The sequence below is a fragment of the Halobellus captivus genome (assembly GCF_003697845.1).
GTDB lineage: Archaea > Halobacteriota > Halobacteria > Halobacteriales > Haloferacaceae > Halorubrum > Halorubrum glutamatedens.
The window spans coordinates 1-86,995 of sequence record NZ_RDQE01000003.1; the positions used below are offsets into that span (position 1 = coordinate 1).

The 86,995-nt window shown below is 68.4% G+C and carries 84 protein-coding genes, 1 tRNA gene, 1 rRNA gene and 1 pseudogene; 37 read left to right on the top strand and 50 right to left on the bottom strand.

Going from position 1 to position 86,995, the window contains the following annotated elements; genetic code table 11:
- Both rrf and EAO78_RS03820 read left to right on the top strand, forming a co-directional pair.
- Positions 1-89: ribosomal RNA gene (gene rrf, locus EAO78_RS03815) — 5S ribosomal RNA — on the top strand; the annotation flags it as partial.
- A gap of 315 nt (positions 90-404) precedes the next feature.
- On the top strand, positions 405-1,292 hold the full coding sequence (locus EAO78_RS03820) for a hypothetical protein (RefSeq protein ID WP_122104540.1): 888 nt from the start codon (positions 405-407) through the stop codon (positions 1,290-1,292).
- A gap of 12 nt (positions 1,293-1,304) precedes the next feature.
- Here the strand turns inward: EAO78_RS03820 and EAO78_RS03825 are convergent, their stop codons facing one another.
- A complete protein-coding gene (locus tag EAO78_RS03825; protein WP_122104541.1) occupies positions 1,305-1,598 on the bottom strand; it encodes a hypothetical protein in 294 nt (97 codons plus the stop codon).
- Positions 1,599-1,704: 106 nt separating this feature from the next.
- Here EAO78_RS03825 and EAO78_RS03830 point away from each other — a divergent pair, with 106 nt between their 5' ends.
- Positions 1,705-2,571: a DMT family transporter gene (locus tag EAO78_RS03830; RefSeq protein ID WP_238987612.1), complete on the top strand. Its 867-nt coding sequence runs from the start codon at positions 1,705-1,707 to the stop codon at positions 2,569-2,571.
- A 99-nt stretch (positions 2,572-2,670) separates the two neighbouring features.
- Here EAO78_RS03830 and EAO78_RS03835 read toward each other — a convergent pair whose 3' ends face one another.
- Complete coding sequence (locus EAO78_RS03835) at positions 2,671-3,171, bottom strand: SRPBCC family protein (RefSeq protein WP_122104543.1); 501 nt, start codon at positions 3,169-3,171, stop codon at positions 2,671-2,673.
- 170 nt (positions 3,172-3,341) lie between these two features.
- On the opposite strand from EAO78_RS03835, the gene EAO78_RS03840 reads away from it, so the two are divergent.
- Both EAO78_RS03840 and EAO78_RS03845 read left to right on the top strand, forming a co-directional pair.
- A complete protein-coding gene (locus EAO78_RS03840; RefSeq protein ID WP_122104818.1) occupies positions 3,342-4,268 on the top strand; it encodes a DNA-3-methyladenine glycosylase family protein in 927 nt (308 codons plus the stop codon).
- Positions 4,269-4,314: 46 nt separating this feature from the next.
- On the top strand, positions 4,315-4,737 hold the full coding sequence (locus EAO78_RS03845; RefSeq protein ID WP_122104544.1) for a DUF555 domain-containing protein: 423 nt from the start codon (positions 4,315-4,317) through the stop codon (positions 4,735-4,737).
- A 69-nt stretch (positions 4,738-4,806) separates the two neighbouring features.
- Here the strand turns inward: EAO78_RS03845 and EAO78_RS03850 are convergent, their stop codons facing one another.
- From EAO78_RS03850 to EAO78_RS03885, 8 genes are all read right to left on the bottom strand, one after another.
- A complete protein-coding gene (locus EAO78_RS03850) occupies positions 4,807-5,040 on the bottom strand; it encodes a UPF0058 family protein (protein WP_122104545.1) in 234 nt (77 codons plus the stop codon).
- A 92-nt stretch (positions 5,041-5,132) separates the two neighbouring features.
- Positions 5,133-5,312 carry a DUF7836 family putative zinc-binding protein gene (locus tag EAO78_RS03855; RefSeq protein ID WP_122104546.1) on the bottom strand — a complete coding sequence of 60 codons (180 nt, stop codon included), beginning with the start codon at positions 5,310-5,312 and terminating at the stop codon, positions 5,133-5,135.
- A 145-nt stretch (positions 5,313-5,457) separates the two neighbouring features.
- Positions 5,458-6,459 carry a transcription initiation factor IIB gene (locus tag EAO78_RS03860; protein WP_122104547.1) on the bottom strand — a complete coding sequence of 334 codons (1,002 nt, stop codon included), beginning with the start codon at positions 6,457-6,459 and terminating at the stop codon, positions 5,458-5,460.
- Between the two features lie 268 nt (positions 6,460-6,727).
- Positions 6,728-8,797: a DUF7282 domain-containing protein gene (locus tag EAO78_RS03865; RefSeq protein WP_379749432.1), complete on the bottom strand. Its 2,070-nt coding sequence runs from the start codon at positions 8,795-8,797 to the stop codon at positions 6,728-6,730.
- A gap of 223 nt (positions 8,798-9,020) precedes the next feature.
- On the bottom strand, positions 9,021-9,329 hold the full coding sequence (locus EAO78_RS03870) for a hypothetical protein (protein WP_066416973.1): 309 nt from the start codon (positions 9,327-9,329) through the stop codon (positions 9,021-9,023).
- An 87-nt stretch (positions 9,330-9,416) separates the two neighbouring features.
- The gene (locus EAO78_RS03875) at positions 9,417-9,698 is read right to left on the bottom strand and encodes a winged helix-turn-helix domain-containing protein (protein ID WP_122104549.1); all 282 of its coding nucleotides are present in this window, start codon (positions 9,696-9,698) and stop codon (positions 9,417-9,419) included.
- A gap of 114 nt (positions 9,699-9,812) precedes the next feature.
- Positions 9,813-10,769, bottom strand: a complete 957-nt coding sequence (locus EAO78_RS03880) for a mechanosensitive ion channel family protein (protein WP_122104550.1) — start codon at positions 10,767-10,769, stop codon at positions 9,813-9,815.
- Between the two features lie 112 nt (positions 10,770-10,881).
- Complete coding sequence (locus EAO78_RS03885; RefSeq protein WP_122104551.1) at positions 10,882-12,156, bottom strand: Zn-dependent hydrolase; 1,275 nt, start codon at positions 12,154-12,156, stop codon at positions 10,882-10,884.
- 105 nt (positions 12,157-12,261) lie between these two features.
- Between EAO78_RS03885 and EAO78_RS03890 the strand changes: the two genes are divergently transcribed.
- Positions 12,262-12,483, top strand: a complete 222-nt coding sequence (locus EAO78_RS03890) for a PLDc N-terminal domain-containing protein (protein WP_122104552.1) — start codon at positions 12,262-12,264, stop codon at positions 12,481-12,483.
- A gap of 585 nt (positions 12,484-13,068) precedes the next feature.
- Here EAO78_RS03890 and malQ read toward each other — a convergent pair.
- Both malQ and malA read right to left on the bottom strand, forming a co-directional pair.
- Positions 13,069-14,586 carry a 4-alpha-glucanotransferase gene (gene malQ / locus EAO78_RS03895; RefSeq protein ID WP_122104553.1) on the bottom strand — a complete coding sequence of 506 codons (1,518 nt, stop codon included), beginning with the start codon at positions 14,584-14,586 and terminating at the stop codon, positions 13,069-13,071.
- A gap of 80 nt (positions 14,587-14,666) precedes the next feature.
- Positions 14,667-16,772, bottom strand: a complete 2,106-nt coding sequence (gene malA, locus EAO78_RS03900; RefSeq protein ID WP_122104554.1) for an alpha-amylase MalA — start codon at positions 16,770-16,772, stop codon at positions 14,667-14,669.
- A gap of 146 nt (positions 16,773-16,918) precedes the next feature.
- On the opposite strand from malA, the gene EAO78_RS03905 reads away from it, so the two are divergent.
- Together EAO78_RS03905 and EAO78_RS03910 are read left to right on the top strand one after the other, a co-directional pair.
- Positions 16,919-21,595, top strand: coding sequence for a glycoside hydrolase family 15 protein (locus tag EAO78_RS03905; RefSeq protein WP_122104555.1), 4,677 nt, complete (start codon positions 16,919-16,921; stop codon positions 21,593-21,595).
- A 117-nt stretch (positions 21,596-21,712) separates the two neighbouring features.
- Positions 21,713-22,783 carry a pyridoxal phosphate-dependent aminotransferase gene (locus tag EAO78_RS03910; RefSeq protein WP_122104556.1) on the top strand — a complete coding sequence of 357 codons (1,071 nt, stop codon included), beginning with the start codon at positions 21,713-21,715 and terminating at the stop codon, positions 22,781-22,783.
- A gap of 10 nt (positions 22,784-22,793) precedes the next feature.
- Here EAO78_RS03910 and EAO78_RS03915 read toward each other — a convergent pair whose 3' ends face one another.
- From EAO78_RS03915 to EAO78_RS03930, 4 genes are all read right to left on the bottom strand, one after another.
- Positions 22,794-23,276 (bottom strand): hypothetical protein, encoded by a 483-nt coding sequence (locus tag EAO78_RS03915; protein WP_122104557.1) that lies wholly within the window; start codon positions 23,274-23,276, stop codon positions 22,794-22,796.
- Positions 23,269-25,065: a MutS-related protein gene (locus EAO78_RS03920; protein WP_122104558.1), complete on the bottom strand. Its 1,797-nt coding sequence runs from the start codon at positions 25,063-25,065 to the stop codon at positions 23,269-23,271. Before EAO78_RS03920 ends, EAO78_RS03915 begins: the two co-directional genes overlap by 8 nt.
- A gap of 104 nt (positions 25,066-25,169) precedes the next feature.
- Positions 25,170-26,318 (bottom strand): acyl-CoA dehydrogenase family protein, encoded by a 1,149-nt coding sequence (locus tag EAO78_RS03925; protein ID WP_122104559.1) that lies wholly within the window; start codon positions 26,316-26,318, stop codon positions 25,170-25,172.
- Positions 26,319-26,401: 83 nt separating this feature from the next.
- Positions 26,402-27,763 (bottom strand): adenylosuccinate synthase, encoded by a 1,362-nt coding sequence (locus EAO78_RS03930; protein ID WP_122104560.1) that lies wholly within the window; start codon positions 27,761-27,763, stop codon positions 26,402-26,404.
- A 259-nt stretch (positions 27,764-28,022) separates the two neighbouring features.
- Here EAO78_RS03930 and EAO78_RS03935 point away from each other — a divergent pair, with 259 nt between their 5' ends.
- A complete protein-coding gene (locus EAO78_RS03935) occupies positions 28,023-28,328 on the top strand; it encodes a hypothetical protein (protein WP_122104561.1) in 306 nt (101 codons plus the stop codon).
- A gap of 107 nt (positions 28,329-28,435) precedes the next feature.
- Here the strand turns inward: EAO78_RS03935 and EAO78_RS03940 are convergent, their stop codons facing one another.
- Complete coding sequence (locus EAO78_RS03940) at positions 28,436-30,781, bottom strand: DUF7527 domain-containing protein (RefSeq protein WP_122104562.1); 2,346 nt, start codon at positions 30,779-30,781, stop codon at positions 28,436-28,438.
- Positions 30,782-30,942: 161 nt separating this feature from the next.
- Positions 30,943-31,419: an NUDIX hydrolase gene (locus EAO78_RS03945; protein WP_122104563.1), complete on the bottom strand. Its 477-nt coding sequence runs from the start codon at positions 31,417-31,419 to the stop codon at positions 30,943-30,945.
- 93 nt (positions 31,420-31,512) lie between these two features.
- Here EAO78_RS03945 and EAO78_RS03950 point away from each other — a divergent pair, with 93 nt between their 5' ends.
- Complete coding sequence (locus EAO78_RS03950; RefSeq protein ID WP_122104564.1) at positions 31,513-32,286, top strand: inositol monophosphatase family protein; 774 nt, start codon at positions 31,513-31,515, stop codon at positions 32,284-32,286.
- Between the two features lie 28 nt (positions 32,287-32,314).
- Here EAO78_RS03950 and EAO78_RS03955 read toward each other — a convergent pair whose 3' ends face one another.
- On the bottom strand, positions 32,315-33,289 hold the full coding sequence (locus EAO78_RS03955; protein WP_122104565.1) for a transcription initiation factor IIB: 975 nt from the start codon (positions 33,287-33,289) through the stop codon (positions 32,315-32,317).
- Positions 33,290-33,691: 402 nt separating this feature from the next.
- Between EAO78_RS03955 and EAO78_RS03960 the strand changes: the two genes are divergently transcribed.
- Positions 33,692-34,876 carry a M24 family metallopeptidase gene (locus tag EAO78_RS03960; RefSeq protein ID WP_122104566.1) on the top strand — a complete coding sequence of 395 codons (1,185 nt, stop codon included), beginning with the start codon at positions 33,692-33,694 and terminating at the stop codon, positions 34,874-34,876.
- 93 nt (positions 34,877-34,969) lie between these two features.
- Here the strand turns inward: EAO78_RS03960 and EAO78_RS03965 are convergent, their stop codons facing one another.
- A complete protein-coding gene (locus EAO78_RS03965; RefSeq protein ID WP_122104567.1) occupies positions 34,970-35,740 on the bottom strand; it encodes a hypothetical protein in 771 nt (256 codons plus the stop codon).
- Positions 35,741-35,858: 118 nt separating this feature from the next.
- On the opposite strand from EAO78_RS03965, the gene EAO78_RS03970 reads away from it, so the two are divergent.
- The gene (locus tag EAO78_RS03970; RefSeq protein WP_122104568.1) at positions 35,859-37,043 is read left to right on the top strand and encodes an MFS transporter; all 1,185 of its coding nucleotides are present in this window, start codon (positions 35,859-35,861) and stop codon (positions 37,041-37,043) included.
- Positions 37,044-37,088: 45 nt separating this feature from the next.
- Here the strand turns inward: EAO78_RS03970 and EAO78_RS03975 are convergent, their stop codons facing one another.
- Complete coding sequence (locus EAO78_RS03975) at positions 37,089-37,325, bottom strand: hypothetical protein (protein ID WP_122104569.1); 237 nt, start codon at positions 37,323-37,325, stop codon at positions 37,089-37,091.
- Between the two features lie 107 nt (positions 37,326-37,432).
- On the opposite strand from EAO78_RS03975, the gene EAO78_RS03980 reads away from it, so the two are divergent.
- Both EAO78_RS03980 and EAO78_RS03985 read left to right on the top strand, forming a co-directional pair.
- Complete coding sequence (locus tag EAO78_RS03980) at positions 37,433-37,915, top strand: cupin domain-containing protein (RefSeq protein WP_122104570.1); 483 nt, start codon at positions 37,433-37,435, stop codon at positions 37,913-37,915.
- Between the two features lie 193 nt (positions 37,916-38,108).
- Positions 38,109-39,287 (top strand): right-handed parallel beta-helix repeat-containing protein, encoded by a 1,179-nt coding sequence (locus EAO78_RS03985; protein ID WP_122104571.1) that lies wholly within the window; start codon positions 38,109-38,111, stop codon positions 39,285-39,287.
- A gap of 25 nt (positions 39,288-39,312) precedes the next feature.
- On the opposite strand, the gene EAO78_RS03990 is transcribed toward EAO78_RS03985, so the two are convergent.
- From EAO78_RS03990 to EAO78_RS04005, 4 genes are all read right to left on the bottom strand, one after another.
- Entirely contained in the window at positions 39,313-39,915 is a 603-nt protein-coding gene (locus EAO78_RS03990; protein ID WP_122104572.1) for a CDP-alcohol phosphatidyltransferase family protein, read from the bottom strand.
- Between the two features lie 52 nt (positions 39,916-39,967).
- Positions 39,968-40,528, bottom strand: coding sequence for an adenylate kinase family protein (locus EAO78_RS03995; RefSeq protein WP_122104573.1), 561 nt, complete (start codon positions 40,526-40,528; stop codon positions 39,968-39,970).
- On the bottom strand, positions 40,525-41,619 hold the full coding sequence (hisC, locus tag EAO78_RS04000; protein WP_122104574.1) for a histidinol-phosphate transaminase: 1,095 nt from the start codon (positions 41,617-41,619) through the stop codon (positions 40,525-40,527). The genes EAO78_RS03995 and hisC overlap by 4 nt, the downstream gene beginning before the upstream one ends.
- A gap of 179 nt (positions 41,620-41,798) precedes the next feature.
- Positions 41,799-42,542: a fumarylacetoacetate hydrolase family protein gene (locus EAO78_RS04005; protein ID WP_122104575.1), complete on the bottom strand. Its 744-nt coding sequence runs from the start codon at positions 42,540-42,542 to the stop codon at positions 41,799-41,801.
- A gap of 208 nt (positions 42,543-42,750) precedes the next feature.
- On the opposite strand from EAO78_RS04005, the gene EAO78_RS04010 reads away from it, so the two are divergent.
- Both EAO78_RS04010 and EAO78_RS04015 read left to right on the top strand, forming a co-directional pair.
- The gene (locus EAO78_RS04010; RefSeq protein WP_122104576.1) at positions 42,751-43,476 is read left to right on the top strand and encodes a metal-dependent hydrolase; all 726 of its coding nucleotides are present in this window, start codon (positions 42,751-42,753) and stop codon (positions 43,474-43,476) included.
- 75 nt (positions 43,477-43,551) lie between these two features.
- Positions 43,552-43,950, top strand: a complete 399-nt coding sequence (locus EAO78_RS04015; protein ID WP_122104577.1) for an OsmC family protein — start codon at positions 43,552-43,554, stop codon at positions 43,948-43,950.
- Positions 43,951-43,993: 43 nt separating this feature from the next.
- On the opposite strand, the gene EAO78_RS04020 is transcribed toward EAO78_RS04015, so the two are convergent.
- The gene (locus EAO78_RS04020) at positions 43,994-44,191 is read right to left on the bottom strand and encodes a hypothetical protein (protein ID WP_122104578.1); all 198 of its coding nucleotides are present in this window, start codon (positions 44,189-44,191) and stop codon (positions 43,994-43,996) included.
- A 78-nt stretch (positions 44,192-44,269) separates the two neighbouring features.
- Here EAO78_RS04020 and EAO78_RS04025 point away from each other — a divergent pair, with 78 nt between their 5' ends.
- Together EAO78_RS04025 and EAO78_RS04030 are read left to right on the top strand one after the other, a co-directional pair.
- A complete protein-coding gene (locus EAO78_RS04025) occupies positions 44,270-44,737 on the top strand; it encodes a hypothetical protein (RefSeq protein WP_122104579.1) in 468 nt (155 codons plus the stop codon).
- 127 nt (positions 44,738-44,864) lie between these two features.
- Positions 44,865-45,425, top strand: a complete 561-nt coding sequence (locus tag EAO78_RS04030; RefSeq protein WP_122104580.1) for a thioredoxin family protein — start codon at positions 44,865-44,867, stop codon at positions 45,423-45,425.
- A 155-nt stretch (positions 45,426-45,580) separates the two neighbouring features.
- Here EAO78_RS04030 and EAO78_RS04035 read toward each other — a convergent pair whose 3' ends face one another.
- Positions 45,581-46,087, bottom strand: a complete 507-nt coding sequence (locus EAO78_RS04035; RefSeq protein ID WP_122104581.1) for a DUF3592 domain-containing protein — start codon at positions 46,085-46,087, stop codon at positions 45,581-45,583.
- A gap of 158 nt (positions 46,088-46,245) precedes the next feature.
- On the opposite strand from EAO78_RS04035, the gene EAO78_RS04040 reads away from it, so the two are divergent.
- From EAO78_RS04040 to EAO78_RS04050, 3 genes are all read left to right on the top strand, one after another.
- Positions 46,246-46,935 carry a hypothetical protein gene (locus tag EAO78_RS04040; RefSeq protein ID WP_122104819.1) on the top strand — a complete coding sequence of 230 codons (690 nt, stop codon included), beginning with the start codon at positions 46,246-46,248 and terminating at the stop codon, positions 46,933-46,935.
- A 7-nt stretch (positions 46,936-46,942) separates the two neighbouring features.
- On the top strand, positions 46,943-47,359 hold the full coding sequence (locus EAO78_RS04045) for an MPN domain-containing protein (protein ID WP_122104582.1): 417 nt from the start codon (positions 46,943-46,945) through the stop codon (positions 47,357-47,359).
- Between the two features lie 62 nt (positions 47,360-47,421).
- A complete protein-coding gene (locus tag EAO78_RS04050) occupies positions 47,422-47,748 on the top strand; it encodes a hypothetical protein (RefSeq protein ID WP_122104583.1) in 327 nt (108 codons plus the stop codon).
- Positions 47,749-47,771: 23 nt separating this feature from the next.
- Here EAO78_RS04050 and EAO78_RS04055 read toward each other — a convergent pair whose 3' ends face one another.
- Entirely contained in the window at positions 47,772-48,077 is a 306-nt protein-coding gene (locus tag EAO78_RS04055; protein WP_122104584.1) for a PRC-barrel domain-containing protein, read from the bottom strand.
- Positions 48,078-48,163: 86 nt separating this feature from the next.
- Entirely contained in the window at positions 48,164-49,216 is a 1,053-nt protein-coding gene (locus EAO78_RS04060; RefSeq protein ID WP_122104585.1) for a sodium:calcium antiporter, read from the bottom strand.
- Between the two features lie 154 nt (positions 49,217-49,370).
- On the opposite strand from EAO78_RS04060, the gene EAO78_RS04065 reads away from it, so the two are divergent.
- The gene (locus EAO78_RS04065) at positions 49,371-52,430 is read left to right on the top strand and encodes an FAD-binding and (Fe-S)-binding domain-containing protein (protein WP_122104586.1); all 3,060 of its coding nucleotides are present in this window, start codon (positions 49,371-49,373) and stop codon (positions 52,428-52,430) included.
- Positions 52,431-52,452: 22 nt separating this feature from the next.
- Here EAO78_RS04065 and EAO78_RS04070 read toward each other — a convergent pair whose 3' ends face one another.
- Both EAO78_RS04070 and EAO78_RS04075 read right to left on the bottom strand, forming a co-directional pair.
- Positions 52,453-53,481 carry a DUF5787 family protein gene (locus tag EAO78_RS04070; protein WP_122104587.1) on the bottom strand — a complete coding sequence of 343 codons (1,029 nt, stop codon included), beginning with the start codon at positions 53,479-53,481 and terminating at the stop codon, positions 52,453-52,455.
- 69 nt (positions 53,482-53,550) lie between these two features.
- On the bottom strand, positions 53,551-53,997 hold the full coding sequence (locus EAO78_RS04075; protein ID WP_122104588.1) for a bis(5'-nucleosyl)-tetraphosphatase: 447 nt from the start codon (positions 53,995-53,997) through the stop codon (positions 53,551-53,553).
- Between the two features lie 181 nt (positions 53,998-54,178).
- Between EAO78_RS04075 and EAO78_RS04080 the strand changes: the two genes are divergently transcribed.
- From EAO78_RS04080 to EAO78_RS04090, 3 genes are all read left to right on the top strand, one after another.
- Positions 54,179-54,511, top strand: a complete 333-nt coding sequence (locus tag EAO78_RS04080) for an uS10/mL48 family ribosomal protein (RefSeq protein ID WP_122104589.1) — start codon at positions 54,179-54,181, stop codon at positions 54,509-54,511.
- A 101-nt stretch (positions 54,512-54,612) separates the two neighbouring features.
- Positions 54,613-55,893: an amidohydrolase gene (locus EAO78_RS04085; protein WP_122104590.1), complete on the top strand. Its 1,281-nt coding sequence runs from the start codon at positions 54,613-54,615 to the stop codon at positions 55,891-55,893.
- A 94-nt stretch (positions 55,894-55,987) separates the two neighbouring features.
- A complete protein-coding gene (locus EAO78_RS04090) occupies positions 55,988-56,266 on the top strand; it encodes a winged helix-turn-helix domain-containing protein (protein ID WP_122104591.1) in 279 nt (92 codons plus the stop codon).
- A 64-nt stretch (positions 56,267-56,330) separates the two neighbouring features.
- On the opposite strand, the gene EAO78_RS04095 is transcribed toward EAO78_RS04090, so the two are convergent.
- The 5 genes from EAO78_RS04095 to EAO78_RS04115 form a co-directional block, all read right to left on the bottom strand.
- The gene (locus EAO78_RS04095) at positions 56,331-57,233 is read right to left on the bottom strand and encodes an aldo/keto reductase (RefSeq protein ID WP_122104592.1); all 903 of its coding nucleotides are present in this window, start codon (positions 57,231-57,233) and stop codon (positions 56,331-56,333) included.
- A gap of 65 nt (positions 57,234-57,298) precedes the next feature.
- On the bottom strand, positions 57,299-58,669 hold the full coding sequence (locus EAO78_RS04100; protein ID WP_122104593.1) for a geranylgeranyl reductase family protein: 1,371 nt from the start codon (positions 58,667-58,669) through the stop codon (positions 57,299-57,301).
- Positions 58,670-58,802: 133 nt separating this feature from the next.
- Positions 58,803-59,855 (bottom strand): ABC transporter permease, encoded by a 1,053-nt coding sequence (locus EAO78_RS04105; protein WP_122104594.1) that lies wholly within the window; start codon positions 59,853-59,855, stop codon positions 58,803-58,805.
- Positions 59,848-61,203 carry an ABC transporter permease gene (locus EAO78_RS04110; protein ID WP_122104595.1) on the bottom strand — a complete coding sequence of 452 codons (1,356 nt, stop codon included), beginning with the start codon at positions 61,201-61,203 and terminating at the stop codon, positions 59,848-59,850. The genes EAO78_RS04105 and EAO78_RS04110 overlap by 8 nt, the downstream gene beginning before the upstream one ends.
- A complete protein-coding gene (locus EAO78_RS04115; protein WP_122104596.1) occupies positions 61,200-62,849 on the bottom strand; it encodes an ABC transporter ATP-binding protein in 1,650 nt (549 codons plus the stop codon). Before EAO78_RS04115 ends, EAO78_RS04110 begins: the two co-directional genes overlap by 4 nt.
- Before the next feature lie 108 nt (positions 62,850-62,957).
- Here EAO78_RS04115 and EAO78_RS04120 point away from each other — a divergent pair, with 108 nt between their 5' ends.
- Complete coding sequence (locus EAO78_RS04120; protein ID WP_122104597.1) at positions 62,958-64,124, top strand: MFS transporter; 1,167 nt, start codon at positions 62,958-62,960, stop codon at positions 64,122-64,124.
- A 93-nt stretch (positions 64,125-64,217) separates the two neighbouring features.
- On the opposite strand, the gene EAO78_RS04125 is transcribed toward EAO78_RS04120, so the two are convergent.
- The 3 genes from EAO78_RS04125 to EAO78_RS04135 all read right to left on the bottom strand — a co-directional run bounded on the left by EAO78_RS04125 (position 64,218) and on the right by EAO78_RS04135 (position 67,731).
- Positions 64,218-65,309 (bottom strand): BMP family lipoprotein, encoded by a 1,092-nt coding sequence (locus EAO78_RS04125; RefSeq protein ID WP_122104598.1) that lies wholly within the window; start codon positions 65,307-65,309, stop codon positions 64,218-64,220.
- 98 nt (positions 65,310-65,407) lie between these two features.
- The gene (locus tag EAO78_RS04130) at positions 65,408-66,937 is read right to left on the bottom strand and encodes a phosphohexomutase domain-containing protein (protein WP_122104599.1); all 1,530 of its coding nucleotides are present in this window, start codon (positions 66,935-66,937) and stop codon (positions 65,408-65,410) included.
- Between the two features lie 56 nt (positions 66,938-66,993).
- A complete protein-coding gene (locus tag EAO78_RS04135; RefSeq protein ID WP_122104600.1) occupies positions 66,994-67,731 on the bottom strand; it encodes a helix-turn-helix domain-containing protein in 738 nt (245 codons plus the stop codon).
- An 89-nt stretch (positions 67,732-67,820) separates the two neighbouring features.
- On the opposite strand from EAO78_RS04135, the gene EAO78_RS04140 reads away from it, so the two are divergent.
- The 3 genes from EAO78_RS04140 to EAO78_RS04150 all read left to right on the top strand — a co-directional run bounded on the left by EAO78_RS04140 (position 67,821) and on the right by EAO78_RS04150 (position 71,128).
- On the top strand, positions 67,821-69,338 hold the full coding sequence (locus EAO78_RS04140) for an aldehyde dehydrogenase family protein (protein WP_122104601.1): 1,518 nt from the start codon (positions 67,821-67,823) through the stop codon (positions 69,336-69,338).
- Between the two features lie 225 nt (positions 69,339-69,563).
- Positions 69,564-69,953 (top strand): IS200/IS605 family transposase, encoded by a 390-nt coding sequence (tnpA, locus tag EAO78_RS04145; RefSeq protein ID WP_122104602.1) that lies wholly within the window; start codon positions 69,564-69,566, stop codon positions 69,951-69,953.
- Between the two features lie 2 nt (positions 69,954-69,955).
- The gene (locus EAO78_RS04150; protein ID WP_122104603.1) at positions 69,956-71,128 is read left to right on the top strand and encodes an RNA-guided endonuclease InsQ/TnpB family protein; all 1,173 of its coding nucleotides are present in this window, start codon (positions 69,956-69,958) and stop codon (positions 71,126-71,128) included.
- A gap of 30 nt (positions 71,129-71,158) precedes the next feature.
- On the opposite strand, the gene EAO78_RS04155 is transcribed toward EAO78_RS04150, so the two are convergent.
- Positions 71,159-71,509 carry a DUF4870 domain-containing protein gene (locus EAO78_RS04155; RefSeq protein WP_122104604.1) on the bottom strand — a complete coding sequence of 117 codons (351 nt, stop codon included), beginning with the start codon at positions 71,507-71,509 and terminating at the stop codon, positions 71,159-71,161.
- A 165-nt stretch (positions 71,510-71,674) separates the two neighbouring features.
- Here EAO78_RS04155 and EAO78_RS04160 point away from each other — a divergent pair, with 165 nt between their 5' ends.
- Positions 71,675-71,953 (top strand): acylphosphatase, encoded by a 279-nt coding sequence (locus EAO78_RS04160; protein ID WP_122104605.1) that lies wholly within the window; start codon positions 71,675-71,677, stop codon positions 71,951-71,953.
- Positions 71,954-71,969: 16 nt separating this feature from the next.
- Here the strand turns inward: EAO78_RS04160 and EAO78_RS04165 are convergent, their stop codons facing one another.
- Positions 71,970-72,362, bottom strand: coding sequence for a VOC family protein (locus EAO78_RS04165; protein ID WP_122104606.1), 393 nt, complete (start codon positions 72,360-72,362; stop codon positions 71,970-71,972).
- A gap of 123 nt (positions 72,363-72,485) precedes the next feature.
- Here EAO78_RS04165 and EAO78_RS04170 point away from each other — a divergent pair, with 123 nt between their 5' ends.
- Complete coding sequence (locus EAO78_RS04170; RefSeq protein ID WP_238987613.1) at positions 72,486-72,956, top strand: SHOCT domain-containing protein; 471 nt, start codon at positions 72,486-72,488, stop codon at positions 72,954-72,956.
- A 37-nt stretch (positions 72,957-72,993) separates the two neighbouring features.
- Here the strand turns inward: EAO78_RS04170 and purQ are convergent, their stop codons facing one another.
- Positions 72,994-73,671 carry a phosphoribosylformylglycinamidine synthase I gene (purQ, locus tag EAO78_RS04175; protein ID WP_122104607.1) on the bottom strand — a complete coding sequence of 226 codons (678 nt, stop codon included), beginning with the start codon at positions 73,669-73,671 and terminating at the stop codon, positions 72,994-72,996.
- Complete coding sequence (gene purS, locus EAO78_RS04180) at positions 73,668-73,919, bottom strand: phosphoribosylformylglycinamidine synthase subunit PurS (protein WP_122104608.1); 252 nt, start codon at positions 73,917-73,919, stop codon at positions 73,668-73,670. The genes purQ and purS overlap by 4 nt, the downstream gene beginning before the upstream one ends.
- Positions 73,920-74,099: 180 nt before the next feature.
- Here purS and EAO78_RS04185 point away from each other — a divergent pair, with 180 nt between their 5' ends.
- Both EAO78_RS04185 and EAO78_RS04190 read left to right on the top strand, forming a co-directional pair.
- Positions 74,100-75,080: a formyltetrahydrofolate deformylase gene (locus tag EAO78_RS04185; RefSeq protein WP_122104609.1), complete on the top strand. Its 981-nt coding sequence runs from the start codon at positions 74,100-74,102 to the stop codon at positions 75,078-75,080.
- Positions 75,081-75,148: 68 nt separating this feature from the next.
- A complete protein-coding gene (locus EAO78_RS04190; protein ID WP_122104610.1) occupies positions 75,149-75,334 on the top strand; it encodes a hypothetical protein in 186 nt (61 codons plus the stop codon).
- 81 nt (positions 75,335-75,415) lie between these two features.
- Here the strand turns inward: EAO78_RS04190 and EAO78_RS04195 are convergent, their stop codons facing one another.
- Positions 75,416-78,307 (bottom strand): ATP-dependent helicase, encoded by a 2,892-nt coding sequence (locus tag EAO78_RS04195; RefSeq protein WP_122104611.1) that lies wholly within the window; start codon positions 78,305-78,307, stop codon positions 75,416-75,418.
- Positions 78,308-78,374: 67 nt separating this feature from the next.
- Positions 78,375-79,232, bottom strand: coding sequence for a hypothetical protein (locus EAO78_RS04200; protein WP_122104612.1), 858 nt, complete (start codon positions 79,230-79,232; stop codon positions 78,375-78,377).
- Positions 79,233-79,387: 155 nt separating this feature from the next.
- Between EAO78_RS04200 and EAO78_RS04205 the strand changes: the two genes are divergently transcribed.
- Positions 79,388-79,461: transfer RNA gene (locus EAO78_RS04205), tRNA-Tyr, on the top strand.
- 246 nt (positions 79,462-79,707) lie between these two features.
- Positions 79,708-79,824 (top strand): annotated as a pseudogene (locus EAO78_RS18075) (restriction endonuclease); the annotation flags it as partial.
- A gap of 54 nt (positions 79,825-79,878) precedes the next feature.
- On the opposite strand, the gene EAO78_RS17645 reads toward EAO78_RS18075, so the two are convergent.
- Together EAO78_RS17645 and EAO78_RS17650 are read right to left on the bottom strand one after the other, a co-directional pair.
- Positions 79,879-80,304: a hypothetical protein gene (locus tag EAO78_RS17645; RefSeq protein ID WP_136516480.1), complete on the bottom strand. Its 426-nt coding sequence runs from the start codon at positions 80,302-80,304 to the stop codon at positions 79,879-79,881.
- Positions 80,305-80,306: 2 nt separating this feature from the next.
- A complete protein-coding gene (locus tag EAO78_RS17650) occupies positions 80,307-80,822 on the bottom strand; it encodes a hypothetical protein (protein ID WP_136516481.1) in 516 nt (171 codons plus the stop codon).
- A gap of 330 nt (positions 80,823-81,152) precedes the next feature.
- Between EAO78_RS17650 and EAO78_RS04210 the strand changes: the two genes are divergently transcribed.
- Positions 81,153-82,469, top strand: coding sequence for an ArgE/DapE family deacylase (locus EAO78_RS04210; protein WP_122104613.1), 1,317 nt, complete (start codon positions 81,153-81,155; stop codon positions 82,467-82,469).
- Between the two features lie 112 nt (positions 82,470-82,581).
- Here the strand turns inward: EAO78_RS04210 and EAO78_RS04215 are convergent, their stop codons facing one another.
- The 3 genes from EAO78_RS04215 to solA form a co-directional block, all read right to left on the bottom strand.
- Positions 82,582-83,820, bottom strand: a complete 1,239-nt coding sequence (locus tag EAO78_RS04215) for a M20 family metallopeptidase (RefSeq protein WP_122104614.1) — start codon at positions 83,818-83,820, stop codon at positions 82,582-82,584.
- A 1-nt stretch (position 83,821) separates the two neighbouring features.
- The gene (locus EAO78_RS04220; protein ID WP_122104615.1) at positions 83,822-84,505 is read right to left on the bottom strand and encodes an HAD-IA family hydrolase; all 684 of its coding nucleotides are present in this window, start codon (positions 84,503-84,505) and stop codon (positions 83,822-83,824) included.
- Between the two features lie 88 nt (positions 84,506-84,593).
- Positions 84,594-85,730, bottom strand: coding sequence for an N-methyl-L-tryptophan oxidase (gene solA / locus EAO78_RS04225; protein WP_122104616.1), 1,137 nt, complete (start codon positions 85,728-85,730; stop codon positions 84,594-84,596).
- A 621-nt stretch (positions 85,731-86,351) separates the two neighbouring features.
- Between solA and EAO78_RS04230 the strand changes: the two genes are divergently transcribed.
- A complete protein-coding gene (locus EAO78_RS04230) occupies positions 86,352-86,783 on the top strand; it encodes a universal stress protein (protein WP_122104617.1) in 432 nt (143 codons plus the stop codon).
- The last annotated feature ends 212 nt before the right edge of the window (positions 86,784-86,995 follow it).

Sequence of the window (86,995 nt, forward strand, 5' to 3'; positions counted from 1 at the left end):
CCCATTCCGAACACGGAAGTTAAGCCCACCCGCGTACCGGGAAGTACTGGAGTGAGCGATCCTCTGGGAACCGCGGTCCGCCGCCTACCCATTCATACTTCATTCGTTCGACGCCGAGATCCGTCTCTGCGTCACCCCTCGTTCGTCATCGCCGAGCCGAACGGCCGTCCATGGCTCGGGGCGCCGTAGCGTTCACGTGAGCCACATTACGAGCCGGGAGGTCCGTCGGGCCCGTGTGACGACCTCGTGACGAGCGAAACCGGCCGGCGCGGTCCGTTTCGGGCTCGAACCGCTCGGATCCGGTGTCGTCGCCGGTCCCTGGACGGTTCGCGGCCGTCAAGGATCTCAATATTGATTGTCTCACCAGTAAGTTTATGTAATTTCTATTTGAAGACAATACGTTCATGACCGTCCCGAAGACACACGAGGCCACCGTGACGGTTCGGGTCGATTCCGCCGGACCGCCATCCGTTCGGGACGGGGGAACGGGTCGACCCGTCGTCTCGATCCTGTTCGAAACGGACCTCGAGACGTGGAGACGCACGTGGAGCGAGCGGGCGGGGGAGCCGCCGCGGCGCGAGGCCGTCGTCGTCGCGAGCGATCACTCCCGTGGTGCGGCCGCGACGGCGACTACGCAAGTCCTTCCCGAACGGAAGGTCGCGTATACGGTTCTGGGATCGGACGCGGGTACCGATCGAGTTCTCGAGACGGTCTCCGGCATGCTCACGGAGTTCGACGGATCCGAGCCACGAGTGATACTCGACGATCTCGCGTCGTTCGCGGTCACACGCGGGGCCGGTGACGCCGCCGACGCGGTCGAACGGATCGCGACGGAGACCGCCGCGGTCAACGGGTCCGTCACGATCGGGTGGTCGCTCTCTGCCGAGTCGGCGGCCGCAATGTCGACGGTTCTCGGCCGTGCCGACTCGATAGAGGGGGTCGACCCGGAACCGATGGCGGCGATCGGACGACTTCAACGCGAGGACCCGACCACGTTCGGGTACACGCGACGGTATTGGCCCGAAGCGCAGCGCGGAATCGAGTGCTGCTCTCGGAACTACCCGCAGTCGAAGCAGGTACACGCCGTCCTTTCGAACCCCGAGACGACGCCGCGGACGCTCGGTGCGACGCTATCCGGGCTCGTCTCGTTGGAGGTTCTCGATACCTGGACGGACACGGTCGGATCGACCCGATACGACCTCACGGCGTACGATCCGTCCCGGATGGCGGCGATCGGTGCCGCGTTCGCGACGACATGTGACGACGGTTCGGAGCACGCTCTCGAGGAGTGACGCCGGCGACGATCACGCCCGATCGTCGCCTCGACCTCCGGGAACCGTCAGGTCGTGGTCGACGACCGTTCCGTCGGGATCGAGCGTGACCGTTCCGAGCCGCACCGTGTCCCTGGTGTCGAACTCGGTGGCGATCGTCTCGAGGACCGACCGTCTGTCGAGCCGCTCCCAGACGACCTCCGCCACGAGCGATTGGAACGCCTCCGGATCGGTCCATCCCGAGGCGATGTCCGTCGGTACGTGGACGAGGAATCGCAGTTCCTCCTCGGTGACGCGTACGCCGACCCCGAAGGTGTCCGAACACATGTCGTTCCGTTCGGTTCCGGGACTCAAACCTCCGTCGACCTCCCGAAAACGGTAACCGGGCTCGCCGGAAAGCGGTCGTGTGGATTCGAGCAGGAACGTTCCACGCGTGTCGCCGCAGGCGGGGCTCGTTACCGCGGTCCTCGCGGTGAGTACGGGGGCGATCCTCGTCCGGTGGAGCGACGCGCCGAGCTCCGTCGCCGCCTTCTACCGCGTGCTCTTCACCACGCTGCCGCTGCTTCCGGTCGCCGCGTGGCGGTATCGCGAGCAGTTCGCCCGGATCGACCGGCGTGACCTCGGATTCGCGGCGCTGTCGGGGATCGCGCTGGCGGTACACTTCGCCTCGTGGTTCGAGAGCCTCGAGTGGACGAGCGTCGCCGCGAGCGTCACGCTCGTCCAGGCACAGCCGGTGTTCGTCGCGCTCGGTGCGTGGCTCCTGCTCCGCGAGCGAGTGACCCGGCGGATCGCCGTCGGGATCGCGATCGCGGTCGCCGGGATCGTGGCCATGTCGCTCGGGGACTTCCTCGGCGGGGTGCTCGTCGGGCCGGCACCGCTTTACGGCAACGCGCTGGCGCTCTTCGGGGCCGTGACCGCCGCCGGCTACGTCCTCGCCGGCCGGTCGCTGCGACAGCGACTCGCGTTGGTCCCGTACGTGGTCGTCGTCTACGGGGTCTGTACGGTGTCGTTGCTCGTGCTCGTGCTCCTGCAGGGACATCCGCTCTCCGGATACCCTCCGCGTGAATGGGCGGTCTTTCTCGGCTTGGCGATCGGGCCGGGCCTGTTCGGACACACCGTCATCAACTGGGTTCTCGGGTACCTCGAGTCGAGCGTCGTCTCGGTGTCGCTGCTCGGCGAACCGGTCGGGGCGACGATCCTCGCGTTGGTGCTTCTGGGGGAGGCGCCGACCCGCTTCACGGTCGTCGGCGGCGTGGTCGTCCTCTCGGGGATCTACCTCACGATGACGGGGTCACGGTGATCCGGTTATCGAGCGGTTCCTCGTAGTCTCTGGCCCACGGCCCCTATCCCATGATCACGGCTCCTACCCCACGATCACGGTCCCGATCACTCCTGCCGGTCACTCCGCCTCGAAGCGCTCGGCGGTTCGACGGTGTCGGTCCCGAAACATCCCCTCGAAGCCGACCTTCGCGAACGTCCCCGCGGCGTCGCCGAGCGCGCCGAACGGGAGCCGATACTCGACGGTGTCGACGAGGACCGTTTCGTCCCCGTCGGCGTAGAACGCGTGGGTGTGCTCCCAGGTCCGGAACGGGCCGTCGACCATGTCGTCGACGAAGTACGCGCTTCCCTCCGCGGGTGCGTTTCCGTCGGGCTCGCGTTCCACGATCCGCGAGATCCACCGTTGGCGAGGGACGACGCCGAACGGCCGGATCGACATCCGGATCCGTGATCCCGTGGTCAACACGTCGGGGTCGCGCTCGCCGTCCGGTCCCTCGACCGCTTCGATCCGCATGTTCATCCACTCGGGCGTCAACTCGAGGAGTCCGTCGACCGTCGAGTGGAACGCCCATACACGATCGATGGGGGCGGCTATCCGGGTTCTCCGACGGTACGTCGCCATACCGAAGCTTCGGCGTCGACGGGGAAAAGTCCCCTCGCCGTCGTAGCCGGCCGTCCGGGTATCCGGGCGTCCGTGTGTTCGGGCGTCGGAGCGTGGACGTTCGGTCCTCCGAGTCGCTGACGACGTGGGTACCGAAACCCGGATACGCTCGCGTCGCCTCCACGGATCCGATGGAACGAGGAGCGATCGACGTCGCCGACCTCTCGGGTCCATTCGATCTCCAAGCGACCGTCGAGAGCGGACAGAGCTACCTGTGGAACCGCGCCGACGGTCGGACCTACGAGGAACTCCACGCACACGGCGGTGACGAGTGGTACGAGACCGTCGTCGCCCCGATCCCGGGCGTCTCCGACGACCGGGTTCCCCTGCGGGTTCGACAGGTCGGCGGCGTTCGTGACGGGACGATCGAGTGGGAGGCGTCGACGGACGCGGTGCCGCTTCTCACCCACCTGCTCCGGCTCGACGACGACCTCGACGCGATCCGCGGCTCGATGCCGAACCTTTCCCTGTTGGAGAGGGCTTACGACCGGTACGAGGGCATGCGTCTGGTTCGGGATCCGGCCTTCCCCTGTCTCGTCTCGTTCATCTGCTCGGCACAGATGCGCGTCGCCCGGATCCACGGGATGCAGCGCAGGCTCAGGGAGAGCTACGGGGACGTGATCGAACTCGACGGGGAGACGTATCACGCGTTCCCGACGCCGGCACAACTCGCGGATCGGAACGAGTCAGAGCTTCGGGACCTCTCGCTCGGGTACCGAGCGCCCTACGTCCGACGGACCGCGGAGATGGTCGCCTCCGGGGAGGCGGACCCCCGGGAGGCGGCCGATGTCCCGTACGAGGAGGCGCGGAAGTCGCTGACGCGTTTCGTCGGGGTCGGCGACAAGGTCGCGGACTGCGTCGCGCTGTTCTCGCTGGGCTTTCTCGAGGCGGTCCCGCTCGACACGTGGATCAACACGACCATCGAGGAGTACTATCCCGACTGTGACCGGGGATCGTACGCGGAGACGTCCCGTGCCGTTCGCGACCGGTTCGGCGGAGAGTACGCCGGATACGCCCAGACGTACGTCTTTTATCACCTCCGCGCCGGCGGGGAGTGACCCCGGCCGAAGCTTCATACTCGTTCGCACGGTACGTCTTCACGTGATGGACTGTCGAGTCGTCGTGGAGGCCGCCGTTCCCGTTTACGACGTGGAGACTACCGACGAGGCGGTCCGGATCGCGATCTCGAAGACGGGCGAGATGTTGAATCCCGACCTCAACTACGTGGAGATCGAGATGGGGAGCCGTACCTCGCCGACGGGAGAGGAGCTCCCGCCGGCGTTCGTCGCCGCCGACGAGGCGCTCGTCGCGCTCGAGCTCCGGATGGACGTGTTCAACGTCGAGCGCGCCGAACACGCGAGGCGGATCGCTCGAAAGGAGATCGGACAGCGGCTCCGGAAGGTCCCGCTCAAGGTCCTCTCGGTCGAGGAGATGGATGCGGAGGAGATGGACGCGGAGGAGGCGAACGACGAAGGCGTGGACGAAGAGGAGACGGGATCGTCCCCGACGACCGACGAGGACGACTGACGGACCCCGATCGCCGGACGTGGTGGCCACTCGGGGCGTAACGAACGGCGGTAGGCTACTCGACGAGTCTCAGTCCGCGGTCGGGGCCAGCGGCTCCGACTCTGCCTCCTCCATCGTCTCCGTGATCCCTTCGGTCAGTTTGAAAACAGCCGCCTTGTGGTCCGTCTTCGATTTGTGTATCGATGTCGGCTTGACGCCGAGTTCTTCATACGCGTCGAGGTCGAGGTCGTCGTCCCAGAACTCGCACTGTTTTCGTACCTCGGCCAGGAGGCCGTGAAGGTGGATGAGCTCCTGTTTCTTCATGAGTAACCGTCCTTTGCTACCGGAGGCTTATATTACTATCCTGAGTCTAGTTACCACACCGCCCGTCTATATAGGCCTCCTAACCTCGAACGTCACTGGAACTGTCGAACGGCCTGGAGGTCCCGTTCGGTTCGCATGAACTCCGTGAGTCGTCGAGTCGCGTGACAACTGGAGCAGCTGAAGTTCGTGCGCAGCCCGGGCAACTGGGCCGGGTTTTCCTGCCACTCCTTGGCACACTCCGGACACACCAGCCTGACGAACGCTTCGACCATGTGACCACGTACACCCCGTCGGATTAAAAACGTACGTGACGCGGTCACGTTTCACACGGAAATCCCAGCTGACGGGACGTTTGTTCGCCGGGGCGGTCCTCTTCGCCCGTCGTCCGCCCCGATCGCTCCCGATCGCTCCCGATCGCTACGCGGTCAGGTGGTCGCTGGCCTCGAGCAGCTCCTTGTATCGGTTCCGGATGGTGACCTCGGAGATGTCGGCGACCTCGCTCACCTGGCTCTGGGTCACCTTTCGGTTCGACAGGAGGGCGGCGGCGTAGACGGCCGACGCTGCGAGCCCGACCGGCGACTTGCCGCTCGTGATCCCCTCGTCCTTCGCGCTCTTCAGGAGCTCCCGCGCGAGCCGCTCGACCTCATCGGGGAGGTCGAGCCGCGAGACGAAGCGTGGCACGTAGCTCTCGGGGTCGGCCGGCTGTACCTCCAGCCCGAGCTCGCGGACGACGTAGCGGTACGTCCGCGTGAGTTCCATCTTGTCGACGCGCGAGACCGCGGTGAACTCGTCGAGGCTCCGCGGGTTGCCCACCTGTCGGGCGGCCGCGTACAGCGCCGCGGTCGCGACGCCCTCGATGGATCGCCCGGGGAGGAGGTTCTCGCTCAGCGCGCGGCGGTAGATGACGGAGGCGGTCTCGCGGACGTTGTCCGGGAGCCCGAGCGCCGAGGCCATCCGGTCGATCTCGCCGAGCGCCTGCTTGAGGTTCCGCTCCTTCGAGTTCCGGGTGCGGAACCGCTCGTTCCAGGTGCGGAGCCGCTGCATCTGCTGACGCTGTCGACTCGAAAGCGACTTCCCGTATCCGTCGCGGTCCTGCCAGCCGATGTTGGTCGACAGGCCCTTGTCGTGCATCATGTTCGTCGTGGGTGCGCCCACCCGGGACTTGCTGTCCCGCTCCGCCGAGTCGAACGCGCGCCATTCCGGCCCGCGATCCACCGAATCCTCCTCGACGACGAGTCCACAGTCCTCACACACCGTCTCGCCGTGCTCGGTGTCAGTCACGAGACGGCCCGTACACTCCGGACAGCTCGTCACTCGACTGTTCTCCGATTCCTCGGTCTCCTCGCCGGTTCGCTCTGAAGCTCCGGCTCGATCGACCGCCTCGTCCCGCTCGTAGCTTCGAATTCGTGTCTCTGTCATGGGGTGTTCTCCGATCGAACTCCCGACGAAAATGCGAGGGCCGGGTGTGCCCGATTCGTTAACTAACAGTAAGTGACTAGAATATATAAACTTATCGCTACTAGAGCCATCGATGAATCCGATAGATCGTGAGGAAACGGCCGTTTGAGGCCGTTTATCCGAACCGACTATCGTCCGCGAACCAACCGTGTCATTCGGTATCGTGCGTTCCGAAGTATAAAAAGAGAGTAGTCGAGGCGACTCGCGTCTCGAGCGTTCCCAGCCGGGGTTACTGACGGCGTGCCACGAGAGCGGCCGCGAGCAACGCGACGATCGCGAGGACGACGCCGAATCCGGGCGTATCGTCGTCCGTCGTTCCGTCGTCGTTCATCTCCCCGTCGTCGTTCATCTCTCCGACATCCATGCCGTCGTCACCGTCCGTGTTCTCGTCTTCCATGCCGTCGTCGCTCATCGCTTCGTCTTCCATGCCGTCGTCACCGTCCACGTCCGATCCGTCCGTTCCGTCGTCGCTCGCGACCGTCAACTCGGCCGGCGACATCACCGGCGATCCGGCGGCCACGTAGGGCACGTCCTCCCCGCCTTCGGTGGCCGGGAAGTCGTACGTCTCGTTCCCGTTCGTGTCCCGATGAGCCATGGCGAGGACGGTGTCGTCCTCGGTCAACGGGTCGTCCAGCGCGATCTCGACCTCGGCGTGCGTGCCGGGTTCGAGGTAGTCGCTCGTGCCGCGGATGCTCTCGAGGACCGCTCCGTCCGCGAGCGAGGAATCGTGAACCGTCACGAACCCGCCGTCGTGAAGCGTCACGTCCTCGACGACGACCGTCTCGCCGTCGGTCTCCTGGTCGGCCGTCTCCACGGACGCGGTGACCCGTGCCGTCGCACCGGTCATAACGATCTCCCCGTCGCCGTCGACGTAGGGGCCGTCGTCCGTCCCCTCGGTCTCGACGAAGTCGTACGTCATGTCGTCGTCCAAGTCCGTGTGCGGCATCGCCAACAGCTGATGCGTGTCACGGATCGGCTCGTCGAGTTCGACGAGGACGTCCTCGTGGACGCCCGGTTCGAGGTAGTCGCTCGTTCCGCGGACGGAATCGAAGACCGCGCCGCCGGCGAGCGAGGCGTCGTGGATCGTCACGAACCCACCCTCGCTCACGTCGACCCGATCGACGGTGACCGTCGTTCCGTCGGTGGACTGTCCGTCGAAGGCGACGCTCGCGGAGACGGTCACCGCCCCGTCGTCCATCACGATATCGCCGGAGTCGGTCGTGTACGGGCCGTCCTCCTCGCCCCCGGTGGCGGGGAAGTCGTACGTCCCGTTCGCGTTCGTGTCCCGGTGAGCCATCGCGAACAGCGAGTCGTCATCGCTCAGCGGATCGTCGAGTTCGACGACGACGTTCCGGTGGATTCCCGGTTCGAGGTAGTCGCTCGTGCCGCGGATGCTCTCGAAGACCGCCCCGTCACCGATCGAGGAGTCGTGCATCGTCACGAACCCGCCGTCGGGGAGGTACACCTCGTCGACGACGACCGTGTTCCCGCCGCTCGCCTGCGCGGAGAACGCCGCGCGGGCCTCGTCGTCGAGTTCGGCGTCGGATCCGTCCATCACGATCTCGTCGCCGCCGTCGACGTAGGGACCGTCCTCCTCACCCTCGGTGGCGGGGAAATCGTACGTCTCGTCGTCATCCGTGTCCCGGTGAGCCATCGCGAAAAGCGAGTCGTCGTTCTCCAGCTCGTCGTCGAGCCGGACGCGAACGTCCTCGTGAACGCCGGCCTCCAGGTAGTCGCTCGTGCCGCGGATGCTCTCGAGGACCGCTCCGTCCGCGAGCGAGGAGTCGTGGATCGTCACGAACCCTCCCTCGCTCAGTTCGACGCGGTCGACCACGACCGAGCTACCCTCGGTGGGCTGGTCGGTCGCCTCGACGGTCGCCGACGCGGTCACCGCCGCGTTCTCCATCACGATCTCGCCGTCGACCGTGTAGGGTCCGTCGGCCTCGCCGTTCGAGGAGACGAACGTGTACGCGCGGTCGCCGTCGGTGTCCCGATGGGCCATCGCGTGGAACGTCCCCGTGTCGATCTCGTCGGTGAGTTCGACGGTCACGTTCTCGTGTGTCCCGGCCTCGAGGTACGCGCTCGTGCCGACGACGCTCCCGAGCACGTCCCCGTTCGCGAGCGACGCGTCGTGGATCGTCACGAACCCGCCGTCGGGAACGTGAACTTCGTCGACGACGACCGTGGACCCGCCGGACGTTCCGCCGGAGAAACTCACGCTCGCCGCTTGGTCGGTGTTCTGTGCCGTGACCGCTCCCGCCGCGCCGGCGACTGCCGACACGACAAGCACGACCACCATCGCCGATGTGAATGCGCTGTTGCGCATGGAAGAGTCGACCGAGAGGGCGTAAAAAGCGGTTTGCCGAACTGCGGCCACCTTCCCACCCAAATCCGTTCCGAAATCGAACCGGATCGGTCGTGGAGACGGAGATTCATTCGTTACGGATGAGACGACTCTCGAACCGTACTTGGTGACCGAGTCCGTGCGGAACGGAGGAGGATGTTCGTGAAAACCGTCGTCCTCAGTCCCACGTAACCCACACGAGAAACAGCAGTCCGACCGTCTGGAGCACGTGGAGCCCCATCATGGCCCGCCAGGCGACCGGGGGGACCGCCTCGCTCGCGAACCACGCCGACAGCATCGGGTCGACCAGGTAGATGTAGAGCGCGAGCGCGTTCTCCCCGAGCAGAAACCCGCCGAACATCACCAGTCCGAGGGTGTGTTTCGACCGGAACTGTAGGTAGTTCCGTCCCCACACCCAGACGAGCGCGAGGAGCAGGGCCACGTTCAGCCCCGCGGAGAACCGTGCCACGTCGAACCAGAAACTCATCGTACACCTGCTATCGGGTGTGGGGGTATAACCGCTTTCCCAAATTCGTTCCGAATTTCGTGCCGATCCGGCGACTGCGGCCTCCGTTCACGTGTCATCCGTTTGCTCCATGATCGTTTCTATCGTCTCCCAGTGCTGGCGTGCTCGCGGCGTCGGCAGGTAGATCGCGCCGTAGTCGTCGCCGCTGCTCTCGACGACGCCGTTGTCCATCAGGACGTCGAGGTGGTGTCGCACCGTCTTGTAGTCCAACTCGAGGTCCTCGGCCAGCTGGTTCGCGTTCCGCGGGCGCTCGTCGATCGCCCGCAACAGCCGGACGCGGTTCGCGCCGCCCCGCGTTCCGGTCAACACGTACCAGAGTGCCGCTTCCATCGTATTCGAATCGCGGGGACGGCACCTAACTCCACCGCTCCGCGCCGTCCGGGCTCGCCGATATAGCTCCGAGGTCCCGATCCCGGTTGCTGGCTCCGACGGTCCCGATCCCGGCTACCGGTTCCGGCTCACCGGGAACGCGACCCGGTCGGGGTTGTCGTTGAACCGACCGAGTATCCGATCGTACAGCTCGTTTTTCACTCGCTGGCCGCGTCGCGGGTGCGTGAGGTATCGGAGGCGGAGTTCGACCCACGACTCCTCCTGTTTCAGATTGACCGTCGGCCCGTCGTTGACCTCCAGCTCGACCGGCGTCTCGGAGAGCGCGTCCCGGTAGGCGGCGATCCCCGCACGCATCTCCTCGCCCAGCAGGTCCGCGGCCTCCTCGCGCATCACCTCGCGTGCGAACGCCAGGTCCGTCTCGTAGGCGACCTGGATCCCGACCTCGTTCCACACGTACGGCGACCCGCCCCCGCCGAAGTTGACGACGTTCGAGGAGAGCACGACGCTGTTGGGGACGGTCACGACCCGCCCCGACGGCTGGTTCGTGCTGACGAGTTCCCCGTTTATCTCCCACAGCGTCGTCACGAGGAACTCCACCTCGATCACGTCGCCTTTCGCGTCGCCGATGCGGACCCGGTCGCCGACGCCGTACGGCTGTTTGACGGTGATGTACACCCACGCGATGAGCGAGAGGAGCGGCTGTTGGAGCGCGAACGTGATCGCGAACCCGATGACTCCGAGCGAGAAGAGCAGCCCGAGCCAGTTGTCGGTCAACACCGCGAGCGTCCCGACGGTGCCGACGAACCCGAACGCCAACCGCAGGAGGTTCCGCGTGTTGTACGCGCGCCGCTTGTTCGCGGATCGCATGAGCACGTCCGCGAGCAACCGATAGGTGCCGAAGAGCAGCGCGAACAGCGCGAACACGAACGCCAGCCGCTCGACGACGAGGTTCGCCGGGTAGTCGCCGACCGCGGGCCATCCGGCGAGCGGCTCGGCGGTGGCCACGAACACGCCGGCGGCGGCGGAGACGAGCCCGAGGAGCACGGAGCCGAGCGGGATCGATCGTCTCACGACGGGTGGTCGGCGGGCGGCGGCAAAACCGTTGCGACCGGTCGTTCGGTCCCGCTCCCGATCGCACGCCGACGGTCGTCCCTCCGGGCCGCTGCCGACGGCCGTCCTCTCGTCAGTCGTCGCCGCCAGCGGTCAGCGCGACCGCGCCCGCGAGGACCTCCGTCGCGGCCGCACAGTCCGCCCAGTCGGTCCACTCGCGCGGGTTGTGCGAGATCCCGTCCCGGGAGGGCGCGAACAGCAGCGAGGCGTCGGTGACGCGCGCGACCCGCATCGCGTCGTGGGCGGCTCCCGAGTGGAGGTCGATCGCGGACCGACCCGCGGCGTCGGCCGACTCGTGAGCGATCTCCCGGAGCCGGTCGCTCATCGGCTCCGGCTGGACGACCGACGGCCGGGCGAAGTCGGTCTCCACCCCCCGCTCACGCTCCAGTCGGGCGAGCGACTCGCGGGCCGCCTCCGCGATCGTGTCCATCGACTCCGATTTCACGTCGCGGACGTCCACGCTCGCCTCGACGCGGCCCGGGACCACGTTTGACGCGTTCGGCGAGACCGAGAGGGAGCCGACGGTGCCGACCGCCGTCTCGGAGGACTCCGCGACCACGTCGTTGGCGGCGGCCTCGACGTCGAGAACGAACTCGCTCGCGGCCGCGAGCGCGTCGGTCCGCTCGTTCATCGCGGTCGCACCCGCGTGGTTGGCCTCCCCGAGGATCGTCGCATGGCAGTGGCTGATCCCCGTGATGGTCGTGACGATCCCGGCGTCGACGCCCTCGTCCTCGAGCGTGGTGTCCTGTTCGACGTGGAGCTCGTAGAAGGCGTCCCAGCCCGCCGGGTCGAGCGTCTCCGTTCCCTCGCCGCGGTAGCCGATCCGCGAGAGCGCCTCACCGACCGTCTCGCCGTCGTCGTTCTCGTAGGCGAGTCCCTCCTCGAGGTCCGTCTCGCCGGTCGCGACGCTCGATCCCAGCAGGCCGTTCCCGTAGGTCGCGCCCTCCTCCTCGGTGAAGCTGACGACGACGACCGGTCGCTCCGGCTCGACGCCGGCGTCCTGCATGGCACGCACGGACTCGAGGGCGGCGTAGACGCCGAGCGGGCCGTCGAAGATCCCGCCCTCCGGAACGCTGTCGAGGTGGCTCCCGCAGGCGACCGGCGCGGCGTCGGGGTCCGCGGAGTCGGGGACCCACTCGCCGGCGACGTTGCCGATCGCGTCGACGGTCACGTCCATCCCGGCGTCCTCGAGCCGCTCGACGAGCCGATCGCGTGCCTGGCGGTTCGCCTCGCTGCCGGTGCGGTTCGTTCGTCCGTGCGCCTCGGGGTCGTCGAGGTCGATCCGACCGAAGGCCGCGTTCCCCTCGATGTCCGCTCTGAGCCGGTCCGCGTCGACTGGGAGTTCCATACACCTACGGTTCTCTCCCGGGATAAAAACGGTTCGTCGCCGGGTCGTCACGGGGCGCGGTGTCGGAGGGAAAAGCACTTGTCGCCACGAACCGACCGCCGTCGTATGGTACCAGTCGTCCCGCTCCAGGGAGGGGTCATGGCGGTGTTCTCCCTCCTGTTCGCCCTCCTCATGTTCGCGGTCCACATCGCGATGATCGTCTGGACGTACAACGACGCCCAAAAGCGGAGCGAGCATCCGGCGTTCCTCTGGGCCATCGTGGTCTTCTTCGCGCCGCTTCTCGGCATCGTGCTCTACCTGATCCTCGGCCGCGACGGCGGGTACTGACCCGCCCGTCTCGGGTGGCCCGCTCGCCCGGCCGGCTTCGAACCACGGCGCGTGCCTCCGAGCGCCCGGTCGGGCGCTCGGAGCCCGCGCGAGGGAGGCCGAGAGGGCCCGCCGGCGGTTCCGGCGGGTCACCGAGGCCGAGGTTGGGGAGGTGTGAGGCGCGGTGCGGTCGCGGTCAATCGCGCCCGGAGGTTCGAGAACGCGCCGAACCTATCCGCTCTCCGACCGCGACTCGTACCGATCCATCGATCGGTCGCCCCTCGTCGACGGGAAATCGACGTCCGTCCCCGCGAGCGGATAGCTCCGGCGGAGACAGGAAACGACGGCCGACACGCCTCGAAACTCGGGAGATCGGTGTCACTGCGCGACCTCGATCCTCGCCCTCCCCAGCCTCGCCCTCCCCAACCTCACACCGGCCGCGCCGCTGAGCGGTTCCGGCGGCGCGGCCGGTGCTCCCTCGCGCGCGTTTCGCTCGGACTCCCGTCGGTCGTCCTCGCGGGTCGCGCGCGCCGACGGTTTAGGGCGGGAGAGACGGTCGGTCGTCTCAGGGAGAGGGAGACCGTCGGCCGTCTCCCGGCCCCAGGGTCAACGAACGTGGAACTCGCCGAGTTCGCGGAGGCGTCCGGCGAGGTCGTCGCTCAGCGCGTCGCGCTCGACGCGCCACTCCCAGTTGCCGTCGACGGTCCCCGGCTCGTTGAACCGCGCGTCGCTGCCGAGGCCGAGCAGGTCCTGGACGGTCGTCATCGCGAGGATCGCCTCCGAACTCCACACCTCCTCGATGATCGCCCACTCGATCGGGCGGTCGCCGCCGTAGCCGAGGTTGTAGCGGAGCGCGTCGCGCTCCTCGGGTGCCAGGTCCTCGTAGTAGCCGACCCACGTGTCGGTGTCGTGCGTGGAGGTGTAGCCGACGACGCGCTCGGGGTAGTGCATCGGCTGGTACGGGTTGCCCGCCTCGGTCCAGTTCGCGTACTGCGGCACCCGCATCCCGGGGAAGCCGAACTCGGCCATGAGGTCGTCCATCCGCGCGTCCTCGAACCCCAGGTCCTCCGCGATGAAGGGCGCCTCGCCGAACTCGCGTTCGACCGCCTCGAAGAGCGCCCGTCCCGGGCCGTCGTGCCACTCGCCCGCGGCCGGGTCGTCGGCGTCGGCGGGGATCGCCCAGTACCGAACGAACCCGAGGAAGTGGTCGAGCCGGGCGACGTCCGCCAGGTCGAACAGCCGGCGGAACCGGTCCATCCACCAGCCGTAGTCGTTCTCGGCGAGCCGCTCCCAGTCGTACACCGGGTTCCCCCAGCGTTGCCCGTCGTCGCCGGCGTTCGGCGGCACTCCCGCCACCGCGGCCGGGCGGTTGCCCTCGTCGAGCCGGAAGGCCTCCGGGTTCGCCCACACGTCCGCGGAGTCGAGCGCCACGTAGATCGGCACGTCGCCGACGATCTCGACGCCCGCCTCGGCGGCGACCTCGCGCAGCGCCGCCCACTGCCGGTCGAACGTCCACTGGACGAACGCGTGATACCGGACCTCCTCGGCGTGCTCCTCCCGTGCGGCAGCGAGCGCGTCCGGGTCGCGCGTGCGAAGCGGCTCCGGCCACTCGACCCAGGTGTCCTCCGGTCTGTCGGCCGAGATGGCGCGGAACAGCGCGTACTCCTCGACCCACGGTTCCCGGTCGCGGAAGGCGTCGAGCGTCCCGGCGGAACCCGACCCGTCCACGGACCGCGCGGATCCCGCGTCCGGTTCCGCCTCGAACCGCTCGAACGCGGTCTCCAAACGCGGATGCTTGTACTCCCGGACCGCGCCGTAGTCGACGCGGTCGTCGGGGAACTCGGGGATCGGTTCGAGGTCGTCCGGCTCGAGCCAGCCGTCCTCGACGAGGCCCTCCAGGTCGATCAGGAGGGGATTCCCGGCGAACGCCGAGGGCGACTGGTACGGCGACTCGCCGGCGGCCCCGATGGTCGGTCCGAGCGGACACACCTGCCAGTAGTCGACGCCGGCCTCCTCGAGAAACGAGAGGAACGCCGCCGCGCCGTCGCCGAGGTCGCCGATCCCGTGTGGTCCCGGCAGCGACGTGACGTGACAGAACACTCCGTCGGAGCGATCGAATCGCATGGCTACGCCTGCGACGGCCACCGACTCAAGCGTTACGTCCACGAATGGGGTCGTCACGCCTCGCCGTTACGCTCCGGCCGTCACGTCTCTACCGGGACGACCGCCACGTCGTCGACGCGGATCCGATCGGCTCCGTCGCCGTCGGTCGCCACGCACGGATCGCCCGTGACGACGTTCAACCGCCCGTGATCGGCGGCGACGTCGACGAGCGCCTCGCCGGGGGCGAAGTTGAGGACGACCACGAGCGCCTCCGACCCGCTCCCACGGCGGAACGCCACCACGTCGTCGGGGTGAACGTCGTCGCCGTCGGCGGCGATCTGTCTCTCGTCGTCGCGGTCGTCGACGACGCGGTAGTCGACCCGATCGAGGTCGCCCGCGGGTCCGAGCGCCGGGTGGGCGTCGTGGGCGGCCGACAGCCGCGCGTAGCGCTCGCGGACCTCCTCGCGGGCGTGCTCCCAGGCGATCGGGTCCCGGCGACCGCGCTGGCCGATCTCCTGGCCGGCGTACAGCATCGGCACGCCCGGAAGGGTGAACGTCGCCGCGGCGGCCGCGGCCGCGGCGTCCTCCCCACACTCCGTCCGGTAGCGCGTCTCGTCGTGGTTCTCGATGTACTGGAGGAAGCCGGCGTGGTCGGGGAAGCCGACCGCGGCCCGCTTCTCGACCGCGTCGAGCACGGACTCGGCCGGGGCCGCCCCGCGACCGACCTGGCGGAGCTGGAAGTACAGCGTCGCGTCGAAGTGGACGTCGAACATCCCCTCGTGGAACCGGGGGACGTACGGGATCGTCTCGTCGAGCAACAGGAACTCCGGATCGGTCCCCTTCACGCGGTCTCGGATCTCCCGCCAGAGCGAGTCCGGAACCGCCCACGCCATGTCACACCGGAAGCCGTCGACGAGCGGGGCCCACTCGTCGACCACGTCGAGGAGGTACCGTCGGACCGTCAGGTTCGCGTGGTCCAGGTTCGCGATCAGCTCCCAGTCGAAGTAGGTTCCCGGCTCGCCGGACTCCTGCCACTCGTAGCGGTCGTAGTACGGCGAGTCCGGGTTCCGGTAGGCGTCCCGGAACCACGGGTGATCGCGGGCGGTGTGGTTCAAGACGAGGTCGAAGAGCACCCGCATCCCGTTTCCGTGGGCGGTCTCGACCAGCCGCTCGTAGTCCTCTCGGTCGCCGAGGTCGGCAGCGATGGAGAGGAAGTCGGTGACGTTGTACCCGTGCGGCTTCCCGTCGTTCTCGAGGACGGGCGTGAGCCACAGCGTGTCGACGCCGAGGTCGGTCATCTCCGGGATCCGGTCGGCGATCGCGGCGAGCGTCTCACCCTCGTCTGCGTCGGCGAACGTCCGGACGTACACCTCGTAGACGCTCGCGTCCTCGGTCCACGCCGGCGGCTGGTTCGGCCGGGACGTCTCGAAGGCCTCGTTCGACGCCGGGTTACCGAAGGGATCGGTGCCGCCGGAGGGCTCGACTCGGTCGATCGAGACGGCGTCGGCGACGCTGACCCGAGCGTCCTCGCCGGGCTCGCGGGCGACGGCGACCGCGTGGACGCGGAGGCGATCGGGGACTGACCCGGTCGGCAGCCGGAGCGTCGCCCCCGTGTCCTCCTCGGTCACGGTCGCCGCGTCGCGCGGGTTCGTCCGTCCAGCCGCGACCGCCGCAGCGACGTCGCGGTCATCGATCACGAACCGCACGGCGAGCTCGTCGGCCGCGAGCGACGAGGCGGGGTTCGGCGTCGCGACCGCGCGCACGACGACCTCAGCCGTTCCCCTCGTCGGCCGCACCGTCCCTTCCGCGGCCTCCGTCGCCTCCGCGACTTCGGCGTCGAGGCGGATCCGCGGGGGGCCGCCGTCGTCCGCGAGCCGGCCGGCCGCGTAGTCGATCCCCGCACGGTCCGCGTCGCGGTCGCGGATCGCCTCGCCGCTGCCCCCGGCGACGTCGACTCCCTCGTAGGCCGCGGAGAACGCCAGCACGGTCAGAAGGTGGTCCCCGTCGGGGGCGTCGAGGCCGAGCCGATACCGCCCAGGCACGTCGGGTGTGAACTCGATCACTGGATCGGTGCCGACGGTCGAGTCGCTCGCGGGCGGCGCGTCCGCGATGCGCCACTCGTAGCTCCCGGCCGGATCCGGGTCCCGCGGCGCGAGCTGGACCGTCTCGCCGGTGGAGACGAACCGTGGGGGTCCGTGGTGATGCATGCTCGCTCATCGACGCCCGGGGTCTTCGGTGTTGCTCTCGACGCCAAACTGGCACGTCCCGTTCGGGGTCGAGACGCTCGCCGCCGGCGGCCGACAGCTTCGCCCGGTCCGTCAAGGCTTTTGCTCCCGCGGCCGGCAGGACTCGCATGCGACTGCGAACCGCGATCACGGAACACAAACGTCGCCGCGGCGAACGCTACTCGACGGAGCGGCCGACCACCGTCGGGGCGTTCACCGGTGACGGCGGTCGGCTGGTCCACGTCGGGCCGGACGGCGACGCTCACGACTGTTCGTACGCGCTCTCCGGCGTGGGCGGGACCGACCGGGTCCGGATCGGGATCGCCGGCGGCGGCGGGATCCGGTGGCTCGCGGACCTCGAAACCACGCGACAGCACTACGACGGGGACACCCCGCTCGTCGAGACGGAGTACGACGCCGGCCGGTACACGGTCCACCAGTTCGACCTCGTCGTTGACGGCGCCCACCTCACGCACGTCGTCCTGCGCGGGTCGCCGCCGGCGAACGCGGACCTCGTCGCCAGCTGCGCGTTCGCGCCCGACATGGTCGAGGGACGCGTCGGCAACCTCGTCCACGAGGGGTCCGGTCCCGAGGGCGGCGACGTGATAGAGGTGTTCCACCGCCGGGAACACGACTTCCTCACCGCCTCCACCGGCCTCTCGGCCGCGCACGGACAGCGCCAGGAGACGATCCCCCAACTGCTCGGCGAGGACGACGGGCGAACGCCACACCGCGGAGAGATAGACGAGCGCGAGGACACGAGCCTCACGCCCGACGTGGTCGTTCGGGCCCCGTTCGAGCGCGACGGCCGGACGGAGCGCGTCACCCTCGTCAGCCGTCCCGTCCTCGATGAGAACGGCTCCGGGTCGGACGAACCCGGCGACGGAACCCGGATCGCGGAGGAGGCCGACCGCGACGAGCGGCTCGAGACGATCTCGCGGATCGCGGCCGGCCACGCGGACGTCGACAGCGTCCGAGAGGCGGCCGAAGCGCGGGGGCCGACGGTCCCAGACCCGGTGCCGCGCGGCTCCACGGTCGCGAGCGACCTCCGCGCGCTCGACCTCCTCGAGTCGGCGTCCGGCGGCCGGATCGCGGGCCCGGAGTTCGACCACTTCTACGCGACCTCCGGCGGGTACGGCTACGTCTGGTTCCGCGACGAGGCCGAGGCCTCGAGCGCGCTGCTCGCCGCGAGCGAGGAGCTCGAGTTGGACGCACGGGAGGACCTCCTCTCCTCGGCGGCGTTCCTCTGTCGCACCCAGGACGCCGACGGGAGCTGGCCCCACCGCGTCTGGGCCGACTCCGGCAAGGTCGCTCCGGGCTGGGCGAACGCCCGGATCGAGTCGGGAGACGGGGCGACTCCCAACGACCAGCTGGATCAGCCGGCGTCGGTCGTCGCGTTCCTCGCGGAGCTCCGACGGACGACGGACGTTCCGGAGTCGCTCCGCGGCCGGATCGACGAGACGATCGCCGACGCGGTCGCGTTCCTCTGGGAGACGACGCTCGAGGACGGGCTCCCCCGCCGCTGTCAGAACTGCTGGGAGAACGCGATCGGGCGGTTCACGCACACGGGCGCGGCGTACCTCCGTGCGTTCGCCGCCGTGGCACGGTCCCCGCTCGACGACGACCTGCGGGCCGCCGCCGCGACCGCCGCCGACGACACGGTCGCCGGCCTCCAGGACCGCTGGATCCCCGAACTCGAGCGGTTCCCGCAGCGCGCCAGCAACGGCGACGGCGACGAGCGGGCCGACGCCAGCACCTTCGCCCTCGCGGACGCGCTCGCCGAGTACGACGCGCTGGCTGGCGAGCGTCCGAACGCGGGCGGCGCGGACTCCCCCCTCGATCCCCTCCCGGCCGCGGTCGACCTCGACGCGTTCGTCTCGCAGGTGTCGACGCACGTTCGGACCTCGATCGACGCGCTGGGTCGGGAGACGGAGCACGTCGAGGGGCTCGTCCGGTTCGTCGGCGACGACTGGCGGACGGCCGAACAGGGTGCCGCGAAGGTGTGGTCGATCGCGACGCTGTGGGGAGCGGTCGCCGCCGGCACCGTCGGCGGGATCCGCCGGTCGCGGGACGAGGAGGCGGAACCGCTCTTCTCCGAGGCCCGTCGGCTGTACTCGCTCTGTGAGCCCGACGGTCCCTTCGCGAACGGGTCCGGGTTGCTCGCGGAGCAGGTCTTCGACGACGGCGACCTCGACAGCGCGACCCCGCTCGCGTGGGCACACGCGCTCCGGCTGAACGCGACCGCGACGCTCGCGCGCCACGGGAGGCTTCCGGTGCCGCACGACCGCCCGAGCGGTCCGGAGGCGCCGCGGTGGACGACCGGCCGGAAGTTCGGCGTCGGCACGCCCGCCGATCACGACGAGGACGATCCGATCCCCGTCTGGTTCACGCTGACCGAGGGAGCGTTGACCGAGGCGCGGTTCCCCCGGATCGACGTGATGAACCTCCGGACGTTCGACTTCCTCGTCGCCGATCCGGAGACGGGACACACGGTTCGGACCTTCGACGAGACGGGTCACGTGACGACGACGGAGACGATCACGCGGACCACCGAGCCGAGCGCCGACGACGCGCTCGCGTACAGACAGACGATCCGCGAGTCCGGCGACGGACACGGACACAGTTGGACGCTGACCGTGGAGTACGCCGTCGACACCGCGGGCAACGCGCTCCTCGCGGACGTCGAGTTCGAGGGCGCCCGCGCGTACGACGTGTACGCCCTCGCCGACACCACGCTTGCGAACGTCGGCACCGACGACCGCGGGACCTGCGTCGGCGACGGCCCGTACCACCTCCTCGCACACAGCGACCGCGGGAACCGCCCGCCGGGCAAGCTGGTCGACGACGACGGCGAGCCCTTCGACGTCGCGGCGGCGCTCACGAGCGCCGGCGGGTTCGAGTGGGCGAGCGCGCTCGCGGCCGGCGACGACGGGCTCGAGTCGCTGTTCGGGGGCGGCGAGCGCGCGGAAGCCAGCGAGGAGGCGAACGGCAACGTCGTGCTCGCGGGCCACCTCGGAAGCGGGACGACCGTCTCGGACACGGTCGCACTCGGGTTCGCCGAGGAGGGCGACACCGCGGCGGCGCTCGGCGAGGCGGAGGGCGCGCTCTCGCGCGGCTTCGACGCGGTCGAGTCGGCGTACGTCGACACGTGGCGCGAGTGGCTCGCCGGGCGCGAGTACCCGGACGCCGTGACGGCCGACCCCGACGTCGAGACGCAGTACCGGTTCGCGCTCATGACGCTCGCGGCCGTCGAGGACAAGCGCCACGACGGCGCCGGGATCGCCAGCCCCTCGGTCCCGTGGGGCGAGACGGAGTACGCCGAGGAGGACCGCGGCTACGGCTACAACTTCGTCTGGTCGCGCGACCTCTATCAGGTGTTCACCGCGCTGATCGAGGTCGGCGAGGTGAAACGCGGCGCGGACGCGCTCGCGTACCTTTACAACACGCAACAGGACGAGTCGGGCTTCCTCCCGCAGAACACCTACATCGACGGGCGGACCCGTTGGGGCGGCGAGCAGATGGACAACATCGCGTTCCCCTCGGTGATGGCGTGGCAGCTGTACGAGCGCGGGGTGACGCTCTCGGACGCCGACTACGACTACGAGCAGGTCCGCCGGTCGGTCGCGTACGTCGCGCGAAACGGCCCGCAGACCGCCCAGGAGCGCTGGGAGGAGGAGGCGGGCTACTCGCCGTCGAGCATCGCCGCCGAGATCGCGGGGCTGACGTGTGCGGCCGCGCTCGCGCTCGCCGAGGCCGACCGGATCGAGGCGGTGGACGAGGACGCGGCGACCGACTCGACGCCGGCGGAACTTCGCGCGGACGCGCTCGCGTGGCTCGCGCTCGCGGACGACTGGACCGACCGCGTCGAGGAGTGGTGTGCGACCGACACCGGAACCGACCGCCACGACGAGACGCCCTACTACCTGCGGATCACTGCCGACGGCGACCCGAACGCCGGCCGGCCGCGGACGATCGCCAACGACGGTCCGACCTACGACGAGCGCGAGATCGTCGACGGCGGCTTCCTCGAGCTCGTCCGGCTCGGCGTGAAGCCCGCCGACGACCCGGTCGTCCGCAACTCCGTCGAGGTCGTCGACGACTCGATCCGGGTCGACACCCCGCACGGTCCCGCCTGGTACCGCTACATCGGCGACGCCTACGGCGAGCTCGGCTACGGGGACCCCGGCGGTCCGTGGGCGGGAACCGGCGACGGAAAGGGTCGGCTCTGGCCCATATTCACCGGCGAGCGTGGCGAGTACGAGCTCCGCGCCCGTGCCGACGGCCCGGACGACTTCGGCGGCACCGCCGAGGACGCGCTCGAGCCCGCCTCGCTGCTCGAGACGATGGCCGGGTTCGGCAACGACGGACGGATGCTCCCCGAGCAGGTGTGGGACCGCGAACATCCGACCGAGTACGGCTGGGAGTTCGGCGAGGGGACCGGGGGGGCGACGCCGCTCGCCTGGTCGATGGCCGGGTTCATCCGGCTGGCGCACGGCGTCGACGCCGGCGTGCCGGTCGAGACCCCGACGGTCGTCCGCGACCGCTTCGTCGAGCGCGACCGCCCCGCATCCCCGGACCTGACGGCGAGCGCCGAGTACGCCGACGGAACCGTCGTCGTCACCGGCGAGACGGACGGGGCGTGCGTCGCGGCGTTCACTGCCGCCGGCTCCGCGACCACGACCGCGGCGAACGGCGAGTTCGAGGTCCGACTCGCGGACGAGGACGCCAGAACGATCGTGGTCGCGGCCGCCACCGACGAGGACTTCGAGGTCGCGGGCACGGCCGTCGAGCGGATCCGACTGTAGACGGGGTGAGGGGACTCGGAGGGGCCCCTGCGGACGGAGGTCCAACGCGTCCGACGCGCGAGCGTAGCCGGCCCACACCGAACGGTTATCATCGACTCCCGTCTACACGGCACAACGATGGACATCCCCCCATTCGAACTCGAACGGTGGCTCGACGAGTACGAACCGGACGCCGACCTGATGCTCGCCGAGAGCGGCGTGCGAAGCCTCCCGGCGGACCGGTTCGACCTCGACGTGGGCGAGCTCGGCTACGTCATTCCCACCGACGGGGAGCCGGCGTTCCGCGCGGAGATCGCCGAGCGGTACGGCCGCGAGGCGGAGGAGGTAGTCCTCACCTGCGGGACGCAGGAGGCGGACTACCTCACGTTCATGTCGCTCTTAGACGAGGGGGACCACAGCGTCGTCGTCTCGCCGACCTACCAGTCGCTCGCGAGCGTTCCCGAATCGATCGGCGAGGTGACCGAGGTCCGGACGGAGCCGCCGACCTGGGAGCTCTCGGTCGACGCCGTCGCGGAGGCGATGCGTCCCGACACGCGACTCGTCGTCCTCACGAACCCGAGCAACCCGACGGGGAAGTACCTCGGCCCCGAGACGATGGAGGCGCTGTACGACCTCGTCGCCGAAAACGACGCGTACCTCCTCGTCGACGAGGTGTACCGGATGCTGGCCGACGATCCCCGCCCACCGGCCGCCGCGCTCGGGCCGCGGGCGATCTCGGCCGCCGGGGTCTCGAAGTCGTACGGGATGGCGGGCGCGCGCGTCGGCTGGGTCGTCGCGGACGCGGAGATCGCGGACGGGGTTCGGAAGTGGAAGGACTACACGACGATCTCGCCGCCGCTCGTCGGGAGCCACGTGGCGAGACAGGCGCTCGGCGAGCAGGAGGATGACATCCTCGAAGCGAACCGCACGCACGCGAAGGCGAACCGGGAGCGCGTCGCCGACTTCCTCGACCGCCACGACCTCGAGTGGTTCGAGCCGACCGGCGTGAACGGCTTCGTGACCGTCCCCGACGGGTTCGACAACGGCAAGGAGTTCTGTCGGTCGCTGTTCGAAGCCGAGAGCGTCGTCCTCGCGCCCGGGGAGGTGTTCGGGTACCCCGACCGGTTCCGGATCGGCTTCGGCCTCCACACCGAGGAGCTCGAGGAGGGGCTCGATCGGATCGCCCGCCACATCGAGAACGGTCGCTGAGCCCCGGCCGTCACCCGAGCGCGACCACGTCGACCTCGTGAGTCCGTGCCCCGTCCGAGCCCTCCGTCGTCTCTTCTGCCCCCGCCTCCTCGCCGACCGGGATCTCGACGGTCCCGCCGACCGCCTCGCGCACGGCCGCCCGCCAGTCGTCGACGGCCTCCGCGTGTCGCTCGCGGCGGGTCTCCACGTCGGTGTCGGGGTACGCCGCGGCGGTCTCGTCGACCTCGGGGTACGGCGGCGGGTCCGCGACCAGGTCGGCCGGGTCGACGTGGATCGGATCGCCGACCCCGGCCGCGTCGACCTCGGGAACCCCCTCGACGGCGTGGATCCGCGCGCGCATCCGGCCGGCGTACGGCGGCGTGACCCGCAGTACGACCCGCCTGTCGGTCCGCAGCGTCGCCTCCAGGGCGTTCGCCACGTCCTCGCGATGGACCGCGATCGACCGGATGCGCGTCGGGTCCGCCTCCTCGCGGGAGCGTTCGGGATCAGTCATCGGTCGATCGATCGTCCTCCGGCGTCCAGCGCGCGTCAGAGAGGGTCCGCTGGACGGCCTCCTCGCCCACCGCGGCCGCCAGGTGTTCGAACCCGCCGCGAACCGCCCGGTCGCTCGCGTTCGCGACGAGCCGCGAGACGATGAACTCCGGCGTCGACTTGCCGATCGTGCCGAACCGCGGCTGGTAGTCCACGCGGAGTGCGAGGTCGTTCGTGAGCCCCTCCGCGAAGATGCCGTCGATCCGGGCGGGATCGGGTAGCGGGCTGAGGTCGTCGGCGAGGTGGGTGACGTACACGCCGAGCGCGCCGCGGTCGACGGTGAGGTCGACGAGCCCGTTGAGGAGGTCGGCGGCGCGTCCCGGCTCCGTGATCGCCTCGAACTCGTCGACGAGCATCAGGGTTCGACCCTCCTCGACCAGCGGCGGCACCACGGAGCGCAGCGTCGACTCCAACACGCCGGCGTTGAACGAGGCGTGCCGACGATGGAAGACGATCCGGTCGAACGTTCCGACCTCCGCCTCCTCGGCGGGCACCGGGAGGCCCATCGACGCCAGAAGCGTCACCGCACACAGCGTCTCCAGGAGCGTCGTCTTCCCGCCGGAGTTCGCGCCCGTGAGGACGCTCACCCGGTCGCCGGTCGGCGGCGACTCGGCGTTCGGGACGCCGGCTCCGCCCGAAAGCGAGTGGTCCCCGACCGCGTACGACACCGGCTGAACCGGGTCGCCGACGAAGGGACTTCGGGCGTTCCGGACCGCGAGGCCGTCCTCGACGAGCCGCGGGCGGACCAGGTCGTACTCGGCGGCGAACCGGCCGAGCGAGAGGTCGACGGCGACGTCGGAGACGACCTCGACCGCGAGGGCGACGTCGCCGTCGGCGTCGCCGATCCGGTCGCGGAGGTCGGCCGCGACCGTCGCCTCGCGCTCGTCGACCGCGTCGGCCAGTTCGTCGACGAGCCCGCGGAGGGTGGCCGAGACGAAGTCCGCCGCGTCGAGCGCGTCGTCGGGTGCGGCCGCCCGAACCGTCGCCGGGTCGACGCCCGTCTCCGTCGCGACGTGGTCGACGGTCGCGGCCTCGAGCGCCTCGAAGTCCCGGAGCGAGCCGTCCCGAACCCGCTCGAGCACGTCGAACGCCGAGTCCGCGAGCTCCTCGGCCGCCGAGAGTCGGTCGCGGAGCCGGTCCAGTTCGTCGTCCGCGCCGGAGGCGACCTCGACGTCGTCGTCGCCGAGCGAGCCGCGCACGTCCCCGAGCGCCTCGGCGGCCTCCCGGAGCGCGTCGTCGTCGAGGTCGGCGAGCGCGGCGAAGGTCTCGCCCGTCAGTCCGACCTCGCGGAGCGCGATCGCGGTCTCGACGGCCGCCCGGTCGGTGCCGCCCGCCTCGTCGTATGTCGCGAACGCCTCGACCACGCGATCGCGGTCCTCGTCGTCGAGGGCGGCCCAGGCGTCGCGGGCGGCGACGACCCCATCGAGCCTCGTTTCGACCGTCTCCCGGTCGAGCGAGGGCGTGAGGACGCGGATCCGGTCGGCGGCGTGTTCGGTGAGGGCGTAGCCGGCCGCGAGCGTGAGGAGGTCGTCGTACACGTCGCGCGTGTCGCCCGTCGCGAGGACCTCCATTCCGGCCTCCCCGTTCGCCCGGCGGAGGATCCGCGTGGCGCGCCCGCGGTGGAGCCCGGCGTCGACGAGCGCGCGGACGTCGGCCGACTCGATCGCCTCGACGGCCCGCTCGGTGCCGAGTTCGGCGGTCAACAGCTCGCTCGTCTTCGGGCCGATCCCCCAGTAGTCCTCGAGTCGCATGGGTGGACGTCTCGGCGCGGCCGCTTGGTGTTTTCGTCCCGACGGGCGGAGAACCCGGAATCGGCGGGCCGACGGTTCGGCGGTGAGGTCGACGAGGCCGACCCTCACCGGGACTGCCGGTAGATGAGGTTCCGCTGGATGTCGTTCGCGCCCTCGTATATCACCGGGATCCGCGCGTCGCGGTAGACGCGAGCGATCCGCCGGTCCGTGAGGATCGAACGGCCGCCGTGGAGTTTCATGCCCTTCTCGGCGCAGTCGACGGCGACCTCCGTGGACTTCGTCTTCGTCAGCGCGGCCCAGTAGCCGGCGTCCTCGCCGTTCGCGACCTTCTCGCAGGCGCGCCAGTTGAGCGCGCGGGCGGACTCGAAGCCGATCCGCATGTCCGAGAGGGTGTGTTGGACCGCCTGGAACTCGTTGACGGTGCGACCGAAGGCGTTGCGGCCGTGGACGAACCCCTCCGCCTCCTCGATGGCGGCGGCCGCGAGCCCGAGCCCGTGTCCGCCGACGATCACCCGACCGTGGTTGAAGAAGTCCGCGAGCACGTAGAAGCCGCCGCCCTCGCTGCCGACGACGTTCTCCTCGGGGACGAAGCAGTCGTCGAGGACGATGTGACCCTGCTTGGACGCGCGCATCCCCATCTTCTCCGGGATGTGTTCGGCCTCGTACCCCTCGGAATCCGTCTCCACGATGAAGAGCGTGTAGTTCGAGTAGCGGTCGTCGCTCTCGCCGGTCTTCGCGTAGACGGTGAGCCAGTCCGCCTCCACCGCGTTGCCGACCCAGTACTTCTCGCCGGTGAGCTCGTAGCCGCCCTCAACCTTCTCCGCGAGCGTGGTCATCCCCGCGAGGTCGGATCCGGTCTCGGGTTCCGAGACCGCGAGCCCCGATATCTGGTCGTTCTCCGCGACCGGGCGGAGGTACTCCTCCTTCTGTGCGTCCGTCCCGTACTGCTCGAGCATCTCGCAGCCGAAGCTGGCCAGCTGGAGGGTGAGGGCGATGCCGGCGTCGGCGCGGTAGAACTCCTCGGCGATCGCGAGCACCTGCGCGAGGTCGAACCCCTTCCCGCCGTACTCCTCGCCGATGTCCTGTGCGACGAGTCCGGCGTCCATCCCGGCTTCGAGGACGTCCCAGGGGTACTCGCCCGACTCGTAGTAGCCTTCCGCGTTCGGCGCGATGTGTTCGTCCGCGAACTCGCGGGCCTCGCGTTTGACTTCCCGTGCGCGCTCCGGCACGATACTCTCGTCGAGTAGGTCCATGTCCGGAGTCCACCCCGCCGGGGCAAAACCTTCGTGGAACAACGAAAAACGCGTGCTTCGTTTATCCGTCCGCTCGAGTCCGGCTACGCGTCGCTCTCCTCGAAGGGGTTCGCCAGCTCGATCGTCTCCTCGCGGTCCGGGCCGACGCCGACCGCGTACACCGCCGCGTCCATCTCGTCGGCGACGAACTCCACGTAGGTCCGCGTCGCCTCGGGGAGCGCCTCGTAGCCCTCCTCCGCGACGGCAGCCCAGTCGACGGCCGACCAGGTGTCGAACTCGCGGTAGACGGGCTCACACCGCTCCCACCGACGGGTCGTCGTCGGCACGGTGTCGATTCGCTCCCCGTCCAGCTCGTAGCCCACACAGACCTGCAGCTCCTCGAGGTCGGCGAGCACGTCGACGTGGTTGATCGCGACGCCCGTGAACCCCGAGACGCGCGAGGCGTGCCGGAGCATCGGGAGGTCGAGCCAGCCGATCCGCCGCGGTCGGCCGGTGACCGTCCCGAACTCCCCGCCCTTCTCGCGTATCTCGTCGGCGAGCGACTCCTCGCGGTCGTCGCCGTCGAGCTCGGTCGGCATCGGTCCCGCGCCGACCCGCGAGAGGTACGCCTTCACGATCCCGACGACCTCGCCCGCGCCGACGGTCGTGACTCCGAGCCCGGATCCGACGGACGCGGCGCCGGCGGTCGGGTTCGAGGACGTGACGAACGGGTAGTTGCCGTGGTCGACGTCGATCGAGGTCCCCTGTGCGCCCTCGAAGAGGATCCGATCGCCCGCCTCCCGGCGGCGATGGAGGAAGTCACTGCAGTTGACGGTCATCCCGTCGTCGGCCAGGCGCTCGCCGACCTCGACGAACTCCTCGTAGAGCGCGTCGACGTCGAAGGCCTCAGCGTGCTCGGAGTCCGCCACGTCGAGCCCGTAGACGTCCTCGGCGACGGCCCGGTTGTGCGAGACGGCGTACTCGAGTCGCTCGCGAAGCACGTCCGGGTCGAGCAGGTCGCCGACCCGGATACCCCGGCGGCCCGCCTTGTCCTCGTAGGTGGGGCCGATCCCGCGGCCGGTCGTGCCGACCTCGACGCCGGAGTCGTCGTCCGCCTTCCCCGCCTCCTCGATCCCGTCGAGGACGCGGTGGTACGGGAGGATGACGTGGGCTCGGCGCGCGACCCGAACGTCCGGATCGAGCCCGCGCTCGCGGAGCCCGTCGATCTCCGAGAATAGCGTCCGCGGGTTGACCACGCATCCGTTGCCCAACACGCCGACCGTGCCGCGGACGGCCCCACTCGGCACCAACGATAGCTTGTACTCCTCGCCGCCTTCGACGACGGTGTGGCCGGCGTTGTCGCCGCCCTGATAACGGACTACGACGTCCGCGTCCCCTCCCCACCGGTCGACGAGCGCGCCCTTGCCCTCGTCCCCGAGTTGGGAGCCGACGATGGTGACTGTCATACCGCTACCCCCTTCCGACCGGGGGGTAAAACAGATTACGGTCCGTCGTCGCGATCGCCTCACGAACGTGGATCGTTCCCGAATCGAGAGCGGAGAGATGTCGTCGTTCGTGTGCTTCTCCGGCCGACATCCGGTCGCGTCCCGATCGGCTTCGAGATCCGAACCGTTAACTACTCCCATGTCAAACCGTGAGCCGGAATTCGTCCTCCGCGGTTCGACAACAACTTTTAAAAGGGGGCATGACGAGTTAACATATGGCATGATAGATCGACTCGAGAAGGAGGTAGATATGCTGGAGCGGCACCTTCAGGTGCTGCGAATGGTCATCGAGAACGAACCGATCGGGATCGTGAAGATGTCCAACGAGACGGGCTACCCCCACCACAAGGTCCGGTACTCGCTTCGCGTCCTCGAGGAGGAGAACCTCATCGAACCCTCCAGTCAGGGCGCGATCACGACCGAACGCACCCACGAGTTCGTCGACGAACTCGACGAGAAGCTCGACGACACGGTCGAGAAGCTCGGCTCGATGCGGATCGACGACGCCGCCGAACTCGAGAACTGAGCGAGGAACCCGAATTCGCTTCCGCACACCGCCCGGTCGCCCCGACGATACGACCCGGCACTCGGTCCGTCGACTGATCGTTCTCCCGTCGATGAGACTCCTCTCCGCTACAGGTCCGGGACCGTCAGGTGGAACCCGCCCTCGCGCGACTCCACGAGACACAGGTGGTAGCCGCGCTTGCGCGAGAGTTTCACGAAGCTCTCGCGCTTCGAGCGGTTGAACAGCCCGCCGCCGACCGCGTCGCTCGCGGCCTCCAACGCGTCGGGCTCGAAGAAGCTCGCGGTCACCGCGAACGCCGCGGCGAACGCCTCGTTCGACTCCGCTATCACTCCGCCGTTCGCGACGAGCGACTCCAGGGTCCCGCCCGCGGTCGGCGCGCGCGAGTCGTTGAGCTCGGCGACGAACAGCGGGTTGCCCATGCGGTCGCGCAACACCAGATCGAACGAACGCTGCTCGCGGGTCTCCTCGCCGTTCTCCCGGATCACGACGGAGACGGAGCCGCCGATCTCGGCGCGGTCGATCTCGGGGAGCGCGTCGTAGAGGTCACGCAGCGCGCCCCCGTTGCCCGTCTCGCCGATCTCGAAGGGGAGCTCCTCGACGAGCCACCGAGTGAAGCCGTACTCCATCGTCTCCCGGAGGAACGACTCGAACGGCTCGCCGTCGACGAGGAGTCCCTCCGTCTCGAAGCTCGTGTGGTGTTCGATCCGGAGGTTCTGTCGGAGCTCATCGCGGCTGATCGTCCCGTCGTGAGCGTCCTCGAGCGTCGCGCCGCTCTTCGAGTCGTATCTGATGAACAGGTTGGTCCCGTCGCGCGCCTCGGCGGCCGACAGGCTCCGATCGCCGTCGGGAAGGCGTGACTCCGCCCGATCGAGCTGCTCGCGGAGGCGATCCACCTCCGTGCGGAGCCGATCGAGTTCCTCCTCGAGTCGGTCGCGCTCCGATTCGATCTCGTCCCGCTCGCTCGTCACCTCGTCGAGCTCCTCGCGGAGCTCGTCCCGCTCGGTCTCGAGCCGATCCCGCTCGGATTCCACCTCCTCGCGGGCGGATTCGGCCGTCGAGAGTGCCGATTCCAGCTCCTCGATCCGTTCGCGAACCTCGTCCGGCGCTCGGTCCGAGACGGCTGCCCGCCCCGAACCGGACCGAGCCGTCGAGCGCGGGTTCGGCGACGACCCCGCTTCGGACCCCCGTCCCGCCGTCGACCCCTCCGCGGTCCCGTCGGTTCGTGACCGGTCCGAGGACCCCGTCGACCGACCGCTCCGGTTCGACGAAGCGCCCGGCTTCCGGTTCGCACGCGACGACGATCCGGCCGACGGGTTCTCGCCGCGTTCGTTGGTCTCGGACGGATCGAGCGCCGGGATCGACTTGGTCTCGCGCCACTGCGCCTCCTCGGAGAAGACGTCGTCGTCCGAGGGACCGTTCGACCCGGCCGACGCCCCCGTCCGTCGATCGGTCGACGTCTCCGACGCTCCCGCGCCCGGTTGCTTCGTGGCGGCGTTTCGATCCACGGTGGCGGCGTTTCGATCCCCCGTCGTGACGTCCCCCTTTTCGCTTTCGGCGTCTGCCGTCTCGGCGGGGGATCCGGACCCTTCATTTCGCTCGTCGGACCCTCTCCCTGTCGGTTCCGGTATCAACGGTGTCTCGTCACGATCGTCCCGTTCGCCCCGGTCATCGTCCGTGCCCGTCGACGTCGAGTCGTCCACGTCCGATGCCGCCGGATCGGTTTCCGGCTTCCGTGACTGATCGGTGGTGTCGGTGTCGTCATCGCCCGGACGCTCGTCTCGCCCGCGGTCGCGGCCGCCCTCGGATACCGGATCGTCCTCGCTCTCGCCGGGATCGCTTTCGTGATCTACGTCCTCGTTTTCGTCGTCCCCGTCCTCCTCAGCCGCGTCCGTTCCGGCGACGGTGGCCCCGTCGGGCTCCGGGATCTCTCTGACGTCGAGGTCGACCTCGTAGACGGTGTAGATCCCGATCTCGTCGTTCGCGAGGTCGAAGGCGTCCTCGCCGGTCTCGAGCCGTCGTGCGTTCCCGACGAACGCGGCGGCCATCGACTCGCCGGCGGTGTAGGTGACGTAGTAGTCGCCGGAGAGCACGTTCTCGGAGAGCTCGACGTAGCCGGTGAACCCTCCCTGCGAGAGCTTGTCGTCCGCCTCCGAGAGCGGCGTGTCCTTCGTGTAGTACTGCGCGCGCTGTTCGCCGCCCCGTTCCTGCATCGCGAAAAGCACCGGAAGCGCCTGGTGGGGCGCCTCGTAGATAGTTCCGGAGGCGTCCGCGAACGCGTCGAGATCCGCGTCGACGGTCCCGACGACGCGACCGTCGAGCATGAACAACCACCCGGTGTCGTCGGTCGCCGCGCCCGTGAAACCACGGTCCGCGAACCGGCGGAGCCCGTCGAACCCGCCGTCGAACTCCCGCGCGTCCCACCCGGTGATGTCCTCCCTTCGCTGTGCGTCCATCTTACCGGTATTCCCCGGCACCGACCCAAATACTTTCCGGACCGTCAGACGCCGGATCGGCCGGATCGGCCGGATCCGGAGGCGTCGCCGTCGTCGACCGGAACACGGATTCCCGATTCGCTCCGTGTCGGTCGCGGTTCACTCCGTCCCAGTCGTGCGGGTCATTCCGTACCGACCACGGTCTCTATCGCCTCGCGGCCCAGTGCGACCACGTCGGCGTCGAACCCGCCGGCTCGCAGTTCCTCGGGGGTGTACCACGACCACTCGTCGGCGTCCGCCTCGTCGTCGCCGACCGGCTCGATCCGGCGGGAAGGTACCCGCGCGTAGTAGAGGTGATCGATGTGCTGGTGGCTCACCGACCCGTCGGGGTGGACGTCGATGTCATGGAGCATCTGGTGGGCCGGCTCCGGGAGCGGCCGCCCGTTCGGCGTCTCGACGGCCGCGCGGTCGGCGACGAGTTCGGCCTCGAGTCCGGTCTCCTCGCGGACCTCCCGCAACGCCGCCTCGTGCGGCAGTTCGTCGCGCTCGATGTGCCCGCCCGGCGGGAGATGGATGCCCAGCCGGCCGTGTTCGTGAAGTGCCGTCGCGCCGTCGTTGACGACGTAGGTGGTCGCCGTGAAGTGGCGGGTCGTCTCCATACCGTTCCTCTCGACCCGATACGATTTGTGCGTTCGGGACCCGGCCGACGCGTTCCGCCGGGTTCTTTGACTGCGGTGGGCGAACGCCCGGCCATGACGGACCTCGACGACGTCGAAGCCGTCGCCCGTGCGGCGGTGCTGGCAGGCGGCGCGGAGCTTCGCACCCGATACCGGAACGGCGATGCCGCCGGCGAGTACGGCCCGACCGACGTGAAGGCGGCCGCCGGCGGGGCGGCCGAGGCGCGGATGCTCCCGGTGGTGCGGCGTGCGTTCCCCGATCATCCGGTCTTCGCCGAGGAGGCCGGTCGGTTCGACGGGAGCGGTCCCTACCGCTGGGTGATCGATCCGTTGGACGGAACGAACGACTTCACCGCGGGGCTGCCGACCTTCGCCGCGTCGGTCGCGGTTCTCGAGGGCGACGAACCGGCGCTCGCGGCCGTCAGACAGCCGGCGACCGAGGAGACGTATCTCGCGCGACGGGACGCCGGCGTTACCTACCAGGGGAAGCGGGTGACGGCGGACGGCGACGTCGCGCTCGGAGCCAGCACGGTCGCGACGATCGTCGGACGCGACGTCCCGCGGGACCCCGACCTCTCCCGGCGGGCCGACGCGATCCGGGAGGCGCTGTCCGACGAGGTGAAGCGGGTGATCGACAGTTGGGCCCCGACGGTTCACTCGGGGCTCTTCGCTCGCGGGCGAATACAGGGACTCGTCCAGTTCCATCCCGACGAGGAGGAGCGGGCGGTCACGGAACTGTTCGCCTCGGAGGCCGGCGCGGCGATCCGCCGCGAGGGGCCGCTGTACGTCGCGGCGTCCGACGAGGACCGGTTGGCCGCGCTGTGGGAGGCGATCGACGCGTCGCGGTGAAGGACGGGGACGGACGGCGGCGGAAGCGTCAGTTCATCGCGATGCCGTCCTCGGCCTCGAGCAGCTCGTGGTAGCGGTTCCGGATGGTGACCTCGGAGATGTTCGCGACCTCGCTCACCTCGCTCTGGGTCACCTTCTCGTTGGTGAGGAGGGCGGCGGCGTAGACGGCGGCGGCCGCGAGCCCGACCGGGGACTTCCCGGAGTGGATCCCCTGTGACTTCGCGGTGTCGAGGAGCCCTCGAGCGCGCCGCTCCGACTCGTCCGAGAGGCCCAGATCGGAGGCGAACCGCGGGACGTAGCTCTCCGGGTCCGCGGGCTGGATCTCCAACTTGAGCTCGCGGACGACGTAGCGGTACGTCCGGGCGATCTCGTCCTTGTCGACTCGTGAAACGCCCGCGATCTCGTCGAGGCTCCGGGGCGTTCCGGCCTGTCTGGCGGCCGCGTACAGCGAGGCGGTCGAGACGCCCTCGATGGATCGGCCGGGAAGGAGGTCCTCGTCGAGCGCGCGGCGGTAGATGACCGAGGCGGTCTCGCGGACGTTGTCCGGGAGTCCGAGCGCCGAGGCCATGCGGTCGATCTCGCCGAGCGCCTGCTTCAGATTGCGCTCCTTCGAGTCGCGCGTGCGGAACCGCTCGTTCCAGGTGCGGAGCCGCTGCATCTTCTCGCGCTGTCGACTCGAGAGCGACTTGCCGTAGGCGTCCTTGTCCTGCCAGCCGATGTTGGTCGACAGGCCCTTGTCGTGCATCATGTTCGTCGTGGGCGCGCCAACCCGGGACTTCTCGTCCTTCTCGCGGGAGTCGAACGCGCGCCACTCCGGCCCACGGTCGATCTCGTCCGCCTCGACGACGAGCCCGCAGTCCACACACACCGTCTCGCCGTGTTCGGTGTCCGTCGCGAGCTGGCCGCCGCACTCGGGACAGTGTAGCTCCTCGTCCGCCTCCGACTCGCTCTCCTGTTCGTCGTCGGCGTGCTCCGTCGTGTAGGTTCGAACGTTGTCGCTCATTGTGTTTGATTCGGGTGGAGGGCACCGTGGGACCGAAAGATGGGTCTACGTTTCTCGTTCCTCACCCCGAGGTAGGGCCTGGAGACATATAAACTATCGCCCCGATATCGAACGTGAAAAACGACGTACCGGGCGGAATGATACGGTTGAGATCGGATTTTCCAACTGAGAACCGTCCACGATCTTCCACGAGCGCTCGTTCGGATTCGACGCACGACACGGATATATATGGGTTTCGTACGACTGACGCCGTCTCATTCTCTCCCGTCCCGCTCGGCTCTTCCGTTCCCTCCTCTCCCGTCCCGTCTCGGCCCTCCCTATCGTCGTCCCTCTCTCCAGTAGATCCTCTCCGGGAGCTTCTGTGAGGGCAACCGATTTACCCGTTCGCCCGACACGGTCGTCATGAACCGGACGCGGCTCGATCGCCTTCTCGGCGGGATCGACACCGACGGATACCTGCTCGACGCCTCACAGGACGACGCGAACCAGCTGTACCTCTCCGGGTTCACCGGCCCCGACCCCTTCCTCACGCTGTACGCCGACGGCGAGGTCCACGTGCTCGTCTCCGGGCTCGAGTACGGCCGCGCCCGATCGGAGGCCGCCGCTGACACGGTCGAGCGCCACGCCGACTACGACTACGAGTACGGCGGGCGCGAGGACCGATACGACATGTACGCGCGGTTCGTCCGCGAGAAGGGCGTGGAGTCGGTCTCCGTGCCGCCACGTGGTCCGGTCGGGACCGCGGACGCGCTCCGCGAACGCGGGATCGAGGTCGAGGTCGACGGCGAGGACGTCCTCGGGGAGGTCCGGGCGGTCAAGACCGACGAGGAGATCGAGGCGATCCGGGAGGCACAGCGCGCGAACGAGGCGGCGATGCGTGCCGCGGAGTCGTTGCTCGTCGAGGCCGAGATCGCCGGCGATGGCGACGCGGACGACACGATCGAGCCGGAAACGCTCCTGTATCGGGGCGAGCCGCTCACCAGCGAGCGGGTCGCCGAGGAGATCGAGGTCGCGCTGTTGCGACGCGGCTGCGCGCTCGACGAGACCATCGTCGCCGGCGGCGCGCAGGCGGCGGACCCGCACGACCGCGGCTCGGGACCGCTCCGCGCGAACGAGCCGATCATCGTCGACGTCTTCCCCCGGTCGAAGGCGACGAAGTACCACGCCGACATGACTCGAACGTTCTGCGTCGGCGAACCCGACCCCGCGGCCCGCGAGTGGTACGACCTCACGGAACGGGCGCTCGAGGCCGCCCTCGAGGCGGTGGAGCCGGGCGCGACCGGCGAGGAGGTCCACGCCGCAGCCTGCGAGGTGTACGAGGCGGCGGGCGAGCCCACGTTCCGGACCGATCCCGAGACGGAGACGGGGTTCATCCACTCGACGGGCCACGGGATCGGCCTCGACGTCCACGAGTCGCCCCGGCTCGCGAGCGGTGCCGGCGAGCTGGAACCCGGCCACGTCGTCACCGTCGAACCCGGCCTCTACGACCCGGCGGTCGGCGGCGTCCGGCTGGAGGACCTCGTCGTCGTCACGGAGGACGGCCACGAGAACCTCACGGAGTACCCGCTCGAGTTCGTCGTCGACTGACGGCGTACGCGGAGGACGGTCGGCAGGGCGACGTCACGCCGCCGACGTTTGGCGCTCACGCCGCCGATCTCGGAGGGTCACGCCATCGGAGAGTCACACCATGGACGCGGGACCGGGATCGCTCGCGTCGCCCTCGTCGGACGCACCTGTCCGGTCGCGCTCCTCGCGGAGGCGCTCGAACGCCTCCGCGAGCACGCCGAGGATGGCGACGCTGAACGCCATCGATATCCCGACGGTGACGAGCGTCGCCGCGGCCGACGATGGACCGATCGCGAGCGCCAGCGCCGTCGACAGCATCCCGATCGCGACGGTGAACGGGGCGATCAGGACCAACACCAGCGCGAACAGTCGGAGCCAGCTCCCGCGGGTGAGCCGCCAGCTGTCGGCCATCGCGGCGACGAAGTTCTCGTCGTCGACGGCGACGAAGACGGCCATGAAGAGCAGGGCGACGTAGACGATCACTCCCGGAATCACGAGCAGGAGGGTTCCGAGCATCATCAACACGCTGAGAACCACGCCGCCGACGAGGAGGTTCGCCACCACCCAGCCGATCCGGCGGGTGACGAACTCGCGCGGGATGCGGTCGGCCTCGCCCGCGACGAAGGTCCGGATCGCGACGACCGAAACGACCGGTAACACGAGGAAGGATGCGACCGTGAAGGCCACGAGAACCGGAAGCGGCGCGGTGACGACCGGCGCGAGCTGACCGGTGAACTCGGGCGGGAGCGACGCGGCGGCGACGCTGTTGAACGCGACCTGCCAGGTGCTCCCGAGAATGACGGACGCGAGGACCAGGAGCAGGCCGTTCCGATTCGCGACGCGGCCGATACCGTTCGCTATCGTCGAACCGATCTGGAGGGACATGCGGGGACCGGTTCGCCCGACCGTCACGTAAAACTAGTGAAACGAGTCCCGGTCTTCCGCCGATCGGGCGACTCGCCGGGATCGGAACCCGCTTTTTCGCCCGGACGAAACGCCGACCGTGAACTGGCGGTACGCACACACGGCGCTCGGACTCTGTACCCTCGCGTTCACCGCGACGATGGTGGCGCGCCTGACCATCAGCCCGCTCGTCCCGGAGATCACCGAGGCCTTCGGGGTCACGAACGCGACGGTCGGGCTCGCGCTCTCGGGGATGTGGGTCGCGTACGCGCTCTCGCAGTTCCCCTCCGGGGTCCTCGGCGACCGCTACGGCGAGAGACGGGTGATCCTCGTCGCCGTCGGCTCGACCGCGGTCGCCACGCTCTTCATCGCCGCCTCGCCGTCCGTCCTCGCGTTCATGCTGTTCACCGTCGTTTTAGGCGCCGGCGCGGGCCTCCACTACACCGTCGCGACCACCTTCCTGACCCGGCAGTTCGACGACATCGGGCGCGCGATCGGCGTCCACATCGCCGGGGGTCCGGTCGCCGGACTGGTCGCCCCGCCGGCCGCGGCACTCGTCGGCGCGCGCTACGGCTGGCGGGCGGGGATCCTGCTCGGAACCGGCGTCGCGATCCCCGTATTCGCGCTGTTCGCCTGGAAGATCCGACCGACCGAGCCGCGTCGCCCCGACCAGCCGATCCGCGAGCGGTTCGCGCTCGGGCCGCTCGTCGAACTCCTCTCGCGGCCGTCGATCGGCTACACGACCGGTCTGGCGACGCTCAACGCGTTCACCTGGCAGGCCACCGCCTCCTTTCTCCCCACGTTCCTCGAGATCGGCGGCGGGCTCTCGGGTGCGCTGTCGGCGCTTCTGTTCTCGCTGTACTTCCTGGTTCACGGTGTAACACAACCCGTGACCGGGTCGCTCTCCGACCGGATCGGTCGCGACGAGACGGTGATCCTCACGATGGCCGCCGGCGTCGCCGGGTTCGCGTTCCTCGTGGTCGCGACCCGTGACGGAACCGGACTCGCGCCGATCGTGGTCGGTATCCTCCTCGTCGGACTGGCGATGTCGTGGGGCGCCCCGCTCCAGTCGCGGTTCATGGATCTGCTCTCGGACGCGGAGCGCGGGGCCGGCTTCGGACTCGTGCGCACCGTCTACATGGTGTTCGGCGCGTCCGGCAGCGTCGTCGTCGGGGCCGTCTCCGACGCGGCGGGATGGGCCGCCGCGTTCGGTCTGCTCGCGGCGGTGATGGCGATCGGACTCGGCACGCTCTCGGCGAACCGCGCGCTCGGCCTGGAGTACTGACTCGGATCGAGGTACTGAAAGATACCGGTCGCGGAGCGGGAGCGACTACAGACGGTCGTCCTCGAGACTGCCCGGGTCCTGTGCGGTGTCGAACATGTTGTTCTCCGCGCCGTCGAGCATCTCGTCGCGGGGGTCGTCGTCGACGACGCTGACGTTGTAGGCCTCGATCCCGGACGCGATCAGTTCCTCTGCGGCCTGTTCTTCGGTGACGAACTCGGAGTCCGCGAGTTGCTGGAAGTCGGCGTACACGTCGTCCGAGAGGTTCAGTTCGAAGGTCGGCATGACTCATCCTTTCGGCCGGACGTTTTTAAACTCCCGGACCGCCGCCGCTTGCGGGGGCGGCTACGCCGACCCCCGAGTATTACTGCGTCGCCATCGGACCTCCTCTCATGACCGACGTCACCAAGGTCGCGGTCGAGGAACTCCCGGATGCGCCGAACCCCACCCGTCACAAGAAGGAGGTCGACGAGGCGCTCGGCGTCACCGAGTTCGGATTCAACTACTACGTCGCCGACCCCGGCGAGCGGCTCCCGTGGGGCACCCACCGCCACCCGGATCACGAGGAGTTGTTCTACGTCCTCGAGGGGGCTCTCGAGGTCGAACTGGCTGACGACGTTCTCGTCGTGCACGCCGGGGAGGCGGTCTTCGTGCCGCCCGACACGACGAACCTGGCACGAGCGACCGGCGAGGTGCCAACTCGCGCCGTCGCCGTCGGCGCGCCAAAGGAGACCGACGGGGCGATCATCACGGAGGAGTGTCCCTCCTGCGGCGAGGAGAGTGACCGGAGCTACGAGGTCGACGGCGACGACTACGTCCTCTCGTGTACGGCCTGCGGGGAGGTCGTCGATCGGCTCACGCCCGGACCGGAGTAGTTCGTTCGCTGACCCCGTCCGGTACCACCACGTGGCTGGTGGCGAGAAAAACGACTAAAGACTCGCTTAATCCGGCTCAAGCGGTCGTCACCGAGGTTATAGCCCCGCGGTGGTCTGCTCTGTACGCCGCCTCCTGATCGAGAGGTTAACGACTTAATAACTATGTGTAATATTACTATCTTAATATATTAACATGTTTGAGCCGTTCACGGTCGACAGTTCGAGGAGAGAGGTACTGAAAGCGAGCGCGATCGGCGTCGGCGCGTCGGTCGGACTTGTCGGGACGGCGAGTTCGGCTGGCGACACGGTCGAGTTCGACGAGACGATCACTATCACGCCGGACGACTCGGGAACGACGTTCGTTCAGACCGCCGACTTCGACGGGCGAGTCCGGATCAGGCCCGGCGTCGAGAACGTGACCGTCGACGGTAACGGCTACACCATCACGGGCGGTGGCGTCGGCGGCGGCTCTTATCTTGGGGCCGTCATCACGGACCTCACGCTTCGGAATCTCCACCTTCCGGACGGAAGCGTCGGCGTCGACGAACTGGACGGACTGGTCCTCAGGAACAACGTCATACAGGGGTTTGAAAGCGAGTCCGCCTTCGGTGTACGTGCGGTCGATAACACGGTAGCTGGGCTCATACGGCTCTTCGAGAACCAATCCGAGAACGTGTTCGCGCGGAACGTCGCGGCAGGAATACGATTCGACGACGACCTGATGGGCTCCCACAGGCTGTCGAACAACTTCGTCCTGGGACGAACGCGCGGGCCGGGAATCCAGGTGGCGGTGACGAACTCGTTCGACGGGCGGATACGGTTCGTGGACAACTACGTCACGAACGCTGACGGGGCGGGGATCTATCTGGAGGATACACACGATCTGAAACCGGTGCTCAGTGGCAACGTAATCATCGGGAACGGAAGTCACGGGTTGAGTACCGACTCAAGGGTAGCCAGCGTGAGCGGGAACACGTTCGTCGGAAACGGGGGTGACGGCGTCAACGCGTCGGTCGGAACGTTCACGAAGAACGCCGCGATGTCGAACGACGGGATCGGATTCGATATCAGGATCGACCGTGACTGCCTCCGGAACGTCGCCGTCTCGAACGGCGGTGGCGGGTTCCGCGTTGAGTCTGACGGTTCCAAGGTCAAGTTCAACCGGGCGACAGGTAACGACGCCGGCGGCGTCGTTCTCGACGGGAGCGGCTTCCCGTTCCGGAAGAACAACGTCACAGCCAACGGCGGCGACGGACTCGTCATCGCTGCCGACGACAGCGGAATCACGAGAAACTACGTCTGCGGGAACGACGGCGAACAACTGGTCGACGGCGGCGACGACAATCGGTTCGCGAACAACCTCGTCTGCTGAGCACGACCCGATCCGCCCTCTGATGTCACAGGTCCCGCCACGCGCCGAAGAACCGCTGGAGCGCGGTCAGGTGACCGACGGCGGCGAAGAGGGCGAGAAGCAGGCCGACGACGTTCACGTTGGCGACGATCGGAGCGGAGTGAATCGCGGCGACGACGCCGACGATCCCCATCAGCGCGAGCCGGTCCGCCCGTCCGAGCAGCCCGCCGTACTCGCGGCCGATCCCGACCGCCTGGATCTGCGTCCCCATGTACGACGTCATCAGCACGCCGGTCACCGCGAGAAATCCGAGGGCGTACGCGTCGATCCCGGCGGTGAAGCCCGCGATGACGGCGATGTCGGCGTAGCGGTCGAGGACGTGGTCCAGGAGGTCCCCTCCGTCCGACGCGATCTCCTGTTCGCGGGCGAGCGCGCCGTCGACGAGGTCGAGCCACCCGTTGAGCAACACGAGGAGCGACCCCAAAACGTAGAACGCGGGGTCCGCGACCGCGAACGCCCCGGCGGCGAGGAGGGCCGCACCGAACGCGAGCACGCTCACCTGGTCGGGCGAGAGTCCGAGCCGGTCGGCGGCGCTCACCCACGGGCCGAGCAGGCGGTCGGCGACCGACCGGAACCGATCCAGCGTCACGCGAGGATCCCCTCCGAAGCCATCGTTCGTCCGTCCCGAACTCCCGCTCGACTCATAAACGATCTCCTACGTAGTCGGTGAAGTCGACGGTTCCGGCGCTCGGCTCGACGTTCCCCTCGATCGCCTCGCGGATCGCGTCGGCGACGGCATCGGGTGCTCGGTCCGTCGTGTCGACCTCGTAGACGTTCTCCATCCCGTGCGTCGAGACCGCCTCCGAGAGGATCACGTCGAGCGCCTCCGACTCGGCGTTCTCCGCCGCGGTCGCCGCCGATTCTCCCCGATCGCGGAGCCGCTTTTCGACCGTTTCGGGGTGACATCGGAGGACGACGACGCGGTCGACCGCGAAATGGTGTGCGAGGTGCGAGTCGAGCACGCCGGTCCAGCCGCCGAGGTGATCGGCGACGGCGTCGAGGTCGGCCACGAGGGTGTCGCGGTCCGCGTCGCGCTCGGTCCAGAGGTCCTCGTTTCCCTTGATCCGGTCGTTGAGATGGATCACGTCGTACTCGCCTTCGAGCAGGGCGGTCGCCGTCGACTTGCCGGTTCCGGGCGTGCCGGTGACGGCGACGCGAGCGGGAACGTCCCCGTTCGACGGGTCGTGACGGTCCTCGGTCACGCTTTGGCACCGAGTTCGAGGTCCGCGAGCACACCGTTGAGCCGGTCGACCGCTTCCCTCGTGTCCTCGCGTGTTCCGGTGGAGATCCGCACGCACTCCGGCAATCCGAAGGAGGTACAGTTCCTGATGATGACTCCCCGTTCCTGGGCGGCCTCGGCGACCACGGTTCCGTCGCCGACCCGTGCGAGCACGAAGTTGCCCGCGGAGTCGAACGTCTCGGCGTCGAGCTCTCCGGCGATGTACCCGCGAGCCCATCGCGCGGTCTCGACGGACTCCTCGACGTGATCCGGATCGTCGAGCGCGGCCAGCGCGGCCCGACACGCCAGCTCGCTCGCCGCGAACGGGGTGTTCACGCGGGCGTACGCCTCCCCCCACTCCTCGGGGACGACGCTGTAGCCGATCCGGAGACCGGCGAGGCCGTACGCCTTCGAGAACGTCCGGAGGACGGCGACGTCGTCCCGGTCGTTCACGAGCGGGATCGCGCTGTCGACGTCGGCGAACTCCCCGTAGGCCTCGTCGACGACGACGAGCGTCTCCTCGGCGGTCGCGTCCGCGATCGTCTCGACCTCCGCGAGGGGGATCACGGAGCCGGACGGGTTGTGCGGCGAGGTGAGGTAGACGATCCGCTCGCCGCCGTACGCGCTCAGCACGCGCTCCGCGGTCTGGGCGAACCCGTCGTCGATCGAGAGGGGGTACGTCTCGACGCCGGCGTGGTGGTATCGCGCCGACATCGCGTAGTACGCGAAGCCGGGGTCGGGGACCAACACCCGGTCGTCCGGCTCCAGCGCGGCCCGCGAGAGGTAGTCGATCGAGCCGTCGGCTCCCGGCGAGACCCACACCTGCTCGGGCGTCACGTCCCACTCCTCGGCGATGCGAGCGGTGAGGTCGGCGTGCGAGGACTTCGGGTAGACGTTCACCCGGTCCGCGTGCTCGCGGATCGCCTCGACGGCCGCGGGGCTCGGCCCGTGGGGGTTCTCGTTCGAGGAGAGTTTGATCAGCTCCGACCGGTCGATCCCGAGGTCGCGGGCGACCTCCTCGACGCCCCTTCCGGGCACGTACGGGGAGTGATCCGAGAGGTCCCGTGGTTGCATGCCCGTGTGTCGACCGCGGCCGGCCTTAAGCGTGATCGAACGCGACGGTTCGGAAGGACGCGAACCGATTCACCGGAAACGTGGTGTGCGATCGGTCCGCACTCACGACGACGTCGGGGTCGGCCCGGATCCGAATCGAGTCCGACCCGATCGCGGATCCGGACCGAGCCGTCCTCGATTCAGGGGATCCGCACGTCGTGTTCGAGGGTTCCGACGCCCTCGACGGTCACCTCGACCGTGTCCCCGTCCGAGAGCGGCCCGACGCCGTCCGGTGTACCCGTGGCGATCACGTCGCCCTCCTCCAGGGTCAGGTACGTCGTGATCTCCTCGATCAGCGTCGGCACGTCGAAGATCAGCTGGCCGAGATGGCCGTCCTGTTTCTGCTCGCCGTTCACGTGGAGTTCGACGCTCGCCTCGTCGGGCACCTCGTCGGGCGTCGCGACGACCGGGCCAAGCGGGGCGGAGTTGTCGAACGCCTTCCCGCGCACCCAGTTCTGTTCGCGGTTCTGATCGTCCCGGTTCGAGACGTCGTTCATACAGGTGAACCCCTCGACGACGTCCATCGCGTCCTCGGCGGCGACGTCCTTGCACGACTCGCCGATCACGACGACGAACTCCGCCTCCCAGTCGATCCGGTCTTTCCCCTCGGGGGCGGTGACGGTGTCGCCGTGGCCCGCGAGCGCGTTCGGTCCCTTCAAGAAGAGCAGCGGTCGGTCCGGGACGTCGTTCCCGAGCTCGGCGGCGTGTTCGGCGTAGTTGCGACCGATACAGACGATCTTTGAGGGATCGACCGGCGGCAGTACGTCGATCTCGGGGTCGTCGAAGTCGTACACGTCGTCGCCGAACGCGACCGTCTCGGTCTCGGGGTCGTAGCGTCCTTTGCGGATCGAACCGGCCGGGTCGCGGAACCGTGCGTAGTGCATACCGTGCAATCGAATGTGACGGTTATAACCTTCAGGGATGGCTCCGTTGTTGCCGACGGAACCGGATCATCGGACGAACCGGCCGTTCCGGTCCTTCCCGGACCGGCATCTCCGCGGTCCCTCGGCTCACCTCGGAGCGTCGTCGACCGCGGAAGACGGATCCGCGGCGTCGTGTTTTATTACGGCTCGCCGAGACGTATCGACCGCAATGGAGCTCACTTGGCACGGCCACTCGACGTGGCACGTCGTCGTCGACGAGACCGAACTACTGATCGATCCGTTCTTCGACAACCCGAAGACGGACGTCGATCCCGAGGAGCTCGACCCGGACTACCTCCTCCTGACGCACGGCCACGCCGACCACATCGCCGACGTGGACCGCTACGAGGGCGCGACGGTCGTCGCCACCCCCGAGCTGACGGGGTACATCCAGGACACCTTCGGCCACGAGGACGCCGTCGGCGGCATGGGGATGAACATCGGCGGCACCGTCGAGTGCGGCGACGCGTGGGTGACGATGGTCCGTGCGGACCACTCGAACGGGATCGACACCGGCTACGGCACCTCCGCGGGGATGCCCGGCGGCTTCGTGATCGGCGACAAGAAGCCGACCCAGGAGTCGGATCCCGACTGTACGACGTTCTACCACGCCGGCGACACCGGACTGATGTCCGAGATGGTCGACGTGATCGCGCCGTACCTCGAGCCGGACGCGGCCGCGTTGCCGGCCGGCGATCACTTCACGATGGGGCCCGCGGGAGCGGGAATCGCCGCCGACTGGGTGGGTGCCGACGTGGTGTTCCCGATGCACTACGACACGTTCCCGCCGATCGAGATCGAGACGCCGGAGTTCGTCAACGAGGTGAAAGCCGCGGGCGCGGCCGCCGAACCCGTGATCCTGGAGGGCGACGAGACCTACACGCTCGAGCCCTGAGACGGGGCGGACCCGCCCCTCGAAACGGCCCGTATAGGAAGCTTTAGGCCCGCGGGAGCCCACCTCGGAGACGACATGTCCGACATCGAGACCACTACCGTCTGTGAGGAGGGTTACGCATGTACGAGCCAGGTCGGCGACTTCGACCTCCAGATCGACGCGACCGACGAGACCGGCCCGAACCCGAACACCGCGCTCGTCGCGACGTACGCCTCCTGTTACATCCCCGCCTTCCGCGTCGGCGGCGGCCAGCGCGGCGAGGACGACCTCGGAAGGCTCCAGATCGACGCGAGCGCCGAGCTCGACGAGGACGACGACCTCGAGTCCATCGTCTTCGACCTCCACGTCGAGGCCGACCTCGACGACGAGACCGCGGAGGAGATCGTCGCCCGCGGGGAGGACATCTGTCACGTCCACTCGGCGCTCCGTGAGGAGCTCCGCGCCGAGATCAACGTCCACTCGGGCGCGTTCTGAGTCGGACCGACCCGACGAACAGCCTTCTCCGAGACGCTCCGCGTCACTCCTTCGTTCCGCTCGACGCGTAGTCGACGAGGACGCTGGAAGCGACGTAGCCGATGACGCCGAGGACGACCGCCGCGACGGCGGCGACGCCGGGTTCGCGGGCGACGACGTACGCCGCGAGGAACCCGACCATACCGGCCGCGTTCGCACACAAAAGTCGTAGGGTCCGGTAGCTCGGCTCGGCCCTCGCCATACCGGCGGTACGTCCACCCTCGATATAAACCCCGTCCGGGACCCCACGTTTATGTACGATATCGCGGCCACCGGGCGTATGCCATCGAACGGATACGGAACGGGTGCTCGGAGCGGCGGAGACGAGGAGGGACGTACCGATCTCGACGGGATGGATGACCGATCGACGGATCTCGCCCTCGATCCGGTTGGCTCGATCGGGTCGATCGGTTCCGCCGAGCGCGGCGGGAACCCTCGGGACGGGTCCCGTGACCGATCGGGTTTCGGTCCGTACGGCTCCGACCGTTGGGCACGCGTCCTCTCGGCGGTCACGCCGGCGGCGATGATCGCGGCCGTCGGGATCCGGATCGGGTCGGCCGGGCGACGGTTCGCCCCCGACGCGGCGGCCGGTCTCGATGGGATCCCGTTCGGTGTCGACGTTGCGACGCTGTCGGCGGTCGCGGGCGTCGTCCACGACCTCTCGGTTCTCCTCGCGGTCGCCGTCGCGTGCGCGGTCGGGTGGCTCCTCGTGACCGCGGCGGTTCACGTGTCGACGGTGGGACAGTAGGGGGCATGAACGCCCCGAGGGACACGTGTCCCACCCGGCGTCTCTCGGCCGGCGTGTCCCGCCGGGATCTCCCGTCCGGAGCGCGCCGCCCGGAACGACTTTGCATCCGGCGAAGCTACCGTCGCACATGGTCGCGATGGAATCCGACTCCGAACTCGATCGGGGCGATACAGCGCCCGACTTCGAGCTACCCGGAACCGACGACGAGACGCACGCGCTGGAGGACTTCGAGAGAGACGCCCTGCTCGTGGTGTTCACCTGTAACCACTGTCCGTACGCGAAGGCGAAGTTCGACCTCCTGAACGACCTCGCCGCCGAGTACGACGACCTCGCGGTTGTCGGGATCAACCCGAACGACGAGACGGAGTACCCCGACGACTCCTTCGAGGCCATGCGTGAGCGGGTCGCCGACGGGACGATCGCCTACGACGCGTACCTCCGTGACGAGACCGCGGAGGTCGCGGCGGCCTACGGCGCGGTGTGTACCCCCGACCCGTTCCTGTTCGGGCGCGAGGACGGCGAGTGGCGGCTCCGCTATCACGGCCGGCTCGACGACGCGTTGAACCCCGACGACGAGCCGACGGAGTTCTACGTCCGGGACGCGGTCGAGGCGGTGCTCGCGGGCGAGGAGGTCCCACACCCGGACCGGCCGTCGCGTGGCTGTTCGATCAAGTGGCCCGACGAGTGAGGCCACACCCGGATCGATGAGCGAGGACGCTCCCGAACATCGGGTCCCCCGCGCGGATCGTCGAACCGTAACCGACTGCGATGGGTCGCGCTCGACTATGGGCCGTTACGCTCGACTGCGGTCCCTTGCGCTCGATCGCGACGCGTCGCGATCGATCAGGACGTACGTCTTCCACGGAGGGCGGATCGTCCGCCCAGAAGCGCGAGTACCGCACCGATCCCGATCGCGACGAACGGGGCGTTGGACCGCTCCCTTCTGAGGAACGCGTCCTCCGGCGCATCGGGCGTCACGTACGCGGTGACCGTCTCGCCGGCCTCGTAGTCGTCGACCACCTTCCCGGCTCCCGATCGCGTGTCGTACGACCGCCGTACCGACGCCGGATACACGCCGGTCGCGGTGTACGTCTTCCCTCCGTACGCGTACTCGTAGCGGACGAACGGGTAGTAGTCCGCGTCCGGGCTCGAGGCCGAACTCGTGGCGTCGACGTCGGTCTCGAGGACCGTCGCCTCGACGGGTTCCGCGGTCTCGATCGCCTGCTGTTGTTGGAGGTGATCGTACCCGCCGTAGCCGGCGAGCGCCATCCCGGCGACGAGGAACAGCAGGCCGCCGCGGACGGGGTCGATCTCTCTTCCGGCGAGGGTGATACCGTCGTTCGGGGACATGGAGGCCGGTGATCCGCGTTCCATGAAATGACTGTCGGAACGCGACCACCTGCCTCGACTGGCGGTCCGCTTACCGTGACTCGGATCGGCGGTTCGTGCCCGGTGGCTCCACCCCGGCGTGGGTTGAAATGGTTCCCGCCCGAAGGGATCCCATGGGAATGAAGGAGGCCGGCGAGGCGGAGCTCCACGAGATCGACCGCTTCGACCGCGGCGTGGGCTGGATCGCGTATCCGGACGAATCGATGGAGCGTGCGAGCCACGCGCTCGCGGTGCCGAACGAGGAGGGCGACGACGACGTGTGGGTGATCGACCCGGTCGACGCGCCGGGCGTCGACGACCTGCTCGCGGAGTTCGGATCGGTCGCGGGCGTCGTCGTCGGGCTGGACCGGCACGAACGCGACGCCGAGACGATCGCGACCCGTCACGACGTCCCCGTCTACGTCCCCGAGTGGATGTCGGGCGTCGCCGACGGCGTCGACGGCCAAGTGCGCCGGTTCGGCCGCCGGCTGGCCGACACCGGCTTCGAGTCGATCCGGATCCGCGACTCCACGGTGCCGCCCTGGCAGGAGGTCGGCCTCTTCGACGGGGAGACGCTCGTGGTCCCCGAGTCGCTCGGCTCGGCGTCGTACTTTCGAGGGGACCGCGAACGGCTCGGCGTCCATCCGATGCTCCGGTTCACGCCGCCGCGAACGGTCCTCTCCGGGCTCGATCCCGACCGCGTCCTCGTCGGTCACGGCGTAGGCGTCCTCGAGGACGCCGGTACGGCGGTCGAGGACGCGCTCGCGGGGTCCCGACGGAAGGCCCCCGGACTCTACCTCAGGACGCTCCGGTCCGCCCTCGGGATCTGAGCGGCTCGTGATCCACGTCACTCGCGACCTGCTGACGGTGCTCCTCGACCACGCCGCCGAGCACGACCCGACCGCCGTGAACCTCCGCCTGTCGGCCACCCGTGCGAGGGAGTTCGACGCGGAGCTCGGACTGGACCCGGAGACGCCCGTCCTGACGCACTTCACGCTCGGAGGGGTCGGCGGGTCGGTGAACGCGGTGTTCGGCGTCGACCTCGGAACGCCGGCGGGTCGGGGCGGCGCACGGTTCCTCTCGCATCCGACCGGTCGGCTCGAACTGTCGAAGACCGACGACCTCGCGGCGGTCGTCCTCGTCGCCGTCCCGCCGTACGACGACGACGGCGTCGCCGCATTCGACCGCGCCGGCGACGGGATCGAGCTGGTCGTCCTCGACGCGACCCCGCCGAAGGAATCGATTCCGGAGTGACTCCGGCCCTTCCCGCCCCACAAACCCGAGTTTAAAGACGACCGAGCGGCTACGAGACGGCGATGGCAGCACGCCCACCAGGCGACGGCGGGTCCGCGGAACCGGAGGCGATCGAGTTCGGAATCGCCGCGCTCGACGCCCGGATCGGGGAATCGGACCTCGCGTTTCCCGCGACGAGTCGGGAGATCGTCCGCGCGCTCGACCACCCGGAGATCCCCTACGACTCGAAGGGACGGACGATCGAGCTGGCGGCGGCGCTGGAGGAGCTCCAGAAGTCGGAGTTCGAGAACGAGACGGAACTGCTCGACGCGCTGTATCCCGTCTTCGACGAGGCACGGCGGGGCGGCCGCGGGTTCCTCGACGGGCTCCGAAACGCGCTTCCCTTCTGAGTCGGGACTCGTGAGGTCCCGATCTAGGTCGCCTGCTGTTCCGTCTCGACCTCCGGCTCGTCCGTACCGGTCTCGAGACGCTCGATGATGTCGTTGATGAGCACCACGTCGCCGACCGCGCGAACCCAGCGGTAGGGGACGATCACGCCGGTGTTCCCGTCGACGCGTCCGGCGAACAGCTCGTGATTGAGTTCGGCCAGCGCCAGCCCGGTCACCGACTGCGTGTCGAGATCGAGGCGGACGTCCTCCACCTCGCCGACGAAGACGCCGTTGTTCGAGTACACCTCTCTGCCGACAAGGGACGTGATCTCCTCGGGAGCAGCGTTCATGTCCGATACGGTCACGAGCGCGCCTATTAAGCGTTCGTTGTCGAACGACGTCCGTCTGACGCGGACTCCCCTCGTTCGCCTCGGGATCAGGCCGGGAGGATCCGCGTCACGCCGGCCGTCTCGGCGACGACCCACGCCACGAAGACGCCGTACGTGGCGAGCAGGGCGTACGCCTCGAGGGTCGTCAAGGACAGACCCGTCCGGAGCGTCCCGAAGAGCAGGACCGTCGCGAGCGTGAGGACGGCGAACATCGGCACGGCCGTCGAGAAGTCCACCGGAACCGCTCCGACGATGAGCACGCCGACGGGGATGACCACGAGCAGGTCGAAGGTGTTCGACCCGAGGACGTTGCCCAGGCTCGTCGCGCTGTTGTCGTCGCGGGCGGACCGAACGCTAACGAGCGTGTCGGGGAGGCTCGTCGCCGCCGCGATGATCGTCATTCCGGCGAGGAACTCGGGGATCCCGAACGTGTGTCCGAGCGACTCGATGGCCGACACCATCGCCTCGACGCTCACGAGGATGAGGAGGAGACCGGCGGCCAGCTTCCCCCACTCGCGGAGCGGGGCGGCGTCCGCCCCCCCGGACTCGGCCTCGTAGTCGCCCGTGTCCTGCCACTGGATGAACAGGTAGAGCCCGTAGACGAAGAGCGGGACCACCGCGAGCGGACGGGTTATCGACCCGGTCAGGCTGCCTCCGCCCGTCCCGCCCGTCCCGACGGCCACCGGCTCGTAGATGACCGCGAGCGCGAAGGTGATGACGAGCACGGAGACCGCGAGCATGTAGAACTGCGCCTCCTTGTACACGATCGTCCGACTCGAGTCGAGGTCGTCCGCGGTCGCGAGCGCCGAGAGCGCGGGGACGACGAGAACGTTGAAGATCGCGGAGCCGACGATCGCCCCGACACCCATGTCGAAGACGCCGGCGAGCGCGGTGACGACCACGCTCGCGAACTCGGGGAAGCTCGATCCGACCGCGACGACGACCGTTCCCTGGACGACCGGCGGCAGGCCGTAGTGCGTCGAGAGCCCCTCCGCGGCCTCCTCGAGCCACCCGCTGCCGAGCCAGATCAGCCCGCTCGCGGCGACGACCACGAGGACGTTCACGGCCGTGGTGTCGGGAAGGGCGCCTCCGAGGGCCATCGCTTGGTCGAGGATCGACGAGTGCGCCGATGAAACCACCGGTGTCGTCCGTCCGGTCGTCCCGTCGATGTCAGCCGTCCAGTCACCCGATCGTCAGGTCGAGGCGCTCGCCGTCCCCGAGGGACTTTTGTCGATCGGAGCGAGAGGGAACCGCATGGCAACACACTCTGGCGGGTCGGACCCCGACCCGCGGGACGGGGGGAATTTCGAGTACACCGGCGGGGAGGTCGAACGCCCCGACCTCGTCGACGCGCTCGACCGGCGCGTCGAGGGGGACGTGCGGTTCGACGACTACTCGCGCCGACTGTACGCGACCGACGCCTCCGCCTACGAGGTGACGCCGATCGGCGTCGTCCTCCCGGAGTCGACCGCGGACGTGGCCGCGGTCCACGAGTACTGCTTCGAGGAGGGCATACCGGTGTTGCCGCGCGGCGGCGGCACCTCGCTCGCCGGCCAGACCGTGAACGAGGCGGTCGTTCTCGACTTCTCCAAGGCGATGGACTCCGTCCTCGACGCCGACCCCGAGGCACGAACCGCCCGCGTTGAGGCCGGCGCGTACGTCGGCGACCTCAACGCGGCTGTCGAGCCGCACGGCCTGAAGTTCGCGCCCGACCCCGCCTGGCGCGACAAGTCCGCGGTCGGCGGCGCGATCGGCAACAACTCCACCGGTTCGCACTCGCTGAAGTACGGGAAGACCGACCACTACGTCGAGGAGCTCGAGGTCGTGCTCGCGGACGGGACCGTCACGACCTTCGGGGAGGTCGCGGTCGACGACCTCCGCGAGTCCGCCGACCCCGAGAGCGACGACCTGCTCCCGCGGATCCACGCCGAGATCGTCCGGATCATCGACGAGGAGGCCGACGCCGTCGACGACCGGTTCCCGGAGATGAAACGCAACGTCTCCGGCTACAACCTCGACCGGCTTCTCGCGGAGTACCGCGGCGAGTACGGCGAGGCGGGCGTCGTCAACCTCGGCCGGCTGATCGCCGGCAGCGAGGGGACGCTCGCGACGGTGACCGAGGCGACCGTCTCGCTCGTCGAGATCCCCGAGACGAAGGCGGTCGCGCTTCTCACCTACGACGACCTCCTCGACGCGATGGAGGACGTCGCACCGGTCTTAGAACACGACCCGGCTGCCGTCGAGGTGATGGACGACGTGCTGTTGGGACTCGCGGCCGACACGCCCGAGTTCGCGGAGGTCGTCGGCATGCTCCCCGACGGAACGGACTCCGTCCTCCTCGTCGAGTTCTACGCGGAGGACGACGAGGCCGGGCGACGGAAGGTCGCGGACCTCGTCACCGACCGCGTCGACGGCGCGGAGACCGTCGCCGACCCGAGCCCGGACGCCGCGGAGACGACCGCCCAACCCAGGCGGGCCCTCCACGCCATGGAGGCACACGACGACGAGGAGCGCGCTCGCTTCTGGAAGATGCGTAAATCGGGGCTGCCGATCCTGCTGTCGCGGACCTCCGACGCCAAGCACATCTCCTTCATCGAGGACTGTGCGATCCCGCCGGAACACCTCCCCGAGTACACCCGCGAGTTCCAGGAGATCCTCGAGGACACCGGCACGTTCGCGACGTTCTACGCGCACGCCGGTCCGGGCGTCCTCCACGTCAGGCCGCTGATCGACACGAAGCAGGTCGACGAGGTGGAGACGATGGTCGAGATCGCCGATCGCGTGACCGACGCGGTCGTCCGCCTCGGCGGCTCCGTCTCCGGCGAACACGGGGACGGCCACGCACGGACGCAGTGGAACCGGAAGCTGTACGGCGACGACCTCTGGGAGACGTTCCGCGAGTTGAAGACCGCCTTCGATCCCGACTGGCTTCTCAACCCCGGGAACGTCTGTGGCGACTTCGACATGCGCGAGAACCTCCGGTTCGACGCCGACTACGAGTTCGACGCCGGCTTCGATCCCGCGATGCAGTGGGACGTCGACAACGGGATGCAGGGGATGGTCGAGCTCTGTCACGGCTGCGGCGGCTGTCGCGGCCCCCAGGAGACGACGGGCGGCGTGATGTGCCCGACCTTCCGTGCCGCGGAGGAGGAGATCCAGTCGACGCGGGGCCGCGCCAACATGCTTCGCGGCGCGATGAACGGGGAACTGCCCGACGACCCCACGGACGACGAGTTCGTCACCGAGGTGATGGACCTCTGTGTGGGCTGTAAGGGGTGTAAGGTGGACTGTCCGAGCGGCGTCGACATGGCGAAGCTGAAGGCCGAGGTCGAACACGCCCACCACGACGAGCACGGCGCGAGCCTGCGGACGCGGCTGCTCGGGAAGTTCGAGGACCTCGCGCCGTTGGGCTCGAGGTTCGCCCCGCTGTCGAACCTGCCCGGCAAGCTCCCCGGGGCGGGGCTCGTCCTCGAGAAGACGCTCGGAATCGCGCGCGAACGCGACCTCCCGACGTTCCGCTCGGAGAGCCTGGTCGACTGGTTCGAGGCCCGCGGCGGCGCGGGCGTCCCGCGCGAGGCGGCCGACCGCGAGGTGCTGCTCTTCCCCGACGTGTACACCACCTACACCAACCCGGGAGCGGGCAAGGCCGCGGTTCGCGTGCTGGAGGCCGCGAACTGCCACGTGAAGGTTCCGGACGTGAAGGGGAGCGGGCGGCCGCCCCACTCGAAGGGATTGATAGACGAGTCCCGCGCGACCGCCCGCGACACCGTCGAGACGATCGCGCCCGACGTCCACGCCGGATGGGACGTGGTGGTCGTCGAGCCGACCGACGCCGTCATGCTCCAGTCCGACTACGCCGACCTGCTCGGCGGCGACGCCAGCGACGTGCCCGACGAGGACGTCGCCGCGGTCGCCGAGGGGACCTTCGGCGTCATGGAGTACATCGACGCCCTCCGGCTCGACGACGGACTCCCCTTCGAGGCACCCGGCGAGCGGCTCGCCTATCACGGCCACTGTCATCAGAAGGCCACGAAGAAGGACCACCACGCCGTGGGCGTGCTCCGGCGGGCCGGCTACGGCGTCGAGCCGCTCGACACCACCTGCTGTGGGATGGCCGGCTCGTTCGGGTACGAGGCCGAGCACTACTCGATGAGCAAGGCGATCGGAGAGGACCTCTTCGACCAGGTCGACGGGAGCGACGCTGACGCCGTCGTCGCGCCCGGCGCGTCCTGCAGCACGCAACTGAAGGAACGGGACGCCGCCGCCGAGGAGCCGCCACACCCGATCGAGAAGCTGGCGGCGGCGCTGGCGTAGTCGGAACCCGGTCGAACACGGGTCAGAACCCGTCCCGATCGGACGCCACGCGGTCGCGGACGCGTCCGCGACGCCGCTCCAACAGCTCCCGTATTCCCTTTCCCGGACCGCCCTCTATCGGCCAGCCCCTCGTTCGCCACGCGGGAGGCTCCGGCGAGAACTCGGGACACGAGCCCGAACACTCCCGGACGGTGGGGCATCGACCTTTCGCCGCACAGTGGGGAACGAGCGCCCGCCCGGCACGCCGGAGTTCGAAGTGCCGGCAGTCCGGGCGCATCGTGTCGTGATAGGAGCGCCACCCCTTGCCGTAGGCCCGCTCCGCTATCTCCAGCCGGCGGGTGACCGTCTCCGGGTCGCGACCTCCAGGATCGCCCGGTGCGAGGTCGCTCGGCAGCCAGTCAACGGCCGCGGCGGTCTCGTCGACGGCGAACCCGTCCGTCCGAGTTTCCTCGACGGCGAATCCCGTGGTCAGGATGCCCGCCTCGACCGGCATCGACCGGAGCAGTGCGGGCTCGACCCGGTCGCCGGTCGCCTCCGTCGCGAGCCACACCTCGTCCGCGAGGGCGGTCTCGACGTCGTGGGCGAGCTGGTCGGCGAGCGCGTCCGCCGCCGACCGGTCGAGATCGGGTTTGTTCTCGATGGCGACGATCCGTTCGACCCAGTCCGGATACGGTCCGATCCGACGGATCTCGATTCGATTGCCCCGTCGCCGTTTCTCTATCAGGTCCCGTCCCGCGGCCCGGTGGACCGCCTGCCTGACGTAGCGCCACGGATACCCCGGGTCGGGGAGCGCGTCGCGGTACCACTCCCAGCCCTCCGGCGCGTCCCGGACGACGTGGAGGAGGTCCGAGTCGAGACTCCGATCGCCGAAGGCCCGTCGCGCGGCGAACGCCTCCGGGTCGACCTCTATCACGACGGTGTCCCAGCGCCGCCGCTGCGTTCCGAGCTGTCGGGAGACTATCTCCGCTCGGGGGTCCGCTCCCGGATACCACGCCAGCTCGGCGTACCGACAGACGAGCAGCTCGTAGCCGAACTCGGAGTCCGGGATCACGGGCGTCGGCGTCGCCGCCGTGGACGACGCGTTCGTCCGGGGCGGGTCGATGCCACCGTCACCGTCGCCTCAGACGTAGCCGTCGTCGGCCTCCTTCTGGAGTTCGTCGAGGTACTCGTGGGCCTCCTCGAGGATCTCCCGCGGGCCGTCCTGGGTGATCGTGTTGATCGCCTGGTCGTAATCGCGCCACTGGAGGTCGCGGTGCTCCTTCGAGAGCTCCGCGCTCGCCTCGAACGAGCGGGCGATGAACAGATGGACCGTCTTGTGGATCGTCTTCCCTCCAGCCTCGAACACGTAGTCGTACTCCCGACGGAAGCCGTCGATGAGGCGGAAATCGTCGATCCCCGCCTCCTCGGACACCTCCCGTATTGCCGTCTGCTGGAGCTCCTCGTCGCCTTCGATCCCGCCTTTGGGGAACTCCCAGTCCCCCGGTCGGCTCTTCAGGAGCAAGTACTCCCGTTCGCCGCGGGTATCGCGGAAGAGGATGGCTCCGGAACTGGTCGCTTCGACCGTCATTAGCCTCAGGTAAGCAACCACCAGTAAAGAGGGTGTCGGAATTGCCGGTTCCGAGCTCCTTTCGAGCGTTCTCGACCGATCTGCACGGTTCCGTCGAAACCCTCGCTCGATGACGTGAGCGCCGTCGTCCAGTAGATGTGTTTTTACGCCTCGGGGAACCATTCACCCACGACCCCCAGCCATGACCTTCGTCACGAAACTCTCCTTCGCCTCCGGCGACCGCGACGTGCTCGCCGAGACCGTCCAGGACCTCAAAGACACCCTCGAACGGAAGGGCGCGGAGTGTAAGGGCCCGCACGCCTCCCCGCCCGAGACCGTCAGCGTTCCCCAGTACAAACGCCTCCGTGCCGGCGACGAGTTCTCGCCGTGGCGGTACGACGTGTACACGCGGTCGATGGAGATCCACGGCGCGGACGACGTCGCCCGCGACGTCGTCGGCCGCGACTTCCCGGACTCGATCCACGTCGAGGTCGAGGTCGACCGGAAGAAGCCGCTCGGGCACCGCCGCGATTGAACCGCCGTCGTTGCGCCCGGAACTCGACCTCTCCTTCCGCCGAAGGGGGCGACGCCGACCGCCACTCGACCTTTTAATATGTCCGGCAGTCATCGGAACGCATGAGCGTCCAAACCGACGACGAGTACAGCGAGTTCCGACGCGACCTCCATCGACACCCCGAGCCCGCGTGGTGTGAGTTCTACACCACTGCCCGGATCGTCGAGGCACTCCGCGAGCGCGACCTCGACGCGCTTCACGTCGGGCCCGACGCGCTCGAGGAGGAGTCCCGACGGAACGTCCCCGACGACGAGGAGCTCGCGAAGTGGACCGACCGCGCCCGCGAGGCCGGCGCGGACCCCGATATCCTCGCACGACTCGAGGGAGGATACACCGGCTGCGTCGCGGTCGCGGAGCGTGGCGACGGCCCGGTCGTCGGTCTCAGAGTCGACATCGACGGATTGCCGATCCTCGAGTCGGACGACGACGACCACGCGCCGGTCGCGGAGGGCTTCCGCTCGGAGAACGAGGGGTACATGCACGCCTGCGGACACGACTCGCACGCGACCATCGGCCTCGGCGTGCTCGACGCGGTCCTCGACTCCGACTTCTCGGGCACGCTCAAGGTGTTCTTCCAGCCCGGCGAGGAGAAGATCGTGGGTGGGAAGCCGATGGCCGAATCCGGTCTCCTCGACGACGTCGACTACTTCTATGCGGTCCACATCGGGCTCGACCATCCGTCGGGCGAGGTCGTGAGCGGGATCGACGGCTTCCTCGCGGTGAGACACTTCCTCGCGGAGTTCGAGGGCGAGCCGTCCCACGCGGGCGCGCGCCCCGAGAAGGGTCGGAACACGGTTCAGGCGATGGCGGCGGCGATACAGAACCTCTACTCGATCCCGCGGCACGCCGACGGCGCGACCCGGGTAAACGCCGGGCTCGTCGGCGGCGGGACGGCGACGAACATCATTCCCGAGGAGTCCCACATCGAGGGCGAGGTCCGCGGCGAGAGCACGGAACTCGCGGACTACATGTTCGACCACGCGGAGCGGATCCTCCACTCGGCGGCGGAGATGCACGACTGCTCGGTCGACGTGGCCACGATGGGCGGCGCGCCGAGCGCGACGAGCGACGGCGCCCTCTCGGACGTCATCGGCGAGGTCGCCCGCGACGTCGGCGGCGTGACGGGCGTCGTCGAGAGCGCGGACCTCGGCGGGAGCGAGGACGCGACCTTCATGATGGACCGCGTCCAGGAGCGCGGCGGGCTCGCCTGCTACGTCGGCGTCGGCACCGACCACCCCGGCGGCCACCACACCTCGACGTTCGACGTCGTCGAGAGCGACATCGGGATCGGGATCGACGTGCTCTCGGCGGCGATCCGGAAGGTCGCCGAGACGCGACCCTGAAGCGGGCGAGCGCGCCGACTTCGGCCTGCCGAGCGCGCCGGCAGGGACTTCGCCCGACGGTAGGTTTAGGCGGCCGCAGCCCGTGATCTGGGGCATGGAGGCCGTCCTCTGTTACGTCCTCACCGGGACCCGAGGCGGCCCGAATCGGGTCCGAATCCTGCGGGCGATAGACGAGCGTCCGCGAAACGCCAATCAGCTTGCCGAGCGGCTCGATCTGGACTACACGACGGTCCGTCACCATCTCGACGTGTTGCGCGACCACGACGTGATCGAGCGCACCGGAGACGGGTACGGAACGGTGTACTACCCGACCGAGGGGACCAGAAACCACTGGGAGGTCGTCGAGGAGATCGCGGACGCCTCCCCGGCGTGACCCGGCGGGCAGCGCACGGGACGGAGCGGGACTCGGATACGAATCAGGAGGACCGGAGACCGGACTACGGCGCGGGCACGGGGGAATCGTTGTCTCCCGCGCGCTCGCGCAGTTCGGCCCGTTCCTCCTCGGTCATCGGTTCGTAGTTCCGTGCCGCCTCCAAGATCGCGGGCAGGAGTTCGGGGTCGCCCGCGCTCGGAATGGAGGTCATGCCGTGTGACAGGGCGAACCGAAGACATTCTTCGAGTTCGGTCGCCGTGTCGTAGGGCTCGTACCACGTGTCGTAGGGCCGCTCTTCGGCCGGCAGGTCCTCGGGCCACGGCTGCTTCGCGAAGCCCTTGATACACAACGTCCCGAGCCCCTCCTCCTCGGCGAGGTCGAGGACGGACCCGTAGTCGTACTCCGGCCCGTCCTTCGCTGCCAGCGTGTAGTTGAACGGGAACATCACGGTTTCCAGTTCGTCGATGCGCTTTATCGCGGTACGGATGAGGCTCGGATCGCCGTGGCTGGTCAGCCCGATGTGGTCGATGAGGCCCTCCTCTTTCGCCTCGACGAACGCCCGTAACGCACCCGGATCGTGGTCCCCCTGTGCCATCTCCGGTGAATAGTCGCCCGTGATGGCGTCGAGTTCGTCGTATCGGGTGACCGCGTGGAACTGGTAGAGGTCGATCTCGTCGACGCCCAACCGGTCGAGCGACCTGTGGAGTTCCCCCCAGGCGCCGTAGTAGGTCCGTTCCTGTGTTTTACAGCCGAGGAAGACCTCGTCCCGGTGTTCGTTCAACTTGGGGGCGAGTTTCACCTCGGCGTCGCCGTAGGTCGGGGCGACGTCGAAGTGGTTGACGCCGGCGTCGACGGCCTCCTCGACCATCGCGTCGGCCCGCTCCTGTTCGACGTAATTCAACGCGATGGTGCCGTACGTCAGGACGCTGCTCTCGTGGCCGGTGTCGCCGAGTGGACGGGTCTCCATACGGTACCAGTGGCGCGTTCCGCCTTAATCCCCAGCCACGGTCCAGACCGGCGAGGACAGCCTCCTCAGTACTTCGGCTCCGCGCCGGTCGTCTCGTAGATCCGGTCCATGATCGCGTCGCGCTCGCGGGTCCAGTTGGCCATCGCGGCGGGGCTCGTCGGATACGACTCGTAGTGGGAGAGCAGCTCGTCCGCCAGCGACTTCGTCTGATAGAAGTTCCGGATGGTCCCCCAGTAGCCGAAGCTCTTGACCGCGGCCTTCAGCTTCAGGCCGAACGACATCGACGTCGACCCCTCGTACAGCGCCTCCGCGAGCTTCTCGCCCGGCAACGACGCGAGAAGCCCCATCAGGTCGTCGACGTCGACCGCGGTCGAGAGAACGTTGTACACGTCGAGCCCGGCGTATCGCCCGCCGAAGTGGTCCATCACGCGCGTGTTGTATCGCCAGAGGTTCTCCTCGCTCACGTCGCCGTCGGAGACGGCCTTGACCGCCTGCTCGCCGGCGTACTTCCCGGCGTAGGCCGCGCCGGCGATCCCGCCGCCCGTCGTCGGGTTCACGTGGCCGGCCGCGTCGCCGACGGCCATGTAGCCGGGCGCGACCGCCGAGTCGTACGGTCGCCGCGTCGGCAGCGCGGCTCCGAGCTTGTCGCGCACCTCCGCGCCCTCGAACTCCGGCCGGTCCCGGAGGTCGCGTTTCAGCGCCTCGACCAGCTTCATCGGCTCCTCGTTCATCTGGAAGCCGAGCCCGGCGTTGATCTCCGTCGACGTCCGCGGGAAGTACCAGAGGTACCCCGCGGCGCGGTCGGTCGGCTTGAACACGAGCGCGTCGTCCCACTCGACGGGCTCCGGCACCTCGACGATCTCGCGATAGGCCGAACAGAACTGCGAGTACCGGACGTTCGTGTCGAAGGTGGTCCCCTCGAAGTCGGCCTTGTCCTGCAGCAGCGAGAGCGAGCCCGCCCCGTCGACCACGAGGTCGGCCTCGTAGGTCACTCGGTCGCCACGACGCGCCGCGTCGAGCCCGGTCACGCGGCCGTCCTCGGCCTGCCGTACGTCGTTGACGACGGTGTCGTAGTGGAAGTCGACGCCCGCGTCGGCGGTCGCCTCGATGATCCGCCGGCCGTACTCCCAGCGGTCGATGACGGCGAGCTCGCCGGGAACCGGGATGTCGAGGACGGTGTCCTCCTTGGGGATCTCGAACCGTCCGTGGTCGACGCCGGTGTTCGTGAACGCCGGCTCCAGCCGCTCTTTGGGGATCGCCTCCGGGAACTCGTCGGCTCCCTTCAGGGCGTCGCCGCAGGCGATGTGGCCCGCCTCCTCCTCGTCCTTTCGCTCGAGGACGGCGACGTCGAGCCCCTCGTTCGCGATCGTCGTGGCGGCGTAACAGCCGGCGGTACCCGCGCCCGCCACGACGACGTCGTACTCGTCGATGCTCATTACCGTGTCGTGTCCCGCCGCCGGCAAAACTCTTTGTTCCCGTTTCGGTCGCGACGACGGCGACGGAATCGTCACGAAGCGAGGATCAGCAGCGACGACGGAACGGCCGGAACGGCCGGAACGGCCGGAACGGCTACTCCTCCGTCTCGTAGTGGTCGCCGGCGGCCGCGGGGAGTCGAGTTCGCCCGACCAGCGCGAGGACGACGATCACGACCACGTACGGGATCGTCTGGACCAGCGTGTCGGGGACCGCGTAGCCGAGTTGCTGGAGCCGGATCTGGGTCGCGTCGAGCCCCGCGAACAGCACGCCGGCCCCCAGCGTCCCGAGCGGGTTGTAGTTGCCGAACAGGTACGCCACGATGGCGATGAAGCCCTTCCCCTGGACCATCGTCTCGCCGGAGCCGACGAACTGGCCGATCGAGAGCGCGAGCGCCGACCCGCCCACGCCGGAGAGCACGCCCGACAGCAACACCCCGGCGTACCGGACCCGCGAGACCGAGACGCCGACCGTGTCGAGCGCCTTCGGGTTCTCGCCGGACGCTTCGAGGTGTTTCCCGAAGGCCGTGCGATTGAGCGCCCACCACGACGCGACCGTCGCGACGACGACCATGACGGCGGAGTACCGCCACCCGACGTTCGCGCCGAGGTTCGGCGTGTTGACGCCGCCGAAGAAGACCGTCGACATGAACGGCGCGAGCCCCAAGGCGATCAGCCACACCGCCAGTCCGGCGATGATCTGGTCCGCCTTGAACTCGATACAGACGACCCCGAAGACCCCGGCGAGAAGCGTCGAAGCGGCTATCCCCGCCATGAACCCGATCCAGATGGCGGGGATCCCGAGAACCGCGTTCCCGATCCCGACGACGGACGCGATGTAGACGGAGGCGAACGCCGAGATGATCAACAGCCCCTCCAGGCCGATGTTGATCACGCCGCTCTTCTCGGCGAATATCCCGCCGAGCCCGGCGAGGACGATCGGCGCGGCGAGCCGCGCCGTCGACGCGGCCGTACTCGTCGAGAAGACGATGCCCGCGAGGTCGCCGGCGACCGATCCCGGGAACAGCAGGCCGAACAGCCCCAGAAGCCCGAGGGTTCCGACGACGCCGACGACGAGCGAGCGCACGTACTCGTCGTCGATGAGGTCGTCGAGGAGCGGAACGGGAACGTCCGCGAGCGGGTTACGCATCGGCCTCACCTCCGCCGACCGCGGCTGCATCGCTTCCGCTTCCGGCTGCGTCGCCGCTCGCCTCGCTCTCGCCGTCCTCGCTCCCCGTCCCGGAAGTTTTCGGTCCGCCCGGTCCGTCCGACCCCAGCCCGGCGTACCGCCCGGCCATCCGGAAGAACTCCGGCATGGCCACGAAGAGGATGATCAGCCCGCGCAACACGCCGACGAGCTCCGTCGGCACGTCGGTTCGGAACCCGATCTCGAGGGCGCCGCCCTTCAGGAGACCGAACAGGAACGCGGCCGGGAGCACGCCGAGCGGGTTGTTTCCCGCTAGGATCGAGACGGTGATCCCGTCGAAGCCGAGGTCGGGAACGGACTCGATCCACCGTCCCTCCGACATCAGCACCCACACCGCGCCGCCGACGCCCCCGAGCGCGCCCGAGAGCGTCATCGCGCGCACGGTCGTCAGCTTCGCGTTCACGCCGCCGTACTCCGCGGCGGCCGCCTGAACTCCGCTCGTGCGCAGGTCGTAGCCGAACGGCGTGTGCTCGACGACGTAGTAGAGCCCGCCGATGAAGCCGACGGCGACGAGAAGCGCGAGCAGCGCGAAGTCGCTGGAGTTCGGGAACAGCCAGGGTCGGAACTGCGCGTGTTCGGGGACGTACCGGGTCGCGACGACGGACGAGCCCTCCGCACGGAACACCTCCAACACCAGCACGTACGCGACGTTCGCGGCGACGAAGTTGAGCATTATCGTGGTGATGACCTCGTTGGCGTCGGCGTACGCCTTCAACGCGCCGGGTATCGCGCCCCAGAGGCCGCCGCCGACCGCCCCGGCCAGGGTGCCGACGGCGACGACGACGACGCCGGCGATCGGTCCGGCCGGGAGCAGCGGCGCGATGGCGAGCACCGTCAACGCGGTCGCGAGCGCGCCGACGACGAGCTGTCCCTGCGTCCCGATGTTGAAGAGCCCGGCGCGGAACGCCACCGCCACCGAGAGCCCGGTGAAGATCAGGAGCGTCGTCTCCGAGAGCGTGAGCCCGAACGAGAGGTTGAACGGCGTCCACGCGGCGTTGAAGATCCCCGGCTCGCCGACCGCGAACGGGTAGCCGAGCGCGCCGTTGAACAACACGACGTACACCTCGATGGGGTCGTAACAGAACCCGAGCCCGGTCACGGGCATCGTCCAGGCGGCGGTGCTACACTGCGCGATCCGTCCCGAGACGAGCACGATGGCGAACCCGACGCCGATCGACAACAGGATCGCGGCGATGCTGATGAGGACTCGCTCGGCGACGGTGCGGTCGACGAAGGGCTCGATCACCCGACGGACCGGCGACGGGAGCCGGCCGCCGTCACCTCCGCTCACGCGTCCACCTCGCCGTCCGCGGCCGTCTCACGGTCCGACCCGGCCTCGACGTCGTCCGCACCGTCGGCACCGCTCCCGCCCAGACCGTCGTCGAGCGCGTCGTGGATCGCCGCCCCCGAGACGGTCTCGTCGGCGAGGCTCTCCCCGGCCATCAACAGGCCGATCTCCTCCTCGGTCACCGTCGCGGGATCGACGACGCCCGAGAACTCGCCCTCGTGGATCACGGCGAGCCGGTCCGAGAGCCCCTGGACCTCGTCGAGTTTCGAGGAGATGAGGAGCACCGCCTTCCCTTCCGCGCGCAGTTCGAGCAGGCGGTCGTGGAGGAACTCCGTGGAGCCGATGTCGACGCCGCGGGTCGGGTGGGTCGCGACGACGAGGTCCGGGTCGCGCTCGAACTCGCGGCCGACGATGAACTTCTGCTGGTTGCCTCCCGAGAAGTCCTCCGCGTCCGCGTCGGGGTTCGGCGGGCGCACGTCGTACGCCTCGATCACCGACTCGGCGTGTTCCGTCGACGCCTCCCAGTCGATCCGCCCGCCCGACGCGAACGGCGGGTCGTGCTGGCTCCCGAGGATGCCGTTCTGGACGAGGTCGTACGACATCACCAGTCCGCGCTCGTGGCGGTCCTCCGGAACGAACGCCATCCCGCGGTCGATGTGTCCCCGGCGGCTCACGCCCGCCATCGGTTCCCCGAGGTAGTCGACTGAGCCGGACGCCGGCTCCCGCATCCCCGTGATCGCCTCGGCGAGCTGTGACTGTCCGTTGCCGTCGACGCCCGCGATCCCGAACACCTCGCCCCCGCGGAGCTCGAAGGTTATCCCCGAGACCGCCTCGACGCCGCGGTCGTCATCGACGTGGAGGTCGGTCACCTCGAGCACGCGCTCGCCGGGCTCCCGGGGCGTCGTCGCCGGCTCCATCAGCACCTCGCGACCGACCATCATCTCCGCGAGCTCCTCGCGGGTCACGTCCGCCGACGCGACGGTTCCGACCTTGACGCCGTCCCGGAGGACGGTGATCTCGTCGGCCGCAGACAGCGCCTCGCCGAGCTTGTGCGAGATGAAGATTATCGTCTTCCCCTGGTCCGTCAGCTCCTCGAAGACGTCGTACAGCTCCTCCACCTCCTGGGGCGTGAGCACCGCGGTCGGCTCGTCCATGATGAGGACGTCCGCGCCGCGGTACAGCGCCTTCAGGATCTCGACGCGCTGTTGGACCCCCACGGAGACGTCCGCGATCCGGGCGTCGGGATCGACGTCGAAGCCGTAGCGCTCGCTCAGCTCCACCACCGCCTCGCGGGCGGCCGCCTCGTCGACGCGGAGGCCGCCCCACGTCCGCGGCTCGTTGCCCAGGACGACGTTTTCCCACACCGTCATGGGGTCGACGAGCATGAAGTGCTGGTGGATCATGCCGATCCCGGCGTCGATCGCGTCGCGCGGGGACGCGAACGATCGGGGTTCGCCGTCGACGACGACCGTCCCCTCGGTCGGCCGGTAGAGCCCGTACAGCACGTTCATCAGCGTCGTCTTGCCCGCCCCGTTCTCGCCGAGCAGGGCGTGGACGCTGCCTCGCTCTATCTCGAGGTCCACGTCGTCGTTGGCGACGACCCCGGGGAACCGCTTCGTGATACCGTCAAGGTGGACCGCCGGGTTCATTCGTCCGTATCTCCGTGTGCGTGGCAAAAAGACCGCGGGTTCGTCGTCGAACCGATCGCTCGTCGCCGCCACACGTACCGTTATCCTCCCGGCATCCGTGGCGACCGCATGGTCTCGCGGTTCTGGCGGATCGTGACCGCCGTAACCGTCTGGCACGTCGCCGCCAGCGTCTGCTACTACACGGTGTACGCCGGGACGCCGCTCTTTCGGAACGCGTTCGACCTGACGGGCCTGGAGGTCGGGATCGTGATCGCCGCGTTGACGCTCGGCTACGCCGTCTCGCTGTTGCCGTTCGGGATCGCGACCGATCGGTACGGCGAGAAACGAACGCTCACCGTCGGTCTCGTCGGGCTCTCGGTCGGCGTCTTCGGGGTCGCGATCGCCCCGACCTATCCGTTGCTCTTGATCGCCGCCTTCCTCCTCGGGTCGATGTACGGAAGCGCGACACCGGGGACGAACAAGGCGATCTTCGACCGGATCGAGCCCGGGAGGCAACACCGAGCGATCGGGATCAAACAGGTCGGTCCGACGGTGGGGAGCGCGGTCGGCGCGCTGTTGGTCACGGGAACCGCCGGAGCCCTCTTCTGGCAGTTCGGGTTCCTCGCCGCCGCGGCGGTCGGGCTCGTGACCGCCGCCGCCTTCTTCGGGGTGTACTGCCGCGCGAGTCCGGGCGAGGCGACGTCTCCCGACTTCCGTGCGCTGTCGTCGAACCGGACGTACCTCGTCCTGTTGCTCTCGGGCGTGTGCCTGGGAGCCGCGTTCTACACGACGACCGGCTACGTCACCCTCTTCGTCGGCGACTCGGTCGGCACGTCGGTCGCGATCGCCGGGGCCGTCCTGGCGTCCACGCAGGTCGCGGGCAGCGTCGGAAAAGTCGTCGTCGGGACGCTCGCGGACGTCCTCCCCGGACCGGCACGGGTCCGAACGGGCGGGATCCTCGCCGTCCAGGCGGCCGGCGGCGGGGCCCTCTACTTCGTCCTCCCCGCGACGGAGACCGCCCTCGCCGCCGGCGTCGTCTTCGCCGGGATCGGCGTGCTCGTGCTCGCCTCGACCGGCCTCTACTACTCGTGTCTCTCGACGCTCGTCGAGAAGGAGAAACTGGGTGCCGCCTCGGCCGCCGGACAGCTGGCGGTCACCGTGAGCGGGCTGTTCGCGCCGCCGGCGTTCGGATACCTCGTCGACGCCAGCGGCTACGCGGCCGCCTGGTCCTTCCTCGGCGTCCTCTCCCTGGCGGGCGCGGGCTTCGCGTCCCTCGTCGTCGCCGACGTCGTGTGACCGGCTCGTCGGGGACCGTAGCCGGAGAGCCGGCCACACGACGTCCGGGAGTCGCCGTCGAGCGTCGTCGGACCGCCGCGGTTCGGGGTCGCGTTAGGTGTCGCCGGTCTCGGTCGGCACGTCGATGTCGCCGGCGATGATCGCGTCGCGGGCGTCCGAGACCGCGGTCACGATGTCGTCGGGGACCTCGCCGCCGATCTCGTCGCCGTAGACGCACTCGACGCCGTTCGACTCGAGGCCGAGCGCGACCGACTCGCCGCCCTGGTGTTCGCCATCGATCACGTTCGAGACGGACTCGTAAACGGCGGTGTCGACGCGTTTCACCATCGACGCGAGGATCACGTCGGAGAACTCGGCCTCGGTGATCGACTGGTCGAGGTCGACGCCGAAGGCGAACCGCTCCTCCTCCTGGGCCGCCTGGAACACGCCGACGCCGGTCGCACCCGAGGCGTGGTAGACGATGTCAGCACCGCTCTGGTACATCGAGAGCGCCGCCTCCTGGCCACCGGAGGGGTCGGCGTAGCTGCCGACGTAGCTCGTGGTGACGTCCACGTCGTCGGACGCGTAGTCGACGCCGGCCTCGAAGCCGGCCTGGAACCGCCGGATGACGGGACTGTCGACGCCGCCGACGAAGCCGACGTTCGTCGAGTCGGGATCCGTCGAGCCCGCCCCGGCGGAGAACTCGGTTTCCGTCAACCGCGCGGCGAGTACGCCCATCAGGAACGAGCCCTCGTGCTCGCGGAAGACGTAGCTCGCGACGTTGTCCTCCTCGACGACGGAGTCGACGAGCATGAAGTCCTGGTCGGGGAACTCCGGCGCGTTCTCGGCGAGGGCGTCCGTCTGGTTGAACCCGATACACGACACCAGGTCGTAGTCCGGGTCGGTCGAACTCGCGTACCGCTGCTGGAAGTCGCCGAACTCGCCGGTCCCCTCCGGCTGGGACTCGTCGTACGCGATGCCGAACTCCTCTTCGGCCTGGATGAGCCCCTGCTGGGCCGCGTCGTTGAACGAGTTGTCGCCGAGCCCGCCGTCGGAGTAGACGATGCCCACGGTCGCCGGAACGTCGTCGGAGCCGCCGTCGCCCCCGGAGTCGCCGCCCGGTCCGCCGCTACAGCCCGCGAGTCCCACGAGGCCGGCCGCGCTCGCCGCCTTCAGGAACCGCCGCCGTTCGATGTCGGATGCCATATCACCTACATCCCCGGGCGAACGGGGCATAAACGCGTCGCTCTCCGGCTCACGGCGGTCTCCGGATCGCGACGGTCTCCCGGTCTCACGTCCCGGTCTCACGTCCCGGTCTCGACGACCGCCGACTCGACGACCGATTCGACCGCCGCGACCAGCTCGTCGACGTCGTCGCTCTCGGCGTACACCCTGACGTACGGCTCCGTCCCCGAAGGGCGGACGAGCGTCCACGACGCGTCGGGGAACTCCAGGCGGACCCCGTGGTCCGTGTCCACCGTCGCCTCCGGAAACGCCTCGGGGAGACGGTCGCTCAGGCGATCCATCGTTTCCGCCTTCCGGTCGTCGGGGCAGTCGACGCTGACCTTCCGGTACGGACGCTCCGTGACCGGCTCTCGGAGCGATTCGAGTCCCTCCGCCGCGACCAATCGGGCCGTCACCGCCGCCGAGCAGACCCCGTCGATCCAGCCGCCGAAGGCGGTGTGGACGTGCTTCCACGGCTCCGCGGCGAAGACGACCTCGGCGTCGGTGGTGGCGGTCCCGTCGGCCTCGTCTCCCGAACCGGCCTCCGACCGAACCGCCGCGATCCCCTCGTGGAGCGCGCCGAGCCGGACGCGCTCGACGCGACCCCCCGCGGCGCGGACGCGCTCGTCGATCCGGCCGGAGGCGTTCGGGGTCGTCACTACGACGGGGTCGGCCGCGTCGCTCCGCCGGACGTATCGCTCGGCGAGGATCGCGAGTACGGTGTCCTCGTGGACGACCTCGCCGTCGGCGTCGACGACGACGATCCGGTCGGCGTCGCCGTCGTGGCCGATCCCGAAGGCGAACCCCTCGCCCTCGCGGCCGGGCGCGTCGACGCCCTCGTTGGCGTCGGCCACGAACCCTCGGAGGTCCCGCAGCGTCTCCGGCGTCGGCTTGCTCCCGCGGCCGGGGAAGTGGCCGTCGACGTTCCCGTTGAGCGTGACGACCGTCGCGCCGAGCTCGCGGAGGACGGTCGGCGTCGCCGGCGCGGACATCCCGTTGCCGCAGTCGACCGCGATACGGAGTCCACCGAGGTCGACTTCGGCTTCCCCGCCGTCGGCTCCGGACACGCCGCCGTCGCCCTCGAACCCCGCCGCGTACTCCCGGACGTCCCCGAGGTACCTCCCGAGGGTGTCGATCCGATCGGCTTCGGTCCACGCGTCCCACGCTGCGGGCGGCTCCTCGGCCGCGACCCGCTCCTCGACGGCCAGCTCCAGGTCGCGGTCGAACTCGACGCCGTCACGGAAGAGCTTGATCCCGTTGTCCGACGGCGGGTTGTGCGAGGCGGTGAGCATCACCCCGTACCGTCCCCGTGAGGCGTGTGCCAGCGCCGGCGTCGGGAGCGTTCCGGCCCGGAGCACCTTCGCGCCGCCGGAGGTGAGGCCGGCCTCCGCCGCGGCCGCGATCGCCGGGCCGCTCACCCGCCCGTCGCGGGCGAGGACGACCTCCGGCGGGTCGGACGGTTCGGCGGCCGTATCGCCGTTCCCGTCGACGGGAGGCGACCCTCGTTCCCGTGCTTCCGCCGCCACCGCGCGACCGACCGCGAGCGCGAGTTCGGGCGTCACCCGCTCCTCGACGCGGCCGCGTACCCCCGCGGTTCCGAACAGTTCCATGTCGGTCCGATCGGCCGCCGGTCGTTAGTACCCGTCGGTCCGGGCTACCGGAGTCGCTACGGGTCGAGGAGCTTCGCTTCGGCCTTCCGGAGATGCTCGAGCATCGTCGTCTTCGAGACGTCCAAGTCGTCGGCGAGCTCGCGCGTGGAGGTCCCGCGCGGCCACTCGTAGTACCCCTGTTCGCGGGCGTGTTCGTACACCTCCCGCTGTGTCGTCGTGAGCGTGTCGAGGCGGTGCTCGCGGGCGCTCTTCCGGCCGTTTCCTGACGCCGACATCGACTCGATGCTCACCTCGGCCCCGGTCGCCTCGCGGACCGCGTCGAGCGACTCGCGGATCCCGGAACGCTCGCCGACGAAACACACCTGCCACTCCTCGTGTCCGTCCTCGATACGGACCGGGGCGCTGTGGACGAACCCGTTCTCGAGCAGGGTCGGACACATCATGTCGGTCGGGTCGTACTCCACGAAGAACTCGCGGACCACGTTGCCCGGGGCGTCGCGAGCGCGACCGAACCGCTGTTGGAGCTCCAGGAGGTCTCCCGAGTGCTCGGAGGCGCGGATCGCGTCGAGCAGCGCCTCCACCTCCTCGTTCGTGTCCGCGAACGCGGTGAAGAGCCCGTTCACCGTGTTCGGCACGTCCCCGTCCGTCTTCGGGGAGTTGTAGATCGCGTGTGCGAGCACGCCACCGTCGGTCCGGCTCGTCGCCTCGATCGCCCAGCAGTTCGGGTGCCACAGGTCGAGCGTCAGCCGGGTCCCCGACCACCCGTCGGCGTCGTTCGCGTCGAGTGCAGCCATGATGGCTCCTTCTAGGTCAGCGTACGGTAAAGAATCTCCCGACCATGGTCGGGTGGGGAACTTGGGACCCGCGGATCGAACGACCCTCCATGGCAGACGCCTACAACCACTACATCGACGGCGAGTGGGTCGACGGCGAGGGAACGGAGACCTTCGAGAGCGAGAACCCGGCGACCGGGGAGACGCTCGGCGAGTTCCGGAAGGGAACGCCGGCGGACGTCGACCGCGCGGTCGCGGCCGCGGACGAGGCGTTCGAGGAGTGGCGCGAGCTCTCGCGGATCGACCGCGCGGAGTACCTCTGGGACGTCTACCACGAGCTCCGCGAGCGGACCGACGAGCTCGGCGAGATCGTCACCAAGGAGTGCGGCAAGGAGATAAGCGAGGGGAAAGCGGACGTGGTCGAGGCCGCCCACATGGTCGAGTGGGCCGCCGGCGACGCACGCCATCCCAAGGGCGACATCGTCCCCTCGGAGATCCCCGCGAAGGACGCCTACATGCGCCGGAAACCCCGCGGCGTCACCGGCTGTATCACCCCGTGGAACTTCCCGGTCGCCATCCCGTACTGGCACATGGCCATCGCGCTGGTCGAGGGGAACACGGTCGTGTTCAAGCCCGCGGAGCAGACCCCGTGGTGTGCACAGGTCATCGCGGAGATGTTCGAGGACGCGGGCATCCCCGACGGCGTCTTCAACATGGTCCAGGGCTACGGCGACGCCGGGAACGCGATCGTCGAGAACGACGACGTCGACACCGTGATCTTCACGGGATCGGCCGAGGTCGGCCACCTGATCCAGGACAAGCTCGGCGGCGTCGCCGGCAAGCGCGCGGCCTGTGAGATGGGCGGGAAGAACGGCATCGTGATCACCGAGGAGGCCGACCTCGATATCGCGGTCCACTCCGCAGTCATGTCATCCTTTAAGACCACCGGCCAGCGCTGCGTCTCCTCCGAGCGACTGATCGTCCACTCGGACGTGTACGACGAGTTCAAGGAGCGCTTCGTCGAGGTCGCCGAGAGCGTCTCCGTCGGCGACCCGCTCGACGAGAACACGTTCATGGGGCCGCTCATCGAGGAGGAACACCACGAGAAGGTCACCCGGAACAACGAGCAGGCCCGCGAGGAGGGCGTGAACGTGCTCGTCGATCGGACCGAACTCGACGCCGAGGAGATCCCGGACGGCCACGAGGACGGCTACTGGGTCGGCCCGTTCGTCTACGAGGCGGACGCCCACGCCGACCTGACGTGTACCCACGAGGAGGTCTTCGGGCCCCACGTCGCGCTCATGGAGTACGACGGCGACATCGAGGAGGCCGTCGAGATCCAGAACGACACCGAGTACGGGCTCGCCGGCGCGATCATCTCCGAGGACTACCGCCAGATCAACTACTACCGCGACCGGGCCGAGATCGGCTTGGCGTACGGGAACCTGCCGTGTATCGGCGCGGAGGTCCAGCTCCCGTTCGGCGGCGTGAAGAAGTCCGGCAACGGCTACCCCTCCGCCCGCGAGGCGATCGAGGCCGTCACCGACCGCACCGCCTGGACGCTGAACAACTCCAAGGAGATCGAGATGGCACAGGGCCTCTCGGCGGACATCAAGACGGACGACTGAGCGGCACGGAATCCCGTTTTCGGCCGTCGGAACGCGCAGGACCCGTTCGGTCCTTTCACGTCCCCAGTCGTTCGCCTTTTGACATTTACACGAGATCGAGGAGAAAGCCCACGACTTCAGTCGTGGGATGAATCCGACCATACACGACACAAACAATCCTCGATAGCCGACTGAGGGTTGATAGAATTGTAACACATAATATAGATTAAATTCTATCTAAGTCGTATGCCACGGGGGTATAGTCGAGAGCGAACGTCGGTTCACAACCTTCACTACCACTTCGTGTGGTGCCCAAAGTACCGCAAGCCAGTACTGACGGGTGAAGTGACCGACCGTCTTGAGCAACTCATCGAAGAGAAAGCCGACGAACTCAATCTCGACATTCTCCGACTGGCAATCCAACCTGACTACGTACACCTGTTCATCACGGGCAACCCGAAACTTGCCCCGAACAAAATCATCCAACAAGTCAAGGGTTACACCTCGCGGAATCTCCGCAACGAATTCGACTTTGGCCTCCCATCGCTGTGGACACGATCATACTTTGTCTCCTCGGCAGGAGAGGTGTCGAGTCAGACCATCGAACAGTACATCGAAGCCCAGACCGGGCAATAACGATGCATCGAGAAGTCACCACTACGGTACGAGTCAAACTCCACTCGCTCACCGAGCGAAAAGCCCAGCTCGTCGAACGTGAATACAGCGCGTTCCAAGACGCCGTACATGGTGACGACGATGCGAACCTCTACTCCGCCACCAACCAGCAGACGGGGAAAGTCCGGTCGAACAAGAATCCACGAGAGGACACTAAACAACCGGTCGTCCTCCGTAACGATTGCATCACGATCGAACACGAGGAGGACACAGTGCTCTCGTCGTGGTGGTTCAAACTCCCCGTCTACAACCCCGAACGAGAACAAGGAGACAGCATCTGGGTTCCCGTCCGCGTCCCAGAAAAAGACACGCACCTCCTTGAAGACGAGTACATCAGTGACTCGGAGCTCGTCCATCAGGATGGTGAGTGGTATGTTCATCTCGTCTGCAAACGGTCTGTGGCCGTCGCAGACGAATACGATGATGTTCTCGCCGTCGATATGGGGGCGAAGTGGATCGCCGTGAGCACATTCCTTTCCGACCGGGACACGGAGTTCCACGGTGCGGAAGTCCGCCGTGTCCGTGAACACTACAAGCAACTCCGGAAGAGCATCGGGAAGGCGAAGGTACGGCAAGGGGCGCAGGTCATCGAGCGTCTTGGTGACAAGGAGTCGCGGACGGTCGAACACGAGTTGCATCAGGTGGCGAATGAACTCGTCGCCCGTGCTCGGGAGCGCAACGCCGTCATCGTGTTCGGTGATATGGCGGGATTGCGCTTCGACAACGATGAGGGCCGGTACGTGAACGACAAGATCCACAAGATGCCATACGCGAAGATGGCGAACATCCTCACGTACAAATCCCATCTCGACGGCCGAGAGTGTCTCCCTGTAAACGAGTATGACACGTCTATGACGTGCTGGCGGTGTGGGTCGCAGAACACATCGCGGGAAGTGCAGGGGCGTGTCGAGTGTTGTGATTGTGGGTTAGACGATAATGCTGACAAGAATGGTGCGTCGAATATTGGCAAACGAGCCGTTGGTAAGAACATTCAGAGTCCGCTATCGACGGTGGGGGCTGTTGTGACTCAGCCCGGAACGCAGGTCGTACTCAAGGGAACCAACGGTGAGATGGAACCTGCGAACTCCCCAGAAGACGTGGGCCTAACCCTCAGTGAGGGAAGCCCACGAGTTTAGTCGTGGGAGAAGTCACGTTCGTCGTGCGACCTAGATGATACTCGGCGTGTACGGGTACTCGTACACTTCGCCGTTGTTGGCTTTGACCGTCGCGATGAGCACCAATACCAGGTCGATGATCGCGAATATCGGGATCAACAGGAGTCCGATGACCACGATCGTCAAGATCCCGGAGACCAGGAACGCGATGAACATCACGATCTGGAAGTTCAACGAGTTCTTCGCGTTCTCTTTCACCAGCTGGTCGTCGTCGTCCGCGAGCACCAAGAACAGGACCGGCCCGAGGACCGAGGCGACGAGCGCCGACGCGTGCGACAGCGCCGCCAGCGTCGTGTCGCCCTCGACCGTTCCGGACTCGTCGTCGTTAGATTCGGCTGACATGTGATCGGGGATCACCAACGACGGTCATAAGTATTGTGCCGATACCGTCCTCGAACCGGCCGTACACGGGGACCGATCACTCGATTCCCGGCACTCAACCGCACCTCACCCCCGGAGGGCCCCGACCGCCGTCTTTACCGGTTCGCGGGCCGAACCCGGGAGCGTATGCCGTCACGAACGCGAGCACACGTGTACGTCTCCGGGCGCGTTCAGGGCGTCTTCTACCGCGCGACGACGCGGGACGCCGCCCGCGAGCGGGGCGTCGACGGGTGGGTTCGGAACCTCGACGACGGGCGCGTCGAGGCCGTGTTCGAGGGGCCGGAGTCCGCCGTCGAGGGGATGGTCGAGTGGTGTCACGCGGGAAGCCCGGCCGCCGAGGTCGACGACGTCGACGCGACCTATGAGGACTCGGAGGGACTCGACGGGTTCGAGGTCCGACGGTGAAGGGAGTCCGACGCCCTCACACCCGCTCTTTGAGCTCGATCCGGTAACCGAACGGGTCGCGAACGTACACCGCGCCCGCCTCGCCGGTCGCGCCGAGCGGCGACTCCAGCGTCTCCTCGACGTCGACGCCGGCCGCGTCGAGTTCGGTCTCTATCGCCTCGACTGACTCCTCGACGACGACCGCGACGTGGTCGTAGTTCGTCGCCGTCGGCGGCTCGAACTCCGCGGTCGGCCAGAGGTGGATCACCGCGGTCGCGGAGAGCCGCACGTCGAGGAAGGGCTTCTCTCCCGCCTTGAATCGGGCGTCCTCGATGCCGAAGCCGAGCCGGTCACGGTAGAACTCGCGGGCGTCGTCGACGCCGTCCTCCGGGATCCGGAGGTTGACGTGGTCGATGTGGCGTGCCTTCACGGAGCGGGCGTTCGGGTGCGATCGGCAAAAACGTGTGGCGGCCGACCCCGCGTTCCCGTTCGAATTCCACGACCGCGGGATCGGACGCGATCGTATATATCCGATGCCGCCGGACCTCCACACATGGGCACGCTCGACCGACCCGCACGCGTCGCGATCCTCGTCGGCGTCGGCTCGCTCGCTGGGTTCCTGCTCTCGTCGCTGCTGGTCGGGATCCCGGCGTCGAGCACCGTCGGCGGGATGGGCGGCATGGGTGCGGGGAGAACGGCCGGAGACATGGGAATGATGGGTGGAATGGGGCTCGCGTTCCTCCCGTTCCTCCTGTTCCCGCTCGTGGCAGTCCTCGCGTTGGGCTACGTCGGCATGCGCGCGCTTGCGGACGACGACGAGCCGGCGGACGAACCGACGGACGACTCGGCCGACACGCCGGAACGAACCGACCCGATCGCCCGGATCCAGCGCCGGTACACGGCGGGCGAGCTCACCGAGGCGGAGTTCGAGCGGGCGTTGGAGCGGGAACTCGAGAAGGAGTCCGCCGACGGGATGGCGGACCGATCGACGGTTGAGCCGTCCGAAACGACCGAATCGCGGTGAGCGTGTAGACCTCGAGTCGGCGACTGCCGAGCGACCGCTACGAGAACGCCTCGAGGACCCCCGCGCCGTCGGTGCTCGTCGCCACGTCGGGCAGCGTCGCGCGCTCGGGGTGGGGCATCAACACCGCGACCGTCTCGCGCTCGCCGAGGACGCCGGCGACGTTGTCGGTCGAGCCGTTCGGGTTCGCCTCGTCGGTGACGTTGCCGGCCTCGTCGCAGTACCGGAAGAGGACGCGGTCGTCGGCGACGAGCTCCTCGTGGGCGTCCGCCTCGATCTCGAAGCGTCCCTCGCCGTGGGCGATCGGGACCTCGATGACGTCGCCCACGTCGTAGGCGGCGGTCCAGGGCGTGTCCGCGCGCTCGACGCGGAGGTGGACGGGTTCACACTGGAACCGCGCGGAGGCGTTGGTCGTGAACGCGCCGGGGGTGAGCCCGGACTCGGAGCCGATCTGTGCGCCGTTACAGACGCCGAGGACGGGGACCCCCGCCTCGGCCGCCTCGCGGACCTCCGCCATGATCGGTGCGCGAGCGGCCATCGCGCCCGCTCGAAGGTAGTCGCCGTACGAGAAGCCGCCCGGGAGGACGATCCCGTCGGGGTCCGCCGGCAGGCCGTCCTCGTGCCAGCGGCGCTCGGCGTCGATCCCGAGGTGCCGGAGCGCGCGGACCGCGTCGCGGTCGCAGTTGGACCCGCCGAACTGGACGACTGAAACCGTCATCGCTCCGCGACCGCGACGTCGTAGTCGTGGATCGTGGGGTTCGCGAGCAGCCGCTCGGCCATCTCGTCGGCCCGCGTCTCGGCCTCCTCGGCGTCGGCGGCCTCGAGGTCGAGCTCGAACCGGTCCGCCGAGCGGAGCGCGGAGAGCTCGAACCCGAGGCGTTCGAGGGCCCGCTTCGTCGTCTCGGCCTCCGGGTCGAGCACCCCTCGCTTCAGCCGGACCGTCACGGTCGCGGTGAATTCGGTCATCGTCCGAAGGTGCGGGTTCGTGTGTAAAAACCGTTTTGGAACGACTCGTATATACACGTGCGTGGATCTATTTCGGTCGATCGTCGTGGATCACGGGCGGAACGGAACGAAAGGGGCAAACCCCTCCGGGGCCTGATGCGGGTGTATGCCATCGTTCGAACCGGCGGAGGTGATCGGCGCATGACCCGCGAACTGACCGAGATCACGGTCGTCGGAGGAGACGAGACGGGACTCATCGCCCGGGTCACCTCCCTGCTGTTCGAGCGGGGGATCAACATCGAGGGGCTCGACCAGGCGGTCCGCGACGGCGTCTTCCGGATGACCACGCGGGTCGACACCGCGGAGATGACGACCTCCCGCGGCGAACTCCGGCGCGCGCTCGCCGAGCTCGGCCGCGACCTCGACGTCGACATCCAGGTGCGATTCCCGAGCGACCGGGACGCGAGGCGGGTCGCGCTGCTCGTCACGAAGGAGACCCACGTCCCCGAGGCGATGCTGGAGGCGGAGGCGAACGGCGAGCTCGCCGAGGACGGCGAGGCCGAGATCCCCGTTGTGATCGGCAACCGCGGCGACCTGCGATCGCTCGCCGAGCGCTACGGCAAGCCCTTCTACGACGTCGGGGACGGGAGCGGAAACACCGACGAGGGGCGGCTGCTCGATCTCCTGGCCGAGTACGACGTGGACCTGATCGCGTTGGCCCGCTACATGCGGATCCTCTCGCCGGAGGTCGTCTTCCGCTACGAGGGCCGGATCGTCAACGTCCACCCCTCCCTCCTGCCCGCCTTCCCCGGCGCGGAGGCGTACCGGCAGGCGAAGGACGCCGGGGTCCGGATCTCGGGCGTCACCTCCCACTACGTGACGACCGACCTCGACCAGGGGCCGGTCATCGCCCAGCGCGCCTTCGACGTGCCGGACGGGGCGAGCGTCGAGGAGATCAAACGTCGCGGGCAACCCCTCGAGGCCGAGGTGTTGTTGGAGGCGGTACGGCTCCACCTGGCGGACGCGATCGCGGTCCATCGCGGTACCGTCCACGTGCGCGAGGGTACGGACGCGGAGCCGGACCTCGGCCTCCCCGCGGCCGCAAGCGAGGCGAACCCGGACGAGCCGGTCGACGGCGAGCCGCTGACACGCCCGGACCCGCCGACCCCCGGATCCGACTAAGCGGCGGCGTCCGGACCCGATCGAGCGACCACGACGTTTTTATCCGAACTCGCGCCTAGAGCCACCGAATGTGCGGACGTGACGACCGACCGATCGGGGCCGACGCCCGGGCAACCATCCGGAGCGACGACCGCGTGATCGTGGTCTTCCTGCTGCTCCTGTCGATGGTCGTACTCGCCGTCCTGGTCTACTACTCCGTGACGATCCTGGAGGGGCTTCCGGACGTCCTGCCGGATCTCGTCCGACCCGCGTGAACGGCGCTCCGTCCGGCCTCGCCATCGATCAGCCCTCGAACCTCCCGGAGTCTCGAGGTCGTACCGCCAACGTCGCTTCCGCTACCGAACGTCGCTTCCGTCACCACCGTTCCCGTCAACGCTACTCCCGTCGATCGCCTCCGTCACGTGGGCGTGGTACTCCCGGAGCGCCGTCGACTCGTCGTCCGCGATCACCACGTCGGAGTCGACGAGCGTCGCCAGTCCGAACGAGAGCGGCGTCGGCGACTCCGTCGTGTGGCCGACGACCCGGATCCGTCCGCTCTCGATCCCCTCGAGGACCTCTCGGATCCCCGCCGCATCGAGGTCGTCCTCGAGGAGCTCGCGATAGGTCTCCTCGAGGACGGCGAACCCCTCGAGACCGGTCACGAACGGCAGCAGCATCTCCGCCGACAGCTGCTGTTGGGCGGCCGTCTTCTCGCGGCCCTTGTAGCGTTTCAACACCATGAGTGCCCGACCGGCGACGATCCGGAAGGTCCGTTTCAGGCGGTCGGTTCCCTCGAGCGCGTCGCGGAGGTCCTGGCGGACGGCCTCCGGATCGAGCCCGCGGAGGACGCCCGCCACGTCGACCTTGCGGTTCAACGGGACGGCGAGGCTGAAGCCGTCGTCGTCGACCGCGCGGGCGACGTCGGCGTCCGTCCGACTCGAACACTCGGCGGCGACCAGCCGGGACAGGCCGTCGTTGAACCGCCGCCCGTACAGCGTGTGGACGTAGAACCGGCGCTTGTACGCCTCCCGGTCGAGTTCCTCCTCGACGACGATCCGCGAGGGCGTCGAGACGCTCTCGACGCCGGCGTACCGCACCTGCTCGTCGTAGGTCCGCGCGATCGCTCGGACCGCGTTCTCGTCGAGGGAGTGCTCGCGGAGCCACGCGCGAAGCGCCGGCGGACCGCCGTCCTCCAGTCGGTCGAGCAGCTCCGCTCGGAACGCGAGCACCTCGCGGGAGAGGTCGGACGACAGCGGAAGCCGCTCGGCGTACCAGGTGGGGACCGTCGCCCGCTCCGTCGTCCGATCGACGTACACCTTCGACCCGCGGCGGTAGCGGAACGCGAACCGCTCGCCGCCGAGCGCGAACACGTCGCCGGGCTCGATCGTGTCGAGGTACGTCTCGTCGAGAGTCCCGATCCGTTCGTCCTCGCGAGTGTACACGGCACAGCTGAACGAGTCGGGAATGGTCCCGACGTTGGTCATGTAGATGACCCGGGCGAGCCGCCCGCGCTTGCCGACGAGCGTCTCGCCGACCGGGAACTCCCCGTGGTGGTGCTCGCCGCCGGACGGGTCGTTCGCGTCCCGCCACACCTTCGGGTAGACGTTCCTCTCCGCCAGCCCCTCGTAGTCGGCCGTGAGGTACCGCATGAGCGACTCGTAGCGCTCCGCGTCGAAGTCGCGGTACGGCCACGCTCGACGGAGAACCTCCCGAACCTCCCGATCCGGGCGGATACGGTTTATCGCCATCCCGTACACGTGTTGGGCGGCGACGTCCGCGGCGTTCTCGGGAACGGAGATCCGATCGACGAAGCCCGCCTCCGCGCGGGCGACCGTGGCCGCACACTCCACCAGTTCGTCGCGGTCGAGCGCGAACACCCGACCCTCGACCGTCTCGCCGGGGCTGTGGCCCGCCCGTCCCACTCGCTGGAGGAGGGCGGCGACCGACTTCGGCGACCCCACTTGGACGACGAGATCGAGGTGGGGCATGTCGATGCCGAGCTCGAGGCTCGTCGAGGTGGTGACCACGTCGAGGTCGCCGGACTTCAACCCCTCCTCGATGCGGACCCGCTGGGTCTCCCCGATGCTCCCGTGATGACAGCCGGAGTTCGACTCGTCGTAGTCGAACCGCTCCCTGAGCTCCTTGAGGACGCGCTCCGCGCCGGACCGGGAGTTCGTGAACACCAGCGTGTTCTCGTGGTCCTCGATCAGCTCGCGGAGGTCCCCGTAGAACCGGTCGGTGACGACCGACCGCGGCGTGTGGACGAGGTCCGCGGCCGGAGTCCGAAGCTCGAGGTCGAACTCCCTGCCGAACCGCGCGTCGACGACCTCGTACTCGCGGGGAGCGAACCCGTCGGGATCGCCGACCTCGCCGGCGACCCGCTCGCACCCGACCAGGAACTCCGCGATCCCCGAGAGCGGGTCCACCGTCGCCGAACAGCCGATCCGGGTCGGCGAGCCGTCGGCGAGCTCCTCCAGGCGTTCGAGCGAAAGGGAGAGATGCGTCCCGCGTTCGTTCCCCGCCAGCGAGTGGATCTCGTCGACGATCACGTACTCGACGGTCCGCAGCCTCTCCTTGAACTTCGGCGCATTGAGCAGGATCGCGAGCGTCTCCGGCGTCGTATTGAGAACGTGAGGGGTCTCCTCGAGCATCGCCTGCCGGTCCGCCTGGTCGGTGTCGCCGTGGCGGATCGCCTGGCGGACGTTCGGACCGTCGTCGGGGGCGTCGCCATCGGCCATGTCGTCAGATTCGTCGAGGGCGTCTCCGTCCTCGCGGTCGTCGCTCGCCGCGATCCGTTCGGACAGCTCCGCGAGGGGCGTCTCGAGGTTTCGCTCGATGTCGTTCGCGAGCGACTTGAGCGGCGAGACGTACAGACAGTACACCGAGTTCTCCAGGTCGCCGGCGCGCTCGCGCGCGAAGAGGTCGTCGAGGACGGCGGTGAACGCCGCCAGCGTCTTCCCGCTGCCCGTCGGCGCGGCCACGAGACAGTTCCGCCCGGCGGCGACGTGCGGGATCCCCCCGCGCTGTGGCGGCGTGAAGAGGCCGCCGTTCTCCGCGACGTACTCGCCGAACGTCTCGACCCACCACCGGCTGACTGCCGGCGAGAGGTGTTCGAGGACGGCCGCGTCGCGGATCGGGACCGTCTCGGGATCGAACGACCAGTCGCGGTCGCCCCCGACCTCACGAAGGAGCCGCCTCGCCCGCGCCTCGGCGGCGGCTCCGGTCGTCCCGTCCGCGCTGTCGGTCACGAACCGAACGTGGGGCCACGGAGCCAAAGCGGTTGTGACGGAGTCGGTTCGGATCCCTCCCGCTGACCTACCCCGAGAAGTCGGTCAGGGACCCGTCCGAACCCGCGTCGACATCGCCGTCGGTCGACTCTCCCTCCCCGTTACCGCCACCGATCTCCTCGGGTTCGGTCCACGGGTCGTCGGGATCCACCGGCGCGACGGCGTGATCCAGCTCGGCCGCCGAGTAGGCGACGTCGTCGTCGAGCGCCATCGCGAGCCGCTGCCAGCGCGCGCTCGTCTCGTCTTCGCCCTCGGGGCCGACGCGCGCGCCGCGAGTCTTGAAGAACCGCGTCCCGCGGTCGCGTTTGGCCCCCTCGCCGGTGTGGCCGTCGAGGGCGACGTCGAACTCGCCGCCGGCCTCGAGGTCGCCCGCGGGAAAGTCGTGATCGGGTTCCTCGCCGCGTTCGCGGGCCTCGGCGCGCTCCTCGGCGACCGCGGAGAAGTAGGCGTCGGCGTTGGCCGCCTCGCGGGCCGAGCGGGCGCGGGCGGCCGCGAGCGCCGCGTGGATCGCACACAGCCGACCGCGCCACTCGTCCGGCTCCCAGCGTTCGGTGGCGAGTTCCTCGTAGCGTTCGACGAGCAGCGCGACCTCGCTCCCGGCGCGCAGGTCCTCGACGACGTAGAGGTTCAGCCGGTCCCAGAGGTTCCAGGCGTATCCCGAGCGGGCGAGCTCCCAGGCGGCCCAGGCCGCGATCTCCTCGTCCGAGCGGCGGACCGCCTTCTGGAGGAGGCTGGAGACGGCGTACCGGCTGTAGCCGCCGTCGGTCTCGTTTTCGGCCTTCCGCTCGCCGAAGTCGTTCTCGCCGGTGGCCTCCGGCGTGGTGTCGGTCTCGAGGCTGCCGTCGGTCCTGAAGGTGGCCTGTCGCTCCGGTCCGTCGTCGCTCATACGTACCGCTCCCGCCGCGACCGACTTAACGACGGCGCGCCGCGGTCGACGTCTCGAATCGACGTCTCCTTGGTGGTTCCGGCGTGCGATATCCCGGCCCGTCCCTCCATCGAAAGGGAACCCTTAAGTCGGATCCAGCGGGTAGAATTCAGTGACCGCCCTTAGCTCAGCCTGGTAGAGCAGCCGACTGTAGATCGGCTTGTCCCCCGTTCAATTCGGGGAGGGCGGACTTTCCTACAAGCTGATTCGTAGCCGACGGTAGATCGGCTTGTCCCCCGTCTCCGCGAGCGTAGCGAGCGGGGAACGGTGGTACGATCGCGGCGGCGGGGTGCGCGATCAGCACGATCGGATCGAAACTGGCTGAACCGGGTGATGAGGTGTGGAGCGATGTTTTATGTCTTCTCGGCTGATACTCGCAGGTATGGCACAGTCGTCGGTTCGGATCGTGACCGAGGTTCACGACGAGCCGCATATCGAGGAACTCGACGAGAAGATCGCAAAGACCGACGACCTGATCGACGAGATCGTCTACGAGCTGTACGGGCTAACGGAGGAAGAGATCGAGATCGTCGAGGAGGCAGTTAGTAACTAGGGTACACAGATATTCAATGAAGTGTCTTCGATAAATACTCATTTTTTTAGTGCTTCACTCATCTCTCGGCTCGATCTCTGGCCGATCGTCTCGATCAGGCTCTTCGGGTTTTTTTGGAGCCCTGAATGGATTTCCAAGCTTAATGTGTCCAGTAAGGAGAGAAAATAAGAGTCCAAGAAATCCGATAGCAAAGAAGCCCAGAGTAACCATAACTGGCCAGTTTGTTTTCATTGGATCTGCTTCCAAAAGTACTCCAGAAAATGCCCCGAAAATTGATACCGAATAACAGACACCAGCAGCCATTGCTCCGCCACCAGATCGCCGTAAAATCCGTTCATAGTCCGAATTGCCCAGTTGTATATCTTCATCAAAATGCCGCAGTATCGTTGAGTAGGCGTTATTCCGAACAGTCACACAGATACCGAGCATCACTGCAGAAACAGAGGCTAAAGAAAGAAAAAACACGGAATGACTAGTCATGATCAGTTCCCGATCGCGTCAAGATTGACAAGCTCTTGCCAATATTCTTCACAGTCTTGGAAATCTGTTTCAGGAAGGTCTTTTTCTCCCAATAGATAATCAATAAGGACATCCCTGTTCACATTTTCATTGTTCTTCCAAAGGAAATGAAGAGAGGCAGCCGCTTCTAGCTTCTCGGTGTCATTTTTGAAAGGATTGATATATTCCTGAAACTCTTGGAATCGTTGTTCATACCGTTCTTCGGTGAATTCGCTTTCACTGACCTCATCGTAGGTATCCGCAAAGGCAAATCCGACATCTGCAACTGCCGGTGAGTATGGACCTCGAACGTGCCAATTAAAACTAAATCCAAGCGGAATGTCGAATGCTTGAATCAAGTATACTGTTTTCTGGAATTTCATTCGCTCATTAAACACGTTGGTGTATCTATCGGGATCGAAGTTGCTTATGCGCTTGATCAGCCCACCGACGTATCTAACGTCTTCATCATTCGCCTCTCTGTCTTTGTACGTTGACATTGAGTTGGGATTTCTGCAATGATTGCGCTTCTATGCTCTTACCATGTCTTCATCTTATTCGGGTATAGACCTTCGGGAGATGGGTGAAAGTGAAACACATCCAAGCTAGATAGGTGTTAGAGAACTCAAAGCCCTAAAATAACCAATATTCTACTTTCACTCAATTTACGAAATTCCATCCGACACTACTAAATTCGTTTCTCGAAGTGCCTCCACTTCTAGATGGGTCCGGCGATTTGATGAATGATCTTCGACCACGAAACTCGACGCGAAGATCGAGTACCCTCGCCGAGCCGGACAGTTAAGTGCGCGTTCCCGGTTGTTGAACCCATGACTGACCGCGGAACACGGGAGGCCGTGTGTGAGCACATCGCCGAGAACCGCGACGAGACGCTCGCGTTCCTCTCCGAGTTGGTCGCCGCCCGATCGCTTCCGGGCGAGGAGGGGCCGGCGCAGGCAGTGATGGTCGAGAAGTTCGAGGAGTTCGGGCTCGACGTGGACGCCTGGGAGCCGGACGCCGAGGCGCTCCGAGATCACCCGGCCTTCTTCGAGACGACGCCGTTCGAGGAGTACGGCTACGAGGGACGCGAGAACGTCGCCGCGACCGACCCCGGGTCCGGAGACGGCCGATCGCTCGCGTTCAGCGGACACGTCGACGTCGTGCCGCCGGACCCGGTCGACGCCTGGGAGCACGACCCCTGGGAGACGCACCTCGAGAACGGGCGGCTGTACGGCCGCGGCACGTTCGACATGAAGGGCGGGATCGCCGCGTTCGTGGCCGCCTACGGCGCGCTTCGGGAACTCGGCGTCGAACTGCGCGGCGACCTGACGCTCCAGACGACGATCGAGGAGGAGGCCGGCGGCGTCGGCGGGGTGCTCTCGGCGCTCGAGCGAGGGTACCGGCCCGACGCGGCGATCATCCCGGAGCCGTCGGGCGTCCCCACGGTCGGCGTCGCGAGCGCGGGCGTGTTGTACTTCCGCGTGACCGTCCCCGGGAAGCCAGCCCACACCGCGTACAAGTTCCTCGGGGTCGACGCCGTCGGGAAGGGATACGAGATCTACCGGGCGCTCGAGGCGCTCCACGAGGAGCGGAACGAGCGGATCGACGACTACGAGCCGTCGATCAACCAGTACGCCGAAGCCGAGGGGAGCACCACGAACCTGAGCCTGACCGACATCCACGTCCCCGGGTCGTGGACCTCGACCGTCCCCGGGGAGGTCGTGATGGAGTACCGCATCGGCTGGCCCCCGAGCGCGGGACAGACGCGTGAGGACGTGCGGGCGGAGGTGACGGAGACGATCCGACGGGTCGCCGAGAACGACGACTGGCTCGCGGAACACCCGCCGGAGATCGAGTGGTTCGGCTGGAGCACGGACCCCCACGAGATCGACTACGACAGCGACTTCTTCGGACTCGTGTGCGAGGAGACGGAGCGGGTCACGGGCGGCGAGGTGGAGTACCGCGGCGGGCTGGGCGGGAACGACGAGCGGTTCTACAACCGCTACTACGATATTCCCTGTCCGAGCGTCGGTCCGAGCGGCGGGAACGGCCACGGGACCGACGAGTACGTCGACGTCGACTCGCTCGTCGACACCGCCCAGGTCCTCGCGTTGACGACGATGGAGTGGTGCGGCGTCGAGGAGTAGCGACGACTCGCCTGCCATCGGATCGGTGACTCGGGTGTGCCCCGAGCGAGTCGCCTGGTGGCGCGGGCGCTACGCCGACCGGGGCCCCTCTCGCGTACTTTGACGCCGACGCTCACTCCTCCTCTTCGCGCGCGATGTCCCGAACGCTCGCGGCGACGACGACCCCGGCGTCGCGCAGTTGGTCGAGCGCGAGGTTCTCGTCCGGTCCGTGGACGTTCGAGTCCCGGCCGCCGGGCCCGAACTTGACGGCCTTCGTCCCGCCGGCGTGGAAGTGTCCGGCGTCGGAGCCGCCGCGGGTGCCGCGGACGGGTACGTCGCCTATCACCTCGTTCGCGTTCGTTGCGACCGCGCGGACGTGCGGGTCGTCGGGATCCGACCGGAACGCCCTCGTCCGGCTCGTCGCCGTCACCGTCGCCGACGTCCCCGCCGGGAGGTCCGCCTCGGCGACGACCTCCCGGACCTCCCGCTCCGCGGCCGCGGCGTCGTGATCCGGCGGTACCCGGCGGTCGACCGTGAACGAGCAGGCCGGCGGGACGACGTTGGTCTCGACGCCGCCCTCGATCGTCGAGGGCGTACAGGTGGCGCTCCCGACGCCGGGAACCTCGCTCTCCCGGTCCGCGAGGTCGTCGCCGTGCGCGTCGAGCGCCTCGACGAGTCGCGCGGCCGCGACCACCGCGTTCGCGCCCGACTCCGGCTCGAGCCCCGCGTGTGCGGACGCGCCCTCGACGTCGACCCGGAGCGTGAGCACGCCCGAGGAGGCGTACTCGACCGCGTAGGTGCTGCCCTCGACGATCGCGTAGTCGGCCTCGAGCGCGCCGCTCTCGACCAGGTGGCCCGCGCCCGCCTCCCCGCCGGTCTCCTCGTCCGCCGTCAGCGCGAGCACGACCGTGGCGTCGTCGGGGAGCAGCCCGCTCTCCTCCAGCGCGCGCGTCGCCAGCGTGTAGGCGGCGATCCGCCCCTTCGAGTCGCGCGCGCCGCGGCCGTAGATCCGGCCGTCCTCGACCGTGCCGCCGAAGGGGTCGTACGTCCAGTTGGACTCCTCTACGGGGACCGTGTCGATGTGGGCGTTGAGCGCGATCGTCGGGCCGGTCCCGCGGGTCGCGTACGCGAGGACGTTCGGCCGCGGGTGCGGGAGGTCGAGTTCCTCCACGAGCGCCGCGGGTGCCCGCTCGATCTCGACGTCCCAGCCGTACCCCTCGTACTCGGTCGTCAGGAGGTCGACGATCGCGGCATAGTCGCCGGGCGGGTTCACGCTCGGCGTTCGGACCATCGCCTCGAGGAACGCGACCGCGTCGTCGGCGAGGTCGTCCACCGCGTCGCCCAGCGTCTCGAGTTCCGCGTCGGAAGCCATCTTACACCCCCAGCTCGTCAGCGAACTCGTCGAACGTCCCGACCTCGAGGTCCGGCTCGCGGAGGAAGTCCTCCCACTCGGTGCCGGCTCGGTTCATCCAGGCTCCCTGCATCCCGGTGTGGAGTGCCCCCTGGACGTCGTACCACGACGCGGTCACGTGGACGATCTCGGAGACGGCCGTCCCCGCCCGGCTCGCGGCGTGTCGGTAGAGCTTCCGGTCCGGCTTACACGCGCCGGCGTCGGCGGCGCTCACCGTGTCCGCGATCAGGTCGTCGATCCCCGCGTGGGCGACCAGCCCGTCCAGCATGTCCGGGTCCCCGTTCGAGAGCAGGTAGACCTCGTAGCCGTCGTCGATCAGACGTTCGAGCCCGCCGCGAACGTCGTCGTACACCTCCAGATCGCCCACGCTGTCGAGGATCGCCTCCCGCTCGTCGGGAGTGACGTCCGCGTCCGCCACCTGTAGCGCGTAATCCAACGACGTCTCGTAGCGCTCCCAGGTCGGCCGGAAGTCGTCCAACACCGCCGACGTGAGGCCGTACAGGCTCCCTCGGAGGTCCCAGATCCGCGCGATCGCCTCGGGGTTGTCGGTGTGTTCTCGGAGCGCTCGCTCCGTCGATAGCTCGTCGACGAGCGTGCTGTAGGAGTCGACGAAGACGGTCTCGACGCGGTCCGTGTCCAGTGTCATCACTGTACGGTCGGGTCGCAGACGATGATAAAACCACGTCCGCCGCGGCCGAAGGGAGGCCAGGGAGTCGCGGAACCCGCGGGAGCCGTCAGAGTCGACCGGCCAGCCGGAACCTCCCGATCGGCACGTCGGTGTCCCCGGTCGTCGCGAGGTCGGCGAGCGCCTCGCCGATCACGCTACAGAACTTGAAGCCCGACCCCGAGAAGCCGGCCGCGATCGACACCTGCGGGTAGTCGGGGTGGGTGTCGACGTAGAAGTGGCCGTCGACCGACTCCGTGACGATACACGAGGACATCCCCATGGTCGGTCCGTTTCCGGTCGGCAGGTGGTTCTCCGGCAACCGTCTGAGGAACTCGTCATCCTGGAGGGTCGGCTCCGTGCGCCAGTCGTCCGGGTCGATCGCCTCGGGCGTCTCGGGCTCCCGTCCGAACTTGTAGCCCGGCCGCTCGTAGGTCGGGAACCCGTAGTAGGACCCCTCGGGCACCCGTATCGTGAACCCCGGGAACGCCTCCGGCGTGAAGTGCTCCTCCCGGTCCGGTTGAACCCAGATCATCACCCGTCGTTCGGGAGTCAGCCTCCCGGAGAGCACGTCCAAGTGTTTCGCGGCCCACGCGCCCGACGAGACGACGAGGTGGTCGGCGGCGTAGGTCCCTCGATCGGTCCGCACGCGCACGCCGTCGCCGACGGGCTCCCAGTCGAGCACGCGTTCGCGGGCGTGGACCGTCCCGCCGTGTGCCTGTGCCCGGCGGACGTGAGCCGTGACCGCCCGTTCGCTCGCGAGGAAGCCGCCGTCGTCCTGGTAGATCCCCACGTAGTCCTCCGGGAGGTCGTACGCGGGGAACCGCTCGCCGATCTCGGCGGTCGACAGCGTCTCGTATGACACGTCGTGGCGGTCACACGCCGCGGTCGCGTCGGCGATCTTGTCGCTGCCGGGCGGCCCGATCCCGACCGTTCCGGTCTCGACGAACAGCTCCCACCCGATCTCGTCCTCCAACTCGAGCCAGCGGTCCCGTGCCCGCTTCACGAGCGGCACGTACTCGTGGCCCTTGGTCTGTGGCAGCCGCAGGAGTCGGGACTCGCCATGGGAGGAGCCGTGGGCGTGTGGTACGTCGTACCGCTCGATCCCGAGCACGTCCACGCCGCGTTTCGCGAGGTGGTAGGTGGCGGCGCTGCCCATCCCGCCCACGCCGACGACGATCACCTCGTAGGTCTCGTCCGGTGTCATCGGCTCACGTTTCGGAGATCCCGAGAAAAACGCTTCGGCGACCCGTCCCGTTCGACCGGCTCACGTCGATTCACGTGATACCGTTGATATTGCGGTGGCGCGTGCCCGTGAGCGCCCGCCAGGGCGCGAACCGGCCCGCGCGAGGGACGCGGCGAACGCGAGCGGTGAAACCGCGAGCCGTGAGCCGCGAGGCTGGGGAGGCGTGAGGTGCGGGGCTGTGCGGAGACGTGCGGGGCGGTTGCGGTCGGGTGGGACCAAAAGGGCAGTCGCGATGGCGACGGTGGCCGCCGTAAGGACCGCAGGGAGTGAGCGAAGCGAACGACCGAGGACCGTGGTTCGAGAGAGCTCTGCTCTCTCGTCATCACGAGACGGCGGAGGCATCTCGAACGACAACGAGGCCCTCGAGCCGTCGCGACTGGGGTTCGATCGCGTGCCAGTCGAACGGCCACGCGACGCGTTCTCCGCGTCGGTCGTCGGTTATACGAGACACGGACGGGACGTACAAGTACAAATTGGCACCTCTCTCGTTATCGGAATTTGAAACGAAACCGGACGTTCGCGGGGCTGTGACCCTCTCGAGTATCGACAGCGTATTTACGTGACGAACGCGTCCGTGGCGACATGACTCTGGTCGTGGTGCCGGTCCGGTATCCGCCGACGGCCCATTCGGAGGCGACGCTCCGCGAGGGCGTCCGCGTCGCCGAGGAGCGTGACGCCGAACTCACCGTCCTCCACGTGGACCTGTATCAGAACAGCGGCGGCGTCTCGCGAAGCGACCTCAAACGCGCCGTCGAGCGCCGGATCGGCCGGATCGACCGCGCCCGGTACGTCGTCCGACGCGGGTTCCTCGTCGAGGAGACCATCCTCGAGGAGATCATCGCCGAGGACGCCGACGTCGTCGTCATCGGGTCGAAGCAGGCGGGCCGTTGGCGGCGCATGGTCCAGAAGCTCCTCTCGGACCCCGACATCGACAGCTATCTCCGCGACCAGCTCGACTGTACGGTCATCACGGTCGACGGCTCCGGCGATACCGTGTCGAACGTCGACGCCTGAGGGTCATCGACTCGATCGAGATCCGCTTCTTCCGACGTGATGTCGTGTGAAACAGCCGGTCGCTGAGGAGTGCGTATCGAACAACGAATTTTCTATCAAATTTGAAAAGTGTTCGTAGTGACGTGCTGAATAGAACGCGCAAATGTGCCACTGGTTGCGAGAAAACCCACGGAGTGGATCGAATACAGATGTTAGATTACACCCCCCCCCCC

What these genes read in the sequence shown, in the direction of transcription:
- EAO78_RS04115 (WP_122104596.1), bottom strand. Translation starts at nt 62,849, where the DNA reads ATGAACCCGGCGGTCCACCTTGACGGTATCACGAAGCGGTTCCCCGGG.
- EAO78_RS04015 (WP_122104577.1), top strand. Translation starts at nt 43,552, where the DNA reads ATGTCCGACATCGAGACCACTACCGTCTGTGAGGAGGGTTACGCATGT.
- EAO78_RS03945 (WP_122104563.1), bottom strand. Translation starts at nt 31,419, where the DNA reads ATGGAGACGACCCGCCACTTCACGGCGACCACCTACGTCGTCAACGAC.
- solA (WP_122104616.1), bottom strand. Translation starts at nt 85,730, where the DNA reads ATGACACCGGACGAGACCTACGAGGTGATCGTCGTCGGCGTGGGCGGG.
- EAO78_RS04055 (WP_122104584.1), bottom strand. Translation starts at nt 48,077, where the DNA reads ATGAACGCTGCTCCCGAGGAGATCACGTCCCTTGTCGGCAGAGAGGTG.
- malQ (WP_122104553.1), bottom strand. Translation starts at nt 14,586, where the DNA reads ATGCGATTCGATCGCTCCGACGGAGTGTTCTGTCACGTCACGTCGCTG.
- EAO78_RS04190 (WP_122104610.1), top strand. Translation starts at nt 75,149, where the DNA reads ATGTGCGGACGTGACGACCGACCGATCGGGGCCGACGCCCGGGCAACC.
- EAO78_RS03835 (WP_122104543.1), bottom strand. Translation starts at nt 3,171, where the DNA reads ATGGCGACGTACCGTCGGAGAACCCGGATAGCCGCCCCCATCGATCGT.
- EAO78_RS04120 (WP_122104597.1), top strand. Translation starts at nt 62,958, where the DNA reads ATGGTCTCGCGGTTCTGGCGGATCGTGACCGCCGTAACCGTCTGGCAC.
- EAO78_RS04050 (WP_122104583.1), top strand. Translation starts at nt 47,422, where the DNA reads ATGGCAGCACGCCCACCAGGCGACGGCGGGTCCGCGGAACCGGAGGCG.
- EAO78_RS03845 (WP_122104544.1), top strand. Translation starts at nt 4,315, where the DNA reads ATGGACTGTCGAGTCGTCGTGGAGGCCGCCGTTCCCGTTTACGACGTG.
- malA (WP_122104554.1), bottom strand. Translation starts at nt 16,772, where the DNA reads ATGCATCACCACGGACCCCCACGGTTCGTCTCCACCGGCGAGACGGTC.
- EAO78_RS04065 (WP_122104586.1), top strand. Translation starts at nt 49,371, where the DNA reads ATGGCAACACACTCTGGCGGGTCGGACCCCGACCCGCGGGACGGGGGG.
- EAO78_RS03930 (WP_122104560.1), bottom strand. Translation starts at nt 27,763, where the DNA reads ATGACAGTCACCATCGTCGGCTCCCAACTCGGGGACGAGGGCAAGGGC.
- EAO78_RS04005 (WP_122104575.1), bottom strand. Translation starts at nt 42,542, where the DNA reads ATGCACTACGCACGGTTCCGCGACCCGGCCGGTTCGATCCGCAAAGGA.
- EAO78_RS04035 (WP_122104581.1), bottom strand. Translation starts at nt 46,087, where the DNA reads ATGTCCCCGAACGACGGTATCACCCTCGCCGGAAGAGAGATCGACCCC.
- EAO78_RS04025 (WP_122104579.1), top strand. Translation starts at nt 44,270, where the DNA reads ATGCCATCGAACGGATACGGAACGGGTGCTCGGAGCGGCGGAGACGAG.
- hisC (WP_122104574.1), bottom strand. Translation starts at nt 41,619, where the DNA reads ATGCAACCACGGGACCTCTCGGATCACTCCCCGTACGTGCCCGGAAGG.
- EAO78_RS04080 (WP_122104589.1), top strand. Translation starts at nt 54,179, where the DNA reads ATGACCTTCGTCACGAAACTCTCCTTCGCCTCCGGCGACCGCGACGTG.
- EAO78_RS03860 (WP_122104547.1), bottom strand. Translation starts at nt 6,459, where the DNA reads ATGACAGAGACACGAATTCGAAGCTACGAGCGGGACGAGGCGGTCGAT.
- EAO78_RS03890 (WP_122104552.1), top strand. Translation starts at nt 12,262, where the DNA reads ATGGTACCAGTCGTCCCGCTCCAGGGAGGGGTCATGGCGGTGTTCTCC.
- EAO78_RS04020 (WP_122104578.1), bottom strand. Translation starts at nt 44,191, where the DNA reads ATGGCGAGGGCCGAGCCGAGCTACCGGACCCTACGACTTTTGTGTGCG.
- EAO78_RS04135 (WP_122104600.1), bottom strand. Translation starts at nt 67,731, where the DNA reads ATGGCTGCACTCGACGCGAACGACGCCGACGGGTGGTCGGGGACCCGG.
- EAO78_RS03935 (WP_122104561.1), top strand. Translation starts at nt 28,023, where the DNA reads ATGATAGATCGACTCGAGAAGGAGGTAGATATGCTGGAGCGGCACCTT.
- EAO78_RS03875 (WP_122104549.1), bottom strand. Translation starts at nt 9,698, where the DNA reads ATGGAAGCGGCACTCTGGTACGTGTTGACCGGAACGCGGGGCGGCGCG.
- EAO78_RS03965 (WP_122104567.1), bottom strand. Translation starts at nt 35,740, where the DNA reads ATGTCCCTCCAGATCGGTTCGACGATAGCGAACGGTATCGGCCGCGTC.
- EAO78_RS03950 (WP_122104564.1), top strand. Translation starts at nt 31,513, where the DNA reads ATGACGGACCTCGACGACGTCGAAGCCGTCGCCCGTGCGGCGGTGCTG.
- tnpA (WP_122104602.1), top strand. Translation starts at nt 69,564, where the DNA reads ATGCCACGGGGGTATAGTCGAGAGCGAACGTCGGTTCACAACCTTCAC.
- purQ (WP_122104607.1), bottom strand. Translation starts at nt 73,671, where the DNA reads ATGACGGTTTCAGTCGTCCAGTTCGGCGGGTCCAACTGCGACCGCGAC.
- EAO78_RS17645 (WP_136516480.1), bottom strand. Translation starts at nt 80,304, where the DNA reads ATGACTAGTCATTCCGTGTTTTTTCTTTCTTTAGCCTCTGTTTCTGCA.
- EAO78_RS04160 (WP_122104605.1), top strand. Translation starts at nt 71,675, where the DNA reads ATGCCGTCACGAACGCGAGCACACGTGTACGTCTCCGGGCGCGTTCAG.
- EAO78_RS03980 (WP_122104570.1), top strand. Translation starts at nt 37,433, where the DNA reads ATGACCGACGTCACCAAGGTCGCGGTCGAGGAACTCCCGGATGCGCCG.
- EAO78_RS04150 (WP_122104603.1), top strand. Translation starts at nt 69,956, where the DNA reads ATGCATCGAGAAGTCACCACTACGGTACGAGTCAAACTCCACTCGCTC.
- purS (WP_122104608.1), bottom strand. Translation starts at nt 73,919, where the DNA reads ATGACCGAATTCACCGCGACCGTGACGGTCCGGCTGAAGCGAGGGGTG.
- EAO78_RS03915 (WP_122104557.1), bottom strand. Translation starts at nt 23,276, where the DNA reads ATGACTGATCCCGAACGCTCCCGCGAGGAGGCGGACCCGACGCGCATC.
- EAO78_RS03850 (WP_122104545.1), bottom strand. Translation starts at nt 5,040, where the DNA reads ATGAAGAAACAGGAGCTCATCCACCTTCACGGCCTCCTGGCCGAGGTA.
- EAO78_RS17650 (WP_136516481.1), bottom strand. Translation starts at nt 80,822, where the DNA reads ATGTCAACGTACAAAGACAGAGAGGCGAATGATGAAGACGTTAGATAC.
- EAO78_RS04095 (WP_122104592.1), bottom strand. Translation starts at nt 57,233, where the DNA reads ATGGAGACCCGTCCACTCGGCGACACCGGCCACGAGAGCAGCGTCCTG.
- EAO78_RS03910 (WP_122104556.1), top strand. Translation starts at nt 21,713, where the DNA reads ATGGACATCCCCCCATTCGAACTCGAACGGTGGCTCGACGAGTACGAA.
- EAO78_RS04210 (WP_122104613.1), top strand. Translation starts at nt 81,153, where the DNA reads ATGACTGACCGCGGAACACGGGAGGCCGTGTGTGAGCACATCGCCGAG.
- EAO78_RS03920 (WP_122104558.1), bottom strand. Translation starts at nt 25,065, where the DNA reads ATGCGACTCGAGGACTACTGGGGGATCGGCCCGAAGACGAGCGAGCTG.
- EAO78_RS03870 (WP_066416973.1), bottom strand. Translation starts at nt 9,329, where the DNA reads ATGAGTTTCTGGTTCGACGTGGCACGGTTCTCCGCGGGGCTGAACGTG.
- EAO78_RS03885 (WP_122104551.1), bottom strand. Translation starts at nt 12,156, where the DNA reads ATGGAACTCCCAGTCGACGCGGACCGGCTCAGAGCGGACATCGAGGGG.
- EAO78_RS04100 (WP_122104593.1), bottom strand. Translation starts at nt 58,669, where the DNA reads ATGAGCATCGACGAGTACGACGTCGTCGTGGCGGGCGCGGGTACCGCC.
- EAO78_RS04230 (WP_122104617.1), top strand. Translation starts at nt 86,352, where the DNA reads ATGACTCTGGTCGTGGTGCCGGTCCGGTATCCGCCGACGGCCCATTCG.
- EAO78_RS03905 (WP_122104555.1), top strand. Translation starts at nt 16,919, where the DNA reads ATGCGACTGCGAACCGCGATCACGGAACACAAACGTCGCCGCGGCGAA.
- EAO78_RS03955 (WP_122104565.1), bottom strand. Translation starts at nt 33,289, where the DNA reads ATGAGCGACAACGTTCGAACCTACACGACGGAGCACGCCGACGACGAA.
- EAO78_RS04090 (WP_122104591.1), top strand. Translation starts at nt 55,988, where the DNA reads ATGGAGGCCGTCCTCTGTTACGTCCTCACCGGGACCCGAGGCGGCCCG.
- EAO78_RS04075 (WP_122104588.1), bottom strand. Translation starts at nt 53,997, where the DNA reads ATGACGGTCGAAGCGACCAGTTCCGGAGCCATCCTCTTCCGCGATACC.
- EAO78_RS03865 (WP_379749432.1), bottom strand. Translation starts at nt 8,797, where the DNA reads ATGGTGGTCGTGCTTGTCGTGTCGGCAGTCGCCGGCGCGGCGGGAGCG.
- EAO78_RS04060 (WP_122104585.1), bottom strand. Translation starts at nt 49,216, where the DNA reads ATGGCCCTCGGAGGCGCCCTTCCCGACACCACGGCCGTGAACGTCCTC.
- EAO78_RS03975 (WP_122104569.1), bottom strand. Translation starts at nt 37,325, where the DNA reads ATGCCGACCTTCGAACTGAACCTCTCGGACGACGTGTACGCCGACTTC.
- EAO78_RS04170 (WP_238987613.1), top strand. Translation starts at nt 72,486, where the DNA reads ATGGGCACGCTCGACCGACCCGCACGCGTCGCGATCCTCGTCGGCGTC.
- EAO78_RS04010 (WP_122104576.1), top strand. Translation starts at nt 42,751, where the DNA reads ATGGAGCTCACTTGGCACGGCCACTCGACGTGGCACGTCGTCGTCGAC.
- EAO78_RS04130 (WP_122104599.1), bottom strand. Translation starts at nt 66,937, where the DNA reads ATGGAACTGTTCGGAACCGCGGGGGTACGCGGCCGCGTCGAGGAGCGG.
- EAO78_RS04140 (WP_122104601.1), top strand. Translation starts at nt 67,821, where the DNA reads ATGGCAGACGCCTACAACCACTACATCGACGGCGAGTGGGTCGACGGC.
- EAO78_RS03820 (WP_122104540.1), top strand. Translation starts at nt 405, where the DNA reads ATGACCGTCCCGAAGACACACGAGGCCACCGTGACGGTTCGGGTCGAT.
- EAO78_RS03840 (WP_122104818.1), top strand. Translation starts at nt 3,342, where the DNA reads ATGGAACGAGGAGCGATCGACGTCGCCGACCTCTCGGGTCCATTCGAT.
- EAO78_RS03925 (WP_122104559.1), bottom strand. Translation starts at nt 26,318, where the DNA reads ATGGACCTACTCGACGAGAGTATCGTGCCGGAGCGCGCACGGGAAGTC.
- EAO78_RS03960 (WP_122104566.1), top strand. Translation starts at nt 33,692, where the DNA reads ATGAACCGGACGCGGCTCGATCGCCTTCTCGGCGGGATCGACACCGAC.
- EAO78_RS04125 (WP_122104598.1), bottom strand. Translation starts at nt 65,309, where the DNA reads ATGGCATCCGACATCGAACGGCGGCGGTTCCTGAAGGCGGCGAGCGCG.
- EAO78_RS04200 (WP_122104612.1), bottom strand. Translation starts at nt 79,232, where the DNA reads ATGAGCGACGACGGACCGGAGCGACAGGCCACCTTCAGGACCGACGGC.
- EAO78_RS03985 (WP_122104571.1), top strand. Translation starts at nt 38,109, where the DNA reads ATGTTTGAGCCGTTCACGGTCGACAGTTCGAGGAGAGAGGTACTGAAA.
- EAO78_RS04105 (WP_122104594.1), bottom strand. Translation starts at nt 59,855, where the DNA reads ATGCGTAACCCGCTCGCGGACGTTCCCGTTCCGCTCCTCGACGACCTC.
- EAO78_RS03825 (WP_122104541.1), bottom strand. Translation starts at nt 1,598, where the DNA reads ATGTGTTCGGACACCTTCGGGGTCGGCGTACGCGTCACCGAGGAGGAA.
- EAO78_RS03940 (WP_122104562.1), bottom strand. Translation starts at nt 30,781, where the DNA reads ATGGACGCACAGCGAAGGGAGGACATCACCGGGTGGGACGCGCGGGAG.
- EAO78_RS04155 (WP_122104604.1), bottom strand. Translation starts at nt 71,509, where the DNA reads ATGTCAGCCGAATCTAACGACGACGAGTCCGGAACGGTCGAGGGCGAC.
- EAO78_RS04215 (WP_122104614.1), bottom strand. Translation starts at nt 83,820, where the DNA reads ATGGCTTCCGACGCGGAACTCGAGACGCTGGGCGACGCGGTGGACGAC.
- EAO78_RS04220 (WP_122104615.1), bottom strand. Translation starts at nt 84,505, where the DNA reads ATGACACTGGACACGGACCGCGTCGAGACCGTCTTCGTCGACTCCTAC.
- EAO78_RS03855 (WP_122104546.1), bottom strand. Translation starts at nt 5,312, where the DNA reads ATGGTCGAAGCGTTCGTCAGGCTGGTGTGTCCGGAGTGTGCCAAGGAG.
- EAO78_RS04030 (WP_122104580.1), top strand. Translation starts at nt 44,865, where the DNA reads ATGGTCGCGATGGAATCCGACTCCGAACTCGATCGGGGCGATACAGCG.
- EAO78_RS04185 (WP_122104609.1), top strand. Translation starts at nt 74,100, where the DNA reads ATGACCCGCGAACTGACCGAGATCACGGTCGTCGGAGGAGACGAGACG.
- EAO78_RS04040 (WP_122104819.1), top strand. Translation starts at nt 46,246, where the DNA reads ATGAAGGAGGCCGGCGAGGCGGAGCTCCACGAGATCGACCGCTTCGAC.
- EAO78_RS04085 (WP_122104590.1), top strand. Translation starts at nt 54,613, where the DNA reads ATGAGCGTCCAAACCGACGACGAGTACAGCGAGTTCCGACGCGACCTC.